Source organism: Bradyrhizobium sp. CCBAU 51765 (genome assembly GCF_015291725.1).
In the GTDB taxonomy this organism is placed as follows: Bacteria; Pseudomonadota; Alphaproteobacteria; order Rhizobiales; family Xanthobacteraceae; genus Bradyrhizobium; species Bradyrhizobium liaoningense.
The window spans coordinates 6,089,949-6,203,570 of record NZ_CP030038.1; the positions used below are offsets into that span (position 1 = coordinate 6,089,949).

At 64.4% G+C, this 113,622-nt stretch carries 101 protein-coding genes and 2 pseudogenes (2 of these 103 running past the window's edge); 47 read left to right on the plus strand and 56 right to left on the minus strand.

Going from position 1 to position 113,622, the window contains the following annotated elements:
- The 5 genes and pseudogenes from XH96_RS28775 to XH96_RS28790 form a co-directional block, all read right to left on the minus strand.
- On the minus strand, window positions 1-759 hold the 5' portion of the coding sequence (locus XH96_RS28775; protein WP_194388927.1) for a GGDEF domain-containing protein. It extends 399 nt beyond the left edge of the window; 759 of the gene's 1,158 nt are visible here — the first part of the coding sequence; it begins with the start codon at window positions 757-759; its stop codon lies off the left edge, out of view.
- Between the two features lie 163 nt (window positions 760-922).
- The gene (locus XH96_RS39885) at window positions 923-2,164 is read right to left on the minus strand and encodes a TRAP transporter large permease subunit (RefSeq protein WP_246790196.1); all 1,242 of its coding nucleotides are present in this window, start codon (window positions 2,162-2,164) and stop codon (window positions 923-925) included.
- 306 nt (window positions 2,165-2,470) lie between these two features.
- A pseudogene (locus tag XH96_RS39890) lies at window positions 2,471-2,980 on the minus strand (TRAP transporter small permease); the annotation flags it as partial.
- 68 nt (window positions 2,981-3,048) lie between these two features.
- Complete coding sequence (locus XH96_RS28785) at window positions 3,049-4,050, minus strand: DctP family TRAP transporter solute-binding subunit (RefSeq protein ID WP_194388931.1); 1,002 nt, start codon at window positions 4,048-4,050, stop codon at window positions 3,049-3,051.
- A 198-nt stretch (window positions 4,051-4,248) separates the two neighbouring features.
- The gene (locus XH96_RS28790) at window positions 4,249-5,019 is read right to left on the minus strand and encodes a methyltransferase domain-containing protein (protein ID WP_194394296.1); all 771 of its coding nucleotides are present in this window, start codon (window positions 5,017-5,019) and stop codon (window positions 4,249-4,251) included.
- Window positions 5,020-5,160: 141 nt separating this feature from the next.
- On the opposite strand from XH96_RS28790, the gene XH96_RS28795 reads away from it, so the two are divergent.
- The 3 genes from XH96_RS28795 to XH96_RS28805 all read left to right on the plus strand — a co-directional run bounded on the left by XH96_RS28795 (window position 5,161) and on the right by XH96_RS28805 (window position 8,058).
- Entirely contained in the window at window positions 5,161-5,904 is a 744-nt protein-coding gene (locus XH96_RS28795; protein WP_194388932.1) for an SDR family NAD(P)-dependent oxidoreductase, read from the plus strand.
- A 185-nt stretch (window positions 5,905-6,089) separates the two neighbouring features.
- Window positions 6,090-7,130, plus strand: a complete 1,041-nt coding sequence (locus XH96_RS28800) for a metallophosphoesterase family protein (protein WP_246789772.1) — start codon at window positions 6,090-6,092, stop codon at window positions 7,128-7,130.
- 277 nt (window positions 7,131-7,407) lie between these two features.
- Window positions 7,408-8,058: an SDR family NAD(P)-dependent oxidoreductase gene (locus tag XH96_RS28805; protein WP_246789773.1), complete on the plus strand. Its 651-nt coding sequence runs from the start codon at window positions 7,408-7,410 to the stop codon at window positions 8,056-8,058.
- A 64-nt stretch (window positions 8,059-8,122) separates the two neighbouring features.
- On the opposite strand, the gene XH96_RS28810 is transcribed toward XH96_RS28805, so the two are convergent.
- The 6 genes from XH96_RS28810 to XH96_RS28835 all read right to left on the minus strand — a co-directional run bounded on the left by XH96_RS28810 (window position 8,123) and on the right by XH96_RS28835 (window position 14,960).
- Window positions 8,123-8,740 (minus strand): hypothetical protein, encoded by a 618-nt coding sequence (locus XH96_RS28810; RefSeq protein WP_246789774.1) that lies wholly within the window; start codon window positions 8,738-8,740, stop codon window positions 8,123-8,125.
- Window positions 8,741-8,763: 23 nt separating this feature from the next.
- Window positions 8,764-9,312, minus strand: coding sequence for a hypothetical protein (locus XH96_RS28815; RefSeq protein WP_246789775.1), 549 nt, complete (start codon window positions 9,310-9,312; stop codon window positions 8,764-8,766).
- 77 nt (window positions 9,313-9,389) lie between these two features.
- Window positions 9,390-10,433: a TAXI family TRAP transporter solute-binding subunit gene (locus XH96_RS28820; RefSeq protein WP_194394298.1), complete on the minus strand. Its 1,044-nt coding sequence runs from the start codon at window positions 10,431-10,433 to the stop codon at window positions 9,390-9,392.
- A 64-nt stretch (window positions 10,434-10,497) separates the two neighbouring features.
- Window positions 10,498-12,132, minus strand: a complete 1,635-nt coding sequence (locus tag XH96_RS28825) for a hypothetical protein (RefSeq protein ID WP_194388936.1) — start codon at window positions 12,130-12,132, stop codon at window positions 10,498-10,500.
- 342 nt (window positions 12,133-12,474) lie between these two features.
- Window positions 12,475-13,575: a calcium/proton exchanger gene (gene cax, locus XH96_RS28830; protein WP_194388938.1), complete on the minus strand. Its 1,101-nt coding sequence runs from the start codon at window positions 13,573-13,575 to the stop codon at window positions 12,475-12,477.
- A gap of 323 nt (window positions 13,576-13,898) precedes the next feature.
- The gene (locus XH96_RS28835; RefSeq protein ID WP_194388945.1) at window positions 13,899-14,960 is read right to left on the minus strand and encodes an isocitrate/isopropylmalate dehydrogenase family protein; all 1,062 of its coding nucleotides are present in this window, start codon (window positions 14,958-14,960) and stop codon (window positions 13,899-13,901) included.
- A 183-nt stretch (window positions 14,961-15,143) separates the two neighbouring features.
- Here XH96_RS28835 and XH96_RS28840 point away from each other — a divergent pair, with 183 nt between their 5' ends.
- On the plus strand, window positions 15,144-16,532 hold the full coding sequence (locus tag XH96_RS28840; protein ID WP_194388947.1) for an MFS transporter: 1,389 nt from the start codon (window positions 15,144-15,146) through the stop codon (window positions 16,530-16,532).
- Between the two features lie 32 nt (window positions 16,533-16,564).
- Here XH96_RS28840 and XH96_RS28845 read toward each other — a convergent pair whose 3' ends face one another.
- Both XH96_RS28845 and XH96_RS28850 read right to left on the minus strand, forming a co-directional pair.
- Window positions 16,565-18,760: a hypothetical protein gene (locus XH96_RS28845; RefSeq protein WP_194388949.1), complete on the minus strand. Its 2,196-nt coding sequence runs from the start codon at window positions 18,758-18,760 to the stop codon at window positions 16,565-16,567.
- Between the two features lie 204 nt (window positions 18,761-18,964).
- Window positions 18,965-20,584 (minus strand): B12-binding domain-containing radical SAM protein, encoded by a 1,620-nt coding sequence (locus XH96_RS28850; protein ID WP_246789776.1) that lies wholly within the window; start codon window positions 20,582-20,584, stop codon window positions 18,965-18,967.
- Between the two features lie 340 nt (window positions 20,585-20,924).
- On the opposite strand from XH96_RS28850, the gene XH96_RS28855 reads away from it, so the two are divergent.
- The 7 genes from XH96_RS28855 to soxA all read left to right on the plus strand — a co-directional run bounded on the left by XH96_RS28855 (window position 20,925) and on the right by soxA (window position 27,150).
- Window positions 20,925-21,374 carry a (2Fe-2S)-binding protein gene (locus XH96_RS28855; RefSeq protein ID WP_194388951.1) on the plus strand — a complete coding sequence of 150 codons (450 nt, stop codon included), beginning with the start codon at window positions 20,925-20,927 and terminating at the stop codon, window positions 21,372-21,374.
- Window positions 21,375-21,385: 11 nt separating this feature from the next.
- Entirely contained in the window at window positions 21,386-23,572 is a 2,187-nt protein-coding gene (locus XH96_RS28860; protein ID WP_194388953.1) for a xanthine dehydrogenase family protein molybdopterin-binding subunit, read from the plus strand.
- A gap of 105 nt (window positions 23,573-23,677) precedes the next feature.
- The gene (locus tag XH96_RS28865) at window positions 23,678-24,949 is read left to right on the plus strand and encodes an NAD(P)/FAD-dependent oxidoreductase (RefSeq protein ID WP_194388955.1); all 1,272 of its coding nucleotides are present in this window, start codon (window positions 23,678-23,680) and stop codon (window positions 24,947-24,949) included.
- A 213-nt stretch (window positions 24,950-25,162) separates the two neighbouring features.
- Window positions 25,163-25,585, plus strand: a complete 423-nt coding sequence (gene soxX / locus XH96_RS28870) for a sulfur oxidation c-type cytochrome SoxX (RefSeq protein WP_246789777.1) — start codon at window positions 25,163-25,165, stop codon at window positions 25,583-25,585.
- Window positions 25,586-25,589: 4 nt separating this feature from the next.
- A complete protein-coding gene (locus XH96_RS28875) occupies window positions 25,590-26,057 on the plus strand; it encodes a SoxY-related AACIE arm protein (RefSeq protein WP_194388957.1) in 468 nt (155 codons plus the stop codon).
- Window positions 26,057-26,374, plus strand: a complete 318-nt coding sequence (gene soxZ, locus XH96_RS28880; protein ID WP_194388958.1) for a thiosulfate oxidation carrier complex protein SoxZ — start codon at window positions 26,057-26,059, stop codon at window positions 26,372-26,374. Before XH96_RS28875 ends, soxZ begins: the two co-directional genes overlap by 1 nt.
- On the plus strand, window positions 26,371-27,150 hold the full coding sequence (gene soxA / locus XH96_RS28885) for a sulfur oxidation c-type cytochrome SoxA (RefSeq protein WP_194394302.1): 780 nt from the start codon (window positions 26,371-26,373) through the stop codon (window positions 27,148-27,150). The genes soxZ and soxA overlap by 4 nt, the downstream gene beginning before the upstream one ends.
- A gap of 53 nt (window positions 27,151-27,203) precedes the next feature.
- On the opposite strand, the gene XH96_RS28890 is transcribed toward soxA, so the two are convergent.
- The 3 genes from XH96_RS28890 to XH96_RS28900 all read right to left on the minus strand — a co-directional run bounded on the left by XH96_RS28890 (window position 27,204) and on the right by XH96_RS28900 (window position 30,897).
- Entirely contained in the window at window positions 27,204-28,871 is a 1,668-nt protein-coding gene (locus XH96_RS28890; protein WP_194388960.1) for a regulator, read from the minus strand.
- Window positions 28,872-28,881: 10 nt separating this feature from the next.
- Window positions 28,882-29,580 carry a cysteine hydrolase family protein gene (locus tag XH96_RS28895; protein WP_194388962.1) on the minus strand — a complete coding sequence of 233 codons (699 nt, stop codon included), beginning with the start codon at window positions 29,578-29,580 and terminating at the stop codon, window positions 28,882-28,884.
- A 363-nt stretch (window positions 29,581-29,943) separates the two neighbouring features.
- Window positions 29,944-30,897, minus strand: a complete 954-nt coding sequence (locus tag XH96_RS28900; protein WP_194388964.1) for a hypothetical protein — start codon at window positions 30,895-30,897, stop codon at window positions 29,944-29,946.
- A gap of 165 nt (window positions 30,898-31,062) precedes the next feature.
- On the opposite strand from XH96_RS28900, the gene XH96_RS28905 reads away from it, so the two are divergent.
- Complete coding sequence (locus tag XH96_RS28905; RefSeq protein WP_194388966.1) at window positions 31,063-34,539, plus strand: indolepyruvate ferredoxin oxidoreductase family protein; 3,477 nt, start codon at window positions 31,063-31,065, stop codon at window positions 34,537-34,539.
- A 141-nt stretch (window positions 34,540-34,680) separates the two neighbouring features.
- Here XH96_RS28905 and XH96_RS28910 read toward each other — a convergent pair whose 3' ends face one another.
- The 4 genes from XH96_RS28910 to XH96_RS28925 form a co-directional block, all read right to left on the minus strand.
- Window positions 34,681-36,405, minus strand: coding sequence for an FAD-dependent oxidoreductase (locus XH96_RS28910; protein ID WP_194388968.1), 1,725 nt, complete (start codon window positions 36,403-36,405; stop codon window positions 34,681-34,683).
- A 59-nt stretch (window positions 36,406-36,464) separates the two neighbouring features.
- The gene (locus XH96_RS28915) at window positions 36,465-37,484 is read right to left on the minus strand and encodes a S1C family serine protease (RefSeq protein WP_194388970.1); all 1,020 of its coding nucleotides are present in this window, start codon (window positions 37,482-37,484) and stop codon (window positions 36,465-36,467) included.
- A gap of 91 nt (window positions 37,485-37,575) precedes the next feature.
- The gene (locus tag XH96_RS28920; protein WP_194388972.1) at window positions 37,576-38,025 is read right to left on the minus strand and encodes a hypothetical protein; all 450 of its coding nucleotides are present in this window, start codon (window positions 38,023-38,025) and stop codon (window positions 37,576-37,578) included.
- 210 nt (window positions 38,026-38,235) lie between these two features.
- Window positions 38,236-39,834 (minus strand): GMC family oxidoreductase, encoded by a 1,599-nt coding sequence (locus XH96_RS28925; protein WP_194388974.1) that lies wholly within the window; start codon window positions 39,832-39,834, stop codon window positions 38,236-38,238.
- Between the two features lie 201 nt (window positions 39,835-40,035).
- Here XH96_RS28925 and XH96_RS28930 point away from each other — a divergent pair, with 201 nt between their 5' ends.
- A complete protein-coding gene (locus tag XH96_RS28930) occupies window positions 40,036-40,824 on the plus strand; it encodes a thermonuclease family protein (RefSeq protein ID WP_194388975.1) in 789 nt (262 codons plus the stop codon).
- Window positions 40,825-41,045: 221 nt separating this feature from the next.
- Here the strand turns inward: XH96_RS28930 and cyoD are convergent, their stop codons facing one another.
- The 4 genes from cyoD to XH96_RS28950 are packed head-to-tail and all read right to left on the minus strand — an operon-like array spanning window position 41,046 to window position 44,893.
- Window positions 41,046-41,432, minus strand: a complete 387-nt coding sequence (gene cyoD, locus XH96_RS28935) for a cytochrome o ubiquinol oxidase subunit IV (protein WP_194388977.1) — start codon at window positions 41,430-41,432, stop codon at window positions 41,046-41,048.
- Entirely contained in the window at window positions 41,429-42,070 is a 642-nt protein-coding gene (locus XH96_RS28940; protein ID WP_194388979.1) for a cytochrome (ubi)quinol oxidase subunit III, read from the minus strand. The genes cyoD and XH96_RS28940 overlap by 4 nt, the downstream gene beginning before the upstream one ends.
- Window positions 42,070-44,070, minus strand: a complete 2,001-nt coding sequence (cyoB, locus tag XH96_RS28945; protein ID WP_194394303.1) for a cytochrome o ubiquinol oxidase subunit I — start codon at window positions 44,068-44,070, stop codon at window positions 42,070-42,072. The genes XH96_RS28940 and cyoB overlap by 1 nt, the downstream gene beginning before the upstream one ends.
- Window positions 44,060-44,893, minus strand: coding sequence for a cytochrome ubiquinol oxidase subunit II (locus tag XH96_RS28950; RefSeq protein WP_194388981.1), 834 nt, complete (start codon window positions 44,891-44,893; stop codon window positions 44,060-44,062). The genes cyoB and XH96_RS28950 overlap by 11 nt, the downstream gene beginning before the upstream one ends.
- 257 nt (window positions 44,894-45,150) lie before the next feature.
- Between XH96_RS28950 and XH96_RS28955 the strand changes: the two genes are divergently transcribed.
- Complete coding sequence (locus XH96_RS28955) at window positions 45,151-45,951, plus strand: SDR family NAD(P)-dependent oxidoreductase (RefSeq protein ID WP_194388983.1); 801 nt, start codon at window positions 45,151-45,153, stop codon at window positions 45,949-45,951.
- Window positions 45,952-45,996: 45 nt separating this feature from the next.
- Here the strand turns inward: XH96_RS28955 and XH96_RS28960 are convergent, their stop codons facing one another.
- Window positions 45,997-47,334: a sorbosone dehydrogenase family protein gene (locus tag XH96_RS28960; protein WP_194388985.1), complete on the minus strand. Its 1,338-nt coding sequence runs from the start codon at window positions 47,332-47,334 to the stop codon at window positions 45,997-45,999.
- A 227-nt stretch (window positions 47,335-47,561) separates the two neighbouring features.
- Between XH96_RS28960 and XH96_RS28965 the strand changes: the two genes are divergently transcribed.
- From XH96_RS28965 to XH96_RS28975, 3 genes are all read left to right on the plus strand, one after another.
- Window positions 47,562-48,752 carry a urate hydroxylase PuuD gene (locus XH96_RS28965; protein ID WP_194394304.1) on the plus strand — a complete coding sequence of 397 codons (1,191 nt, stop codon included), beginning with the start codon at window positions 47,562-47,564 and terminating at the stop codon, window positions 48,750-48,752.
- Between the two features lie 149 nt (window positions 48,753-48,901).
- Entirely contained in the window at window positions 48,902-49,759 is an 858-nt protein-coding gene (locus XH96_RS28970; RefSeq protein WP_194388986.1) for a VOC family protein, read from the plus strand.
- A 78-nt stretch (window positions 49,760-49,837) separates the two neighbouring features.
- A complete protein-coding gene (locus XH96_RS28975) occupies window positions 49,838-50,113 on the plus strand; it encodes a hypothetical protein (RefSeq protein WP_194388988.1) in 276 nt (91 codons plus the stop codon).
- Here XH96_RS28975 and XH96_RS28980 read toward each other — a convergent pair.
- A complete protein-coding gene (locus tag XH96_RS28980; protein ID WP_194394305.1) occupies window positions 50,110-51,141 on the minus strand; it encodes a L,D-transpeptidase family protein in 1,032 nt (343 codons plus the stop codon). The two genes, XH96_RS28975 and XH96_RS28980, sit on opposite strands and share 4 nt — an antisense overlap.
- Window positions 51,142-51,324: 183 nt before the next feature.
- Here XH96_RS28980 and XH96_RS28985 point away from each other — a divergent pair, with 183 nt between their 5' ends.
- Together XH96_RS28985 and XH96_RS28990 are read left to right on the plus strand one after the other, a co-directional pair.
- On the plus strand, window positions 51,325-52,287 hold the full coding sequence (locus tag XH96_RS28985; protein WP_194388990.1) for a lytic transglycosylase domain-containing protein: 963 nt from the start codon (window positions 51,325-51,327) through the stop codon (window positions 52,285-52,287).
- Between the two features lie 67 nt (window positions 52,288-52,354).
- Window positions 52,355-52,816 carry an NUDIX domain-containing protein gene (locus XH96_RS28990; protein WP_194388992.1) on the plus strand — a complete coding sequence of 154 codons (462 nt, stop codon included), beginning with the start codon at window positions 52,355-52,357 and terminating at the stop codon, window positions 52,814-52,816.
- 33 nt (window positions 52,817-52,849) lie between these two features.
- Here XH96_RS28990 and XH96_RS28995 read toward each other — a convergent pair whose 3' ends face one another.
- A complete protein-coding gene (locus tag XH96_RS28995) occupies window positions 52,850-53,833 on the minus strand; it encodes a tripartite tricarboxylate transporter substrate binding protein (protein ID WP_194388994.1) in 984 nt (327 codons plus the stop codon).
- Window positions 53,834-54,262: 429 nt separating this feature from the next.
- Between XH96_RS28995 and XH96_RS29000 the strand changes: the two genes are divergently transcribed.
- The 5 genes from XH96_RS29000 to XH96_RS29020 all read left to right on the plus strand — a co-directional run bounded on the left by XH96_RS29000 (window position 54,263) and on the right by XH96_RS29020 (window position 59,297).
- Window positions 54,263-54,898, plus strand: coding sequence for a hypothetical protein (locus tag XH96_RS29000; RefSeq protein ID WP_194388995.1), 636 nt, complete (start codon window positions 54,263-54,265; stop codon window positions 54,896-54,898).
- Complete coding sequence (locus XH96_RS29005; RefSeq protein ID WP_194388997.1) at window positions 54,895-55,170, plus strand: HGGxSTG domain-containing protein; 276 nt, start codon at window positions 54,895-54,897, stop codon at window positions 55,168-55,170. Before XH96_RS29000 ends, XH96_RS29005 begins: the two co-directional genes overlap by 4 nt.
- Before the next feature lie 384 nt (window positions 55,171-55,554).
- Window positions 55,555-56,799, plus strand: coding sequence for an MFS transporter (locus XH96_RS29010; protein WP_194388998.1), 1,245 nt, complete (start codon window positions 55,555-55,557; stop codon window positions 56,797-56,799).
- 101 nt (window positions 56,800-56,900) lie between these two features.
- Window positions 56,901-58,094 carry a M20/M25/M40 family metallo-hydrolase gene (locus XH96_RS29015; protein ID WP_194389000.1) on the plus strand — a complete coding sequence of 398 codons (1,194 nt, stop codon included), beginning with the start codon at window positions 56,901-56,903 and terminating at the stop codon, window positions 58,092-58,094.
- 114 nt (window positions 58,095-58,208) lie between these two features.
- Window positions 58,209-59,297 (plus strand): mandelate racemase/muconate lactonizing enzyme family protein, encoded by a 1,089-nt coding sequence (locus tag XH96_RS29020; RefSeq protein ID WP_194389002.1) that lies wholly within the window; start codon window positions 58,209-58,211, stop codon window positions 59,295-59,297.
- A gap of 165 nt (window positions 59,298-59,462) precedes the next feature.
- Here XH96_RS29020 and XH96_RS29025 read toward each other — a convergent pair whose 3' ends face one another.
- Window positions 59,463-60,476 (minus strand): IS5 family transposase, encoded by a 1,014-nt coding sequence (locus tag XH96_RS29025; protein WP_194389004.1) that lies wholly within the window; start codon window positions 60,474-60,476, stop codon window positions 59,463-59,465.
- A 293-nt stretch (window positions 60,477-60,769) separates the two neighbouring features.
- Here XH96_RS29025 and XH96_RS29030 point away from each other — a divergent pair, with 293 nt between their 5' ends.
- Window positions 60,770-61,933, plus strand: coding sequence for an amidohydrolase (locus XH96_RS29030; protein WP_194389006.1), 1,164 nt, complete (start codon window positions 60,770-60,772; stop codon window positions 61,931-61,933).
- Between the two features lie 68 nt (window positions 61,934-62,001).
- On the opposite strand, the gene XH96_RS29035 is transcribed toward XH96_RS29030, so the two are convergent.
- Window positions 62,002-62,217 carry a hypothetical protein gene (locus tag XH96_RS29035; protein ID WP_194389007.1) on the minus strand — a complete coding sequence of 72 codons (216 nt, stop codon included), beginning with the start codon at window positions 62,215-62,217 and terminating at the stop codon, window positions 62,002-62,004.
- Between the two features lie 92 nt (window positions 62,218-62,309).
- Between XH96_RS29035 and XH96_RS29040 the strand changes: the two genes are divergently transcribed.
- Window positions 62,310-63,032 (plus strand): DUF72 domain-containing protein, encoded by a 723-nt coding sequence (locus tag XH96_RS29040; protein WP_194389008.1) that lies wholly within the window; start codon window positions 62,310-62,312, stop codon window positions 63,030-63,032.
- Window positions 63,033-63,034: 2 nt separating this feature from the next.
- On the opposite strand, the gene XH96_RS29045 is transcribed toward XH96_RS29040, so the two are convergent.
- The 3 genes from XH96_RS29045 to XH96_RS29055 form a co-directional block, all read right to left on the minus strand.
- Entirely contained in the window at window positions 63,035-64,222 is a 1,188-nt protein-coding gene (locus XH96_RS29045) for a CaiB/BaiF CoA-transferase family protein (RefSeq protein WP_194389009.1), read from the minus strand.
- Window positions 64,223-64,289: 67 nt separating this feature from the next.
- The gene (locus XH96_RS29050; protein ID WP_194389010.1) at window positions 64,290-65,945 is read right to left on the minus strand and encodes a copper resistance D family protein; all 1,656 of its coding nucleotides are present in this window, start codon (window positions 65,943-65,945) and stop codon (window positions 64,290-64,292) included.
- 7 nt (window positions 65,946-65,952) lie between these two features.
- Window positions 65,953-66,315, minus strand: a complete 363-nt coding sequence (locus XH96_RS29055) for a copper resistance CopC family protein (RefSeq protein ID WP_061878327.1) — start codon at window positions 66,313-66,315, stop codon at window positions 65,953-65,955.
- A gap of 612 nt (window positions 66,316-66,927) precedes the next feature.
- Here XH96_RS29055 and fixK point away from each other — a divergent pair.
- The 5 genes and pseudogenes from fixK to mgtA form a co-directional block, all read left to right on the plus strand.
- Window positions 66,928-67,026: pseudogene (gene fixK / locus XH96_RS39280) on the plus strand (nitrogen fixation protein FixK); the annotation flags it as partial.
- Window positions 67,027-67,389: 363 nt separating this feature from the next.
- Entirely contained in the window at window positions 67,390-67,668 is a 279-nt protein-coding gene (locus XH96_RS29060) for a hypothetical protein (RefSeq protein ID WP_194389011.1), read from the plus strand.
- 582 nt (window positions 67,669-68,250) lie between these two features.
- Entirely contained in the window at window positions 68,251-68,604 is a 354-nt protein-coding gene (locus XH96_RS29065) for a hypothetical protein (RefSeq protein ID WP_246789779.1), read from the plus strand.
- A 47-nt stretch (window positions 68,605-68,651) separates the two neighbouring features.
- A complete protein-coding gene (locus XH96_RS29070; RefSeq protein ID WP_194389013.1) occupies window positions 68,652-68,858 on the plus strand; it encodes a hypothetical protein in 207 nt (68 codons plus the stop codon).
- A 110-nt stretch (window positions 68,859-68,968) separates the two neighbouring features.
- Window positions 68,969-71,509, plus strand: a complete 2,541-nt coding sequence (gene mgtA / locus XH96_RS29075) for a magnesium-translocating P-type ATPase (protein WP_194389014.1) — start codon at window positions 68,969-68,971, stop codon at window positions 71,507-71,509.
- Window positions 71,510-71,995: 486 nt separating this feature from the next.
- Here mgtA and XH96_RS29080 read toward each other — a convergent pair whose 3' ends face one another.
- Complete coding sequence (locus XH96_RS29080; protein WP_194389015.1) at window positions 71,996-72,214, minus strand: hypothetical protein; 219 nt, start codon at window positions 72,212-72,214, stop codon at window positions 71,996-71,998.
- A 258-nt stretch (window positions 72,215-72,472) separates the two neighbouring features.
- Between XH96_RS29080 and XH96_RS29085 the strand changes: the two genes are divergently transcribed.
- On the plus strand, window positions 72,473-72,931 hold the full coding sequence (locus XH96_RS29085) for a hypothetical protein (RefSeq protein ID WP_246789781.1): 459 nt from the start codon (window positions 72,473-72,475) through the stop codon (window positions 72,929-72,931).
- A 61-nt stretch (window positions 72,932-72,992) separates the two neighbouring features.
- Here the strand turns inward: XH96_RS29085 and ftsH are convergent, their stop codons facing one another.
- From ftsH to XH96_RS29105, 4 genes are all read right to left on the minus strand, one after another.
- Window positions 72,993-74,837, minus strand: a complete 1,845-nt coding sequence (gene ftsH / locus XH96_RS29090) for an ATP-dependent zinc metalloprotease FtsH (protein ID WP_194389016.1) — start codon at window positions 74,835-74,837, stop codon at window positions 72,993-72,995.
- Between the two features lie 153 nt (window positions 74,838-74,990).
- Window positions 74,991-75,674: an ABC transporter ATP-binding protein gene (locus tag XH96_RS29095; RefSeq protein WP_194389017.1), complete on the minus strand. Its 684-nt coding sequence runs from the start codon at window positions 75,672-75,674 to the stop codon at window positions 74,991-74,993.
- The gene (locus XH96_RS29100) at window positions 75,667-76,893 is read right to left on the minus strand and encodes an ABC transporter permease (RefSeq protein ID WP_194389018.1); all 1,227 of its coding nucleotides are present in this window, start codon (window positions 76,891-76,893) and stop codon (window positions 75,667-75,669) included. The genes XH96_RS29095 and XH96_RS29100 overlap by 8 nt, the downstream gene beginning before the upstream one ends.
- Complete coding sequence (locus XH96_RS29105) at window positions 76,890-78,125, minus strand: efflux RND transporter periplasmic adaptor subunit (RefSeq protein WP_246789782.1); 1,236 nt, start codon at window positions 78,123-78,125, stop codon at window positions 76,890-76,892. Before XH96_RS29105 ends, XH96_RS29100 begins: the two co-directional genes overlap by 4 nt.
- 302 nt (window positions 78,126-78,427) lie before the next feature.
- Between XH96_RS29105 and groL the strand changes: the two genes are divergently transcribed.
- The 7 genes from groL (at window position 78,428) to XH96_RS29140 (ending at window position 82,711) form a co-directional block, all read left to right on the plus strand.
- Window positions 78,428-80,050 carry a chaperonin GroEL gene (gene groL / locus XH96_RS29110; protein WP_194389020.1) on the plus strand — a complete coding sequence of 541 codons (1,623 nt, stop codon included), beginning with the start codon at window positions 78,428-78,430 and terminating at the stop codon, window positions 80,048-80,050.
- Window positions 80,051-80,070: 20 nt separating this feature from the next.
- Window positions 80,071-80,289 (plus strand): ChaB family protein, encoded by a 219-nt coding sequence (locus XH96_RS29115; protein WP_194389022.1) that lies wholly within the window; start codon window positions 80,071-80,073, stop codon window positions 80,287-80,289.
- Between the two features lie 243 nt (window positions 80,290-80,532).
- Window positions 80,533-81,054 (plus strand): Hsp20/alpha crystallin family protein, encoded by a 522-nt coding sequence (locus XH96_RS29120; protein WP_131866658.1) that lies wholly within the window; start codon window positions 80,533-80,535, stop codon window positions 81,052-81,054.
- A 76-nt stretch (window positions 81,055-81,130) separates the two neighbouring features.
- Window positions 81,131-81,853 carry a CBS domain-containing protein gene (locus tag XH96_RS29125; protein WP_194389024.1) on the plus strand — a complete coding sequence of 241 codons (723 nt, stop codon included), beginning with the start codon at window positions 81,131-81,133 and terminating at the stop codon, window positions 81,851-81,853.
- Between the two features lie 23 nt (window positions 81,854-81,876).
- Window positions 81,877-82,056 (plus strand): hypothetical protein, encoded by a 180-nt coding sequence (locus tag XH96_RS29130; protein ID WP_061878337.1) that lies wholly within the window; start codon window positions 81,877-81,879, stop codon window positions 82,054-82,056.
- A 261-nt stretch (window positions 82,057-82,317) separates the two neighbouring features.
- Window positions 82,318-82,518 carry a hypothetical protein gene (locus XH96_RS29135; protein WP_194394418.1) on the plus strand — a complete coding sequence of 67 codons (201 nt, stop codon included), beginning with the start codon at window positions 82,318-82,320 and terminating at the stop codon, window positions 82,516-82,518.
- Window positions 82,519-82,546: 28 nt separating this feature from the next.
- A complete protein-coding gene (locus XH96_RS29140; RefSeq protein ID WP_194389025.1) occupies window positions 82,547-82,711 on the plus strand; it encodes a hypothetical protein in 165 nt (54 codons plus the stop codon).
- A 48-nt stretch (window positions 82,712-82,759) separates the two neighbouring features.
- Here the strand turns inward: XH96_RS29140 and XH96_RS29145 are convergent, their stop codons facing one another.
- A complete protein-coding gene (locus tag XH96_RS29145; RefSeq protein WP_194389027.1) occupies window positions 82,760-83,518 on the minus strand; it encodes a CBS domain-containing protein in 759 nt (252 codons plus the stop codon).
- Window positions 83,519-83,634: 116 nt separating this feature from the next.
- Between XH96_RS29145 and XH96_RS29150 the strand changes: the two genes are divergently transcribed.
- The 3 genes from XH96_RS29150 (at window position 83,635) to XH96_RS29160 (ending at window position 86,862) form a co-directional block, all read left to right on the plus strand.
- Complete coding sequence (locus XH96_RS29150) at window positions 83,635-84,357, plus strand: c-type cytochrome (RefSeq protein WP_194389029.1); 723 nt, start codon at window positions 83,635-83,637, stop codon at window positions 84,355-84,357.
- A gap of 122 nt (window positions 84,358-84,479) precedes the next feature.
- Window positions 84,480-85,916, plus strand: coding sequence for a GH1 family beta-glucosidase (locus XH96_RS29155; protein ID WP_194389030.1), 1,437 nt, complete (start codon window positions 84,480-84,482; stop codon window positions 85,914-85,916).
- 4 nt (window positions 85,917-85,920) lie between these two features.
- Complete coding sequence (locus tag XH96_RS29160; RefSeq protein ID WP_194389032.1) at window positions 85,921-86,862, plus strand: 1-phosphofructokinase family hexose kinase; 942 nt, start codon at window positions 85,921-85,923, stop codon at window positions 86,860-86,862.
- Here the strand turns inward: XH96_RS29160 and XH96_RS29165 are convergent.
- Window positions 86,849-87,982: an SbmA/BacA-like family transporter gene (locus XH96_RS29165; RefSeq protein ID WP_246789783.1), complete on the minus strand. Its 1,134-nt coding sequence runs from the start codon at window positions 87,980-87,982 to the stop codon at window positions 86,849-86,851. The genes XH96_RS29160 and XH96_RS29165 overlap by 14 nt on opposite strands.
- Window positions 87,983-88,101: 119 nt before the next feature.
- On the opposite strand from XH96_RS29165, the gene ppsA reads away from it, so the two are divergent.
- The gene (gene ppsA / locus XH96_RS29170; protein WP_194389034.1) at window positions 88,102-90,522 is read left to right on the plus strand and encodes a phosphoenolpyruvate synthase; all 2,421 of its coding nucleotides are present in this window, start codon (window positions 88,102-88,104) and stop codon (window positions 90,520-90,522) included.
- Between the two features lie 117 nt (window positions 90,523-90,639).
- On the opposite strand, the gene XH96_RS29175 is transcribed toward ppsA, so the two are convergent.
- The gene (locus tag XH96_RS29175) at window positions 90,640-90,840 is read right to left on the minus strand and encodes a hypothetical protein (RefSeq protein ID WP_194389035.1); all 201 of its coding nucleotides are present in this window, start codon (window positions 90,838-90,840) and stop codon (window positions 90,640-90,642) included.
- Between the two features lie 25 nt (window positions 90,841-90,865).
- A complete protein-coding gene (locus tag XH96_RS29180; RefSeq protein WP_194389036.1) occupies window positions 90,866-91,687 on the minus strand; it encodes a universal stress protein in 822 nt (273 codons plus the stop codon).
- Between the two features lie 153 nt (window positions 91,688-91,840).
- Between XH96_RS29180 and XH96_RS29185 the strand changes: the two genes are divergently transcribed.
- A complete protein-coding gene (locus tag XH96_RS29185) occupies window positions 91,841-92,527 on the plus strand; it encodes a CBS domain-containing protein (RefSeq protein WP_194389037.1) in 687 nt (228 codons plus the stop codon).
- Between the two features lie 47 nt (window positions 92,528-92,574).
- Here XH96_RS29185 and XH96_RS29190 read toward each other — a convergent pair whose 3' ends face one another.
- The 10 genes from XH96_RS29190 to XH96_RS29235 all read right to left on the minus strand — a co-directional run bounded on the left by XH96_RS29190 (window position 92,575) and on the right by XH96_RS29235 (window position 102,939).
- Window positions 92,575-94,140, minus strand: a complete 1,566-nt coding sequence (locus tag XH96_RS29190) for a beta-(1-6) glucans synthase (RefSeq protein WP_194394308.1) — start codon at window positions 94,138-94,140, stop codon at window positions 92,575-92,577.
- A 450-nt stretch (window positions 94,141-94,590) separates the two neighbouring features.
- Window positions 94,591-95,058 carry a hypothetical protein gene (locus XH96_RS29195; protein WP_246789784.1) on the minus strand — a complete coding sequence of 156 codons (468 nt, stop codon included), beginning with the start codon at window positions 95,056-95,058 and terminating at the stop codon, window positions 94,591-94,593.
- Window positions 95,042-95,956 (minus strand): DUF2950 domain-containing protein, encoded by a 915-nt coding sequence (locus tag XH96_RS29200; protein WP_194389038.1) that lies wholly within the window; start codon window positions 95,954-95,956, stop codon window positions 95,042-95,044. Before XH96_RS29200 ends, XH96_RS29195 begins: the two co-directional genes overlap by 17 nt.
- Window positions 95,953-97,599 (minus strand): DUF3300 domain-containing protein, encoded by a 1,647-nt coding sequence (locus XH96_RS29205; RefSeq protein ID WP_194394310.1) that lies wholly within the window; start codon window positions 97,597-97,599, stop codon window positions 95,953-95,955. Before XH96_RS29205 ends, XH96_RS29200 begins: the two co-directional genes overlap by 4 nt.
- 128 nt (window positions 97,600-97,727) lie before the next feature.
- The gene (locus XH96_RS29210) at window positions 97,728-99,611 is read right to left on the minus strand and encodes a HAMP domain-containing sensor histidine kinase (protein ID WP_194389039.1); all 1,884 of its coding nucleotides are present in this window, start codon (window positions 99,609-99,611) and stop codon (window positions 97,728-97,730) included.
- A 96-nt stretch (window positions 99,612-99,707) separates the two neighbouring features.
- Complete coding sequence (locus tag XH96_RS29215) at window positions 99,708-99,989, minus strand: hypothetical protein (protein ID WP_194389040.1); 282 nt, start codon at window positions 99,987-99,989, stop codon at window positions 99,708-99,710.
- Window positions 99,986-100,768, minus strand: coding sequence for a DUF2092 domain-containing protein (locus tag XH96_RS29220; RefSeq protein ID WP_194389041.1), 783 nt, complete (start codon window positions 100,766-100,768; stop codon window positions 99,986-99,988). Before XH96_RS29220 ends, XH96_RS29215 begins: the two co-directional genes overlap by 4 nt.
- Window positions 100,769-100,852: 84 nt before the next feature.
- Window positions 100,853-101,263: a hypothetical protein gene (locus XH96_RS29225; RefSeq protein WP_194389042.1), complete on the minus strand. Its 411-nt coding sequence runs from the start codon at window positions 101,261-101,263 to the stop codon at window positions 100,853-100,855.
- A 22-nt stretch (window positions 101,264-101,285) separates the two neighbouring features.
- Complete coding sequence (locus XH96_RS29230; RefSeq protein ID WP_194389043.1) at window positions 101,286-102,521, minus strand: HlyD family secretion protein; 1,236 nt, start codon at window positions 102,519-102,521, stop codon at window positions 101,286-101,288.
- Window positions 102,514-102,939, minus strand: coding sequence for a hypothetical protein (locus XH96_RS29235; RefSeq protein WP_194394311.1), 426 nt, complete (start codon window positions 102,937-102,939; stop codon window positions 102,514-102,516). The genes XH96_RS29230 and XH96_RS29235 overlap by 8 nt, the downstream gene beginning before the upstream one ends.
- Window positions 102,940-103,103: 164 nt before the next feature.
- Between XH96_RS29235 and XH96_RS29240 the strand changes: the two genes are divergently transcribed.
- Together XH96_RS29240 and ppk2 are read left to right on the plus strand one after the other, a co-directional pair.
- On the plus strand, window positions 103,104-103,556 hold the full coding sequence (locus tag XH96_RS29240) for a hypothetical protein (RefSeq protein WP_061878349.1): 453 nt from the start codon (window positions 103,104-103,106) through the stop codon (window positions 103,554-103,556).
- A gap of 17 nt (window positions 103,557-103,573) precedes the next feature.
- Complete coding sequence (gene ppk2 / locus XH96_RS29245; RefSeq protein ID WP_194389044.1) at window positions 103,574-104,374, plus strand: polyphosphate kinase 2; 801 nt, start codon at window positions 103,574-103,576, stop codon at window positions 104,372-104,374.
- Between the two features lie 42 nt (window positions 104,375-104,416).
- Here ppk2 and XH96_RS29250 read toward each other — a convergent pair whose 3' ends face one another.
- The 5 genes from XH96_RS29250 to XH96_RS29270 all read right to left on the minus strand — a co-directional run bounded on the left by XH96_RS29250 (window position 104,417) and on the right by XH96_RS29270 (window position 111,859).
- Entirely contained in the window at window positions 104,417-104,851 is a 435-nt protein-coding gene (locus XH96_RS29250; protein ID WP_194389045.1) for a hypothetical protein, read from the minus strand.
- Between the two features lie 14 nt (window positions 104,852-104,865).
- On the minus strand, window positions 104,866-106,566 hold the full coding sequence (locus XH96_RS29255) for an aspartate:alanine exchanger family transporter (RefSeq protein WP_194389046.1): 1,701 nt from the start codon (window positions 106,564-106,566) through the stop codon (window positions 104,866-104,868).
- A 19-nt stretch (window positions 106,567-106,585) separates the two neighbouring features.
- Window positions 106,586-109,339, minus strand: a complete 2,754-nt coding sequence (locus tag XH96_RS29260; RefSeq protein ID WP_194389047.1) for a decarboxylase — start codon at window positions 109,337-109,339, stop codon at window positions 106,586-106,588.
- Between the two features lie 151 nt (window positions 109,340-109,490).
- Window positions 109,491-111,182: a SulP family inorganic anion transporter gene (locus XH96_RS29265; RefSeq protein WP_194389048.1), complete on the minus strand. Its 1,692-nt coding sequence runs from the start codon at window positions 111,180-111,182 to the stop codon at window positions 109,491-109,493.
- Complete coding sequence (locus XH96_RS29270) at window positions 111,179-111,859, minus strand: YoaK family protein (RefSeq protein ID WP_194389049.1); 681 nt, start codon at window positions 111,857-111,859, stop codon at window positions 111,179-111,181. The genes XH96_RS29265 and XH96_RS29270 overlap by 4 nt, the downstream gene beginning before the upstream one ends.
- Before the next feature lie 136 nt (window positions 111,860-111,995).
- On the opposite strand from XH96_RS29270, the gene XH96_RS29275 reads away from it, so the two are divergent.
- Window positions 111,996-113,622, plus strand: partial view of a TrkA C-terminal domain-containing protein gene (locus XH96_RS29275; RefSeq protein WP_194389050.1) — the 5' portion only. It continues 62 nt past the right edge of the window; only the first 1,627 of its 1,689 coding nucleotides appear in the window; its start codon is at window positions 111,996-111,998; its stop codon lies off the right edge, out of view.

Sequence of the window (113,622 nt, forward strand, 5' to 3'; positions counted from 1 at the left end):
GTTCGCTTCCTTGAAGCGGTCGAGATCCAGCGTATGGACGGCAATCATCCCGGCCGACAGCATCACCGGCAGATCCCTTGCCAGCACCGAACGATTTGACACGCCGGTTATCGGGTCGGAGCGCGCAAGCTGCTCGAACTGGCGCTTGAGCGTGATCTGGCTGATCGAGGCGTTGAAGTTGAGCCGAACCATCTCGAAGCTCGCGACCACATACATCAGAATGAGGAGACCGAGCCCGACATGGCGGAGATCGGGCTGCATGAAGCTCACGATCGCGGCAGGCGCGGCGATCGCGGCGAGATCGAGCAGCGCCGCAGCGGGACGCAGCGCCAGCCGCGCCACCACGCCGGCGCCGAAGCCGAAACCGATGCCGACCGCCATCACGCAGCAGAGCGCATCGCCCAGCACGATGCTGCGCGCGGCGAACACGCCGAGCACGAGGGCCGTTACAACGGTGCCGGCAATGTAACGCCGTTCCCAGCGCACGGCCTCGGCCCGGCCGAGCCGTGGCGGAGCCGCGAGGCGGCGGCGGAATGCAAATATCTCGACGAGACGGACAATCGCCACCACCACCCCGGCGACCGTCAGGCCGGCCGTCATCATGTCACCGGTCTCGTAGGTGGTGATGGCGCCGACCATCGCCTGGCCGGCGGCCGCGAGAATGGTTGGCATCATCGTGCCGTGAAGGCCCGTGATGACCTCCAAATGGACGGCGTCCGAAATCGACGCCGGTCCGGATTCCATTCTGTTGAAGTACATGCCAGCTCCCATCCGCTGGCATTTATCTACCGAAGACCCGTAAAGATGCGTTCGCTACTCAAGGATCGCATTTGAGCGTGCGGATTTACCGCGCATTAGCCATATCTCGCCCCAGGACGGACGGAGACGCATACTCATCGTCTCCGTCCCCGCCACGCGGCGGCTACATGCCCAGCAAGCGAGGCAGCCAGAGCGACAGGCCGGGCCAATACGTCACCACCACGAGGAATCCCAGCATGGTCAGGAGCCAGGGCCACACCGCGACCGTCAGTTCGGTGATCCCCATCTTGGCGATGCCGGAGGCGACGTAGAGGTTGAGGCCGACGGGCGGATGGCACAGCCCGACCTCCATGTTGACCGTCATCAGGATGCCGAAATGGATGGGGTCGATGCCGAGCTTGACGGCGACCGGAAACAGGATCGGCGCCATGATCAGGATGATGGAGGACGGCTCCATCACGTTGCCCGCTACCAGCAGCAGCAGGTTGACGAGCAGGAGGAAGCCGATCCATCCCAGGCCCTGGTCGATCATCCATTGCGCCAGCGCCTGCGGCACGTTCTCGTAAGTCATCAGGAACGAGAACAGCACGGCGTTGGTGATGATGTAGAGCAGCATCGCGGAGAGATTCGCCGACGACAGCAGCACGCGCGGAACGTCGCGCAGCCTGAGGTCCTTGTAGATGAACACGGCCACGATGAAGGCGTAGACCGCGCTGACGGCGGCAGCCTCGGTCGGCGTGAACAGGCCGCTATAGATGCCGCCGATGACGATCACGATCAGCAGGATGCCCCAGATCGACTTGCGGAATGCATCGAGACGCTCGCGGAAGGTGGCTTTCGGCATCCGCGGATAGTCGTTGCGCCAGGCCCGATAGAACGTGGTGGCGCCGAGCAGCGAGGCGAGCGCCAGCCCCGGCACGATGCCGGCGATGAACAGCTTGCCGACCGAGGTGTTTGTGGACACGGCGTAGAGCACCATCGGGATCGACGGCGGGATGAGAATGCCGAGCGAGCCCGACGTCGTGATCACGCCCGCGCCGAACCGCTTCGGAAAGCCTTGCGCGACCATGGCGGGAAGGATCACCGAGCCGATCGCCACGACCGTTGCCGGCGAGGAGCCGGAGATGGCGGCAAACAGCGCGCAGGCGACCACGCCCGACAGAGCCAGACCGCCGTACCAATGACCGACCAGCGAGGTTGCGAAGGTGATCATCCGCCGCGCCACGCCGCCATGGGTCAGGAAATTGCCGGCGAGGATGAAGAACGGGATCGCCATGATCTCGAAATTCTCGATGCCGGTGAACAGCTTCAGCGCCACCGATTCCGTTCGCACGTCGGTCAGCGTGAACATGAAGCTGAGCACGGTCAGACCCAGCGCGATCGAGATCGGCATGCCCGTCAGCATCAGCGAGAGCAGCAGCGCGAACACGATGGCGACGCGCGCGCCCTGCGGCAGCGTGATGAGATGGCCTGCATGGGCAAAGCAGATCGCGACGATCAGGACCGGCAGCAGCATCAGGATCCAGCCGAGCGGGCTGCGCTCGTCGCGGACGACCTGGCTCGGCGTGACCGGCGCCGGATGCACCGGATCCGCTTCGACACCCTCGACGCCCGCCATGTCGTGATGCGGCAGCTCGCCGGTGCGGTAGAACGACCAGGCGACCTGCAGGAAGCGGAAGCACATCAGGCCGGAGCCGAGCGGGATCGTGAGATACACCATCCACATCGGCGCTTCGAGATCGTTGGATTGCTGGCCGCTCTGCCACATGTGGCCAACGAAGGCGGCCCCGAAATAGCCGACGATGGCGGTGAAGAGGGCGCCGCACAGGAGACCGAAGGTGATGACGCGCCGGCGCGATCCGCCGGGAAGCAGGTTGACGAGCACGTCGACGCCGACATGGATGCCCGTGCGCACGCCGTAGGCGGCGCCGAACTTCGCCATCCAGATGAACATGTAGATGCAGAGTTCCTGTGCCCAGGACAGGTCGAGCGCGGCGAGCCACACGAACACCGCTCGCGCCGGCACGGCGAGGAAGGCGAGATTTCGCGCTTCCGCCCATTTGGCGATGTCGATCGACAGCCCGGCACCGTAGCGATGCAGCACGGCGACGAAGATGAGCGATGTCGCAGCCGCGATCATCGTCGCGATCAGCCACTCCTCGAGATGATCGAGAAAACGATTCAGCGCGCGCAGCAACTTGGTCCCCCCGGATTGGATCATTCAAGCGCAACGGCCGGGAGTGCGATCACCCCCGACCGTTGGTATTGTTCTTATTAGGGCGCAGCCCGTCAGTTCATCTTGACGTCGAGTTCCTTGGCGAGGAGATCGAGCACCTCCTGCCCGACCCGCCCCTTTGCCCATTTATACGTCGGCTGCATCGCCTCCTGCCAGGCCTTGCGATCGGCGTCGGTGAGATAATGCAGATTGGTCTTCCCCATCTTCTTGATCTCGGCCAGCGCGTCCTCGTTCTCCTGCCGCGCGATCGAGTTGGTGTAGTCGGTCGCCTCCGCCATCGCCTTGTCCAGCTTTGCGCGGATATCGGGCGGAAGACCTGACCAGAACTTCGAATTGACGATGACAGCATATTGCAGATGCGCGTGATAGGATACGGTGATGTCCTTCTGCACCTCGTAGAACTTCTGCGTGAGGTAGTTTGACGCCGTGTTCTCGCAGCCGTCAACCACGCCGGTCTGCAAGGCCTGATAAACTTCCGAGAACGCCATGATCTGCGGGATCGAGCCCATGATGCGGAGATACTGGTCGGCGACCTTCGATCCGGAGATGCGGAATTTCAGCCCCTGGAAATCGGTCGGCTTCAGCAAGGGACGGTTGGCGGACAGCATGTGGAAGCCGTTGTCCCAATAGGCGAGCCCGGTGATGCCCTTGGCCTCGAGTTTCTGGAACAGCCACTTGCCGATCGTGCCCTTCATCGCGCTGGCGTAGGTCTGGTCGTCCCTGAACAGCCAGGGCAGGTCGAGCGCCTCGAACTCCTTGATGCCGAGCGGCGCGAATTTCGCCGTCGAGGGCGCAAGCATCTGCACCGAGCCGAGCTGCAGCGCCTCGATCTCCTCCTTGTCCTTGTAGAGCGTGGAGTTCGGGTAGACTTCGACCTTGACCTTGCCGTCGGTGTATTTCTCGGCGAGCTCCTTGAATTTCAGCGCGCCCTTGCCCTTCGGGGTGTCGTTGGCGACCACGTGGCTGAACTTGATGACGATGGGACTCTGGGCTTGGGCGATGGCGGGAGCCAAGAAAACAGCCGCGGCGGCGACCGCGGCAAGCAGCTTGCGCATGAACGTACCTCCCAACAACTCGGAAACCGGGTTCTTCTTGTTCTTCAGGTCAGTCCTGGCAGCAATCCGCTGCTCGAACAACTGGACCCAAGCCCTGTTTGCCGCAGCCAAGCTAACTTGAGGACCGCTGCATGCGCAACCCGGTGTCCGTGCGCGTCCAGAGGGAACGAGCGCTTATGCCGCAATGCGGCACTGCAATCAGCCTTTGCGCTGGGCGACCATGAAGAGGCGCCGGAACGGGAACAGCGTCTGCCCCGCAGCATTCTTCGGATAGGCCTTTGCGACGCGCATCCCATAGGCGGCTTCGAACGCGATCTTCTCCTCGCCTTGCAAGACGTCGAGGTAGCGCGTCAGCCAGGTCCCCTTGGTCCATTCCTTCACGGGGTTCTCACCCTCGAGCACCTGGAGATACTCGGTCTCCCAGATGTCGATGTTGGCCGACATCGGCGCAAGCAGATCGTGATAGAAGGCCGGTCCCTCGACCGGCGGCGGGGTGACGAGATGCTCCACCTTGGACCGCCACGGACCATCCAGCGCGGTCTCGCCGATCAGCACATGCGAAGGCGCGGTGAAGTTGCGCGGCATCTGCACCGCTAAGATGCCCCCACGCGCCACCTTCTCCATCAGCGACGGAAACAGTGCCGCATGATCGGGCATCCAGTGCAGTGCGGCATTGGAATAGATCAGGTCGTATTGCCCGGCGGGACTCCAATGGCCGAGATCCTCGTGCGACCATTGCACGTCCGGCGCCGCCTTCCGTCCCGCGGCGACCATCTCGGCCGATCCCTCGACACCGGTCACGCGCGCATCCGGCCAGCGCTCCCTGATCAGCTTCGTCACGTTGCCGGCGCCGGCGCCGAGATCGGCGATCGCGCGCGGGGCAAAATCCGGAATCCGCATCAGGAGGTCGACGGCGGGCCGGAGCCGATGGCCGGAGAACTTCAGATATTGCTGCGGATCCCAGACCATCATCAGAGCCTTTTCTTTTTCGTGTTTCCTTCGCCGAGGCTCTTGGTTACCACTGCTCGTCTCGGTTCGGCAAATCGCCGCACGCGGGACGGGGCAGGAAACGAACAGCAAAACGCAAAGCAACCAAGAGAGCGTGCGACCATGGACCTCGGGCTCAAATCGAAAACCGCTGTCGTCACCGGCGCGAGCATCGGCATCGGCCGCGCCATTGCCAAGGGCCTCGCAGCCGAAGGCGTGCGCGTCATCGGCGTGGCGCGCCGTATCGACCTGCTGGCCGACCTGGCGAAAGAAGTCGGCGGCGGGTTGATCACGCCGTTCGAGCAGGACGTGATGGCCAAGGACGCCGCCGAGAACATTGCGGCCTTCGCGCTGAAGGAGCTCGGCCATGTCGACATCCTCGTCAACAATGCCGGCGGCAGCCGTCCCCTCCCCGTCGATGCGCCCGACAGCAAATGGGACGAGGCGATCGCGCTGAACTTCACCAGCTATCGCCGCATCGCGCACGCGCTGCTGCCGCAGATGATCGAACGCAAATGGGGCCGCATCGTCAACATTACCGGCAAGTCCGAACCGGAAGGCCTCAATGCCGCCTTCGCCGCCAAGGCCGCGGTGCACGCCTGGGCCAAGGGCCTGTCGCGCGAGATCGGCGCGCACGGCATCACCATCAACTGCATCCCGCCCGGCCGCATCATGAGCGAACAGATCCGCCGCAACTACGCGCCGGATTATCGCGAGCGTTTTGCCGAGGAAGAAATCCCGGTGGGCTATTGGGGCGAACCGGAAGATCTCGCGGCACTCGCGGTGTTTCTGGCCTCACCGGTGGCGCGCTACATCACGGGCACGGTGATCCCGGTGGATGGGGGATTACGGAGATACCAGTTCTAATCCGCTATCGTCTGCCCAAAAGCAGGGACGAACCAGCTGAGCGGCCGCGGCTCAATACGCTGGGTATAAACTCCCATCGAGTGCGGCCGCCTATTTGGCCACAGTAAGTTGCTGAAATTCCTATTGATCGCTTGACCATCTTTCAGACAGGCGAGTAGCTTATTGAAACAACCCATAGTAGACATATGCCCCTTAGCAAAATTACATTGCTCCAAATCGGAGATATTCATCTTCCTGACTGGCAAAGCCAGACAACAGAGGTAGACGTTAAGCTATCAACGTTCTCCCCGACGATCATTTCAAGCCTGGCAACTAAGCCACTCACATCTGTACTGGGAGCCCTTCGGTCGATTTGTCGGGACGAGCCCATCGATGCAGTGTTCACGATGGGCGACTTCACTAGCAAGGGGGTCACCGGATTAATCGCAGATGCGGTACTGATCCTTGATGGCATCATCAACGAAACGTTGGCTGACCGTCGCATTCCAATCTATGGAGTTCCCGGCAATCACGACGTCAGCCGCGAAGACGCAATCCGGTTAGGCGACACGGGGAAATTTGACGCCCTGCAAGACGCCTTCAAAGAGCACAACTGGCGAGACCCTCCAGTCCGGAATTTTGTCAGCTACGAGGTTGTTGGTGCCAGCAAAGCGAAACTACCAGTCATCATGATGAATTCGAGCATCGGATCCTGGTCCAAGGCCCTGTATCCAAGAGGGCTCCAAGATTCTTTGCTAAGTCCCAGTGGCATGCCGCTCGAACTTTCCGACGATGAACCGTTTGGCGACAAAGGTCTCCAAACTGAGCAGCCGCCAGATCTTGCCACACAGGTCTACGAACAAATTGACACTCCCTATTTCCGAGCAGTCGATTTGGAGGAGATCGCGGCGCGCATCAGCCGCGATAGAAAGACCACACTTGTAGTCTCCCACCATAACCTGCTTCCACAATATACCCCGCGCATCAGCTATTTTGGCGAAGTTCTAAACGCGGGATATGCCCCTGTTCCGCTCGACGAGACTCGACTTGCTATTTTGCTGTTAGATACAAACATCGACACTGAAGTTTGGGCACGCAGGGCCTTAACAACAGCGGAAGGAACCGAGGTTCCCAGCGACCTCCGTGCTGGACTGCCTTGCCGCAATGGAACGCTTTCTAAGGTCTTCGAGCAACTGCGACTCATGGGAAGTTTTCTGCACTGGCCCCAAGCTTCACGTAGTAGCTAGCTGCTTCTTGTCACTTAAGCGCCGGAATGTCAGGCTTGTTGGGCGCATCCCTCAAGAATACCGTCGGCGGAACGTAGCACCAAGCGACACGATCTGCTTATTCCGAAGCGTTGACCTAACAAACCCTCGTGTAGTTTTCCTAAAATCTCTTCGACGACCGTTCGGATCGCCAAACTACAAGCTGCTTCCTGCATCCTAAGATTTGACCGATGGAATATTTGCTGTCTCGAATGTTTCTGCGTCACTCTTGCCCAATCGACTTAGAATCGTTGAAGACATGAGCGTCATCGGCGTGGCGCGCCGTATCGACCTGCTGGCCGACCTGGCGAAAGAAGTCGGCGGCGGGTTGATCACGCCGTTCGAGCAGGACGTGATGGCCAAGGACGCCGCCGAGAACATTGCGGCCTTCGCGCTGAAGGAGCTCGGCCATGTCGACATCCTCGTCAACAATGCCGGCGGCAGCCGTCCCCTCCCCGTCGATGCGCCCGACAGCAAATGGGACGAGGCGATCGCGCTGAACTTCACCAGCTATCGCCGCATCGCGCACGCGCTGCTGCCGCAGATGATCGAACGCAAATGGGGCCGCATCGTCAACATTACCGGCAAGTCCGAGCCGGAAGGCCTCAATGCCGCCTTCGCCGCCAAGGCCGCGGTGCACGCCTGGGCCAAGGGCCTGTCGCGCGAGATCGGCGCGCACGGCATCACCATCAACTGCATCCCGCCCGGCCGCATCATGAGCGAACAGATCCGCCGCAACTACGCGCCGGATTATCGCGAGCGTTTTGCCGAGGAAGAAATCCCGGTGGGCTATTGGGGCGAACCGGAAGATCTCGCGGCCCTCGCGGTGTTTCTGGCCTCACCGGTGGCGCGCTACATCACGGGCACGGTGATCCCGGTGGATGGGGGATTGCGGAGGTATCAGTTCTAGTTAGGAGTGACCTCATGAATCCGCTCGGCCCGCGAAACGCGGCGTCCGGTTTTGCCGCAGGATCTCACGGTTTGACGTAGCTCCAGCCCTGTTCCTGCAGCTCCATGACGCGGACGACACCGGATTTGACGACCGTGGCCTGCGGAATCAGGCTTATGTCCTTGTTCTCCGCCTTACGCATGTTTTCCTGTGTGTTGCCGCAAGCCTTGAAGGAGATTTCGGGATGGCTCATCGCGAGGACCTCGATGCGCGGCTTTACCGGTGAGGTGTCGTCACGCAGCATGTGAAGCCCAGGACCGAAGGTGACGACCTCGATCGACACAGGCTCACCGAGATCGCGGTAGTATTGCGCGACGTTGGTCGCATTGTTGAGTGTGAGGTTCATCATCGCAGGTTCGTTGGAATTGACCTGCAATATCAGCCGATGCGGCTTCCTGGCGATCTCGGATGTGGTCATCTGAGCCAGCGCTCTCGCGCTCGCAGGGTTCTGCTTGCTCGTGTGATTCTGCCCCGGTTTGCCCGCCTGCTTATGTCTACCTGGATGCTTCTGGTTGCTCGCTTGGCTCTTCGCACTCGCCTGCGGGATCAACTGGCTGTCCTGCTGCGCCTGCGCGTTTGGTCCGGCCAGAAGCAACATCGCCAAGCCGCTGATGACTGCCATCGCCAATTTTGAATTGATCATCTCGCTTCTCCGTTCCCTAATCGTCACCGTCCTGGTCTGGCGACGGCATGTGGCCATTTGCACGCAGCCCCCACTTTGTCGCGCACGTTCTTGAATCCGCTGAGCAGGAATTGTCCCTCTTGCACCGCGCCGGTGCGGATGGAGAGACGCACAATGGCGTGACCGTCATCGGGTAGCGACCTCAGCAACTGCAAGACGTCGCCGCCGACAGCAACGCCGGAGCCGAATGACGGCGAGGCCGCCGCGAGTTGCATTGGCGGCTCCGCATTGAGCTGAAAGGAGACGGCATACTCATTGGCACTGCGTGACACCGTCGGTCCTGCGACTACGACCTCCGTGCGGCCTTTGCGGCAGTGGATCGCGAGTTGCATTGCGGCACCATCCGAGCCGCCAACGGAAGAGGTAGTGGCGGTGACGATCGGTGAATAGTCGACAGGCGAAGTGGTCTCGCTGATCAGCCAGCCATCGTCTGACGCCCGACGCCCGGGCGGCGGAATCTTGCGTGACAGATCTTGCAGACATTCCAGCCGGGCTTGCCCCTCCATCGCCGAACAAGCCCGAAGTGTTTCCATGGGACCGCTCGTGTTTTGCGCGGAAGCGATTCCGCAGGCCACATTGAAAGCGACGGCGAGTGGAGGAGCGGCACTCTTCATGGCCGTGCCTGTGCACTGCGCGCCTTGCGATCCAGCCAGTCCTGCGCGGCCTGGAAGCGGGTGAGCCCCGGCACGGTCGCCGCGAGATTGATCGACTGCCATTTCGGATCGAAGCCCGGCGCCTGCAGCCGGTCGATCCGCGAGAACAGGTACTCGACCAGGCGCGCCACGCGTTGGTAACGATTCGAATGTTGCGGCCAGTTGAACGCAACGAGCGCTGTCGGCACCGCGATGGTCGAGATCCGCTCGTCCTGCCTGATCAGACTGGGATACTCTTTGGCATCCAGGGTCGCGGGCAGATAATAGTCCTCGAACTTCCTGTCGTAGTTGACTGGGAGGAACTTGAATCCAGCCTCCCAGCGGCCCTTTACGAAGGCGTCGACGGGTTTCGATGTAATGAACACGACGGCCGACATCTCGCCCTTGCGCATCTGTTCCAGGGCCACCTGATGCGGAATGAATGTCTTGTCGACATCGATGCCGAGACGGCTGAAGATCAGTGGCCCTGAATAGGCGGCTGCGGTGCCCAATGTGTTGAAGTTCACCTTCTTGCCGGCAAGGTCCTGCAGGCTTGTGATTTCAGGCCGCACAAAAATGTGCAGCTCGGATGGGAAGAGATTGAGCAGATACGTGATGCGGCTTCGGATCTGCGGTGCCTGAACCTTGTACTCTTCGAGCGCGTCGGAATTGATGATGGCGGTATCGACGCCACGCAAATACAGCAGCGCATTCAGATTGTCGGTGGCCCCCCGCGTGACGATCGGCAGGAGATGCAGGTCCGCTCCGTCGTCGACGACGCGAGCCATTTCTGCGGCGAGGCGGATCGGTGCGCCCTCGAGCAGACCGCCGGCGAGCCCGACCGTCCAGGCGTTCATCCGGTCCTTTTCATTCTCTTGCGGGAGCGGCCTTCGGACGAGTTGAGCATCGGCCCTGGTCTTTCTCGCCGTTTGCGCTTCCAAGCAGGCCGTCTGAAGCATCGTCGCGACCGGCACCAACCAGGCGAGCAGGAGCAATGAGAGTGACCTTGGCGCTCTGTTCATGTCGTTTCCCTTCCGAATCAGCCATCGCAACCTTTCGTCCCGAGGGACTGCAACAAGTCCACTCTCAGCGCCGCAACGCATCCAACCGTTCCTTCGCTTGGCGAATACCGCCCCGGTGTGCCTTCGCGTAGAGCTCTCGCGCCTTGGCCGCTTCGCCGCGCGTTCCATAGGTCCCCCAGGCGGACAGAACCGCCGGATCGTATGTCTCCGCGAGCATGAAACTTGCCTGGGCGATGTCCTTCTCGGCCGCGAGCTCGAGTACGATCCGCGCTGCACCGATATTTCCCTGATCGAGCAACGCCTTGGCGCGCGGGATCAATCGGGCCTCCGCCTCGTTTTGGTTTGCGGCAGTCAGCGGCTCCGCGACAGTCGCTTCCACGCTCCGCGTCGCCGGCAAGATCGGGCCTTCATTTGTTTGCTGCACCTGGAGGCGCGCATCGGCCGGGCCCGATGCCGATGCACGGTCTTTCTGCTTGGCTTCGATCCCGCTCCGCTCCTGTTGCAGCGACTGCCGCAGTTCGGCAATCTCTCGGTTCGCAGCCTGTCTCTGCTGCGAGGCCTCATCGTTCGCCTCGCGCAATTGCACGTTCCGGGTTTCGATCTCACGGCGCGTTTCGGCAAGTTCCCTCGCCAGCGCGGCTGCATGCGCCTGGGCCTCTTCGAGAGCGCGGCGTTGTTGTTCGGCATTGGCCGTTACCGCTTGCGCTGCTTTGGCCTGGGCAGCGAGGTCGGCGTTCTTCTGCCGCTCGTCTTGCAAAGACTGCCGCAGCTCGGCAACCTCCCGCCCCACTGCCTCCCTTTGTTCAGCGGCCGCAGCATCCGCTATGAGCGATCCGCGAGGTATTCCGGCGAGTTCGCTCGCGAGCGCGGCGGCGCGTGACTGCGCCTCGTGGCGTTCCTGTTCGGCGCTCGCCGCTGCCGCCTGCGCGGCGTTCGCCTGCTTCACGAGGAGGCCACTTCTTTGCCGCTCCTGCTGCAGGGACTGCTGCAGTTCCGCGATCTCCCGCGCCGCCGCATCTCTACGCTGCGCGGCCACCTCGTCCGCGTTCCGGGATTGCGCGTTACCTGCGTCGATCTCGCGGCGGGCTCCGGCAAGTTCGTTCGCGAGCTCGGCGCTGTGAGCTTGCTCCTGTTGAAGTGATTTCCGCAGCTCCTCCGCGGCGATTTCCGCCGTGTGCGTGCGCTGGACTGCCTCGTCGAGCTCCCTGTGCGCCTCGGCCAGCTCGTTGGCGCGCGCTTCAATGCGCGGCGCGTCTTCGTCCAGCCGCTGGCTTGGCCGTACCACGCTTGCCGGATCCGCCTGCATCAGCGCTCCGGTCGCTTCGCGTTGAAAGAGCCCTAGCGAACCGGTCGTGATTTCCGGCCGCTGATCGAGGCTGAGCGCGCTCTCGCTACCGATGCGCGTCATGTCCGGTTGCGCCGTGAATGGTGTGAACACGCCGAGCAGGGAAGCTCCGACGAAGATGACGGGGATCAAAATTGCAGCCGTCACGAGCGAGCCGCCCGATCGTTCGTCGTCCGGATCGACATCCTCCGTCACGGGATACCAATGGGTCGGCGCAGGATCGATTGGCGAGCCGTCCCGCCAGACCCATTTATCCGCCTCGGGTGACCAGTGGCCGACCTCAACAGCCCCGGTCGCGTCCTCTACCCAGAGGTCCTCTCCGCTCCTCGGTGCTGTATCAATTGGTCGGCGCATGTATCACGCCTCTCTCGACGCCAACTCCAATGGATCGGATGGCTCGGCCTGGTCGCATGGTTCAGTGCTCGATCAGAACACGCGTAGATCGAAATGAGGTCAGGGCGGTGCTCCGCCGCGATTTAATTTGTTAAATATATAAAAAGCTATATAATATTAACTAGATGATAAGTCAAATTAAATAATTCGTCTCGAGATTTGCCGCTGCCGACGTCAGGTTCGACGACCGGTCATCGAGCAATGTCGTTATCCCGCCCACGGCTCCCCCGCCCGCGGCTTGCCGCGGGCCGCCATCCTCCGCGGAGTGAAATTGGAAGCCTCGTGCCGTCGGGCGACCGCCCCTCACCCCTTGCCCGCCGGCGGGACGACATACAGCGTCAGCGCAAACACCGCATAGATGAACAGCATCAGGGCGCCGACGAACCAGGCCGAGCGCCCGCTGGCGGTGATGAAGGCCGACGTGACGGTTGCAATCATCACCATGGTGACGGCGCCCGGCCAGAACTGCAGGTTCATCGGCGTGGGTCCCACGACATAGCTGAGCAGCACCAGCGCGGGTGCAACGAACAGCGCGATCTGGGAGGCGCTGCCGAGCGCGATGCTGACGGCCATGTCGAGCCGGTCCTTGCGCGCCGCGGCAAAGGCCACCGCGAATTCGGCGGCGGCGCCGACCAGCGAGACGACGATGAAGCCGACAAAGGCCGCGCTCATCCCGAAGGTTTCCGCCGCCTTCTGCACCGATTCCACGAAGATTTCGCTGACCAGCGCGACCAGCACCGTGACGATGAGCAGCGTGCCGGCGGCTATTCCGATCGGCCAGTGCGCCTCCTTGTCGTCGCCATGATCGGAGCTTGCGAACAGCTCCTTGTGCGTAACAAGCGAGAACAACAGGCCGAGCGCATAAGCGATGATGAGCAGGATCGAAATTCCGACGCTGAGCTTGTTCAGGATGCCCCCACCTTGGGGCAGGTACTGGAGATCGGCGACGGCCGAAGGCGCAAGCAGGGCGACGGTTGCCATCAACAGCAGGCCGGACGAGAGCCGCGCGCCAGCGCGGTTATACTCCTGCACATGGTAGCGCATGCCGCCGATCAGCAGGCAGGCGCCGAGCATGAATATCGCGTTGGTCACGATCGCGCCCGCAATCGAGGCCTTCACCAGCATGTACTGGCCCGCCCGCAGCGCGGTGATGGCGATGATCAACTCCGTCAGATTGCCGAGTGTTGCATTGAGCAGTCCGCCCACGGCATCGCCGGTCTTGGCAGCGACCGCTTCTGTGGCGTGGCTGAGCAGCGCCGCCAGCGGCACGATCGCAAGCACGGCCAGCACGAAGAGCAGCGTGTGGGAGTGCGGCGCAGCCGCATCGGCCACCAGCACGATGGGTACAAAGACCAGCATCCAGAGCAAAGGGGTGTCCCGGATTTCCCTGAGCAAAGCTCCCATATCGACGCCGCCTTCCATCGATGCGTTGATGGATGGTGTGGCGGCCCTGCGGGGTGAGTATTGATCTGCCTCAAGGCGAGACGGCGCGCCGCCAAATGGCGTGAGGCCGGACATCACGCATCGCGAGAATGCGCCCTCGTTCACGACCGCCGGCACGATAGCATCATGCCAGTGTTTTGCCCGACGGGTCAACGTGATCGAGGTCACGGATGTCGTCGCGAGGCTCCTCGAAGAATCCCTTGTCGATCAAGGGGCCTTCTACTGTGCATGGGGTTGTTTCGCGATTTTGTCTTGAGCCCACCGAAAAAATTCGCGAGACCTCCTCACCCTCCCTGCAGGATCTCCGCAATCGCGGCCCCCGCCGCGATGGTGCCGAGCCTGCCGCCGACGTCGCGCGTGGCCCTGCCCTCGCCGATCGCCTTTGCCACCGCTGCCTCGATCGCGCGCGCAGCCTCCTCATAGCGCACGGCGCCGCTGTTCTGGCCGTGCCAGGCCAGCAGCAAGGCCGACGACAGGACCAACGAGACCGGATTGGCGACGTCCTGCCCCGCAATGTCGGGCGCCGAGCCGTGCGCGGCCTGCGCCATGGCATAGCGGTCGCCGACATTGAGCGAGCCGCCGAGGCCCAGGCTACCGGAGAGTTCCGCCGTGAGATCGGACAGGATGTCGCCGAACATGTTGGTCGCGACGATGACGTCGAAGCGGTCGGGATTGCGCACCACATGCGCCATCATGGCATCGACCAGGATGTCGTCGACCACGAGACCGGGATACGTCCTTGCCGCCGCGCGGCAGATGTCCAGGAACATGCCATCCCCGATCTTGAGCACATTGGCCTTGTGCACGATGGTCAGATGCTTGCGCCGCTTCATCGCGAGCCGGCAGGCGGCGTGCGCGATGCGCTCGCAGCACGCCCGCGTGATCCTTCGCAGCGAGATCACGAGGTCAGGCGTGACCAGCATCTCGCCATTGCCCTGCTCCATGTTGCGGTCGGCGTAGAATCCTTCGGTGTTCTCGCGCACCACGACGAGGTCGAACTCGCCGAGGCGGCCGGGCCGCCCGGCATAGGTGCGCGCGGGCCTGACATTGGCATAGAGATCGAGGCTCTTGCGGAAGTGCCGCGACGGATTGATCTCGCCATGCGCCTCGTCCTTGAAGTCGAAGGTCGCGGTCGGCCCCAGGATCAGGCCATCGGCCGTGCGGACGATGTCGAGCAGCTCTGGGCGCACGGTGGTGCCTGATAGCCTCAAGCTCGCATGCCCGACCGCGTGCTCCTCCAGGCGCAGATTGAGCTGGAAGCGCTCGGAGGCTGCCCGCAGCACGCCCGTTGTCGCGGTCGTGATCTCCGGTCCGATGCCGTCACCGGGCAACACGACGATATGCATGGCGCTCTCCTGAGATTGCAACAGCCGCCGCGATCATACGCCGATGGATGGCATCAGCGCCCAACCTTCGCGCATACACAGCATGCGCGCTTGTGCCTGTGGCAGGCAGCCCGGCCGTAGTACATGCCGAGAGCCCCCAGCCCCGCCGCCGGAGCAACGCGCGAACGCAATGACAACCAGGCAATGACAATCACGTTACCGGCCGCCACGCGCGAGCCCGATCACACCATGTCCGATGGCCTGCCGGCCGGCCAGCGGCGCTGGGCTATCGCCGCGATCTTCACCGCGCTGGCGATGGCCTCGCTCGACACCGCGATCGCCAACATCGCCCTGCCCGCCATCGCAGCCGATCTGCACGTCACGCCGGAGCAGTCGGTCTGGGTCGTCAACGTCTACCAGATCGCGCTGGTCGCAACCCTGCTGCCGCTCGGAGCGCTCGGCGAGATCGTCGGGCACCAGCGCATCTATCTCGGCGGCCTGATCCTGTTCACCATCGCCTCGCTGCTCTGCGCGGTGGCGTGGTCGCTGGACAGCCTGCTCGTCGCGCGCACCCTGCAGGGCCTGGGCGCGAGCGGCATCATGAGCGTCAACACGGCGCTGGTGCGCTTCGTCTATCCCGGGCGGATGCAGGGCCGCGGTTTCGGCCACAACGCGCTGGTGGTCGCGACCGCCTTCACCTTCGGTCCCTCGATCGCCTCCGCCATCCTGGCGATCGGCCCGTGGCCCTGGCTGTTCGCCGTCAACATCCCGTTCGGCCTCGTCGCCATCGGCATCGGCTTTGCGATGCTGCCGAAGACCCCGCGCGCCGATCACGGCTTCGACTTTCTCGGCGCGATCCTCGCCACCGCCTGCCTCGGCCTGTTCATCACCGGCATCGGCAGCGCCGCGCACAATTTGTCGCCGGTGGTCGTGGGCATCGAGCTGGCCACCGCCCTCGCGCTCGGCTTCATCCTGACCCGCCGCCATGCCGACCATCCCGCGCCGATGCTGCCGATCGACCTGTTCAGCCGGCCGATGTTCGCGCTGTCGGCGGCGACCGCGGTGTGCTCCTTCGCGGTGCAGGGCCTCGCCTTCGTCTCGCTGCCGTTCTACTTCGAGGACGTGCTCGGCCGCTCTCAGGTCGAGACCGGCTTCTTCATGACGCCCTGGCCGCTGGTGGTCGGCATCATGGCGCCGATCGCGGGACGCCTCTCCGACCGCTATGCCGTCGGCCTGCTCGGCGGCATCGGCCTCGTGCTGCTCGGCCTCGGCATGGCGCTGCTCGCCATGCTGCCGGCCAACCCTGCGATCGCCGACATCATCTGGCGCATGGTGATCTGCGGCATGGGGTTCGGCTTCTTCCAGGCGCCGAACATGAAGGCGGTGATGTCGAGCGCGCCGCCGCACCGCAGCGGCAGCGCCTCGGGCATCGTCGCCACTGCGCGCCTGACCGGGCAGACGACCGGCGCCGCGCTCGCCGCCGCCTGCTTCGCGCTCGCAGGTCACGACGGCGCGACACTGGCGCTGGCGCTTGGCGCAGGCTTTGCCGCACTCGGCAGCGTGATGAGCTTCCTGCGGCTCGCCGTGAAGTAGACCGGACGCGTTGGCACGCTTTTCAGCGGGCCTCACGGCGCCTTCTGCGCGATCGGACGGCTCACGACTGCCGCCGCATCGAGCGGCTCGCACTTGACCGTCCGTGTCAGCCTTGGCGGCCCTGTCCAACCCGCGGTCTCGCTCACGGGCACAAACGTGCTCCCTTGCGGCGCCAGGATGATCGGCTCCGACTTCAGGCAGAGATCAGGAAATGCGATGCCATGGCCGCCGGCTCGGGTGAACCGCCCGACCAGCATCTGGGAGGCCTGCATCCGCGTCGCCGGCGACGCCCGCATCGTACGCTCGGGATCGAACGCGCGGTAGCACGGCCAGTCGGTGTGGTTCGGTGCGAACTCGTACACGACCCGGCACGCCGCTCCGGCCGATTTCACGAAGGGCATATTCGAAGGCGCCGCGGCATCGCGTTCGAAAACCAATGTCTGCAGCGTCAACGCTTCCGTCGTCGCGTCGGACGTGACGGGCTTGCCCGATTGGACCGCAACTTCTCCGCGCGAGAACACCAGCTTGGTTCTGGGTCGCGCGTCCCTGGTCTCCAGCACCAGCATGGGCCTCTCCGCCCAGGAGCGATCCAGTTCCACCTCGCCGTTGCCCATCATCAGTTGCACATTGCCGACGGAGGGCTTGTCCTTGGCGAAATCGATCATGCGAAGGTGCACGCTCGACTTCGCCGCCTCGAGGCTCAGGAAACGCAGGTCGTCCACCTTGCGCGTGATCGGCATCATCGGATCGAAGCGATCGTCGATGTCGAACCGCACGATCTTCTTCAGCCTGGCCGGGAGAGGCCCTCTTGCGGCGAGCGGCGGCGCAACGTCGATCACGAGCAGAGCGCCTTCGGGCGAAAAAGTATTGCCAAAGGCGCGCTGCCAGACGGCGGTCAGCAGCGAGTCCGCCTGCTGCGCGATGTCCCTCGCGAAATAGATCTGCTGCCCGGGACGAACCAGCGGAAAGTTCTGAAACGCGCCGAGCGCCGCGCCCTTGCGGACCTCCGTTTCGGGGAAGGTGACGCATTTGGACCGGTCGTCATGGTCGGTCTCCTCGACCTTCCGGGACGCCGAGCGCGAACAGAAGCTCAGATGGTGCTCTGCCGTCTTCTGTGGGCTGGCCGAGATCGCATAGATGAGATCCGAACTTCCGGGTACCTCCATCGGAAGCGGAGAGGTCGCGAACATGTCGACTTCCACGCGGGTCAGCGATGGGCCCGCATCGACCGAGCAGAGATCCCGGGTCGGCAAGGTATTGGTGAGGAGACGCGCCGCATCGGCGCTGACGACACAGGATATGCTGTTCTCCGAGTTATTCCGGCTCATCCAGATCAGATGGTTCTTGCCCGCTCCATCGACCAGGAGATGCGGCGCCGCGTGCCGCCGGCGTGGCGGCAACCAGACCGGCATGGTTTCGGTCAGCATGGGCACGCGCTTGAGCAGCACGTCCGGCAACCGCGTCACCCCGACCGAGCGCAGTTCGGCGCTGACGGCGTTGGGATCGGTGGTCCACTCGAGAACGGGAACCGCCGCGCAGGTGATGCAGGTCACGGCCAGATTGGAGCGAAGGTTCTCGAACATGAGAATGACCTCATCGGGGTCGTCCGCGTATTTGGCAGGTAGCGTCGCCTTGAATGGATGATCGACCACGCGACTGACCTGAAACCCGTTCGATCGTGACGGATCCGAGTCGAATTCGAAGTAGGTCGATCGGTCCCAGCCGCGATAGGCGTTGTACCCTCCGAGACTCACGCCGGCCAGAACCATCTTGGAATCGGTCTGACAGCGCGCCGCGCTGCTTTCCTGACTGCTGTTTCGTATGTAGACGCACAGCCGAAAAGCCGCGTTCTGCAGAATGCGGTCGCAATCGTTCTGGTTATAGCCGTAGGTCGCAAGGCCGTGGCGATAGCACAGGTCGTGAAAGACGCAGGCCTGCCTGAAGCGCTGCAGGACGAGATGGCGCTTCTGGTTGGAATCCGTCCCGCTGTCGAACAATATGTTGGCCCAGGGCGGCAGGCTGCAGTTCAAGCCCTCGCCGCTGCCGCCGATGGTGCTGACGACGTCCGGCCCCGATTGAAAGGCCGTGACCGTGGCGGGCATCTCGCCGTCGGTGATGTCGTCGACGTTCTTGTAGATGGAATCGGCGATGAAGGAAGGCAGATACGCGAAAGCCAGAACCGCCACGACAATCAATGCAATCGACCAGCGGATCACCTTCCTGAACATGGCTCACCCCCGTTAAAGCCAATCTGGCAATGACGCAGCGGCGCACCGAAATCATGGCAGGCCCGGTGCCGTCCTGATGACGATCAGCTTGAGGTTGTTCGGCTGTCAAGCCGGGATCTCATACATGACAGCCGCTTTGATTGCCGGAAGGCCCGCCCGGCGGTGCATCGAAGCGCCCCGCGGTCCCCATCGGCTCTGCGGATGTCAGGCCAGATGTCGAATTTCGGGCGCGTCCGCAGCCACGACGGGATTGGGCATGTGCTCGCCTAGCGCGGCCAGGCGCTCATCGATGGCCGCGATCACCTTGCGCGAGAACGGTCCGAGATGCGCATAGGCCGCGATCATCTGCACGGCGATGCGTGCGGACGAGGTGTCACGCTTGGCGCAATTCATGAAGGTCTGCCACAGCGGCCCCCGTGCCTCGGGTAGGGCGGTGACCACCTTGTGCACCGTCTCCATCGCCCCGAGCCTGGCGCGGATATCTCCTTCGGCCAGCTCGGGACGCTGCCTGGATCGGTCGAGCAGCGTCATCAGGCGGTCGACGCGTCCTGCATAGGCCGCCGGGCTGTAGGTGTGCTCCAGCACCCGCCTGTAGTCCAGCAGGATGTCGCGCAACGGGCGGACCGGATCGAAATTGATGCCGGCGGTGCACTGATCGGCGCCGATGGTCGGCGCCACATCATGGCCCGGATGCAGCCTGCCTTCGCGCTCGAGGCGGCGCGTGAGCTGCGTGTTCGGCAAGGCATAGAGCAGGCCGACCATGGCGACGGGAATCGCCGCCTCCTCGATGAAATCGATCATGGCCTCCGCCATCGAGACCTTCTCGTTGTCGAAGCCGACGATGAAGCCCGCGGTGACCAGCATGCCGGCGGCGTAGATCTTGTGGATGCTCTCGGCGATGTTGCGCCGTGTGTTCTGTTTCTTCCGCATCGCGACCAGCGTCGCTGGATCCGGACTTTCGATGCCGACGAAGATGCCGAAGAAATTGGCCGCGCCCATCAGCTCCAGCAGCTCCGGATCGTCGGCGAGGTTGACCGAGGCTTCCGTGGAGAATTCGAAGGGATAGCCATGCGTGCGCTGCCATTCGGCGAGCTTCGGCAGGAATTGCCGCAGCGACTTCTTGTTGCCGATGAAATTGTCGTCGACGAAGTCGAGATGGCCGCGATAGCCCATCTGGTAAAGCGTCTCGAGCTCGACGAACATCTGCTCGATCGTCTTGGTCCGCGGCACGCGCCCGTAGAGCTCGATGATGTCGCAGAATTCGCAGGTGAACGGACAGCCGCGCGAATACTGTACACCGAGATAGAGATAGTCCTCGAACTTGAGCAGGTCGAAGCGCGGCACCGGCGTCTTGGTGACATCGGCCTGGAACTTCGGCGCGGTGAAGGTGCCGGAACGCGCGCCGCTCTCCCAGGCCGCGATGAATTCGTCGATGACGCTCTCGGCCTCGCCGAGCACCCGGAAGTCGGCCCGCTCATAGAGGTGGGGGCTCGAGGTGGGATCCGGACCGCCGACCACCACCGGCTTGCCGACGGCGCGACACAGCTCGATCAGGCGCAGCGTATCGGCCTGCTGCGGCATCATTCCGCCGGTGAACACGACGTCGGCCCAGGCGAGATCATCGTCGCCGAGCGGCGCAGTGTTGCAATCGATCAGCCGGACCGTCCAGCTCTCGGGCAACATCGCGGCAACGGTGATCAGGCCCAAGGGGGCGGCAGGGCGCTTGACGCCCATCACTTTGCAGGATTCGCCAAAGCTCCAGAAGGACTCTGCCGAGAACAGCGGGTAGAGCATCAGCACGTTGCAGGGACTCGGCACGTTCATGGAACTCCTTTTGCTTCGGCCCAGTGTACCAGAGCGCAGGCGTCTTGCATCCCGGCAAAAGGGACAAACTGTCGCCGCTGCGGGGGCGCGACCCGGGCCTGGAACCGGCCTTGACGGCCGGTCGTCGCCTGAAGCCACGGATTGGCGCCCATGGAGCAGACGTCAACCCGAATCGATGGACGAAGGGATGAGGCAAAACAGCGCCGCGGTCCATACTCTCGCGCAGCCGGGCAATGCCTCCCGGCTCGCCCGCGGAGTGTTGATTTGAACAGTTCCAGTTTGCCGGACAGATTGCGCGCCTGAGTTCAATCGGTGGATTGGGCCAATCAGGGGACTTGCGATGGCAAACCTAACAATCAACGGAAAAACCTTCACTCTTGACGTCGAACCGGATACGCCACTGCTTTGGGCGATCCGCGAGAACGCCGGCCTGACCGGGACCAAATATGGTTGCGGCATTGCACAATGCGGCGCCTGCACGGTCCACATGGATGGCGTGGCGATGCGCTCCTGCGGCGTTACGGTCAGCGAGGCCGAGGGCAAGAAGATCACCACGATCGAGGGTCTCGCATCCGGGGATTCGCTGCACAAGGTGCAGGAGGCCTGGATCGCCCAGGACGTGCCGCAATGCGGCTATTGCCAGAGCGGCATGATCATGGCGGTGGCGGCGCTGCTGAACGAGAAGCCGAAGCCGACCGACGCCGACATCGACGAAGCCATCACCAACATCTGCCGCTGCGGCACCTTCGCGCAGGTGCGCGAGGCGATCCACACGATCGCAAGCGCGTAAGGAGCCGCCCCATGAACAAGCACGTCTCTCCCAGGATGAACCGTCGTGCCTTCGTCATCGGCAGCGCTGCTGTCGGCGCGGGTCTTGCAATCGGCCTCGACATTCCCTTCGGGGGCCCCGCCGTGGTGCGCGCCGCCGATGGCTCGCCCGAGATCGGCGCCTGGGTCGTGGTCAGGCCCGACGACACCGTGGTGATCCGCATCGCCCGCTCCGAGATGGGCCAGGGCTCGCTCACCGGTCTCGCCCAGCTCGTCGCCGAGGAACTCGAATGCGACTGGACCAAGGTCACGACCGAATATCCGACCCCGGGCCAGAGCGTCGCGCGCAAGCGCGTCTGGGGCGATTTCTCGACCGGCGGCAGCCGCGGCATCCGTTCTTCGCAGGACTATGTCCGCAAGGGTGGCGCCACCGCGCGCGTGATGCTGATCCAGGCCGCCGCCGATGCGTGGAAAGTGCCGGCCTCCGAATGCACGGCCGCAAACAGCGTCATCACCCATACACGCTCGGGCCGGACCACGACCTACGGCAAGGTCGCCGAGGCTGCGGCGAAGCTGACGCCGCCAGCGGACGTCAAGCTGAAGGATCCGAAGGACTGGAAGCTGATCGGCAAGGGCGTGAAGCGGCTCGACACCGTCGACAAGACCACCGGCGCCATGATCTATGGCGTCGACGTCAAGCTGCCGGGCATGCTGAACGCCGCGATCAAGGACTGCCCCGTGTTCGGCGGCAAGCTGAAGAGCTTCGACGAAGCCAAGATCGCCGGCATGAAGGGCGTCAAGAAGGTGGTCAAGGTCGGCGATACCGCGGTCGCCGTCGTCGCCGACACCTGGTGGCACGCCAAGACCGCCCTGGACGCGTTGCCGATCGTCTGGGACGAGGGCGACAACGCCAAGGTCTCCAGTGCGTCGATTGCGAAGTGGCTGGCCGAGGGACTCGACGACGCGCAGCCGGCCTATGTCGGCAACAAGAACGGTGATGCGAAGGCGGCGATTGCCAGCGCCGCCAAGAAGGTCGAGGCCGTCTACAGCTATCCCTACCAGAACCACGCCACCATGGAGCCGATGAACGCCACCGCGATCTATACGGCGGACAAATGCGAGGTCTGGTGCGGCACGCAGAATGGCGAGGCGGCCTTCGCGGCCGTGCTGGAGGCTTCCGGCCTGCCGGCCGAGAAGTGCGACGTGCACAAGGTGATGCCAGGCGGCGGCTTCGGCCGGCGCGGTCAGACCGACTATGTGCGCCAGGCTGTCATGATCGCCAGGCAGATGCCGGGCACGCCGATCAAGCTGTTGTGGTCGCGCGAAGAGGACATGGCGCAGGGCAGGTATCACCCGATCACCCAGTGCAAGATGACCGGCGCGTTCGACGCCAACAACAATCTGATCGCGCTGCACTACCGCCTGTCCGGCCAGTCGATCCTGTTCTCGCTTCGCCCCGAAGCGCTGCAGAACGGCATGGATCCCGTCGCGTTCCAGGGCGTCGCCCAGTCCGGAGACGCCGCGTTCGGCTATTCGGTGCCGAACCTGCTGATCGAGCATGCGATGCGCAACCCGCACGTTCCGCCGGGCTTCTGGCGCGGCGTCAACGTCAATCACAATGCGATCTACATGGAATGCTTCATGGACGAGCTGGCTCAGGCCGCAGGCCAGGACCCGCTCGAATTCCGTCGCAAGCTGATGGGCAATCACCCCAAGCACCTCGCGGTGCTCAATGCCGTGGCCGAGAAGATCGGCTGGGACACGCCGGCGCCGCAGGGCGTCTATCGCGGCATCGCGCAGGTCATGGGCTACGGCAGCTATGTCGCCGGCGCCGCCGAGATTTCGGTGACCGACGGCAGCAAGATCAAGGTGCATCGCATCGTCGCCTCCACCGATCCCGGCTACATCGTCAATCCGGCGCAGGTGGAGCGGCAGATCGCGGGCTCTTTCGTCTATGGTCTCTCGGCGCTGTTCTATGGCGGCTGCACCGTCAAGGACGGCAAGATCGAGCAGACCAACTTCGACACCTACAACTCGATGCGCATCAACGAGATGCCGAAGGTGGAATCGGTGATGGTGCCGAGCGGCGGGTTCTGGGGCGGCGTCGGCGAGCCGACCATCGGCGTCGCGGCGCCGGCCGTGCTGAATGCGTACTTCGCCGCGACCGGCAAGCGCATTCGCCATGTGCCGCTGCGCGACCAGAACATCACCTTCGCGTAAAGCATGATCCGGAAAAGTGCGAAGCGGTTTTCCGAAAAAGATCATGCTCGAACAACGACTCGCGGCGGCCGTATCGGCCGCCGCAACATTTTCCGGACAAGCCTCATGAATGCGCCGGTGACACGGCGGAATGCCGTCCTCGGCGTCGCCGTCGCGGCCACATCGCTCGCCGCACCTTCGATCCTGCGCGCGCAATCGGCGGGCCGCGTCGTCGTGGTCGGCGGCGGCTTTGGCGGCGCGGCTTGCGCCCGCGCCCTCAAGCGCGCCGACGCGAGAGTGCAGGTCACCCTGATCGAGCCGAACAAGACCTACATCTCCTGCCCCTTCAGCAACGAGGTGATCGCGGGCCTGCGCGAGATCGAGGTGCAGCAGTTCGGCTATGACAGGCTCGGCGCCGCCGGCATCACCGTCGTCGCCCAGGCTGCAACGGCCATCGACGCGCAAAAGCGTCGTGTGACCACGGGCGATGGCACCGCGTTTGGCTATGACCGGCTCGTGCTCTCGCCCGGCATCGACTTCCATCTCGAAGCCCTGCCCGGCTACGACGAGGCCGCATCGGAGACGATGCCGCACGCCTGGAAGGCCGGCGCGCAAACGCTTTTGCTGCGCAGGCAACTCGAAGCGATGCCGGACGGCGGCACCGTCGCCATTGCCATCCCGGCCAATCCCTCTCGTTGTCCGCCCGCGCCTTACGAGCGTGCAGGCCTGATCGCGCATTACCTGAAGACGAAGAAGCCGCGCTCGAAAGTTCTGATCCTCGATGCCAAGGATACTTTCTCCCTGCAGCGGCTGTTCGAACAGGCATGGAAGGAGCTCTACGGCGACATGATCGAACGCGTTGCCCTCTCGCAAGGCGGCCGCGTCACCGCAATCGATGCCGCGGCCAGGACCATCGTCACCGAATTCGGCAACTACACCCCTGATGTCGCCAACGTCATCCCACCGCAGCGCGCAGGCCGCATTGCCGGGGTCGCGGGCGTTGCGGATGCGACCGGCTGGTGCCCGATTGATCCTGTCACGTTCGAGTCGAAACTTGTCCCGAACGTCCACGTCATCGGCGACGCCTGCCTCGGCGGCGGCATCCCAAAATCAGCCTCCGCTGCAATCACGCAGGGCAAGGCTGGCGCCGCCGCGATCGTCAGCCTGCTCGCGGGTCGCACACCGGAGGCGCCACGACTCACAGGGGTTTGCTACAGCACCGTCGCGCCCGGCTACAGCTTCTCGCTCGCCGGCAACTACCAGCCGAGGGGCGACATCTTTGCCGAGGTCGAGGGCAGCGCCACCAGCCCGGTCGATGCGCCACGCGAATTGCGCGCCCGCGAGGCAGACGAGGCCGAGCGCTGGTTTCAGGCCATCACGGCGGATTGTTTTGGCTAGGATATGACGAGACGAAGCAATCGCCACGAACAAGGTGCGCCCCCTCCCCCGCCCGCGGGGGAGGGTTGGGGAGAGGGTGTCTCAACAGCGAAGACTCCCCCAGAGGAAAGAACCCTCACCCGGCGCTGCGCGCCGACCTCTCCCGCAAGCGGGAGAGGCAAGAGGAGGCCGCGGCTCGATCTCTCGTCTCACATTCCTTCGATTGTCGCTGCGGTGATCGCGCTAAGCCTTGCACTTGCCGCCAGCGCGAGAGCCGAAGAGCTCCTGCCCTACACAATCGTCAACGACGGCATTCCCGCCTCGCTCACAGGCGCGCCCGGCGATGTCGCCCGCGGGCGCGCGCTGGTGCTGGCGCGCACCACGACCTGCATTCTCTGCCATTCCGGCCCATTTCCGGAAACGCGGTTCCAGGGTGATCTCGCGCCTGATCTCACCGGCGCCGGGAACCGGTGGTCGGCGAGCCAGTTGCGGCTTCGACTGGTCGATGCCTCGCGCTTCAATCCGGACACCATCATGCCGTCCTACTATCGCGCCGACGGCCTCGTCCGCGTCGGACGCAACTTCGCCGGCAAGCCGATCTTGTCGGCTGCGGAGATCGAGGACATCGTGGCTTTTCTTGCAACGCTTCGGGACTAGGTTCATGCCAACCACACGACGACAATTCCTGAGCCTCGCCAGCGGCGTGACGGTCGCCGGCACGATCCCGATCGTCACGCTGCGGCCCATCGAAGCAACGCCGGCAATGCTCAACACCGCGATCCGCAACGTCGTCGGCGAAGCCCAGATTCGCAGCGGCAAGGTGAAGCTCGACATTCCGCCGCTGGTCGAGAACGGCAACACGGTGCCGATGACGGTGAGCGTTGCAAGCCCGATGACGGCCGATGACCACGTCAAGAGCATCCACGTCTTCAACGAAAAGAACCCGCAGCCGAACATCGGCAATTTCTATCTCGGCCCCTCCTCCGGCCGAGCCCAGGTCTCGACCCGGATCCGGCTCGCCGATACCCAGAAGGTGGTCGCGATCGCGCATCTCTCCGACGACACGTTCTGGCAGGTTGCCGCCGACGTGGTCGTGACGTTGGCCGCCTGCACCGAGGAGACGAACTGATGGCCGCCCTCATCAACGTTCCCTCGAAGGCCAGACGCGGCGACATCATCGAGATCCGCACGCTGACCTCGCACATCATGGAGACCGGCTTCCGCCACACCGCCGACGGCAAGCTGGTGCCGCGCGACATCATCACGAGCTTTGCATGTCGCTACAACGGCACGGAGATTTTTCGCGCCGATCTGTTTCCGGCGATCGCGGCGAACCCGTATTTGTCGTTCTTCACGGTCGCGAAGGACAGCGGCAAATTCGAGTTCGAATGGATCGGCGACAACGGCTATTCGACAACCGCGTCGGCATCGATCACGGTCGAATGATCTCCTGGCGCGCGATAGCGGTGGCAACCCTGTTCGCAGTAGCCCCAGCCCTGCTCGCCGGTGAAATCCCGCCCGATGCACGCCGCTCCGGCTACACCTTCATGGGCCCCGACACGCGCGCCATGCAGGACGACGACACCTCCAATCCCGGCATGCTGTTCGTGCTCGACGGCGAAGCGCTCTGGGCGAAGAAGACCGGCAGCGCCAACAGGGCCTGCGCGGATTGTCATGGCGATGCGCGCAGCAGCATGAAGGGCGTCGCGGCGCGCTACCCCGCTTTCGACAAGGCAATCGGCCGTCCCGTCACGCTCGATCAGCGAATCAATCTCTGCCGCGCCGATCATCAGCAGGCGGCGCCGCTGCCCTACGAGGATCGCGAGCTGCTCGCATTGTCCGCTTTCGTCGCCCACCAGTCGCGCGGCATCCCGATCACGGCCGGTGACGATCCGCAAGCCAAGCCCTTTGTCGCGCAGGGCCGCGCGCTCTTCATGCAGCGCGAGGGCCAGCTCAACCTCGCTTGCACCAACTGCCATGACGACAATTTCGACAAGCGCCTTGCGGGCGCACCAATCACGCAGGGACAGCCGACCGGCTATCCGCTCTACCGCCTGGAATGGCAGACGCTGGGATCGCTCGAGCGGCGGCTGCGCAGCTGCATGACCGGCGTCCGCGCCCAGGCTTATGACTACGGCTCGCCCGAGCTGGTCGCGCTCGAGCTCTATCTGATGTCGCGGGCGCGTGGCCTGCCGATGGAGACGCCGGCGGTGCGTCCCTGAAACGGGAGCGGCCGGGCCATTGCCCGGCCGGTCCGCCGAATTGAAAGCCGCGCCTACTCCGCCGGCGCGGCCGACATCTCCGGATGCGCGGCGTAGGGCTCGCTGGCGCCGAGCTTGGCGGCGGCGAACAGGCCGGCGGCCATCACGGCGTAGGCCAGCGCGACCGCAGGCGTCACGCCAAAGCCGCCGCCGATGCCGACGGCCTCGCCGTGCATGAAGCCGAAATAAGTCAGCACCGCCCCGACCAGCGCAAAGGCGGACGCCTTCTCGAAATCCCGCTCGATGATGAAGACGCCGATCGCGCCGAGGATGAGGCCGCCAAGGATGGAGCCGCCACCCATCACCTCCAGGCCGTGATAGAACACGCCCTGCTGAGGCAGCGCGGCAATCGCGGCGGCCTTGACCGCATCGGCCTTGTCGGCCGCCAGGCCGCCGACGGTTGCCGCCGCGTTCATGGTGGAGCCGAGCATGGTGTCGATCTGGAGCTTGGCCCAGGCGGCCAGATGCGGCGTCAGCGCCAGCACGATCGCGGGCGCGTGCTTGACCGGCGTGGTCTGGAACGCCTGCGCGCCGATCAGCATGCCGATATAGAGCAGGATCGGCGAGATCGCGACGACAGGCACCAGCGCCAGCAGCACCGAGATGATGCCGAACCAGGCCAGCACCACGACCATGATGCCGGTCGCCGCGGAGTAGCCGATCCGGCCGCCCATCGCCTTCCAGCCGGGGTGGCCGATATAGACGGCGTTGATGAAGGGATTGCCCATCAGGCAGCCGATCAGGCTGACGACGCCGTCAGCGGTCAGCACGCGCGTGGTCGGATAGTCGTCGCCGGCCGCTTCCGCGCTCTCGACATTGTCCATGGCCTCGACGAGGTCGTAGATGCCGAACGGAATGGCGGTGACCAGGATGATGCCGAGGAATTCGAAGCCGGAGAAGACATAGCCTATTGCCGGGATCGGCACCGAGAAGCCGAAATTGGCGAAGGCAGCACCAACGCCTTTGAGGCTCAAGCCGCCAAGGCCGAGCCCGAACAGGTTCGAGCCCCAGGCGATGACCATGCCGACGGCAATGGCGACGAGACCGGCTGGAATGCCGCGCCAATACTTCACACCGCCGAACCAGCTCACCAGGATGATGGCGAAGCAGACCAGACCAATCTGCGGCGTCATGTACATTTCGAGCGCCGGCCGCATCGAGATGAAGGTGACGGAGACGCCCGCGAGCGTGCCGAGCAGCGCTGCGCGCGGCGTGATCCTGCGGATGAACGGCGCGATGAAGCCGCCGATCATGAGAATGAAGCTCTGGAAGAACACCCAGACGAGACCCGCCGACCAGCCCTTGAGCGGGTCGCCGGTCTTGAGCGTGATCGGCAGCATGATCACGAAGGTGACGATGAACATGTGCGGCACGCTGACGCCTGAGGGCAGCGCGCAGACGTCGCTGCGGCCGGTCTTCTGAGCGAGGCGATAAGCAAGGTAGGCGTAATAGAAGGTGGACAGGCACATCATCAGCCCGAGCGCGGGCAGGATGCGGCCGAACACGAGGCTGTCGGGCATCTTCAGCACGAAGCGCAACAGGCCCGTAAGCACCAGCATGTTGACGAGGATGTTGGTGCCGAAGCCGAAAAACGCGTTCCAGTCGCCCGATGTCCATAGCGCCGGCTTGAACTCGGACTTGTTCAGATCAGAACTGCCGGCCGCCCCCGTCAATGTGCTCATGATAGTACCCCTATGTGGTCGAAACCTTCATTGCCTCCAGAACTGCGGCTGAATCCGCGACCCAGCCGAAGATGCCGCCCTGGGCCTTGATCATCTTCAGGCCCATCTCGTGAAACTCGGGGAAGTAGGATGCGCAGCCGTCGGAGATCACGACGCAGCGATAGCCGCGATCATTGGCCTCGCGCACGGTGGTGTTGACGCACACTTCGGTGGTGACGCCGCACACGAGCAAATTTTCGATGCCGTATTTCTCCAGGACATCGCCGAGCTCGGTGGCGTAGAAAGCGCCCTTGCCCGGCTTGTCGATCACGATTTCGCTGTCGAGCGGATAGAGCTCGGGAATGATGTCGTGGCCGGCCTCACCGCGAATGAGGATGCGTCCCATCGGACCGGGATCGCCGATGCGAAGGCTCGGCGCGCCGCGCTCGAGCTTCGCCGGCGGTGCGTCGGAGAGATCAGGCAGATGCCCCTCGCGGGTGTGGATGACCAGCATGCCGGTGTCACGCGCCGCCGCCAGCACCGCGCCGATCGGCTTCACCGCGCGTGCAAGCTGGCTGACGTCGTTGCCGAGCGTTTCACCGAAGCCACCGGGCTCCATGAAGTCGCGCTGCATGTCGATGATGAGAAGCGCGGTGGCGGGCCAGTCGAGCGTGATCGGCTCGGGCTCGGCGCTGATGGCGCCCTTTGCCGGCTCGACTGAGTTCAACATGACGCAGACCCCCGCGAGAACTCTCTCGGCCGGGAGTTCTGCAAGCGCCGTGCCATTGTGTACAATAGCGATTGGAAGGAGAGCTTCGAGAATTTCGCTGTTCTGTCAAAATGTTACGAGATGAGTGCGCGTGTGCTCATTCGCTGTGCGGCGGTTTTGCGGCGTGCATTTGCTCAATGCTTAAGCGGTGGCGAGACTTTCACCAGCCGTCATTCCGGGGCGCGAGGCAGTCGCGAGCCCGGAAATCCATCGGGCCGCAGTACCCGAGGTGAAATGGATTCTCTGATGCGCAATCGCGCATCATGGCTCGACGCTACGCGTCGCCCCGGGATGACGACGCGCGTGTGTGGCGACGCCTTGCCCTTACCGCCCAGCCCCATACAGCTGCCGATACTCGTCCTCATACGGCGCATAGGAATCCTTCAGCGTCGCCATGTTCAGCAACATGGTCGCCACCATCGCGCCCGCACTGTCGAACACGCGCGTCTTCACCCAGGCGCTTTCGGTGCGGCGGCTACCGGAGAGCGCGACCACCTCGCGCTCGACTTCGTACTCTTCGTCGACGAAGAGCGGCCCCTTCACGAGGCGGATCTCCTGGTCGGCGAACAAGCCGACAGCGGGGCCCTTGGCCGGCAGCGGATCGTCCTTGGAGCGGTACTGGAACAGCACGCTCAGCATCTCCATCGGGATGATGGGCTTGCCCCAGGGATTATCCGCACCCGAGTAGTAGGGCGAGCTCTCGGTGATGACGGCGAGCTTCTGCCGGAGTGAGAACGGATAGAGGTCGCCCATGCTCTGATCGAGGGCCATGCGCACCGGTTGCCGCTTGCCGGTCTGCGCCACCTTCACATCGCGCAGGATCACGGGATCGGTGAGCGGCTTGAGCTCGCCGAGGCGGGTCTCGAGCGCGGTCGCAACCGGCGCATCGCCGGCCGAGGCCGTACCGCGCAGCACCTCGGTGCCGTCGCGCTTGACCATCTGAATCTGGCACTGGCTCGTGCCGGGCAATGGCTTCGACAGGATCGCCTGCACCTCCTCACCTTCGTAGCAGACGCTGCGATAATGCGCGGACAGGGAGCCTGTCTCGAACCAGGCACGACCCCAGAGCCGTTCGCCCAGCGGCGCGAACTGGCTGAAATGGGTCGGCCCTTCGATGGTGCCGCCCTTGAAGCCGAGCTTCTGGGCGGTTGCGTCGTCGTGGATCGAGGCGTGCGCGTCGTAGGTTTGCGCTTGCAGCATCTGGCGCGGCTGGCGCCACGGCCCCATCAGCGTCTCGGCGGTCTCGGCGATCTCAGTGTCGAATGCTTTTGCAGCCATGATGTTCTCCGCAGGCAGCCATGACTAGCAGGAGCGCCACGGATGCTGCCAGCGATATTGACTTCGCCCACGCATACTCTTGACTGTCACAATTCGCGTCGCGCCGCCGCACTCCCCTCCCGCAGCGCAAAACTCCACGCCGGACGAAAGACAAGGACTCCCGAAATGACGCTGATGCAGGTCGAGCTGGACGATAAATACCGGCTCGAATCGAAGCGGATCTTTCTGTCCGGCACCCAGGCTCTGGTTCGACTGCCGATGTTGCAGCGCGAACGCGACCGGCTCCAGGGGCTCAACACCGGCGGCTTCATCTCGGGCTATCGCGGTTCCCCGCTCGGCATGTACGACCACGCGTTGTGGCGGGCGAAGTCGCACCTCCAGCAGCACGACATCGCCTTCGTGCCCGGCCTGAACGAGGACCTAGCTGCAACCGCCGTGTGGGGCAGCCAGCAAGTCGGCCTGTTTCCCGGCGCCAAGGTCGATGGCGTGTTCGGCATCTGGTACGGCAAGGGCCCCGGCGTCGACCGCTCGGTGGATGCGCTCAAGCATGCCAATGCAGCCGGCACCTCGCTGAACGGCGGCGTGCTCGCGCTTGCCGGCGACGACCACGGCTGCCAGTCCTCGACGCTGGCGCATCAGAGCGAGCAGGTGTTCGCGGCGGCGCTGATCCCCGTGATCAATCCCGCGACGCTGCAGGACTATCTCGATCTCGGCCTCTACGGCTTCGCGCTGTCGCGCTTCTCCGGCTGCTGGGTCGGCTTCAAGGCGATCAGCGAGACCGTGGAGAGCTCGGCGTCGATCTACAGCGATCCCGAACGCATCCAGATCAAGCTGCCCGACGATTTCGAGATGCCGCCCGGCGGCCTCAACATCCGTTGGCCCGATCCGCCGCTCGAAGCCGAGAAGCGCCTGTTTGGCGCGAAGATGGCCGCCGTGCAGGCCTTCGCCCGCGCCAACCAGCTCGACCGCATCGTGCTCGATTCCAAGCCGGCGCGGCTCGGCATCGTCGCGACCGGCAAGGCCTATCTCGACCTGCGCCAGGCGCTCGCCGACCTTGGCATCACCGACAAGGACGCGCAGGACCTCGGCTTGCGCATCTACAAGGTCGCGCTGACCTGGCCGCTGGAGGAAAGCGGCGCCAGGCGTTTCGCTGAAGGCCTTCAGGACGTCCTGGTGGTCGAGGAGAAGCGCGGCTTCATCGAAGACCAGCTGATGCGCATCCTCTACAATATCGATGCGTCCAGGCGCCCGACCGTCACGGGCAAGCGCGACGAGCGCGGCGCGCCGCTGCTGCCGAGCGAGGGCGAACTGACACCGACCATCGTCGCGGCCGCACTGGTGGCGCGTTTGCGCAAGCTTGGCCATCACAGCCCGGTGCTGGAGCAGCGCCTCGCCCGGCTCGAGGCGTTCGACAATCCCGTCACCACCGGCACGCAGATCAAGCTCGCGCGCACGCCGTTCTTCTGCTCGGGCTGCCCGCACAACACCTCGACGCGCGTGCCGGAGGGCAGCCGTGCCATGGCCGGCATCGGCTGCCACGGCATGGCCCTGAGCATGCCGACCCGCCGGACAGACCTGATCTCGCATATGGGCGCCGAGGGCGTGAACTGGATCGGCCAGTCGCCCTTCACCACCGAGCAGCACATCTTCCAGAATCTCGGCGACGGAACCTATACCCATTCCGGTCTTCTGGCGCTCCGCGCCGCGTCCGCCGCCGGCATCAACATCACCTACAAGATCCTCTACAACGACGCCGTCGCGATGACCGGCGGCCAGCCGGCCGAAGGCGCCTTCAACGTCGCGCAGATCGCGCATCAGGTCTGGGCCGAAGGCGTCAAGCGGCTCGCGATCGTCTCGGACGATCCAGGAAAATACCCGCAAGGCAACTATTTCCCGCAGGGCGCGACCATCCATCACCGCCGCGAGCTCGACGCCGTGCAGCGCGAGCTGCGCGACATCAAGGGCCTCACCGTCATCGTCTACGACCAGACCTGCGCCGCCGAAAAGCGACGCCGCCGCAAGCGCGGGCTCTATCCCGATCCCGCCAAGCGCGCCTTCATCAACGAGCTCGTCTGTGAAGGCTGCGGCGACTGCTCGCAGGCTTCCAATTGCGTCTCGGTGCAGCCGCTGGAGACCGAGTTCGGCCGCAAGCGCCAGATCGACCAGTCGAACTGCAACAAGGACTTTTCCTGCGTCGAGGGTTTCTGCCCGAGCTTTGTCACGGTGCACGGTGGCACGCTCAAGCGGATGAAGACCTCGGCGGTCGATTCCGGGCAGTTGTTCGCCGATCTGCCGCTGCCGCCGGCGCGTGAACTCGACGGTCCCTACAACATCCTCGTGACCGGCATCGGCGGCACGGGCGTCATCACCATCGGCGCCCTGCTCGGCATGGCCGCCCATGTCGACGGCCGCGGCTGCTCGGCGCTGGATTTCACCGGCCTGTCGCAGAAGAACGGCGCGGTGATGAGCCATGTGCGCATCGCGCCGAAGCCGGAGGACATCTCCGCGGTCCGCATCACCACCGGCGGTGCCGACGTCATCCTCGGCTGCGACATGATCGTCTCGGCCGGCCCGACCGCGCTCAGCCGCGCCGAGCGCGGCGTGACGAAGGCCTACATCAACGCCGATTTGCAGCCGACTGCCAGCTTCGTGCAGAACCCCGATCTCGATTTCGAGATGGGCACGATGCAGACCGTGCTGCGCGACGCGATCGGCGACAAGAACCTCGACATCATCGACGCCACGGGCATGGCCGCCGCGCTGATGGGCGACAGCATCGCCACCAACCCCTTCATGCTCGGCTTCGCGTTCCAGAAGGGCGCGATCCCGCTGTCGCTGGAGGCCCTGCTGCGCGCCATCGAGATCAACGGCGCCGCGATCGAGATGAACAAGCTCGCCTTCACCTGGGGCCGCCTCGCCGCGCAAGACATGTCGCGGGTGCGCAGCGTGCTCCAGTTCAAGAGCCGCGCATCCGCGCCGGCGAAATCGCTCGACGATATCATCGCGACCCGCGCCGAATTCCTGACCCGCTATCAGGACAAGGCCTACGCCGACCGCTATCTCGCGGCGGTCGCCAAGGTGCGCAAGGCGGAGAGCACCGTTTCGCCCGCATCGACGGAGCTGACCGAGGCCGTCGCGAAGAGCCTGTTCAAGCTGATGTCCTACAAGGACGAGTACGAGGTTGCCCGGCTCTATACCGACGGCAGCTTTGCCCGGAAGGTCTCGGAGAAGTTCGACGGGGACTTCACGCTGAAGTACCACCTGGCACCGCCGATCTTCGCAAAGCGCGACAAGGTGACCGGACATCTGCAGAAGCAGGAGTTCGGCGGCTGGATGATCCAAGCCTTCCGCATTCTCGCCAAGCTCAAGTTCCTGCGCGGCGGCCTGCTCGATCCGTTCGGCCGCACCGAGGAGCGCCGGATCGAGCGGAAGCTGATCGCGGATTATCTGGCGATGATCGATCAGCGGATCGTCGGGCTGCAGGCGGCACAGATCCCGCTGCTGGCGCGGCTTGCACGCGTGCCCGAGACGGTCCGCGGCTTCGGCCATGTCAAGGAAGCCAATATCAGGCTGGCGGCGGCGGAGAAGGCCCGGCTGGAAGCGGAGATCGAGAACAGCCGCTTTGCGGCCGCTGCGGAGTAACCGTTAGGAGAGCGAAGGCCTCTCGTCGTCATTGCGAGGAGCCCTTGCGACCAAGCAATCCAGAATCCCGCCAAAGAAACAGCCTGGATTGCTTCGCTTCGCTCGCAATGACGGAAATTGCGGAGACGGAGGAGACCACAGTCAGACAGTCGCCTTCGCTGCACTCGACGCCGCCGCGCTGCCCTCAGCCAGATGCCGCCCCGCGATGTACCCGAACGTCAGCGCCGGCCCGAGCGTGATGCCCGGAGCCGGATCGTTGCCGTTCATGATCGAAGCCATGTCATTGCCGCAGGCGTAGAGGCCGGCGATCGGGGTGCCGTCCTTGCGCAGCACACGCGCTTGCGCATCCACCGTCATGCCGATGGCCGTGCCAAGATCCGCCGGATGGACGCGCAGCGCGAAGAACGGCGCGCGGACGATCGGCGCGACGCAAGGGTTGGGCCTGTGCGCGGCATCGCCGAGATGGCGCTGATAGATGGTGCTGCCACGACCGAACCCGGGATCGCGCCCCTCCTTCGCATCGGCATTGTAATTCGCGACCGTCGCTGCAAGGACGGACGGCTTGATGCCGATCTCGGCTGCGAGCTGCGCGACGTCCGCCGCCTCGATCAACTCACCGCTCGCTACATAGCGCCGGTAATTGCGCGTGAATGGCTTGATGCGGCCGAGGCCGTAGGCCCACAGGAACCGGCTGTCGCAGATCAGGTGGAACGGCCGGTCGGGCTCACCATTGGCCTCGCGCAACATGGCCAGCACGAACTCGTGGTGAGACAGCGCCTCGTTGACGAAGCGCCGGCCGGCCGCATTGACGGCGATCACGCCGGGCTTGGCGCGGTCAGTCACCAAGTGCGGGAACACGCCGCGACTGCCATCAGTGCGGCGGAAGAGCGAGGCCGGGACCCAATAGGCCGCGCTCGTCGCGTCCGTGTTGAGCGCTGCACCGGCCGTAGTCCCAAGCCGAAGCCCGTCGCCCGCAGCCGACGGAGTGGCCGCCGAGATGAAACCTGCAGCGGCCGGGAAGAAGCGTTTGCGCAAACTCGCATCGTGCGAGAAGCCGCCGGTCGCGAGCACCACGCCGCGGCGCGCCGCGATCAGGCGGTCGCGGGCGCCGTGGCGGATCACCACGCCGGCGACGTGCCCGTCCCGCATCGACAAGCCCTCGACATCGGCGCTGAAGAGGATCTCAACCCGCCGCGCCAGCAGCGTGGCATACAGCTGCGCGGCGAGCGCATTGCCGAGATGCAATGTCGTGCCGCGCGGCCACCGCAGGCGCTGCCACGCATATGCGGAAACCAACTGCGCCGCGCGCAAGGTCGAGTGCAGCGACGTTCCGATCCGGCCTAGATGCGGAATGTCGAGGCGGCCGACCATCATCCCGCCGAACCGCGTGCACTCCGGCAGCGGTGGCGGCAATCGCGCGAAACCTTTTCCCAGCCGGGCGCCGTTGAAAACAACCGGCTCCAGCACGCGGCCGCCGGCCGTCGCCCCCAGCCGTTCCGGATAATGGTCCGGACAGGCCATCACCGGCTGGAGGCGCACCTCGGTGTTTGCTTCGAGATAGGCGATCGCCTCGGGTCCCCGCGCGAGGAAGGCGGCGCGCAGGCCGGCATTGGCGGGCTCGGGGACCGTGCTCGACAGATACCGGACTGCATCGGTGACGCTGTCGGAAAGTCCCGCCTCCTTCATCTTGGGGTTGGCGGGGATCCAGACCATGCCGCCGGACCAGGCGGTGGTGCCGCCGACGAAGGCGGTCTTCTCGATCACCAGCACGCGCAGGCCTTCGGCGGCAGCGACGGCCGCGGCCGTCATGCCACCGGCACCGGCGCCGATGACGACGACGTCGTAGGTCTCATGCGCCGGCATCATGCGGCAAGCTTCCGTGAGCGAGGCATGACAGCGTCATACCCCGCCTAGGCGCCCGGGCGCTAGCGCGCCGGCCTGCGCTCGATCGGATCGATGTCGATCGCCCGCAGGCGGCCGAGCCGCAGCACGTCCATGGCGAGCCGCCGGCCGATCCGGTCGCGGTCGAGCACGCGGATCAGATCATCGACGCCGTTGATCTCGACACCGTCGAGCCTGATCACGACGTCGCCGGGGAGCAGGCCCGCCTTGGCCGCGGGTCCATCCGGCTCGATCTGCATCAAGAGCGCGCCCATCTTGTTCTCGACGCCGGCCAGCACCGCGTGCCGCCGCGGGACCGGCGCGGTCTGGCCGGCAACGCCGATATAGGCGCGGCGGACATAGCCGTGGCGGATGATCTCCGACAGCACGAATTGCGCGGTGTTGCTGGCGACCGCAAAGCAGATGCCTTGCGCGCCGTTGATGATGGCGGTGTTGATGCCGATCACCTCGGCATTCGACGACACCAGCGGGCCACCCGAATTGCCGGGATTGAGCGCGGCATCGGTCTGGATCACGTCCTCGATGGTGCGCCCACTCACCGAACGGATCGAGCGCCCGAGTGCCGAAACGACGCCGGCCGTCACGGTCGATTCGAAGCCGAGCGGATTGCCGATCGCGATCACCAGCTGGCCGCGCCGCAGGCTCTTGGAGTTGCCGAGCGCGGCATAGGGCAAGTGGCGCGCGCCGTTGGCGCGCAGCAGCGCAAGATCGGTGTCGGGGTCGACGCCGAGCACCTGCGCGTCACCGACATGGCCCTCAACATCGCGCAGCCGAATTTCCTTCGAACTGCCGACCACATGGCTGTTGGTGAGGACGAGTCCATCCGGCGAGATCACGATGCCCGAGCCGAGCCCGCCGCGCTCGCGGCCATTCGGCACCTTCGGCCCGGTCTCGACGCGCACGACCGCGGGACCGACACGGTCGGTCACGTCGATCACGGCATTGGAATAGGCGTCCAGCAAGGCCCCGTCGTCGAGAGGGGCAGATGTCGTCGTTCGCGATGACGGCGCGTCATCGACGATGTCTGAGGTGAAGTCCAACATGGCAAGAGTCCTTGAGGCTTACACAGATGGTGGCCTGTTTCCTGCCGCGCAAGGTGCCCGCCTGGAGCGCAGGGCTGGACTGCCCGGATGGCTAGGACGTCCGCCTCAGCGAGCCGCCTCTGGCCTTGACCGGGTCGAGCAGCGACCAGTCGCCATCGGGAAGCACATGGCCCTTGGGGAATGGCGCGCGGAGCTCGAGCCCCAGCGAACCGAGCACGCGGTCGTCGCGGTAGTAGCATTGCAGGACCACGCGGACGAGCGTTGCGGCGGCGACGCCGCCGGAGATGCGGAACTGCTGGGCAACGCCGTCGCGCGCGGCGGGCTCGAGATCGGCCAGCGGCATGCCGGCGAGCCGCGACAGGTGATCCAGCGCCGTCACGACCTGTTTGGTGTCGCGGCCGAGCGTTGCGAGAATGTCGGCCTGGATGATGTCGTCATCGGCGCCTGGAACGCGATATTCCTCGCTCGGAGGAATGATCATCGCGGCGATGGTGCGGAGGTCCTGGCGCTGCCGCGGCGTGAGGGTGAGTTGATCAAACATGGCGTCCTCGCATCGAAACGTTGCGGCCAAGTTGCCGGTGCGTTCCCTCCCCCGCTTGCGGGGGAGGGTTGGGGAGAGGGTGTCTCCGCGGAGGGACTCCCCCAGAGGAGGGAGCCCTCACCCGGCGCGCTCTCAGAGCGCGTCGACCTCTCCCGCAAGCGGGAGAGGTGCAGCGAGTTCGTAGCGGGTTCGGCGCATCCATCACGTGCCTCAATCGAACAAATTGGCAAGGCGCTGCTTCATCTGGTCGGCGATGTAGAGCGCGAGGGCCTGGATGGTCGACGTCGGGTTCACGCCGCCCGAAGTGACGAAGATGCTGCCGTCGACGATGAAGAGGTTCTTCACGTCGTGCGCGCGGCCCCATTCGTTGACCACGGAACGCTCGGGGTCGGTGCCCATCCGCGCGGTGCCGAGCAGATGCCAGCCGCCCCAGGGGATCGGATTGTTGATGCAGATGTCGGTCGCGCCGGCGGTCTCGAGAATCTCGCGGCCGCGTGCCAGCCCGTGCTCCATCATTTTCCGGCTGTTCTCACTGATCGTATAGTCGATCTTCGGCGCGGGGATGCCGTGACTGTCCTTCAGCACGGGATCGAGCGTGACGCGGTTGTGCTCCTCGGGTAGATCCTCGCAGATTGCCGACACCGCGAGCCGATGACCGTTGAGCTTGCGGAATACGCGATGATGGTCGGCGCCCCATGGCAGAATGCCCTTTTGCTCGCTCGCGACCGCCTCGAACACCGGCCCCGCGCCGCGGCCGAACTGGATGCCGTAGCCGCGCACGAAGCCGCGCGACAGGTCAGTGTCGTAAAACTCCTTGCTCCACAGGCAGGTCGGCGGCGCGCGATTGCTATCGGTCGGCTCCTTCACAAATCCGTAGATTTGAGCATAGGGATGGAACATCAGGTTCTTGCCGACGAGGCCGGACGAATTGGCAAGCCCGTTGGGGAAGCGCCCCGAGGCCGAGTTCAAAAGCAGGCGCGGCGTGCCAACGCCGTTGCAGGCGATGATGACGACATGTGCGGGCTGAAACTGCTCGACGCCGTCCTTGTCGTAATAGACCACCCCCGAAGCCATGCCGTTCTCGTCGGTGGTGATCTCGCGCACCCGGCAATGGGTGCGCAGCTCGACGCCGGCACGGATGGCGTGGGGCCAATAGGTAATGTCGGTGGACGACTTTGCGCCCTGCGCGCAGGCCGGGGTGCAATGGCCGAGATTGATGCAGCGCGCCCGTCCCTCATAGTCCATGGTCGCGACCGTCGTGTCGGACGGCCACCAGTGCCAGCCGAGCTTGTTCATGGCCTTGCCGATGATGGCGCCGGACAATCCGAGCGGCTGCTGCGGCATCGGCGGATGCGTCAGCGGCGAGAGCGGATCGCCTGACAGGCCGGATGTCCCCATCATGCGGTCGTTCTCTTCGAAGAACCGGGTCAGCGCGTCGTAATCGATCGGCCAGTCGTCGGCCACGCCGTCCAGCGTCTTCACCTTGAAATCGGAGGGATGCAGCCGAGGCCAATGGGCGGTGTACATCACCGTCGAGCCGCCGACCGCATTGTAGTTGACGACCTTGATCGGGGAGTTGTCGTCGTTGATCGGGTAGTCCTCGGGCCGGCCGCGGACGTTGGGGCTCGACGACCATTCGCCGTAGAATTTGGCCTCCCAATCCCGGCCGGTGCTGGGATATTCCGCCGGGTTCATCCAGCCGCCCTGCTCCAGGCAGAGGATGTGCATCTTGGTCTCGGCTAGCGACCACGCCACCGCCGCGCCTGAAGCGCCGGCGCCGATGATCAGGACGTCCACGGGGTCTTTCATCGCAAGCTTTTCCTCCCCCTCGCCGCTTCCCGGGCGATTCGGCCTTTCGCGCTCGGCGAGGCCGGCGAACGATAGGGTCAGAGCGACGGCCTAGTAAAGCCGCGAGGCCGGAATGTCGCGCTTCGCGGGGTGCAGACCATTGGTATCGCCACATCCCGATGCTAGGAACGGGACGCACGAGCCCATCGACAGCGAGACCGTATGTCCTTCCGAAATTACTTTGCCAGCGCCCGCGCTTTTGCGCTCATTTCGTTCTTCGCCTTGTCCGGATTTCTGGGCGCCTCCTCCCCTGCCTCGGCGCTGACCGGCGCCGCGACGGCCCGCGACGGCAACTCCATCCAGCTTGGCGACGTGACGTATCGGCTGGACGGCGTCGATGCGCCCGAGCTGGACCAGGTCTGCATCGACGATCACGCCGATGCCTGGACCTGCGGCATCGAGGCCCGGGATCAGCTCACGAAGCTGATCAAGGGACGCGTGGTGCGCTGCGACGATGTCGGGCCGGAAAAGAGCTTCGGCAAGCGACACCGGGCGATCTGCACGGCCGAGGGCGACAAGTCGACCTTGAATGAACAGCTGGTCAGGCTCGGCTTTGCCGTCGCCCGGGAGCCGATCAAGGCCAACGTCAAGCCCGCTGCGGCCGAAGCCAAGACAGCCGACGCCGGGATCTGGAAGGGCTGCTTTGTTGCACCGCAAGATTTTCGCGCCGGCAAGAAGGACGGCACACTCCTGGGCGCCGCCTGCCGGCCCGACCGCGACAAGGAGATTCGCGCCGTGCTGTTCCCGGAGGAACTGACGATGCCACCCAGCTGCAGCATCAAGGGCAAGCTTGCGGTCCGCGCCCGCGTCACCGGCAATATCGGCATCTATCATTTGCGCGGCTGCCCGAGCTATCCCGCGACCACCAGACCCGACCGCTGGTTCTGCTCGGAGGACGACGCCCAGGCCGCCGGCTTCCGCAAGGCCTATAATTGCCGCCGGCCAAAGTGAACGGGCGGGTTCCGCACCTGTGAGTAGTATTCCGGCTACGTATTGATCCGGGATTGAAATTCGTCGGCAGTTGCTGCATTTCTATGCGTACGCGAGCGCCTTGCGCGAGCGTTTCCTTGGCAACAATCCGGCTCCGGCCCGATTGTCCTTGCTCGGGCGTTTCCTCCCTAGACTTGGCCGCTTGTCACGAGCAAGCGGCCGTTCTTTTCTGTGCGGGTCTATCACTGCATCCGCATGATCTGGTCCATCGGCGGCATGTTCGCGTTGAGATGCGCCATGATCCAGACCGTCCCGCCCACCACCAGGAAGACGACCAGCAGCCCGAAGGCGAGCGCCAGCACGTTGTTGGTGTTGTCGGGCCCCGTGGTGATGTGCAGGAAAAACACGAGATGCACACCCATCTGTGCGATCGCAAGCACGATCAGCGCGACCGGAATCGAGGGCTGCCAGACCAGATCGGTGCCGGCGATGAAGAACGAGGTCGCCGTAAGCAACAGCGCGAGCACGAGGCCGACCACGTAGCCGACGACCCTCGCGCCGACACTATGCTGCTCTTCCTCACCCGGTGCGAGGTCGTGCTTGACCATCCCATGCGTCTGCTCACTCATGGCGCACCTCCGAGCAGGTAGACGACCGAGAACACCCCGACCCAGATGATGTCGAGTGCGTGCCAGAACAGCGCAAAGCACATCATTCGCCGCAGCACGTCGGCGCGAAAGCCTTTCGCAAAGACCTGGGCCATCATGGTGAGCAGCCAGAGCACGCCGGCGGAGACGTGCAGGCCGTGGCAGCCGACCAGGGAGAAGAACGCGGTCAGGAACGCACTGCGCGACGGACCGTACCCGCGCGCAATGAGATCGGCAAATTCGCGGAATTCGAGCACGAGGAATATGAGCCCCAGCACGCAGGTGACGGTCATGCCGAGATAAAACCAGAACCGGTTGCGCACATCGGCGGCGATGCTGGCCATGCCGCAGGTGAAGCTCGAGAGCAGCAGGCAGACCGTCTCGATCGCGACACTCCTCTGATCGAAGATCTCCGCACCCTTCGGGCCGCCGGCGGTTTGGCCGACCAGCACCGCATAGGCCGCGAAGAAGCAGGAGAACATCACGATATCGGAGAGCAGGAAGACCCAGAAGCCGTAGGCGGTCACGATCCGCTTCGGCGCAGGCCCGGGATGCTCGATGACGACGCCGATGTGATGGGGATCGGCCCGGGCGTGGTCGGCAGTCGTGGTCATTGCCATCAGACCGCTCCCGCCATGCTGACGAGGTTGCGCCGTTCCTCGATGTTGCTGCGGTCGATGCGGGCGACCTCCTCGGCAGGAATGACGTATTCGTCATGGTCGCGCCAGGCGAACACGACGAAGGTGGCGAAGGCGCCGAGGCCGCCCAGGATCACCATCCACCAGATGTGCCAGATCAGCGCGAAGCCCATGATGGTGGCGAAGAACGCGCAGACGAAGCCGGTCGGCGAATTGCGGGGCATCTCGATGTCCTGGTATTCCGGCTGTTCGTGCGCGAGCGACTGCTGCCGGGCGTGGACCTTCATCTCCCAATAGGCGTCCTCGCCGCGCACATCGGGATTGAAGGCGAAGTTGAATACCGGCGGCGGCGACGAGGTCGCCCATTCCAGCGAGCGCCCGTCCCAGGGATCGCCGGTGCGATCGCGCAACGCCTCGCGATTGCGGATGCTGACCACGAGCTGCACGATCTGGCAGATCACGCCGATCGTCAGCACGGCCACGCCGACTGCCGCGACGATCATCCAGGGCCGCCAGGCCGCGACATCGTAATGCTGCAAGCGACGGGTCATGCCGAGCATGCCGGCGATGTAGAGCGGCATGAAGGTGACGTAGAAGCCGATGAAGGTGAACCAGAATGCGGCCTTGCCCCAGCGCTCGTCGAGGCGGAAACCGAATGCCTTCGGAAACCAGTATTCCAGGCCGGCGAAGGCACCGAACAGCACGCCACCGATGATGACGTTGTGGAAGTGCGCGACCAGGAACATGCTGTTGTGGAGCATGAAGTCGGCCGGCGGCACCGCGACGAGGACGCCCGTCAATCCGCCGATGATGAAGGTGACCATGAAGCCGACCGACCACAACATCGGCGTCGCAAAACGGATGCGGCCGCCATACATCGTGAACAGCCAGTTGTAGATCTTCACGCCGGTCGGTATCGCAATGATCATGCTGGCGATGCCGAAGATGGCATTGACGTCGGGCCCCGCCCCCATCGTGAAGAAGTGGTGCAGCCAGACCATGAACGAGACGACGCAGATTGCCATGGTCGCGAGCACCATGGAGCGATAGCCGAACAGCGCCTTGCCGGAGAAGGTCGACACCACCTCCGAGAAGATGCCGAAGGCTGGCAGCACCAGGATGTAGACCTCGGGATGGCCCCAGGCCCAGATCAGGTTCATGAACATCATGACGTTGCCGCCGGCCTCGTTGGTGAAGAAGTGGAAGCCGAGATAGCGGTCGAGCAGCAGCATCGCGAGCGTGGCGGTGAGGATCGGGAAGGCCGCAACGATGAGGAGGTTCGAGGCAAGCGTGGTCCAGCAGAACATCGGCATGCGCAGGTAGTTCATGCCCTTCGTGCGCAGCTTCAGCACGGTCGTGACGAGATTGATGCCGGCGACCAGCGTCCCGACGCCGGAGATCTGCAACGACCAGGCGTAATAGTCGACGCCGACACCGGGCGAGTAGACCAGCCCCGACAGCGGCGGAAAGGCGAGCCAGCCGGTGCGCGCGAACTCCCCGACCACGAGCGAGACGTTGACCAGCAGCGCGCCGGTCGCGGTCAGCCAGAAGCCGACCGAATTGAGCGTCGGAAATGCGACGTCGCGCACGCCAAGCTGGAGCGGCACGACGAGGTTCATCAGCCCGATCACGAATGGCATCGCCACGAAGAAGATCATGATGGTGCCGTGCGCGGAGAAGATCTGGTTGTAGTGCTCCGGCGGCAGATAGCCCTGCGACTGATAGGCCACGGCCTGCTGGATCCGCATCATGATGGCGTCGCTGCCGCCGCGCAGCAGCATCACCGAGGCGAGCAGGATGTACATCACGCCGATGCGCTTGTGATCGACGCTGGTGATCCATTCGCTCCAGAGATAGGGCAGATGTCCCTTCACCACGACCCATGTCAGGACGCCGAGGATTGCAACCAGCACCACCGCGCCGGCGACGAGCGGAATCGGTTGATCAAGCGGAATGGCCGACCAATCGAGCTTACCGAGCATCATGCCCTCCACTGTGCGACCGGCCTGCTTCGGATGCGAGCTCCGGCCCCGGCCCCGGCGGAATGTGCTGGCTCGCGATCAGGTCGAACAGCCGCGGATCGTCCAGGCGGTAGACAGGTCGGCCCTTCTCGACACCCTGCTGCATCAGCTTCTTGTAGCTGTCCGCATTCAACACCGCGTCCGTCTTCGCGGTATTCGCCACCCATTCCGGAAAGGCGAGCGGCGAGACCACGTTGACGTCGAACATCATGTCGGGGAATCCATCGCCGGAAAAATGCGCGGACATGCCCTGGAGCTTGCCTTCATTGTCGGCGCGCAGGTTGAGCTTCGTCACCATGCCGTTCATGGTGTAGATCATGCTGCCGAGCTGCGGGATGAAGAACGTGTTCATCACGCTCGACGATGTCAGCTGGAAATTCAGCTCGGCGCCCGCGGGCACCGTCAACGTGTTGACGGTGGCGATGCGCTGGTCCGGATAGATGAACAGCCATTTCCAGTCGAGCGACACGGCCTGGATCCGCACCGGGCTTCCGGTGCCCGGCACGGGCGCGGCCGGATCGAGCTGGTGCGAACCGATCCAGGCGACACCGCCGAGCAGGATGACCGTGAGTGCAGGGATCGACCACACCACCATTTCCACGCGGCCGGAATAGACGAAGCCAGGCTGGTAGCGCGCTCTCGGATTCGAGGCGCGAAACCAGAAAGCGAAGCCGAGGATCGCGATGATGGTGGGCACCACGATCACGAGCATGATGAAGACGGAATCGACCAGGATGGTGCTGTTGCCCGCGGCCACGGGCCCTTGCGGATCGAGCAGATTCATCGGCAAGCCACTGGCGGTTGAGAGCCCCCGGGACCGAGCCTAGCGCGGGAAAGGCTCCGGCAGCAAACGCTGCGACCTCAGAACGGTTCCTGCTCCGCACGGCTCAGTCATGCGCGACAGGCCGGCCGCAACATGCAATTCCATGTGATGTCAATGACATGCACGCAGGGGCCACGCCCTTCTCTCCGGTCGGGGCGATTGCTAATCTGCACGAAAATAATGGGGCGAATGGTGCCCGTGCCGGGGAGTGAACCGAGATGCGCTTGAAGGACAAGGTCGCGATCGTCGTCGGGGCCGGGCAAAGTCCCGGCGAAGGCATGGGCAACGGCCGCGCCACCGCGCTCACCTTCGCGCGCGAAGGCGCGAAGGTCTTGTGCGTCGACCATCATCTTGAGTCGGCGCAGGAAACGGCGGCGATGATCGCCGCGAAACTTGGCACCGCCGCGGCCTTCAAGGCCGACGTGACCAAGGCTGCCGACATCAAGGCGATGGTGGCCGACGCGCAATCGCGCTGGGGCCGGATCGACGTGCTGCACAACAATGTCGGCGTCAGCCTCGCCGGCGGCGACGCCGAGCTGCTGCAACTGACCGAGGAGGCGTTCGACCGCGTCGTCGCCATCAATCTGAAGAGCTGCATACTCGCCGCGAAGGAAGTGATCCCGATCATGCGCGCGCAGAGAGGCGGCGCGATCATCAACATCTCCTCGATGGCCGCGATCACAACGTATCCTTATGTCGCCTACAAGGCGACGAAATCGGCGATGATCGCCTTCACCGAGCAGCTGGCGTATCAGAATGCCGAGTACGGCATCCGCGCCAACGTCATCCTGCCCGGCCTGATGAACACGCCGATGGCCGTCGACACCCGCGCCCGCGAATGGCACAAGACCCGCGCCGAGGTCGAAGCCGAACGCGACAGCAAGGTGCCGCTGCGCAGGAAGATGGGCACCGGCTGGGACGTCGCCAACGCCGCGCTGTTCTTGGCGAGCGAGGAGGCGAATTTCATTACGGGTGTGACACTGCCGGTGGATGGTGGCTCGAGCGTGCGACGGGGGTAAAGCGAGCGCGGTGCTCTTACCCTCCCCTGGAGGGGGAGGGTGAAGTCAGCGCATGCTCGTCACCCGCCAGATCGTGCCGTTGCCATCCTCTGAGATCAGCAGCGACCCGTCCTTCGCCACCGCCACTCCCACTGGCCTTCCCCACACCTCCGAGTCGCTCACCACGAACCCCGTGACGAAATCCTCGTACTCCCCGGTCGGCTTGCCGTCCTTCATCTTGATGCGGATCACCTTGTAGCCGGTGCGCTGGGAGCGGTTCCAGGAGCCATGCTGAGCGGCGAAGGCGTCGCCCTGGTATTCGGACGGAAACTGCGTGCCCTGATAGAAGGTCATGCCGAGCGAGGCCGAGTGCGGCTGGATCAGCACGTCGGGCACCGTTACCTTGTCCTTCAGATCCGGCCGCGCGCCGGCATGGCGCGGGTCTTCATTGCCGCCGATGTAGAACCAGGGCCAGCCGTAGAACGCGCCTTCCTTCACGCTGGTGGCGTAATCGGGGACGAGATCGTCGCCGAGGCCGTCGCGCTCGTTGGTCGAGCACCAGGGCAGACCGGTCTGCGGCTGGATTGCGAGGCCGACGCAGTTGCGGAGGCCGGTGGCGTAGATCTTCCGCTCCTTGCCGTCAGGATTGAAGGCCAGCACGGTGGCGCGCTCGGTCTCGCTCGCCCAGGCCGCGCCGAGCGGCTGCGCCTTCGACCACGCCTCCAATCCGCCCGGCGGCGTGCCCATGCCTTCGGCGACGTTGCTGAGCGAACCGACCGAGACCAGCATGCGCTTGTTGTCGAGCGTGAAGGCGATGTCACGCGTGGAATGGCCGCCGTCATGCGGCAGGCTTGCCACGATCGTCTCCGCCTTGCCGCGCGCCTTGAGATCGCCGGCCTGATAGGGAAAGCGGACGACACCGTCGGTGTTGGCGATATAGACCCATTGCGGATTGTCGCCGTTCGGAAAGAAGGCGATGCCGAACGGCTGCCGCAGTCCGCTGGCGAACACCTCGTTGGTCGCGACCTTGCCGCCCTCCCCGGCGCGCAACACGCGGATGTTACCGGCCCGTGTCTCCGCGACGAAGACGTCGCCATTCGGCGCCACGCGTAAGATGCGCGGCGCGCGCAGGCCTTCGGCGAACAGCTCGATCTTGAAGCCGGCCGGCACCTGGAGCGCAGCCTCCGGCGGACGCGGCACCACGCGCGACGAGCTCGCAACCGACCGCGTGGCGCCGGGCCTGACCAGATCCTGGGGCCGGATCAGCCTGACCGTGCCGGGCTTGTCGGCCCGCCAGTCGCCATAGGCGTCATTGCCCTGCAACACCGGCTCGGCCTGCGCGCCGGCCGCAACCGCGACCAGCAGCCCCGCGGATATTGCCGCAAGCGAAATCCTGTTCTTCACGTCGCCTTCCTCTCCACCTGTACGTACCGGGCGTCAACGCCGTTCATTCGCAAACGTTCTGCGGCAGGCCAAACACCCACCGCATTCGACGCCGGCTCATGCCCGCAGGGTATGCATCCGGTGCACCCACCGTACTGGAAAACACCGCAGATAGATGCGACACATTGTAAGGGTGCGGTTGCGGTCATGAAAGCTGCGACATCGCCGTCGTGACTGATGGGAAGATCATGTGGGGATCCGTCATATCGGAATGGGCGAGCCTGCTGCTGCGCTGGCTGCACGTCGTGGCGGCGATCGCCTGGATCGGAAGTTCCTTCTATTTCATCGCCCTCGACCTCAGCCTCAGGCCTAGAAGCGACCTACCTGATGGCGTGCAGGGCGAGGCCTGGCAGGTCCATGGCGGCGGCTTCTACCGGATCATGAAGTATCTGGTGGCCCCAAGCCGGATGCCGGACGAGCTGACCTGGTTCAAATGGGAGGCCTACACCACCTGGCTGTCCGGCTTCGCGCTGATGGTGGTGGTGTACTATCTCGAGGCCGACCTGTTCCTGGTCGACAAGGCGATTCTCGACATCACGCCATTCCAGGCCGGGCTGTTCAGCTTCTGCAGCCTCGCGCTGGCGTGGCTGCTTTATGAAGCCGCCTGTCGCACCGGACTTGCGCAGCACGAATTACCCTTCGCCATCGGCGGCTATCTGTTCCTGGTCGCGCTGACTTACGCCTTCACCCACGTGCTGAGCGGCCGCGGCGCCTTCAACCAGATCGGTGCGATCATCGGCACCATCATGGTCGCCAACGTCTTCGCGCTGATCATCCCGAACCAGAAGAAGATCGTGGCCAGCCTGATCGCGGGCGAGGCGCCCGATCCGAAGCTCGGCAAGGCCAGCAAGGAGCGTTCGGTCCACAACAATTATCTGACGCTTCCCGTCGTCGTGCTGATGATCAGCAACCACTATCCCCTGCTCTACGCCACGCGCTTCAACTGGATCATCGTCGCCATCATCCTGGCGCTCGGCCCGGTGATCCGCCACTTCTTCAACGAGCGACACGCGGGGCGCAGATCGCCGTGGTGGGCGTGGGGCGTGGCGGCAGTCGGCGTGGTCGCGATCTTGTTCCTCTCCGCGGCCGGTCCGCGCGAGGTCAAGACCGGCGCGCTGCCGGCGCAGCCGACGCTCGCCAATGTCGAGGAGATCGTGATGACCCGCTGCAGCATGTGCCACGCAGTCGAGCCGGTCTGGGCCGGCATCGTGACCGCCCCGAAAGGCATCCTGCTCGACGCGCCCGAGCACATCCATCGCAACATCCGCCTGATCGGCCGTGTCGCGGCCTGGTCGAACGCGATGCCGCCGGGCAACATCACCGAGATGACCAGGGAGGAGCGCGCCGTTCTCGCGGCCTATATCGCGCAGGCGCGCTGACGCGCCGTCTTGCGCAGCCAGACCATTCGGCGGAATGAATTTCCGCTTGCCCTGCTGAAATGAAAATGACTTGACCGCCTAACCGGCGTAGACAGGACCATGGCCGCCGGCGCGCGGCGCAAGATCAGTTCGCAATCGGGGAAAGAACAGTGGCCCTCAAGAACGTCATCGGTATCGACCACGCCGTGGTCATGGTGAAGGACCTCGACAAGGCCGCCGAGAACTATCGGCAGCTCGGCTTCACGGTGTCGCCGCGCGGCACCCACAGCGCGCATATGGGCACCGGCAACTACACCATCATGTTCGATCCCGACTACATGGAGCTGCTGGGCGTGCTCGCCGCGACCGAGCAGAACGCGCCGGCGCGCGCGTTCCTCGACAAGCAGGGAGAGGGCATCGAGCGCATCGCGTTCACTGCGGTCGATTCCGCCGCCGGCGCCGAGGAGATCCGCGCACGGGGGCTGGCGCCGATCGGCCCGACCGATTTCGAGCGGCCGGTGACGCTGCCTGGCGGCACGGTCTCGGCGGCGAAATTCCGCACCTTCATGTGGCCGACCGCGGAAGCGCCCGGCGGCGTGCGCATCTTCGCGTGCCAGCACAAGACGCGCGAGACCGTGTGGATTCCCGAACTGATGCAGCACGCCAATGCGGCGAGGCGGATCAAGCAGGCGCTGATCGCAACACCCGAGCCGGCGCAGGAGGCGGCGCATCTCGGGCGGCTCATCGACCGCGCGCCGAAAACTGAGGCGGACGGCGCGGTCACCGTACCTTCCGGCGGCGATCGCGCCGACTTCGTCTATCTGACGCTGGACCAGCTCGGCAAGCGCTATCCCGGCGTGCCGCTGACCGGCCTCTCCGAGCGCGGCGGCGCGGCGCTGGTGCTCGTCAGCGGCGATCTGACGGCGACGGAGAAGGCGCTGGGTTCAGCCGCCGTCCGCAGCGGCGATGCGATCTGCGTGCCGCCGGCCGAGGCCAACGGCACCCTGCTCGCCTTCGTTGCCGGCTGATTTGAACTAATTCTTTAACGGGTGTTTACCCCGGCGGCTCTAGGACTCCCGGCAATCCAAGTCGCCGGGACCATACGCATGTTCAAAGAGGAATCGCCGATCGCCTATGACGCACCGGCCGAATTGAAGAAGTGGCCGTCGCTGAAGGGCGAGAGGCTGAAGGATCGGGGCCCGCCCTATCTCGTCTACGACGGCACGCTCGCCGAATGCGTCCGCGAACTCATGGGCAAGCCGATCAAGGGCATCTCGCTCTACGACATCATGACGACGCCGCAACCGGCCTTCGACCAGACCGTGCTGTCGCCCGGCGATGCCGCCGAGATCGCGATGCGCAAGGATTTCCCCAAGGACTAGTTCGCGGCGCGTTTCGCCGCGGGCCTGTCCTGCTGCTTCGAAGAGGATTCCGTCGGCGCATCCAGGAAGACGACGGGCGTGCCGCGCCTGACGTTTTCGCCGAGCGCACGAGCGTCCCAATTGGTCAGCCTGACGCAGCCGTGAGACGCCGACTTGCTGACCTTGTCGGGCTCTGCCGTTCCGTGGATGCCATAGCCCTGCGCGGACAGGCCGATCCAGTACGCCCCCACGGGATTGTTCGGACCCGGCCTGATGTCGAACGGTCGTTTGGATCTGACGCTCTTGAACTTGTAGTCGGGATTGTAGCGATAGGTCGGATTCTCTTGTGTGCCGGTGACCTTCAGCGTCCCCGTCGGCGTCGGGCGATCCGGACTGCCAACTGACGCCGGATAGAACGCCAGCAGAGCGCCGCTTGCGTCGAACGCCTTCATCGTTCCGCTCTTCTTGTCGACCTCGAGCCGGGCCATGCGCGGCAGCTCTCGGCGTGCCGGAATGTTCGCAACAACGATCGTCTCTCCCACCCTGTCGAAGGCCTTGCCCGGGTTGAGCGCCCTGAGCAGTTCCGCGCTCATGTGGAATTTCTCGGCAAGTCCTTCGAGAGGGCTGGTGTAGCTCAGCGCCTTCAGCGACTTCATATCGTCGAGCTTGCTCGGCAACTCCTTCAGGAACGGCCCTCTGACATCAGCGTCGGCGATCTCGTAGTCGGCGACGATCGGGCCCTCGCTCGCCGCCGTCAGCTTGTCCCAGAGCTCCGGCGCAATTGCCTTGTCGGATGCGATACCGTTCTGCGCCGCGAATGTCTTCAGTGCCTTCTGCGCGTTCTCGCCGAACTTGCCGTCAATCTCGCCGGGCGAGAACTGCGCACGATCGAGCAGGACCTGGAGCTTCACCACCGCCGGATTGAGCTTGTCGGTGGCCGGCGGCTTCGCGGGACGCGCAGCTTCATTCACCGCAGCCGGATCGAGATTGCCTGCGAGCGCCGGGCCGATGAGCCACAGCAACATCACCACGCCAAGCATCGATCGCATCGTCATCGCGCATCCTACTCACAAGCGGCCCAGCAGGTCGCGGAGAGTTTCTCTTCGGGAACACCGTAGTAACACCGAAGGAACCGGCGAGACCGCAGCTTTGCCGCAATCGGACGGTTAAGAACTCCTTGTCGCCGGCGCATCGCCAACCGTTCATCCCACAGTTCGAGGTTGTCTCCGCAAATGCGATCTGTCGTCGCGGCTTGCGCCGCATTTCTGACTCTGATGTGCGACCTCGATCTGCCGGCATCCCGGCAAGCGCCACCGTTCCACACCACCTTTCTTCAGAACAATCATGCCTCGCCACTTGTTCCGATGGTCGACCTCTTCGTCGCCAGCGTGCAGGCCATCGAGCTCGCGAACGCGCGCGCGGCCTATGAGGACGTGATCGAGCCAACGCGCGCGGTCGAGCCGGCGGTGCAGGCGCCGGCCTCACCAACTGAACAATTCTGCCACGCGCTTCGTGAAGCCGCCGAGTCCAGTGGCATTCCGGTGCCCTTCTTCGCGCGCCTGATCTGGCAGGAGAGTCGCTTCAAGTCCGACGAGGTCAGCCATGCCGGCGCGCAGGGCGTCGCGCAGTTCATGCCGGAGACGGCCGCCGAGGTCGGGCTCGACGATCCCTTCGATCCGATGAAGGCCCTGCCTGCGTCGGCGAAGTTCCTGCGCAAGCTTCGTGACGTTTTCGGCAATCTCGGCCTTGCGGCGGCGGCGTACAATGCTGGTCCCGGCCGCATCCAGAAATGGCTTGCCAGAGAGAGCGAGCTACCGCGCGAGACGCGCGACTATGTCCGGATCATCACCGGCACCAAAGCCGAAGACTGGATCGAACGGTCGGAGGCGCTGGCGATCCGCATCGACCTGCCGCACGAAGCACCGTGCGAAGGCATCGGCAGCCTCTCCAAGGCCAAGGACGTCGCCTGGGTTGCGGTCAACCTGACTCCTTCGGTCGCGAGCATCATTCTCAAGGCCGAGCAGGTCGCCACCCGCTTGGCGACGAGCCGCTCGCGCGAGCGGCTCGCGACCCTGCAGCGGAAGAATGCCACGGCCCACGGCAAGGCACGCAGCCGGATCGCGGCACGCGCTGCCGGAAAGAGCGCAAAGGCGCGCGCCGTTCGCGTCGCATCGCGCGAACGTCCGTCTGGCTAGTGTTCGCTGCTGGAATATGCGACTCCCCTTTTCCGGAGAGCCGGACCGCTGCTGCACGGAACCTGAGATGCCAACAAAGAGTGCCGGGATCATCGCCTATCGGAAGCGCGAAGAGATCGAAGTTCTCCTCGTTCATCCCGGGGGCCCGTTCTGGCGCAACAAGGATCTCGGTGCGTGGTCGATTCCGAAGGGCGAGTACGCGGATGGAGAAGACGCGGAAGCCGCCGCGCGACGGGAGTTTGCCGAGGAGCTTGGCCTCGAGGTGACGGTGCCGCTGATCGCGCTGGGTCAGGTCAAGCAACGCGGCGGAAAGGCTGTGACCGCGTTCGCGGCCGAGCTCGACATCGACACGGCCAGCATTCGCAGCAACACGTTCGAGATGGAATGGCCGCCGCACAGCGGCAAACGGCAGACGTTCCCGGAGGTCGACCGCGCCGCATGGTTCACGCTCGAAGCGGCGCAGGAGAGGATCAACGCAGGACAACGTCCGCTGCTTGACCGGCTGGCGCAGTTGGCGAGTGAGGAATAGCCGCGCCGTTCTTGCTGCGCTCGCCGGCCGTGCCTACTCCGCCTTGATGTTCGCGGCCACGACGACCTCGGCGAGCTCCTTCGTCTCCTTTGCGATCTTCGCGGCGTAGTCGGCGGGGCTGAGCACGCTGACGACGCCCTGCGAGCCGAGCTTCTCCGCAACCGCGGGATCCTTGGCGGCAGTGACGATTTCCCGGTGCAGCGTCTCCAGGATCGGCGCCGGCGTCGCCTTCGGCATGAAGAAGCCGACCCAGAACGAGATGTCGAAGCCGGGATAGCCGGCTTCCGCGACGGTGGGAACATCGGGCAGCGCTGGCAAGCGCTCGGCCGACGACACCGCCAGCGCGCGCAGCTTGCCGGCCTTCACCAGCGGCACCGCGGAGAGCGGATCGAACACCGCCAGCACCTCCTGCGCGAGGATGCCGACCTCGGCGGCCGAACCGCCGCGATAGGGCACGTGGATCATCTTGATGCCGGCCTTCTGGCCGAGCAGCTCCATGGCGAGATGGGCTAGATTGCCGTTGCCGCCCGAGCCGTAGGCAAGCGCCCCGGGCGCAGCCTTTGCCGCGGCGACGAGATCGGCGACGGTTTTGATGTTGGCCGTCTTGGGATTCTCGGGATTGACGACGAGCACGAGCGGCGCCGAGACGACGGTCGTCAGCGGCGCGAAGTCTCCTTGCGGGTCATAGCGGACGTCCTTGAACAGCGTCTTGTTCAGCGTGATCGTGGACGAGTTGCAGGCCAGCATCGTGTAGCCGTCCGCGTCCGCACGCGCGACGCCTTCGGCGGCGATCATGCCGTTGGCGCCGGCGCGGTTCTCGACCACGAAGGGCTGCCCGAGCTTGTTGCCGAGGCGATCGCCGATGATGCGCGCGACCACATCGACCGGGCCGCCCGCGCTGAAGCCGACCATGACCTTGACCGGCCGCACCGGGTACTTCTGAGCCAGGGCCTGCGTCGACAGCGCAGAAGCGCACAATCCGGCGATGACTGCCAGCAGGCGGACCGTTCGTTGCATTCGTTCTCTCCCAGGCCTCACAGCGCCGCTTGTGCATGTTTGTTCGTGCGACGCATTCGAGGATCATGAATAGCGGCCGCGCCGGATTCCGCAATCGCGTTCGGGCGTTGGCATTCCGCCGCACGGCACGTACGACCCCTTCCAAACAAAAAATGCGAAAACAACCCCATGCACAGTAGGCGGCCCCTGTCAGAACGAAGGCTTGCACAGGGCCGTGGAAATTTTTCGGATTTACAAAATAAATCCTGTCGCGTCGGGCAAAACAGTGGCATAATGGCATCATCGCAACACGCGTGAGCATCACGGCCTGCCCGTCGCAGCCGGCCCGACGCGGTTGCGCCCAAACCCTTCATCGACATCCCGAAATCCGCATTCGCGAGCAGCAGCGAACGGCCGTTCGCGCTTGCGCCGCCAGGAGGACCACAGCACATGACGATAGCTCTCTCGCGTCCCATCACTTCGCCGCTCGCGGCAAACGATCGCAGCGCCCCCGCCGTGCCCCCGCGCGTAAAACTCTACAAGCGGCGTATCGCGATCAGCCATCCCGACTCGCAGGCCGGCGAGCGGCTGCTGGCCGAGGCGCTCGGCGCCGCCGACCGCGATGCGATGCACGGCATCTTGAGGCAGTTGGTCAAGGCCAGCGTGGTCGGGCAGAAGCCGGATGAGGCCAATCTCGCCTTCATGATCTCGACGATCAGAAGCATCGCGCCGAAGGATTCCATCGAGGCCCTGCTGGTGGCACAGATGGTGTCGGTGCACATGGCCGCGATGCGCTGCGCCTGCCGGCTCGCCTGCACCGACGATCTCGCGCAGCAGGAGGGCATCGCCCGCGCCTTGACCCGGCTGTCCCGCACCTTCGCCGCCCAGGTCGAGGCGCTCAATCGCCACCGCAACAGCGACGAGCGCGCGATCACGGTGCAGAATTTGTCGGTGCAGGACGGCGGACGGGCGATCGTGGGCAATCTCACGCAGCATGCGCATCTGATCGGCGCCGATCCGGACGCCGCGTCCCGCGCAGCCGGCGAACCCGAATGGGCCGGCGCAAGGCAGGACGCCAGCGCATGAGCGCTAATCACATCCGCAACACCGCTGCAATGTTGATGAGCCCGCGCTGCAGTGCCGGCACACGCGGCGGCTTTGCCTGCCGCGCGCCCGCGCTACGCGGCAAGCTCCGCTGCCGCATGCACGGCGGCGCCCGGGGATCGGGTGCGCCACGGGGGAACCAGAACGCTCTGAAGCACGGCGCCTTCACGCAAGAGGGTATCGCAGAGCGGCGGGCGATCGGGACGCTGCTGGAAGAAGCGGAGGAACTGCTGGCGACGATCGCGTCAGACTGACCAAGACGGACCCGTCGATGAGCCGCCACCCAGCCCTCCCCCCCCCCCCCGCAAGCGCAGGGAAATCGCAGATGGCCTTCTTGAAAGACCCGAGCGAGCGCCTCGTCCTTCGAGACGACCGCTTCGCGGTCCCTCAGGATGAGGCTAAGCGACAACGGTGTCCGTTGAAACTAGCGCAACACACTCGTTCCTCATCCTGAGGGCCCGCCAACGGCGGGCGTCTCGAAGGATGTGCCACCAGGGAGATCATTCCATATGCGATTGCCCTGCATCTGAAGGGGCTGCCATATCAGGCCGGCTCTGTATCGGGCAACAACTCTTGAGGTTGGCACGTCGTCCTCAATCCTGTAACCCCACCCGAAACCTTCTCGGGACGGGACGCTCATGACCACAGCCGCCAACGACGCGGGCACCGCCACCCGCGCGCTGATCTTCGCGCTCGTCGCGCTGGCCTGCGGGCACATGCTCTCCACATTGCTGCGCACAATTCCGGCCGTCAGCCTCGACCTGATGGCTGCGGATTTCCATATCGAGCCGCAGGCGCTCGCCAGCCTCACGTCGATCTATCCCTTCGCCTTTGCGGCGGCGCAGATCCCCGTCGGGGCGGCGATGGACCGCTTCGGCGTGCGGCCGGTGTCCTTGAGCCTGCTTGCGGGAACCGTGTTCGGCGCGATGGCGTCCGGCTTTGCGACGGGGCCCGAGAGCTTCGCCGTCGGGCAGCTGCTGCTCGGCGTTGCCACCTCGGGCATGCTGATGTGCCCGATGACTCTCGCCGCCAAGCAATTGTCGCCAGCCCGCTTCGGCCTCTGGTCGGGCGCGATCCTCTCGATCGGCAATATCGGCATGCTGCTGTCGGCGAGCCCGCTCGCCTTCGTGGTCGACGCCTATGGCTGGCGCGCGGGGTTCTGGCTCTCCGCGATCGGCGGCGTCGCGGTCGCGCTCGCGGTGTTCGCGCTGGTGCCGAACCAGCCGGCCGAGCACAAGGACGAGTCCTCGCCGCTGGCGCAGATGATCGAGGTGCTCAGGCTCGGCCTCTCCCGCCCGTTGCGCGGCCTGATCGCGCTGGCGCTGGTGTCGCTGGCGACCTCGCTGGTGCTGCGCGGCCTGTGGGGCGGGCCGTGGCTGATGGACGTCAAGGGATTGTCGCGGGTCGAGGCCGGCAACCAGCTCGGCGCGTTCACGCTGGCGATGATTGTCGGTCCCCTCTGCATCGGGGTAATCGACCGCAGGCTCGGGCGCCGGCGCGGCCTGGTGGCGGGCTCGCATCTGGCTGGCGCCCTGCTGCTGGCGCTGATGGCTCTGGGCGCTCCGCATTACGCGGTCTCAGTGGTGTTCGGCCTGGCCGTGATGCCGCCGCAATACGACCTCGTGCTGTTCGTGCTGATCGGGCTTGCGACCTCCGCCCAACCGCTGCTGTTCGGCATGTCCAGGCAGCTGGTGGACGCGCAGGTCGCGGGCAAGGCGCTCGCGGCCGTCAACCTCGCCTTCTTCCTCGGCGCGGCGCTGATGCAGTCGGTCACGGGCGCGGTGGCGGCGCTCGCGGGCCTGCCGGCGGTGCTGCTGTTCATGGCTGCCATGCTGGCGCTCGGCGTCGTGATGTTTTTGACTTACACGACTGCGAATCCGTAGGATGGGTAGAGCGAAGCGAAACCCATCGTTCTTGCGGAGAGGTGATGGGTTTCGCTTCGCTCTACCCATCCTACGAATCTGCAACAGGGGAATTCGAGTCCATGCCCGTCGACACCAAAGCCGCCACCGACCGTCTCATGCGCTTTCTCTCGGTCGAAGGCGTCACCGGACAGGAGGCGGCGATCGGGCGTGAGCTGACGGCCGCGCTAAAGGAGGCCGGCGTGCCGACGAAGGCGATCCGGCTCGACGATGCCAACACCCGCATTCCCGTGCCGACCGAGACCGGCAACCTCATCGTCGACCTGCCCGGCCGCGGCGCGCTGCACAACCAGCCGCGGATCATGTTCATGACCCACATGGACACCGTGCCGCTCTGCGCCGGCGCCAAGCCGAAGAAGTCCGGGCGCAAGATCGTCAACGAGGCCAGGACCGCGCTCGGCGGCGACAACCGCTGCGGCTGCGGCGTGCTGGTGACGCTGGCGGCCGAACTCGCCAAGCAGAAGCTCGACCATCCCCCGATCACGCTGCTGTTCTGCGTGCGCGAGGAAAGCGGGCTCTACGGCGCGCGCCACGTCAAGCTCGACGAACTCGGCGCGCCCGTGATGGCGTTCAACTATGACGGCGGCGCGGCGTCCAACGTCGTCATCGGCGCGGTCGGCGCCGACCGCTGGAGCGTCGAGATCTTCGGCCGCGCTTCGCATGCCGGTGTCGCGCCGGAGCGCGGCATCTCCTCGACCATGATCATGGCGCTCGCGCTTGCGGACGTGAAGGCCGGCGGCTGGTTCGGCAAGGTGGTGAAAGGCAAGAAGCAAGGCACCAGCAATGTCGGCCCGGTCACCGGCGGCGAGGGCCGCCCGGCGGGCGATGCCACCAATGTCGTCACCGACTACGTGCATGTGCGCGGCGAAAGCCGCAGCCATGACGGCAAATTCTTCAAGGAGATCACCAAGGCCTACAAGGCCGCGTTCGAGAAGGCGGCCAAGAAGGTCACGAATGCGCAAGGCAAGTCCGGCAAGGTCAAGTTCAAGGCGGAGACCGACTATTATCCGTTCCGCATGAAGGACAGCCAGCCCGTGATCAAGCGCGCGGTCGAGGCCGTGTCCGCGGTCGGCGGCACGCCGAACGTCCGCACGGCCAATGGCGGCCTGGATGCCAACTGGATGGTCCGCCACGGCATTCCGACCGTGACCTTCGGCGCCGGCCAGAACGAGGCGCATACGGTCGACGAATGGATCAATCTCGACGAATACGAGCGCGCCTGCGCGCTGGCGGTGCAACTCGCGACGATGCGGTGAGTTGGGTTGTAGGGTGTAGGATGGGTAGAGCGTAGCGAAACCCATCGCCCAACGTTGATGATGATGGGTTTCGCTGCGCTCTACCCATCCTACAATAGGAAGAAGGGAGGCCACATGCCGCGCATCGCGAATATCGAATCCGCCCTCTACCGGATCCCCCTTCCCGTCACGTTGTCCGACTCCACCCATGGCGAGATCGCCGCGTTCGAGCTGATCACCTGCCGCATTCGCGATGCCGACGGTGCCGAGGGCGTCGGCTACACCTACACGGTCGGGCGCAATGGCGGGGCTGTGGCCGACATTCTCAAGCGCGAGATCCCGCCGCTGGTCGAAGGGCGCGAGGCCGACGACACCGAAGCGATCTGGCATCATGTCTGGTGGGCGCTGCATTATGGCGGGCGCGGCGGACCGACCGTGCTGGCGCTCTCCGCGCTCGACATCGCGCTGTGGGATCTGAAGGCGCGGCGCGCCAGGCTGCCGCTGTTCCGCCTGCTCGGCGGCTTCGATGCGGGCGTGCCGTGCTATGCCGGCGGCATCGACCTTGACCTCTCCGTCGATGCGCTGCTCAAACAGACCGACGGCAATCTCGCCAAGGGCTTTCGCGCCATCAAGATGAAGGTCGGCCGGCCCGACCTTAAAACAGACGTCGCGAAGGTCTCCGCGATGCGAGAGCATCTCGGCGACGGTTTTCCGCTGATGGTGGACGCCAACATGAAATGGACGGTCGAGGAAGCGATCCGGGCCGCCCGCGCCTTCGTTCCCTATGACCTCACCTGGCTCGAGGAGCCGATCATTCCCGACGACGTCGCGGGCCATGTGCGCATCATGCAGGCCGGCGGCGTGCCGATCGCGGCGGGCGAGAATCTGCGCTCGCTGTGGGAGTTCAAGAACTACATCGCCTCGGGCGCGGTGTCCTACCCCGAGCCGGACGTGACCAATTGCGGCGGCGTCAGCGCGTTCATGAAGATCGCGCGGCTGGCGGAAGCGTTCAACCTGCCCGTCACCAGCCACGGCGCGCACGACATCACCGTGCATCTGCTCGCGGCCTGCCCGAACAGGTCGTATCTGGAAGCGCATGGTTTCGGGCTCGACAAATATATCGAGCATCCGCTGGTGCTGAAGGACGGACTTGCGCTCGCGCCGGACCGACCCGGGCATGGCATCAGCTTCGACTGGCCGGGGCTGGCGAAGCTGGCGGCTTAGAGAGATGCGACAACAAGCGAGGTGCGCCCCCTCTCCCGCTTGCGAGAGCTTTGCTTAATTGGACGCGGGGGAGTGATTGCCGCTGTTGGGCGTTTTTTGCGTAGCGTTGGACGTCGGCGGCATCGAAGGTTTGCGCTTTCGTGGTCGACTGATTGGGTTGGGCGGTCATGCGGCAACTCCCGCAGGAGACAACGCCACCCATCGTTTGAGATTCATTGCCAGGCAGATCAGGCGCAGATGCGTCTGGTTGCGCGCCCAGCCCAGATAGCGGGCGCGCGCCCAGCGGTAGCTGCCCTTGAGGCGCGCGAAGACCTGCTCGACCGGTGCGCGGCGCTTTCCCACGGCACCGTTGAAGCGCTTCTGCCGCGCGGTCAGCGGATGATGCTTGTTGGGCCGGAACATCAGCCGCGGCTTGATGCCTCGCGCGCGCAGGCCGCTACGGCGCTCGTGCTTGTCATAGGCCTGGTCGGCATAGACCGCCTTCTCATCACCACAGACCAACTCGTCGGCGGGCACCGTATCGTTGACCGCAGCATCGGTCAGCTTGCTGCGGCGGATGATTGCCGAGCCCTGGTCGATGCCAACATGGGCCTTGTAGCCGAAGTATCGTTTGCCGCCCTTCTTGGTCCATCGCGCATCCGGATCGCGCTTGCTGTTGACCAGTTTGCTCGGCGCCCGACCGTCCGGGCCGGGGGGCTGCGGCTCCTCTGGTGGCTTCGGCGGCTTCACCGCCGCCGGGATCAGGCTCGCGTCGATTAGTGTACCCCGCCGCACCACCAGCCCATGCGCATCGATCTGGCGCAGGATCTCACCGAACAGCCTCTCGTCCAGGCCGGCCCGCTGCAAACTGTCGCGGAAGCGCCAGATCGTGGCGTGATCGGGTGTCTCATCGCCGAGCACAAAGCCGCAGAAATCGCGGAATGAGGCGCGGTCATCAAGCGCCTCTTCAAGCTCCGGATCGGACAGCCCGTACCATTGCTGCAGCAACAGCGCCTTGAACATCACCAGCCGCGGATAGGCCGGCGCCCCACGCTCCGGTTCCGGCAGACCGCCTAGCACGCCCCCTACCGCTGCCCAATCGACCAAGTCCCCAATCCGTCTCAGCACCGGATTGCCTTTTCCCCGTCGCGACACCAGCGCGTCCGCAAAGCTCGGTTGTCCAACCTGTCGATAGGCCATTCCCGTCCTCCCTCAGCGGTCTAGGGAATCGCAGATTCGCGAATATGCAAAGCTCTCGCTTGCGGGAGAGGGTTGGGGAGAGGGTGTCTCCGCAGTGAGACTCCCAATGACGATCCAGCCCTCTCCCGGCCTCTCCCGCAAGCGGGAGAGGTGAAGTGGAGCACGCGGCACGGTTGGTGCCCCGGCGATCGCCGATCTCATTGCTGCACGCGAGGCATTCCAAGGCGCTTGATGCATGGCGCGGACAATCCGCTATTGTGCCGGCAACCTGCATTTTGCGAAAGACCCCAGCCTTGATCCCCGAACTGCACCAGAAACTGACCGCGTGGCGCCGGCATCTTCACGCCCACCCGGAGCTGTCGCTCCAGGAGAAGGAGACCTCGGCCTTCGTGCGGGACAAGCTCAGCGAGCTCGGCATTCCGTTCGAGGCAGGGATCGGCGGGCACGGCGTCGTCGCGACGTTGACGCGTGGCCACGCACGAAGCCGGGTCGGGCTGCGCGCCGACATGGATGCGCTGCCGATCACCGAGGACACCGGCCTGCCCTATGCTTCAAAGACTTCCGGCGTGATGCATGCCTGCGGCCATGACGGGCACACCGCCGCGCTGCTCGGCGCCGCGGCGCTGCTCGCCGCCGACAGCAGCTGGAGCGGCACGGTCGATTTCATCTTCCAGCCGGCCGAGGAAGGCTTTGGCGGCTCGCGCGCGATGGTCGCGGCCGGGCTGTTCGACCGCTTTCCGATGGAGCGGGTGTTCGGCTTCCACAACTGGCCGGGCCTTGCCGCCGGCACCATCGCCGTGCACGACGGCGTCGTCATGGCCTCCGGCGGGCGCATCACCATCACCATCGAAGGCCATGCCGGGCATGCCGGCATGCCGCATCTGACGCGCGACCCGGTCGTGGCGGCCGGCCATCTGATCGTGGCGCTGCAATCCATCGCATCGCGCAGCGTCGATCCGCTCGACACCGCCGTGCTGTCGCTGTGCACGATCGAAGGCGGTACCGCGCCGAACCAGATCGCCGGGCGCGTCACCATCCGCGGCACGCTGCGCTACCATCGCGAGGCGGTCAAGGACACCATCCTCGACGGCATCGAGCGCAGCTGCGCCGGCATTGCGACCAGCTTCGGCGTCAAGGTTACGCCCGAGATCGTCTGGGGCGTGGGCGTCGTGATCAATACGCCTGATGAGGCCGACCTCGCGCGCATCGCCGCGGAGAAGGTGCAGGCGCCGGTGCGGCGCGACCTCGCGCCGAGCATGGCCGGCGAGGATTTTGCCCATTACTTGCAGCAACGGCCGGGCGCCTTCGTCTGGATCGGCAATGGCGAGCTGCGCGAGGGCGCGGAGCTGCACGGACCGCGCTACGATTTCAACGATGAGATCCTGCCGGTGGCCTCCGGTTGGATGGCCGAGGTCGCCAAGGCGGCGCTGGCGTCGAATGAAAGCACCATGACATGAGGCTTAATCGCCGCAAGCGGGAGAGGTGAACGAACCGCGACAGCCGACTCAACCACGAGACATCAGTATCACGAGATCTCGCGCGGCAGCTTCCAATCCGGCCGCGGTGCGAACGTCTCCTCGACGCGCGCGACGTGGTAGCCGGCGGGCAAGAGATTGCCGCCCTCCTCGTCCGCGACCGGAACGTCGGTGACAAGGCCCTCGATCAGGGCGGCTTCCCACACCTCCTTCTCGGTTGGAAAGGGATTGCCGATCTGCTTGTTGCCTTGGAACAGCGCGTACATCGGTTCCGGTCCTGCGTTGATCAAGCTCACGAGCAACGTATCGGCCGCACGGACGTTCCCTCCGGCAAATGGCAATGGATGGCACGTGACACATGGCGCGCGTTCTGATCGGAACTTCGGGCTGGCACTACGCCTCCTGGCGCGGCCCGTTCTTCCCCGAGGGCGTGACGCTGAAGGAGCAGCTTCGCTATTATGCGGGGCAATTCGACACCACGGAGCTGAACGGGGTGTTCTACCGCACGCCGACGCCTGAGGCGGTGAAGGGATGGCGGGAGCAGACCGGACGAGATTTCGTGTTCGCGTGGAAGGCGTCCAAGTTCATCACGCACTGGAAGCGGCTGTCGGACCGCTCCGTCAACAGCCTCGAGCTGCTGGAGGACCGCATTTCGCGGCTCGGCGGCAAGGCCGGCCCGATCCTGTTCCAGCTGCCGCCGCAGTTCGAGGCGAACGCGGACCGGCTCGCCTCCTTCTTCAAGCTGCTGTCGCGAAAGCGGCGCTACAGTTTCGAGTTTCGTCATCCGAGCTGGTATCAACCGCGCATCCTGCGGATGCTGGCCGACGAGAACATCTCGCTGTGCCTGTCCGACCATCACGATGCGCCGGCGCCGTGGAAGCGCACGGCGGATTTCGTCTATGTGCGCGGACACGGGCCCGGCGGGCGCTATCACGGCCACTACACCAAGGCGACGCTGGGGCAATGGGCGAAGCGCATCAAGTCGTGGAAGCGGCAGGGCTGCGACGTCTACGTCTATTTCGACAACGACCAGAAGAGCGCGGCGCCAGCCGATGCCAAGGCATTGAAGCAGCTGCTGTGACGCTAGATGACGCCGCCTTGTCGGAGCGCTGCGATCGCCGCGGCATCATAGCCGAGTTCGGCGAGAACGAGATCGGTGTGCTCGCCGAGTGTCGGCGGGCGGCTCACGATTTCGCCCGGCGTTTCCGACAGCCGCACCGCGGCGCGGGCGACCGGCGCCTGTTTCGGCAGGCCGGGATAATCGACGTCCTGCATGAAGCCGGCGGCGCGGATGTGCGGATGGTCCAGCGCCTGTTGCGGTGAGAGCACGGGGCCGGTCGGAATCATCGCCTGGCCCAGCGCATCGACCGCCTCCTGCGTGGTGCGCTCGGCGCACCAGCGCGCCATCCGCTCGCTGATGATGCGGCCGTTGTTGCCGCGGCTGATGTCGTCGGCAAAGCGCGGATCGTTCAGCCAAAGCTCCTCCTCGTCCATCAACCTCGCCCAGCGCTTGAACAGCGGATGACCCGTCACCTGGCACAGCACCCAGCCGTCCCTGGTGCAGTAGATGTCGGCGGGCGCCGCGGTCTGGCCGAGATTGCCCGTCGGCACGCGATTGACGTTGATGACGGCCTGCTCGATCAGCGTCGCATTTGTGAAGGACAACGCGGTTGCGAGCAGCGCGCCCTCGACGATCTGCCCGCGCCCGGATTTGCCGCGCTCGATCAGGGCGGCGAGCGTGCCGAACGCGCAGTGCAGCGCGGTGCCGAAATCGACCCAGTTCACCGCGGCCCGGTACGGCGGATCGCCAGCGCCCGTCATGTACACCGAGCCCGACATCACCTGCCCGACGCCGTCGAAACCGACGCGGTCGGACCACGGGCCCGGCCCGCCGAACGCGGTCGCCGTGGTCAGGATGATGTCCGGCTTGATCGCCTTCAGCGACTCGTAATCGAGCTTCATCGCGCGCAGGGTTTGCGGCGGCAGGTTGGCGACCACGACGTCCGCGGTCGCGACCAGGCGGCGCATCACCTCCTGGCCTTCCGTCTTCATCGGATCGAGGGTGATGCACTTCTTGTTGCGATTGACCTGGAGAAACAGCGCGCCCTCGCCGCCTTCACCCACCGGCGCCACGAACCGGTCCTCGCTGCCGTCGCGCTTCTCGACCCGGATGACCTCGGCCCCGAACTCGGCCAGCAGGGTGGCGCAATAGGGCCCGGCGATATAGCGCCCGAAATCGAGCACGCGCACGCCCTCCAAGACTCCTCCCATCGGCTTCTTCTCCAGTGTTTTGCTCAGATTACAGGGAATGATTGCCGCGGCAAGATGGCGCCGGCGCTCAGGCCTCGCGGTAGTCCAGCAGGACAAGCCCGACCAGGATGAAGGCGACCGGCCAGATCCATGCCGCGACGCCGCGGACGCGGCCGTCGAGCCGCAATTCGAGCCAGCGCGCCCAGCCCGCGGCGATCCCGCACAGCGCAAGCGGCGTGTGGCTCATCTCGATCAGGAGCTGGTCCTTGATGTTGGCGATGGCATGGGAATGCGTGAGCAGGAGCGCGCCGCCGAGCGCGGTCGTCAGGGGAAACACCAAGGCCGCGCGTCCGGCCTTGTCGCCGCGCAGCCGCACGCGCCATTCGAACAGTCCGAATACCGCGATCAGCAACACGAAGATGCGGTGCTGCGCCACCTCGGGATCGCGCAGCGATTCGAAGAATCCGGCCGGCCCGAGCGGCCAGGCCTGCTCGTCGGCGCGGAGAAGCAGGAAGGCCGCCATGCCGAGAAACAGCAGCGGCCAATGCCTCGCCCAGCGGCCCCAGCGAAACCGCTCGATCAAAGCGAGCAGGCCGATCAGCACCACGAAGACGCCGGCCCAGTGATGATTGTACTCGGACCAGGCGATGTCCTCGGCGTTGCGCGGCAGGATCGTGCCTTCGCCGGGAACGTAGGCGGCCGGTGCGCTGCTGCGCCCGGCATCGGCCAGGGTGATCCTGGCCTGGAGCTGCGCGATGGTCAGCTTGTCGTAGTCCGGGCTGGTCAGGCGCGGCGGCCATTGCGGCGTGGCGCGCTCGACGATCTCCTGCCAGCTCAGCCGGTCGCGCGACAGATCGACGCCGGGCGGCAGCGACGTCAGCGACGCAGCCGCGAGCAGAACGGTGAGACCGATGCCGACTTCGACCTCGGCAAAGCGCTTGAGGCGGAGGATCGGCGTTGCGGGATCGCGCCGCAGCCGCTCGACCAAGAGATAATTGCCCGCGCCAAGCGCGAGCAGCATCAGCAGCAACCCGATCTTGGCGAGGATCATGACGCCATAGGCGGTGCCGTAGATCGCCTCGATCGAGCCGATGTAATCGAAAGCCATGACGAGGCCGCCGCCGACGATGGCCGCGACTGCGGCCATGGACATCAGCGAGTACCGCCGTGCGATGAGGCGCCAGTCGGAGGGCACCTTGCAGCCGTTCAGCGCGATCAGGAAATAGGGAAGCCCGCCGATCCAGACCGCGGCGCCCAGCATGTGGCCGGCATCGGACAGGAGCAGCGGCCAGCTGAGCACCGGCCGGCTCGCCGCGTGGGTCAGCCGGGTCTGCATCGCGAGCGCGAGCAGCGCAAGCGCGAGGAGTGCCAGGGATCGCAGGCCCTGCGCGCGTCCATTTGCCAGCACGGCGAGGCCGAATGCGCTCGCCGCAATGATGAGGCCGGCCCGGGCGAAGTCGGCACTGATCGCCTCGCGCCACGACACCTGAAGCGTCCCGACCAGCGCGGCGGCATTGAGCCCCAGCGAAGCGATGGTGAGGAGCGCCCAGGCGAAGGCGCTGACCTTCAGCACCGTCAGGCATTTCTCCTCGATCGTGAGACCGAACACCGACAGCTGCGGCTGCAACGGCCACCACAACAGCATCTGAAAGGCAAGGCCGCCGAGCGTGAAGGCTTGGGCGATCAGGATCAGGCCGCGCAGAACGACCGACAGATAGCCGAAGATGTCGAGAAACAGGTACAAGGCGAGGTCAATGAACGATGAACGGAATGTCGCCGCGCGTGATGTGTCCGTCGACGCTCAGCACCTGCCAGCGCAGGCGCCATGCGCCGCCGGAAAGCCGCGTCGCCTCGGCCTTGAGCTCGTCGGCCGGCGCATTGGCCGCGGGCGTCAGCGCCTGCGTGGCGCCGTTCGGCGCCAGCAGCGTCAGCTTGGAACGGGCGCGATCGATCCGGCTGTTGAAATGCAGGCTGATCGCGACGGCGTCCCCCGAGACGGTCGCACCGGCCGCCGGCGAGGACGACACGATGATGGCGTGCGCCGAGGCTGCATTCGGGTCGGCAAGACACCAGATGGCGGATAGAAGGATCGCGATTCGAACGAATACGCGCATGGTTGGTCACTCGCTGTCGGCAGCCGTCCCACCACCGCACCGCCCCCGGCGCGTGGTTCGTGCCTATGTTGGAACCGCGGCGCACTTCGCCAAGGGCGCGCGAGTGCCAGGCCGGTTACAATCGGCTGAAAATGATCGGCTGTTGCCGCTGCGACACACTAGCCGCCGCAAACGATGCGGGAGGCACGCCTCGAGCCAAGCACGGAGGCTTGAAGTCGACGCGACCTTCTGCATGGCGTCCGCTGCTCCGGCGGGTGGAGTGATGCCGTTATCGCGGGCGCGACTCTCGCCGCGTCAAGCATGGGGGGATCAGGCTGGGCGCCAAGACCGGCTGGAGCCGTAGTCGTTCGACGCCGGACGATGCCCTTCGCTCAACATCTTGCCAGTGGCGATGTTGACGAAGTGCAGCGAGCCGCAAGCGGGACATCGGACGGAGACGTGCGTATCCGCGGCTCCCGACATTGCGCCGGGAAGCCAGTGCTGCACGTTCATGCCAGTGCGCGGGCACTTGAAGATGATGTTGCGCTCCATGTTGACGATATGCGCCCGCCGATCCGGCATTGAAATTGCGGACCAATACTTAGGCAACTGTCCTGAACGGATCCACACGGGGCACTATCCCAGCTCCACAGCGGAGGCATTCTCGGCTTTTCCTGTGCCTGGCAGATCGTGCTGCGCAATCGTCAGCACCTCGGGGACATGAACGCCTGATCGCGCCTTTGAGCTGGATCAAGACACGTTGGCGACCCCGATTGTAGCGTTGTATTGGCATCGGGAACGCTTGCTGAGGTACCGTTGCCGGAGGAAGCGAAGTTCGGATTCCCAGGCATTCCGGGCGGCGCCTTCATAGACAGGTGCAGAAAACCGCGAGCATGGAGCAGGCCGGAGCGCGGCTCCGCCGGAGAGTTCGATGGAACGAAAGTCGGCAACGCGGGTTTGTTGGATGAGCTCGGACCCTGAATGGAAGAGCCAAGCGAACAATCGGCCTCGGCGCTCCCATGGAGCCCGGGGCCGATTTTCGTCGAACCCTTGGGATCGTCCGGGCAAAGGAGTACGCTGATCAGGAGAGCCGACATGCTTACCGACACTCACACCGACGATCTCGCCGCGGTCGTGCGCTACGCACTGGAGACGACCCGCGCGACGACTGTTTGTCCCTTCCACCGCGACGTGATCGTCCGCATCGGAGATGACGCTGCCGAGAGCCACGCTTTCGAACGCGTGAAGCGAATGGCCAGAAGTGACGGCACGAAATGGGAGAAAGAATCTCTCAGGATGGAGATTGGCCGTCAGCTCGGAGCAGCCGCCGACGGCCGCTGCCCCAAATGCGATCGGACGGCCCCGGGGCGTTGAGTCCGGCGCGCGCGACAGGATCAGGCGGATGGAACTGGTTCCTATCCTGAACAATGCGCGCAGCTCTATCCAGAGGCCAGAATTCCCGTGAAACCGACAAAGCCCGCCGCCTCCATCGTCCGCGGGGAATCCCGGACGGATACGCCGTCAGCGGACGAAGGGGATGATCGTCGGCTTTCGCCGTCAGCCGAGAGGCGTCAGGTCATCGACGAGTACGCCGACAATCTGAGGAAGATCATCCGAAGACTCCTTGGAAGGCTGAATTGATCCCGGTCAGGCGCTTCGCGCCGAAGCGCCAAATTCGAATTCACCGTCGGCTGCTTCTCTCGCCCTGTTCGCTGCGCCTCTTCCTGACGAGATCCGGCGGCGGGAACGCAAAAGCTTGATTCAGCGCAAAGGCCTGGAACGGGAGCCTGATAGTAAAGGGCGAAACTGACAGGGAATGCTCGGATGACGCTAAGACATTGGTGCGTGGTTCTCGCGATTTCGGCGGGTGCGGTCACATCCGCGATTGCTCAGTCCGACTTTCCGCCGTCCGCGAGCGCGAAACAAGAGGTGCCTCGTCTCGTCGAGGTCATGGGCATGGCGCAGCTCGAGCATCTCAAGCTGTGGTATGCAGGCAAGGCGAAGAACTGGGACCTGGCCGCGTATGAGCTCAGGCAGCTGACGAATAGCCTAGCCGAAGCAGCCGTCTTCTATCCGGCGGTGCCCATCAGCAACGTGACCACGATGAGGGAGCCGCTGGTCTCGGTCGCCGACGCGATCACGGCGGGAGATGATCGCAAGTTCACCGCTTCCATGCGCGCGCTGACCGACGGCTGCAATGCCTGCCACACCGCGATGGGCCGCGGCTTCGTGACCATCGCCGTTCCGACCGGCGGGCAGCCACCTGCCAACCAGATATTTTCGCCATCGGCGAACAGCCGGAAGAAATGATGCGCCGAAGCGGCGCGCAGCTCTGAACGTCAGCACGAGGAGGTGATATGCCGGCCGTCAGCTTTGCGCTCAGTCGCGCTCACAGCATGAATATCGAGCGCTATCACCGGCTGCTGAAGACGCATCTCACCGATGTCGAGCGTGACTACATCGAGTGGCGGCTGTCGCAGGAACAGGCCGCCCTCGCCGCTATCGATCGGCCGCATCAGAACGGTGCTCACGCAGACGCAGGTCGTGCTGCATCCGTCTATTAGCAATGCACAGGCTGTGTCATCCGAAACCGGGTTGAGCTGCATCAACCCGGGAATCGAGCAGCCTCTTACCCTCGCCTGGCCCAGATGTCAGTGACCGGCGAGCCCTTCCAATGATCGCGCAATCCATTCCGGCGGAGGCTTTGGCTGCCGAGTTCTGGCAAACGCCAAAGGACGAGCTCTTCCGCGCGCTCGGCTCAGGTCCGCAAGGCCTGACACAAACCGAAGCGAAACAAAGGCTGGCAATCTTCGGAGCAAACCGCGCCGACGCCTCGCAAGGCCGGTCAGCCCTGCGCAAGCTCGGCCAACGCCTCTGGAATCCCTTGATTGCGATGCTGCTGGCGGCTGCGCTCGTATCCGGGCTGAGCGGCGACTTCGGCAGTTTTGCCATCATCGCGACCGTGCTGTCCCTGTCCATCACGCTCGATATCGTTCAGGAGCATCGCGCCGAGCGAACGGCCGAAGCGTTGCGGGAATCCGTCGCCATTCAGGCCGACGTCATCAGGGACGGCAGCGACGCGACCGTTTCGGTGACGGCTCTCGTCCCGGGGGACGTCGTGAAGCTCCGCATCGGCGATCTGATACCGGCCGATGGCATCGTCCTCGATGCCCAGGAATTGCATGTCAATGAAGCCCTGATGACGGGCGAGCCGTTTCCGGCCTTCAAGACGGACGCTCCTTGCGCGGCGGCATTGCCGGCGGACGCCACGAACGCCCTGTTTGCGGGAACCAGCACCGTGGGCGGAAGCGGCAGGATGCTGGTCGTGAGGACCGGAGGCCGGACGCGCTTCGGCGCGATCGCCGCCGCAATGGCCGCCGACGCACCGCCGACGGCTCTCGAGGAGGGCGTCCGAAGGCTCGGCGTGCTGATCCTTCGCCTGACGCTCTTTCTCACCCTCTTTGTGCTGATGACTCATCTCGTCGCGCATCGTCCCGCAATGGAGTCCTTCCTCTTCGCGGTCGCACTCGCCGTCGGCCTGACGCCCGAACTGCTGCCCATGGTGATGACGGTCACCCTCGCCCGCGGCGCGCTGCGCATGGCGAAGCGAAAGGTCATCGTCAAGCGACTGTCCGCCATTCACGACCTGGGCGCGATGGACACGCTTTGCGTCGACAAGACCGGCACGTTGACGGAGGCCAGGATCACGCTGGAGGCGCATATCGATGCGCAGGATCGGCCCAGCGACCGCGTGCTGAGCTTTGCGCACCTGAACAGCACGTTCCAGGCTGGTGTCCGAAGCCCTCTCGACGACGCGATCCTGTCAGCGAGCCGCGATGGCGCGGACGGCTGGGTCCGGCTTTCGGAAGTCCCGTTCGACTTCGAGCGGAGGTGCTTGTCCGTCCTCGCCGCTCGGCACGACGAGCACATGCTGATCGCAAAGGGGGCTCCGGAATCCATCCTGGCCCGCTGCGCTGCCGTGGAGATCGATGGCCTGGCGCATCCGCTCGACGCCGCATGGCAACAGAAAATGGCAGACATCCAGGCTCGATATGCGCGCGACGGCTTCCGGCTTCTTGCCGTCGCCATCAGGTCCATTCCGGTCGGGCAACGGACGATTGCCGTCGGGGACGAGACCAATCTGACCATGCTCGGCTTCTGTGTCTTCGCCGATCCGCCGAAGCGGGATGCGGCCTCGGCGATCGAAGCGCTCACCTCGCTCGGCGTGACGATCAAGATCCTCTCGGGTGACCATGACGCCGTGGTCTCCCATGTCGCGCGAGCGGTCGGTCTCCCGTCGGAACGAGTCATGACCGGAGCCGAGATCTCAGAGCTCACCGATGCCGCGCTCGTCGCCCGGGTCGATGACGTCGATCTATTTGCCCGGATCGACCCCGACCAGAAGCGGCGGATCATTGCCGCACTCCGGCGCCGCAAACACGTCGTCGGTTTCATGGGAGACGGCGTCAATGATGCGCCGGCGATCCACGCAGCCCATGTCGGCATATCCGTCACGGGCGCAACCGAGGTCGCCCGCGCCGCCGCCGACATGATCCTGGTGACTCCCGACCTCTCAGTGCTTGCGGCCGGCGTGCGCGAGGGCCGCAGAACCTTTGCCAACATCCTGAAATATGTCCGAATGGGAACGAGCTCGAATTTCGGCAACATGCTTTCGATGGCCCTGGCGTCGATCGTTCTTCCATTCCTGCCGTTGCTGCCGCTGCAGATCCTGCTGAACAATCTGATCTACGATCTCTCCGAAATCGGAATCCCGTTCGACGAGGTCGACCGCGAAGACGTGGCCCAGCCCGAAACGTGGAACATGGCCGGCATCCTGCGCTTCTCCATCATCATGGGAATGGCGTCCTCCCTGTTCGATGCGATCACCTTCGTCGTTCTCCTCGAGGTGTTCGAGGCGGATGCAGCATTGTTTCGAACCGGATGGTTCGTGGAATCGATCTTCACCCAGATCCTGGTCATCTTCGTCATCCGGTCGCGCCGCATGCCATGGCGCGCGAACCGCCCCCACAACATCCTGATCGCCACGTCTGTCGGCGCCCTTCTCGCCGGGCTGGCGCTTGCGCTTGGTCCGTGGCGCGGGCTGTTCGGCTTTACCGCGCTGTCCGGAGGATTACTTGCGGCGATCATTGCCATCGCGGCGGCCTATCTGGTCTCGGCGAACGCCGCCAAGCGCCTCGCAATCCCAGAGGCTTGACACTCGAGACGATCGACCTGGTTCGATGCCGTACATGAAGGCGACAGCGCGCCGACCGGCGCCGCATTCAGCTGGAGGCAAAGCAACCCTACTTCGGTGGCTGAAGACCCCGAGAGTTGACCCATTTGTCGAGGTGAGCTGCGACATCAGCCTGGCGAACCTTAGCAAGCAGGTCGTCCCGCTCGCGGCCAGGCTTCAGTTTGGCGGCCTGCTCACGGAGCTGTTCGGCCCACGCTGAAAGGCGGTCCTGAAATGATACGGTCTGCTTGACGTGGTGCCGCTTCACAGAGATCACCCCTCCCAGGCATCTTCCGTTCAGCACCTGTTGGGCGAGGGAGCACGAGCGCTCCGACCCGGCGCTTTAGCTCAAATTAAAAGTCGATCGGCCTGCGGCTTTGCGCCAAATCAATGAAGGCGCCCGAATTCCGCGATGCGAGGCCATCGAGCTGTGGCAGAGAGAGACGCACTACATCCCTTTACCGGTGCTCAGGTCGCGCTTGAATAAATCTGTTCGCGGTGAACCTCCCGGCCGCTCTCGTCGATGACGACGATCTTGAGCGCGGGATGGCCCTTCGGTTTCTCTCTGCGCACCTTGTCGGCGAGTTTCTTGCTGTGGGCGATGGCAGCACCATCACTCACAAGCTCCAGTCCGGACCTGTCCCGGACGGGCACGCCGTCCTTGATATCGAAATAATAGGTGGGCATCGGCTGATTCCCGCGCCCCCACACAGCTTGATTGAAAGTCTTTCATCCAAAAAAGGAGCCGCCGAGATGCAGTGGGATGACCTCGGCGGCGACTTGGGGACGTAACCGTGGGGTCGGGTTACGCAGCTTAAAGACTAATGAGCCTGCGAATTCCCGACTTGATCCCCATCAAGCCAGATCGGCTGCGACATCTGTTTCGCAACTGGGACCGCCACTCAGAACTGGGACCGCCACTCAGCAAGATCACGCACATTTTGAATGACCTGCCCTGCATTTTCACTACTATATTACCTCTATGATCTACTTGCCCCAACGCAGTCATCTTCGCCGCCTGCCCTTGCGGTGGTAATATTGGATATCTTTGCGGGGGAATGCGCCATGCATCGCTACATCGCTCAGGCGAATGTCGACCATTACATCGCACTGCTGAACGGCGCCGACCTCATGCCTGACCGCCGGAGCGCGATCACCAAGATGCTGATCTCCGAAGAGGACGGGCTCGGGCATGACCTGGAGCAACTCGAGTTCTTCGAACATCGAGCCGCAGCCGGACGCAAGCGCGTGGAGCACGTCTCGAGCTTGCGAGACGGTTTTGCGTTCGGAACGCAGGAACGGCGACAGGCAGAGGAGCTGCTGGTGAACATCGAGAATCTTCAAACGCTCCTGGAAGATTCGTGTCACCGCCTGCGCAGGAAGATCCACTCGCGCGGCCTTTGAAGACCTCGGCAGGCCTGCGCGAGCATTTGCAGAGCGAGCCGTGGCCGCTCATGCGTCCCAATCACGCGGCGACCGGCTTGCTCTCCTCGCTGCGCTTGCCGAGCAGCGGCGCAAATTGCTCGGACGTCACCGTTTCGTTGGCGATCAACAGTTCGACACCGGCATCGAGGTCGCCACGCCGCCGCTGGAGGATGTCCCGAGCCCGGCGGTCCCCCTCCTCGATCAGGTTGCGGACGGCGAGATCGATCTCGCGGCCGGTTGCCTCGGCAGCTCCGACGATCTTGTCCTGGGCCGCGCCGAGAAAGGCTTGCGGCTTCGGTGCATAGGTGCGTTGCCCCACCGTCTCGTCCATGCCGTACTTGGTCACCATTTCAATCGCGACTTCGGTCGCACGCTGAAGATCGTCGGCGGCGCCGGTGGAGATCGCACCGTCGAAGATCAGACGCTCCGATGCGCGTCCCCCCATCAGCACCGCGATGCGGTTCTTGAGCTCCTCGATGGTCAGCAGGAACCTGTCCTCGGTCGGACGCTGGATGGTGTATCCCAATGCGCCGATCCCGCGCGGAATGATCGAGACCTTCTGTACCGGGTCGACGCCGGGCAGGCTGGCCGCAACGAGGGCATGGCCCATCTCATGATAGGCGACCCTGCGCCGTTCCGCCTTGCTGAGCACCCTGCTCTTCTTCTCGATTCCGGCCACGATCCGCTCGATCGCCGTGACGAAATCGTCGAACGTGACCTCCTCTCCGCTCCGTCTGGTCGCGGCGATCGCAGCTTCGTTGATGAGGTTTGCAAGGTCGGCGCCGGTGAAGCCGGTCGTGAGTCCCGCCACCTTGTCGAGGTCGACGTCTTTGCCCATACGGATCTTGCGGACGTGGACCTTGAGAATGGCGACGCGCCCGTTCTTGTCCGGCCGGTCAACCAGAACCTGACGGTCGAACCGGCCCGCGCGCAGCAGTGCGGGATCCAGGATCTCGGGGCGATTGGTCGCCGCCAGCAGGATGACACCGGCGCTCGGGTCGAAGCCGTCAAGCTCGGACAACAGCTGGTTGAGGGTCTGCTCCTTCTCGTCGTAACCTCCGAACGACAGCGGCCCGCGGCTGCGTCCCAGCGCGTCGAGCTCGTCGACGAAGATGATGCACGGTGCCGCCTTTCGGGCCTGCTCGAACAGATCCCGGACGCGCGCTGCGCCGACACCGACGAACATCTCAACGAACTCCGAGCCCGAGATCGAGAAGAACGGAACGCCGGCCTCTCCCGCCACGGCGCGGGCCAGCAGCGTCTTTCCCGTCCCCGGCGGTCCGACCAGCAATATTCCCTTGGGTACATGCGCCCCCAATCGGCCATAGCTCTTGGGGTCCTTGAGGAATGAAACGACTTCCTGAAGCTCGAACTTCGCCTCGTCCACTCCGGCGACATCCGCGAAGGTGACCTTGATGTCCTTTTCGACATAGACCTTCGCGCGGGACTTTCCGATCGCCATCAACCCGCCCAGGCCCTGGCCGCCCCCCATGCGGCGGCCGATCCAGAACCAGATCACGAAGAAGGCGATGACCGGAAAGATCCAGGACAGCAAGCTCTGCAGCAGACCGCCACTGGGAACGCCGGTCACACTCGCGCCTTTTGCCGCGAGCTTCTCGGCCAAAGCCATATCGACCCGCGCCGTGATGAATGCGGTCTTTCCACTCGGAAGCGGCTCTTTCAATTTCCCCTGAATCATGTCCGAGCCGACGGACACCTCGGCAATCTTGTCCTGTGCCAGCAGCTGCTCGAATTGGCTGTAGGGAATGGTTTCGATTGAACTGTACGTCGCGAGCCCGAACTGCAGCATGACGAGCAGCAGGCCGCCTGCCAAGACAGCGGCCATGACCATGGTCTGCTTCCGTGAACCTTGATCGGACTCCACTCTGCTTCTCCCATCACCGTCGGCTGCGCCGTGAATGGTAATGGAGAACGGCGACCTCAGCTTGATTCAGGTCAACACCGTGGTCCCATACCTCCGAGCCGATGAGCTCGACATGACTGACAGCACATGACGCTTGCGCTGGATTCCCAGCGTTCAATGCGCAATCCGGCCGTCGACCACCTCGATGATGCGGTCGCAGCGGCGCGCGAGGTCCAGATTATGTGTGACGAGCAGGAAGCTCGTGCCGCTCTCCCGATTGACCCGTCGCATCAGTTCGAAGACGGCATCGGCCGACTTCGAATCCAGATTTCCGGTCGGCTCGTCCGCCAGCACGAGATCCGGATTCATCGCGAGCGCCCTGGCCACCGCCACCCGCTGCTGCTGGCCGCCCGACATGTTGTTGGCGAGATTGTTTCCGAATCTCTCGAGACCGACCTCGGCAAGGAGATGATCGGCCCGGGCCGCGATCTCCGCGCTCGGAAATCCGCGATCCGCGAGCATCGGCATCATGATGTTTTCGCGCGCGGTGAAGGCAGAGATCAGCAAATGATGCTGAAACACGAAGCCGATGGTGTGACCTCTGAGATGCGTGAGTTCGTTGTCGTCCAGCAGCCCGGTGTCGCGCCCCTTGATGAGGAGCCGGCCGGACGTCGGCCGATCGAGCAGACCGACGATATTGAGCAGCGTGCTCTTGCCGGAGCCCGACGGACCCATCAAAGCCAGAAACTCGCCATGGCCGAGTTCGAGATCGATGTCGTGCAATACCTCGACCTCCGATGGCAGGCCCACATTGTAGGTCTTGCAGACGCGCTCGAGCCTCAGGATCTCCTCAGCCACGGATCGCTACCACCGGATCGAGTTTCGCGGCGCGCACCGCCGGCGCTGTCGCAGCCAACAGGCCGGTGACCGTGGCGAGCACCGCCGTATAGATGAAGAGGTTTCGCTCCAGGATCAACGGAAAGAACTCGCTTCCATCCGCCTGACGGGCGACAGCGTGCCAATAGATCAACGCTAGGGCGCCCATCGTCGCGCCGAACAGCGAGCCGACAAAGCCGAGCAGACCACCCTGGAGCAGGAACACCCGCAGGATCTGGCCGCGCGAGGTGCCCATTGCCCTGAGGATACCGATCTCCTTGGAGCGCTGGATCACCGACACGATGAGCACCGCGGCAATGCCAAAGGCCACCGACAGGCCCACGAACACACGGATCAAGGTGTTCGTGTAGATCTGCGCCTGGACAGCGGTGTAGAACTGCGCGTTGGTTGCGATCCAGCTATCGGCCTCGACGGCCGTCGCGGCCTGGATCCGCCTGGCGATGGTTTCGGCCGCGTAGATGTCCTTGATCGTCATGTCAATGGTGGTGACGCCGCCGATCATGCCGAGCAGAGACTGTCCCGTCCGCAGTGCGATGAAGGCCACCCGCTGATTGGCGCCCTTATTGCCGAAATCGACCAGGCCGGAGATCGTCAGCACGCGGTTGGCGGAGCTTGCCGCCTGGAGGTTCAGCTTGTCGCCCACGGTGGCGCCGAGATTCTTGGCGAGCTCGGTGCCGATGATGATGTCCTCGCTGGTCAGCCGCGCGCTGCCGGCGACGATGTAGTCCGGCACCTTGACGATGTTGAAATAGGTGTCCGGCTCGATTCCGGTCAGCGTCACCGCGCGGCTGGCGTCGCCGCGGATGGCCAGCGCGGATCCGGTGATGGTGGGCGAGACCGCGGTGACTTCGGGCATCGCCAGCATCTGGGCCCTGATCTTCGGCCACTGGTCGATCGAGATCACCCGCTGGCTCGGCCGCTGGACCACTGCGTCCTCGATCTCGCCGGCGGCGTTGCGCAAGGGGCGCGCGACCTGATCCGGCGTGAGGAGCTGGATCTGCGGTTGCGACGTCAGCACGCGCTTGATGAAATTCGCCTCCATGCCCGCGAGCATCGCCGACATGAAGACAATGACGCCAACGCCGATCGAAATGCCGCCGATGATGAAGGCGGTCTGCAACCTCCCCTCACGCAGGAAGCGCACGGCAGCGATCCACTCGAATGGAAGCCAGCGATTCATGGCCGGACGGGCCGCACGCGCTGCCCGGTCACCACGCCCGAGCTTTGCGGAATCGCGACATCACCGGCTTCGAGCCCCTCGACGATCTCGATGTTGCTGTTGCCGCGCAGGCCGAGCTTCACCGGGCGCTTGACCGCACGACCGCCCTCCACGGTCAGGACCCAGGGCTGTCCGGAGAGGATGTCATGGACCGAGCGGACGGGAAGCACCTTCGCATTGTCTTTCGCGGCAACCTCGATGTCGACCGAAACGGTCATGTCCTGGCGCAGGTCGTCGGATGGCTCCACCACCGTCAGCTTCACCTGGACGGTCGCGCGGGAAATGTCGATGCCCGGATTGATGTAGGAGACCTTGGCTGCGAAGCGCCGGTCCGGGTAGGCATCCGCGGAGGCCAGCGCGCTCTGTCCGAGCGCGAGCTTGCCGAGATTGCGTTCGTCGATCTGCAAGACCAGCTGCAGGTCACCTGACGGCGCCAGCACCAGGAGCGCTTTCCCCGCCTGCACCACGGTGCCTCGCTCGACGTTCCGGGTGATGAGAACGCCGTCGCGAGGGGCCACGATCGTCGCATAGCCCAGGCGGGAATCCGCCGTGTCCAGATTGGCGCGTGCCTGGTTGAGCTGCGTTTGCGCCATGACATAGTCGCTGCCGCCCGGGCTTGCGGTATAGACCTGGAACTCCGCCGCGCGCTTCACGGCGCGCGCGACGTCGAGCGTCTTCTGCGCGTCATCCAAGGCTGCCTTGGTCGCGTAGCCATTGTGTTCGAGCTGCGCCGTGCGGTTATAGGTCTGCTGGGCGTTCAGAAGCGTTGCTTGCGCTTGTGTCAGGGCCTCCTTCGCGGAAGGCAGCGTCAGCTCTTCGAGCTGCCTGATCCGGGCTTCGGCCTGGGCTACCGCCCCCTGCGCCTGGATCACGCTCGCTTTGAGTTCCCGTGCCTCCAGCGAGATCAGCGGCTGCCCCTTGCTGACCTTCTCGCCTTCCTGCACCAGCACATCCGCAACCGTGCCGGTGATCTGGCTGCCGATCTCGACGCGGTACGGTGTCTCGACATGCCCGCTCGCCACCACGGTCTCGATCAATCGCCCGCGCGCGACCTGGTCGACCACGACGGCTGGTCCGAACAGGATGCGGACGCTTTGCCAGGCACCAAGGGCGAGCAGAACGAGGATCGCGAGCACGAACCATTTGTGGGCGAGAACTCCCGACCACGCCGACGCGGCAGAGAACCGGGTCATGTGCTCCTGCTTCTGAAGAGATAGTGCTTGCTCGACCATGGCTCTGCGCTGCTGCGAATTCCGCCGAACTGAATACCGCACCGCCCCGGTTTCAGATTGCGCCAAGTCAACGCCCTGCCGGCAAAATGGGCGCGGTCTCAAAACATTGTCGTGTTTGCATCGATCGACGGCCTGTCGAGAACTCCTGGGGCTTCGACGCCGGCATGCGCACGTTGACGAAGATCAATCCGGTCGCAGCTCACTCGTCCAAACTGGTCCGCAAAATCGCACCGGCAGCGGCAGCAAAGCAGAGGACATGAAAAATGGCGCACAAGCAGGTCCTGTTTCACTCGGCGGCTCGTGAGAAAGTCTTGCGCGGCGCGTCCCTTCTCGCCGATGCCGTGCGCGTCACGCTCGGGCCGAAGTCGAAATCCGTCCTGATCCAGAAGTCGTGGGGCGCGCCCATCGTGTGCAACGATGGCGTCACCATTGCCAAGGAATTTGATCTCAAGGACGCGGAAGAGAACCTGGGCGCCCAGGTGCTGCGGCAGGCCGCCGAGAAGACCGGCGATGTCGTCGGCGACGGCACCAGCACGTCGACCATCCTGGCCCATGCCATCCTTGCGGACGGCGTCCGGAACGTCGTCGCCGGCGCGAGCGCGATCGACCTCAAACGCGGCCTCGATCGCGGGACACAGGCTGCCATCGCCGCCCTGCATGCCATGGCGAAACCGGTGAAGACCAGGGCGGAAAAGGTCCAGGTCGCCACGATCTCGGCGCACAATGACATCTCCATCGGCGAACTGGTGGCGGATGCGATCGAGAAAGTCGGCGGTGACGGCGTGATCTCGGTGGAGGAGTCCAAGACCACCGAGACGCTGCTGGAGGTCGTGGAAGGCATGAAGTTCGACCGCGGCTTCCTGTCGCCCTACTTCGTCACGGATGCCGACCGCATGGAAGCCGTGCTGCAGGACCCCTACGTGCTGCTCTGTGACCACAAGATCGGCGCCCTGCGCGATCTGGTTCCCCTGCTCGAGCAGGTCGCCAAGAGCGGCCGTCCGCTTCTGATCGTCGCCGAGGACATCGAGGGCGAAGCGCTGGCGACGCTCATCGTCAATCAGCTTCGAGGCGTGCTCAAGGCTTGCGCGGTCAAGGCACCCGGCTTCGGCGACCGGCGCAAGGCCATGCTGGAAGATATTGCCATCCTCACCGGCGCGCAGGTGATCTCGGAGGAGATCGGGCTCAAACTCGAAAGTGCCACCCTCCAGCAGCTCGGTCGCGCCGCACGGGTGGTCGCCGACAAGGAGAATACCACCCTGATCGGGAGTGGCGGCGATCGCGCCCGTATCGACGCGCGGCTCGCGCAAATCCGCGTCGAGATCGAGAGGACGACCAGCGACTACGACCGCGAGAAGCTCGAAGAGCGCCTCGCCAAGCTGTCGGGTGGCGTCGCCGTCATCCGGGTGGGAGCACCGACCGAAGCCGAGATGAAGGCGAAGAAGGAGGCGCTCGACGATGCGATCAGCTCGACCAAGGCTGCGGTGGCCGAGGGCATCGTGCCGGGCGGCGGGCTTGCCCTGCTCCGCACGATCGCGGCGGTGGCCAAGGAAGAAGCCACCTGCGAGGGCGACGAACGAACGGGCTTGCAGATCCTGAAGCGCGCGCTCGAAGCTCCCGCGCGCCAGATCGCCGAAAATTCCGCAACCGATGGCGGCGTCGTCGTCGCCCGGATGCTGGCGAGCGAAGGCAATTCCGGCTTCGATGCCGCCCGGAAGATCTATGTCGACCTCGTGGAAGCCGGCATCGTCGATCCCGTAAAGGTCGTACGGACCGCGCTCGAAAATGCGGTGTCCGTCGCAAGCGTGCTTCTTCTGACCGAGGCGACGATGACGGAGATTCCGGAGCCGAAGCGCGAGCGGCTGCCCGAGCCGGACATGGCGATGTAGCAGCGGTACGCCCTGTAACGATGCCCTATCGCTCGAACAAGGACCTTCCCCCTGGCGTGCGTCACCATTTGCCGCCTCATGCCCTGGACATCTACCGGGAGGCGTTCAACCATTCCTTTGCCTCGCATGCCGGGGATCTCCGGCAGGAAGAGATCGCTCACCGCACGGCTTGGGCTGCGGTGAAGCGCTCCTACGTGAAACTTGGCGACCAATGGTTGCCAAAGCGACCGGATTCATAAGGGCCTATCGCTCTCGACTGCCCCGGCCATCGAGAAACGTCCATGCATCTGCCCGTATTGCGGGACGTCGGATGCGGAACGACGAGTTCCACACCCGCATTGGGCATGATCATCCCATGACCTGCCGACGCGCCTGATCGCGCACGCGAGGCTCTCGAGTTTGAGCGAAATCAACCAGCGCTCGACGCGCCATGGCTATTCTTTCCGGTGACCGGAATGGTCAAACTCGATGGAGAAATGATCATGGCGACCGAAACCAAACTTCCTGTCACCAAGACGTCCACCGCCCCGGCAGCCGCCGGCGAGGCATGGCAGCCGTTCCAGGCGCTGAGAAACGAAATCGACCAGATCTTCGACGATTTCGGCAACGGCTTCTGGAAACGGCCGTTCCGCTCGCTTGCCCGGCTGGAGCGCGACCTGTCCAAGAACTTCAATGCGCCGGCCGTCGACGTCGCCGAAAGCGACAAGGCCTACGAGATCACGGCTGAGCTTCCCGGCCTCGACGAGAAGAACATCGACGTCAAGCTCGTCAACGGAGGTCTCACCATCAGAGGCGAGAAGAAGGAAGAGACCGAAGAGAAGAAGAAGGACTACTACGTCTCCGAGCGCCGCTACGGCTCGTTCGAGCGCTACTTCGCGCTCCCGGACGGCGTCAACGCCGACAAGATCGAGGCGACGTTCAAGAACGGCGTGCTCAAGGTCGTCCTTCCCAAGACCGAAGAAGCCCAGAAGCCGGCCAAGACCATCAGCGTGAAGGCCGCCTGACGGCCGCCGACGCGAGGCTGCGACAGCGCAGCCTCGCGTCACCCAGGACATTCGCCAGCGAACTCGAGGACACACCATGCGCGCGCATCATATCATGACGAAGGACCTCGTTGCCGTAACGCCGCACACGACGATCGAGGAGGCGGCAAAGATCATGCTCCGAATGCACATCAGCGGCCTGCCCGTCATCGACGATGCCGGCAATCTCGTCGGCGTGGTCTCGGAAAGCGACTTCCTCCGCCGTAGCGAGATCGGCACCGGCCGCAGGCACGCCGCCTGGCTGAAGTTCTTCATGGGACCAGGACGCGCGGCGGCCGAGTTCGTTCACGAGCGCGGTCGCAAGGTGGAGGACGTCATGACGAAGCAGGTCGTCTCGGTGCAGGAGGACACAGATCTGGCCGAACTGGTCGACCTGATGGAGAAGAACGACATCAAGCGCGTCCCCGTGATGCGGGGCAAGACGCCCGTCGGGATCGTCACGAGGACGAACCTGCTGCAGGCCGTGGCGAGCCTCCTGCACGAAATTCCGGATCCCACCGCCGATGACGAGCACATTCGCGAGCGCATCACGCGCGCGGTCAACGGCACGGACTGGCGTCCGATCGGCTTCGAGGTGAATGTCCGCAATGGCGTCGTGCATCTGCACGGCCTCGTCACCACCGACGAGGCGCGTCGGGCCGCAATCGTCGCTGCCGAAAGCACCGCCGGGGTCAAGGAAGTTCACGACCATCTCTGCTTCGTCGATACCTACACCGGCTTCTACGTGGAATCGCCCGAAGACATGAAGGCCGCCGGCTGAACTCCCCGCGGATCGAGGTCACCATGCTCGGATGGTTCGTTCGGATTCTCTTCGCCATAGCAGCGCCGATCACGGCGCTGTTCGTGGCACGTGACGCGCTGAACTTCGGCTTGATCCAGACTATCGTGACCATGTTGCTCGTGACTGTCCTGGTCGGGCTGATTGCCGCCTATACCGGGCGGGACCGACAGGCACCGCGCTAGCTGCCGACGCGACACGGTGGCCGGCCCCTGCCGTCGACCGGCTCGCCCGCTCCTGGCCGAACCGATGTGCGAAGCCGCCCGATGGCGTCGGCCGGCACACAGCAGAGGGTATAGCGGTGAGCCGGTACTCCAGGAGTGCAGACGTTGCGCGCTTTTCCCGTGCGGCTACGGGCTTCACCTTAGGTGAAGCTCCCAAATTTCGGCCGGACCATTTATCCGCTAGTAAGGGTTTGTCAGCACGCACCGGCAAGGCGCCTGCAAATGAACCACTCGATTTACACTGCGGACAAGGCAACGCATCTGAAAGTGGTCGTCGTCGGATTGTTGGCCGGCATCGCCATCGCAGCGACCACGCTGATCGTGCACCTGGCCCAGCCTGAATTAGGCTTGCAGAAGGCGAAGACTCTGGCCGTCCACCAGGCACGTCCAATGCACGCACTGACCGAAATGGCCCAACGCTAGTCGAGATCGGCTGTTGGAGGATACTCAGATGACCAACGAGGCAATCAAGGCGCTGATGCTACTCGCGATGTATGGCATCCTCGAGCTCGCGCTCTATTTTTCGTCGACCGCCAGAGCTGCCAAGCAGCCGGTGCGTTCGACACCCGGTCGGACCGCGAATCCCGATCTCACCCGTCCGAGGACGGAAAACTAGGTCGATCCGCACGGTCTCCCGTCGCGAGACGGGCGTCGGTAACGATCGTTACAACGGTTCGTCATCGAGCGTGGATGGTTCTGCCTGCAGCGAGACGAAGTCACCGCCGCCGTAATCGTCCTCCGGATCGGCACTGGTCGATTGAAGACACAGCCGGTCATCGACGCCGCGAACGCCTGAAGCGTTCTCGCAAGCCACGACAGCCGCCCGGCGGGCGTTGTCACCGTTGACGACACCGCGCAGCGTCACGAAGCCGTCCCTGACGCTCACGTTCAAGCCGACGGGCTGCCAGGGCATCCCGACCATCGCCGCAAGGACCGTACGGCGGATCTGATTGTCGTCTTCCGAATAGCCGGGTGCGCCGGTCAATGGGCCGGCCACTGCGGACAAGAAGTCGGACCGGGTAATGATGCCGACAACGCGATCATTGCGCATGACCGGAACGTGATTCAGGTTTCGGCGCTCCATCAGATCGGCAATCTCCTCGAGGGGAGCATCCTCCCTGGTCGTCGCCGGATCACGCGTCATCACCTGCTCGACCTTGCGCCCGTGCTCCTTGACGAATTCGCGCGCGATTCGGTCCGTTCCGAGCAGGACGGTCAGCAGCCGGTTGCGCGTGTGCTCCGTTTCGAGCTCCGCCCGCCTGAGGAAGTCGCTTTCACAAATGATGCCAACGAGCTTTCCCGCAGCATCCGTAACCGGCAATCCACTGATGTGGTGATCGAGCATGACCCTGATGGCATCGGCGATCGAAGCCTCGGGCCGAATAGTCATCACCCGCCGGGACATGATCTGGTGCGCGCGCATGTCTTCAACTCCAGAGAGAACTCACAGGTAGTCGCCGCCCCCGACAGGGTCTTGATCGAGATCAACCGCCCGGCCGCGATCGAGGGCCATGCTGCCGTCGAATCTGGACATTGGGCATGCGCCTGCAAGCATTGTTCATGGCCGCGATCCTTGCGGCAGTCGCGGCGCCGGGCGCCGGAGCGCCGGCCGCGACGACGTCGGTCGACGTCTCTGCCGCACTCTCCGATCTCATGACCCGGCTTCAGCTCCAGCATGCCAAGCTCTGGTTTGCGGGGAAGCTCAGCAACTGGGGTCTGGCGAGCTACGAGATCCAACGGATCGATGCCAGTCTCGAAGCGGCGGGCAAGCTCCTGCCAGACCCATCGCGGATCGCTCCTGCAAAGGATCAGCTGCAAGCCGTACGCGAAGCGATCCAACAGAAAAACGTGCCTGCCTTCACCAAGACTTATTGGGCCCTCACGAACGAATGCAACAGCTGCCATCGGGCCAGCGGCTACGCCTCGATCACAATCCAAATACCGGTTCGCCCGCCTGTCACCAACCAATTGTTCGTCGATCAGGTCGCCGAAGGCCGGGCACTGGCCCACGCCTCCTGCGGAACCTGCCATATCGTCGAGGATGCCGCCAGGGAATCGCCGGCGTCCCGGCCCCCGGCGCCGAGCCTCGTGGAGATCATCAATCGTCCCTCGTTCTCCACCGATGACATCAGGCAGCTCCTGGCATCGGGCCACCGCAGGCTCGGACCCGACCAGGCCATGCCGAACCCGCGGCTCGCGGAGTATCAGATCGACGAGATCGTAGCGTACCTCGAAACGTTGAGAGCCGGCCCGCTGCGCTAAACCCGGCCAGCTCCACTCGCCCGTTGCAAGCCCGGCGGTTGATCTCGGTCAAACGGTGATCGACAAAGAGCAGCATTGTGGACCCAACGCAATCTGAACTGCGCCCATCGCAAGGCAGGCACATGACAACGACAGACGGAGCCGCTCCCTCGCCCCAGACGCGCGTGCCGGCAGCGAATTCATTTCTTTGGGGCGTCTCGACCTCGAGCTTCCAGATCGAGGGCGCCTCCCATGTAGATGGGCGCGGCGACAGCATATGGGACAGCTATTGCCGACAGAAGGGCCGCATCAAGAACGGCGATACCGGCGATGTCGCCTGCGATCACTATCACCGCTACCGTGAAGACATCGCGATGATGCGCGATATCGGCGTCGGCGCCTACCGCTTCTCGATCTCGTGGCCGCGCATCCTGCCTCGCGGTCGCGGGGCTGCGAACGAGGCGGGCCTCGATTTCTACGACAGGCTCGTCGACGCACTTCTGGCTGCCGGCATAGAACCCTGGATCTGTCTCTATCACTGGGATCTGCCGCAGGCGCTGCAGGACCTTGGCGGCTGGCAGAACCGGGACATCGCGGGATGGTTCGCCGATTATGCCGCACTGGCGGCCCACCGCTTCGGCGACCGCGTCAAGCGGTTCGCCACCTTCAACGAGCCATGCGTATTCACGCTATTCGGATACGGTCTCGGCTGGAACGCGCCCGGCATCGCCGACAGGGGCGCTTTGCACCGGGCCATTCACCACGTGAACCTCAGTCATGGCCGCGCCATCGACGTCCTCCGGCAATCGGTGACGGATGCATCGCTTGGTGCCATTCACAACCGCCAACCCTGTTATCCCGTCACCACGCGGGAGGAGGACGTTGCGGCGACGCGGCGCCTGGCGCCGTACTGGAATGACGCATTCCCGTATCCGCAACACTTTGCCCACTATCCCCTCGAGCTTGCCGAGGCCATCGAGCCTTACGTCAAGCCCGGCGACATGGCGCAGATCGCGCGGCCGGTCGACTGGTTCGGGCTCAACCACTATTCGCCGCACTACGTCAAGGCCGACAGCAATCCGATCGGCGCCGGCTTCGGTGCACCGCCGGATGGCGTGCACCGGACTGTTATCGGCTGGCCCATCATTCCCGACGCGTTCCGCGATACGCTGCTGGACATCCACCGGCGCTTCCGGTTGCCGATCTACGTGCTGGAGAACGGAACCGCCGCGGACGACAAGCCGGACGATAGCGGCCGCGTTCAGGACACCGCACGAATTGCCTATCTCGACGCCTACACAAGGGCAATGCAGGAAGCGATGCGGGCCGGAGCCGACGTCAAGGGCTATTTCGTGTGGTCGCTGCTCGACAATTTCGAGTGGGCATCGGGCTACTCGCAACGCTTCGGTCTCGTTCATGTCGATTTTGCCACGCAGAAGCGAACCCCGAAAGCGTCGGCGAACTGGTATTCCGATCTCATCCGGTCGGCACGACGGTCGCAGATTGCCGCAGACCGTGCGAGGCTCGACAACGTGACGGCAACGCCCGGCGCGATGGCCGCCTCCACGGTCTCCAGCTAGGCCGATGAGCGCGATCCTCACGATCACGCCCAATCCGGCGGTCGACGTGTCGACGGCGGTGGACAGGATCATTCCTGTCGCCAAGCTGCGCGGCATCGGGCAGCGCCGCGATCCCGGCGGCGGCGGCATCAACGTTGCGCGGGTGGTCAAGCGCCTCGGCGGGGATGCCACCGCGCTCTATCCAGTGGGCGGCCTCACGGGAGACCTGCTGCGTCAATTGTTGGACAAGGAGGGCGTCGAAAGCCTGACCTTTCCGATCGCGGGCGAAACCCGGCAAGACTTCTTCGTCCGCGAGATCGGCACGGGCCAGCCCTATCGCTTCATCCTGCCAGGGCCGCCTCTTGCCGAGGACGAATGGCAGAGATGCCTTGCCCTGCTGTCGGCGCTGCAGCCGTTTCCCAGCTTCGTGGTTGCCAGCGGAAGCCTGCCGGCAGGCGTGCCCGACGATTTTTATGCAAGGGTCGCAAGGATCGTCAAACAGCGCGGCGCCAAGATGATCCTTGATACCTCGGGTCAGGCCCTTGTTGCTGCGGTGGCGGAAGGGGTCGAACTGGTCAAGCCGAACCTGCGGGAGATGCGCGAGCTGGTCGGCCATGAGCCGTCTGATCCCGCCGAATGGGAAGCCGCCGCCGGAACTCTGGTGCGCAGCCGCAGAGCCGCGATGGTCGCGCTCACGATGGGACATCTTGGCGCCGCGCTGGTGACGAGCGACCGCGTCTGGCGCGCCAAGCCTCTGGCGATCGTGCCCGTCGGCGCCGTCGGCGCAGGTGACAGTTTTCTCGGCGCGCTGGTTTACGGGCTGGCATCCGGAGCCAGCCTCGAACACTGCTTTCGACAGGCGGTCGCCGCCGGCGCCGCCGCCCTGCTCAATCCCGGCACAGAACTTTGCCGCCCCGACGACATCAAACGTCTCGCCGAGCAGGTCATTCTCTCTACGGCAACTTGACCGAGTCGGTCGGAGGCGTCGGGGGCTCTGCCTGCCGCGGCAGCGTGTCCCGGTTGAGGCGGTCGAGCGACAGCAGGAGACCGCCGACCCGTTCCAGCGACGACATCCAATCGGCAATGCGCCCATAATTGTCGACAACCCAATTGAACGAGGCCTGCACCAGCGTGAAAGCCGCAGCAGCCTGTGTGAGCTCGCCCAGAGTCATGGCCCCGGAGAGAAACTTCGGCGCGCAGAGCACCAGCCCGATGATCGGCGCCAGAAGCGAATTGCCGTGCGACACGATCGTCGTCCGCATCAATTGCCAGCACAGGCGGCGCCACTGGTCTATGGTGGTCTTGAGGGTGCTGCGAAGGTCACGGCAGACCTCCGGCCGTTGTCCTTCCGGCGCGATGCCCTCCCCGATATCGCGGAGCTGGTGTGCCGCCGTGATCAACTCCGCCTCCGCCTGGTTCTTGATCTGAACCAGCCGGGTCAGCGGCGCCCCGACCGTCGTCATCGCCGTGGTCACGATGCCGGAATAGAGCGCCACGCCGACGACAAGGTAGCCCGGAATCCGGACGGAATGACTTCCCACCGGCAGCGCGATGTCGCCACCGACCGTCCAGAGGACCTGGATGAAAATGACCGCGCTGAGCAACGCGGAAACCAGTCCGAGCGCCAAATCGATCGGAGCATCCGTCGCAATCCTGACGTCCTCGGCGATCCGGTATTCGGGGATCTGCTGCTCGCTCTGCACAGCGGCGAGGCGGGCGTAACGGTCATCCTCGACCCAATAGTCGATCACCTTGCCGGTCAGCCATTCCCGCCATTGTCTCTGCACAGTCATGCGGCCCCAGACCGACGTGACGGCGAGCGTGATGCTCCCGATGCACAATGGGACGAGCAGGAACGCCTGCCCTCTCAGCCGCGCAGGATCGCGGCTCTCGAGCGCATCGAAGAAGTCGCGGTTCCAGTAGTTGAAGCGAAACTGCACGTAGAGCTGGAGGACGACGACGATCACCAACAGCACACATAGCACCCATACGCGCCAGGCCGATGCTCCCTGCCAGAAGCCGCGGGCGCTCTGCCAAAATCGCCACCTCGCCCGTGAAGAGCCGTTCTGGTCTGGTTCGATCATCATCGACGTTCACAGCTAAGGCGGGCAAGAGCTGCGCACTTGATCTTTCGCAAACCGACGGCGCGGAGATGCGCGAAAGTTGTCGCCATTCAGACCCATTTTGCAGCGCGGGAGAATGCGCGATGGACGCATCGGGCTACATTCGCTGGTTCAGGGACATACGTCTCGCCGACGTGCCGCTGGTCGGAGGCAAGACCGCATCCCTGGGCGAATTGTATTCGGCGCTGACGCCGGAAGGCGTCAAGGTCCCGAACGGCTTTGCGCTGACCGCGGCCGCATATCGGGACGCCCTGACCGAGGCGGGCGCATGGGACAAGCTCGGCCGGCTCCTCGCCGGGCTGGACAAGCGGCGGATCGCCGATCTTGCCCGCCGCGCCGCCGCCGCGCGCGCGATCGTCTACGCGGCGACCGACCGGGAGGATCTGCGCGATCAGGTCAGGCAGGCGTATCGGCAGCTGGAGCAGGAATACGGCCGCAACGTCGCGGTCGCGGTCCGCAGCTCGGCCACGGCCGAGGACCTTCCGACCGCAAGCTTTGCCGGTCAGCACGACAGCTTTCTCAACATCCGGGGTGCAGACGGACTGATGGAGGCCTGCCGCCGCTGCTTTGCTTCACTGTTCACGGATCGTGCGATCTCCTATCGGATCGACAATGGCTTCGATCACTTCAAGGTCGCGCTGTCGGTTGCCGTGATGAAGATGGTCCGCTCGGATCTCGCGGCAAGCGGCGTCACCTTCACGCTCGATACCGAGACCGGCTTTCGCGACGTCGTATTCGTGACCGGAGTCTACGGACTCGGCGAGAATATCGTGCAGGGTGTCGTCGACCCCGATGAATTCTACGTTCACAAGCCGACGTTCAACGCCGGTTTTCGCGCGGTTCTGTCGCGCCGCCTGGGATCCAAGGCAAAGCGGATGGTCTACGGCCGCGGGCACAACACGACCCGGAACGTGGCAACGCCGGCGAATGCGCGCCGGCAATTCTGCATCAATGACGACGAAGTCCTGACGCTGGCCGAATGCGCGATGCTCGTCGAGAAGCATTACTCGCAAAAGTCAGGCAAGCCGACCCCGATGGACGTGGAATGGGCCAAGGACGGCAAGGACGGCTCGCTCTACATCATCCAGGCCCGGCCCGAGACGGTCGCCTCGCGGCGGAAGCCGGAGGCACTCGAGAGCTATTTCCTGAAATCGTCCGGGACGGCGCTGGCCGAAGGCCGCGCCGTCGGGGAAAAGATCGCCGCAGGGCGCATCCGGCTGATCAGGAGCGACCGGGATCTCCAGAAATTCCGTCCGGGCGAGGTGCTTGTCGCGACGGCGACGCGCCCGGACTGGGAGCCCGTCATGAAGCTCGCCGCCGCGATCGTGACCGATCATGGCGGCCGGACCTGCCATGCCGCCATCGTCGCACGCGAGCTCGGAGTGCCCGCTGTGGTCGGAACGGGCGGTTTCAGCAAGAGGGCGAAGACCGGCACGGCTGTGACGGTGTCCTGCGCGGAAGGTGACATCGGTCACGTCTTCGAGGGCACCCTGCCTTACGACGTCGAACGGACCGCGACCGAAAGCGTGCAGAAGCCGCGTACCGAAATCATGGTGAACCTCGGCAATCCCGAGGTCGCGTTCAAGACCGCATCCCTGCCGAGCGATGGCGTCGGCCTCGCCCGTATGGAATTCATCATCAACCAGCATATCGGAATCCATCCGATGGCGCTGGCCTGCCCCGACAAGGTGACTTCAGTGCGGGACCGGCGGAAGATCGAGCTGCTGACCGCACGCCACAAGCAGCCGTCCGAATTCTTCGTCGAGCGGCTTTCGGAGGGCGTCGGCACCATCGCCGCCGCGTTCTATCCCCGGCCGGTGATCGTGCGCCTGTCCGATTTCAAGACCAATGAATATGCGAACCTTCTCGGCGGCGCCGATTTCGAGCCTCGCGAGGAGAACCCGATGCTCGGCTTTCGGGGCGCAGCGCGCTACGCGCACCCCGCTTATGCGCAGGGGTTTGAGCTCGAATGCGCTGCATTGAAGCGGGTGCGCGAGGCGATGGGCCTCACCAATCTCAAGATCATGATTCCGTTCTGCCGGCGTGTCGAGGAGGCGCGCAAGGTCATTGCAGCCATGGCAAGTCATGGCCTCAAGCGGGGCGAGAGCGGCCTGGAGATATTCATGATGTGCGAGATCCCGAACAACGTCATCCTGATCGACCAGTTCGCGCAATTGTTCGACGGCTTCTCCATCGGCTCCAATGATCTCACCCAGCTGACGCTCGGCGTCGACCGGGACTCCGAGATCGTCGCCTTCGACTTCGACGAACGCGATCCCGGCATGCTGCAAATGCTGTCGATGGCCGTGCTCGGCGCCAGGCGCAACCGGCGCCACGTCGGCATCTGTGGCGAGGCTCCCGCCAACTATCCGGAGATCGCGAAGTATCTGGCTGAGCTCGGGATCGACTCGATCAGCGTGAATCCGTCGAGCGTGTTGCGGACCATCGAGATCGTCCGCACCGCGGAGCGCGACAGTGGGGAAGGCCGGCGGGCTGCGGGCTAAAGCGCGATGAGTTTAGGACGAGCCGTCACTGCGCCTTGGGTTACTGTTTGCGCATGATCTCCGCGCAAACGCGTTCCGCGCTTGTCGCGCAGGAAAACCGCTGCGCGCTTCTCCGGGTCATGGTTCAGGGCGTTTGTTCCTGCGATGTACGCCAAGCGCCTGGCGCACCTCGTCGTCCTCGAGGGCATCCCTGATCGCGCGGTCGGCCGGCCTGGTCTCCAGGACCGGTGCGTCGACCGGCGCGTCCCGATCAAGTGCGGGCACCTCCGCCTTTCGCTCGGCTACGCTCTTCTTCGCCGCCTGGCCATCCTTGTCCATTGCACACTCTCCCGGGACGTGGACGTCAGTGCGACATCAGCAGGCAGACCGGAGCGTGCCGCAGAAGGCTCTGCGTCATGCCGCCGAAGACCCACTCGCCCAACCGGCTGTGCCCGTAGCCTCCGGTCACGATGAGGTCGGCGCCGACATCGGCGGCCAGCCGAACGAGGTAGCCCGCGTCAGGCTCCGCCGTATGCACGCGCACCTCGTGCTGGCAGCTCACGCCGTGACGCTGAAGATATCTGGTCACGTCCCGCACCCGGTCTCGCGCCGCATCCTGTTCGCTCGACGTGCAGATTTCGGCGACCGTGACCTGCGAAGCGCGGGTCAGGAACGGCAGCGCGTCCCGAACGGCCAGGCGCGACTCCCGGGCATCCTTCCAGCCGACCACGATCCGATCGCCCGAAAATCGGGTGACGCCGTCCGGCACCGAGAGGATCGGACGGCCCAGCCGCAACATCGCTCCCGCCGCATCGAGGTGACGGGAGTAATTCGGCTTCAGCTGGCTGCGCCGCACCACGACGAGGTCCGCCGCCCTGGACTGCTCGACCAGGAACTCGGTCGGAAAGCCGATCGTCCAGCGCCATTCCACCTTTTCACTCGGCAGGCGAACGATGCGCCTGAACCACGCCTCCTTGTCCGACAGCGTTGCGCGAATGCGCTTGAGATCCTCCTCAGTCGTCTGTTCGATGATCACGCCTTCGGCGACGAACGGTGGATCCATTGCGACGGCCGAGACGCCGAGCAAGGCGGCCTCAAAGCCGCTCGCGACCGCCTCGGCCACGGCAATCTGCCCTTCGTCCTGCTGCTCGGAATCGACGTAGACCATGACGCTGGCAAGAGACATGTCGTTGCTCCATTACCTGAATGGGACCCTTATCTCGCGTTTCCCGATGGTCCCGTTGACGCAAATCAAGCGGTCCGGCCGCGCTCCTTGATCCGGATCAATCCGGCTGGCCCAAGAGGCGGCAAGATGCGGAAATCAACACGGAGGCCAGCCATGCAAGCACAGGACGTGATGATCGCCCCGGTGGTGACCGTCGGCGGAAATGCAACCGTTCGCGACGTCGCCAAGATCCTGCTCGAGCGCCGCATCAGCGCAGTGCCGGTCGTCGATGCCGACAACAAGATCCTCGGGATCGTGACCGAAGGCGACCTGATGCATCGAGCCGAATCCGGCACCGAGCGCCACTATGCCTGGTGGCTTCGCCTCCTGACCGGCGACGCGCAAATGGCGACTGACTACGTCAAGTCGCATGCGGTCAAGGTCGGAGATATCATGACCCGCGAGGTCGTGACTGCCAGCCCTGAAACGCCGCTGAGCGACATCGCCATGCTGCTCGAGGAGCGCCAGATCAAGCGTGTGCCGATCGTCAACAAGCAGGGCCAGCTCGTCGGGATCGTCAGCCGGGCCAATCTGCTGCAGGCTATCGCGAGCGCGCGGCCGAAGCTGGAGATTTCACTTTCCGATGCGACCATCAGAAGGAAGTTCCTTGAAGAGCTCAAGAAGCAGCCTTGGGCGCATACGTTCAACCTGAACGCAACCGTCCAGAACGGCATCATCGACATCTGGGGCTTCGCGCCATCTGCGGCCGAACGCACAGCCATCCGCGTAGCGGCCGAGGCGATCCCGGGCGTCGTGCTGGTGAATGACCACCTGCTCGAAACTCCGGTCTTCGTTTACTGACGCAGGCCGGATCGCGTGCTCCGGCTCCGAGGCGACCTTGATGGCGATCAAGAGGCCCGCACCCGCCACAGCGTCGCGGCAAGCAGGAGATAGGCGGCGCAAGTCCATATCGCCTGCCAGTTCGCCGGCCCCTCGTTGAACCCTACGTAGACCGCCGCTCCGACAAACACGCCCGCAAACAACGTCTCCGCCACAGGACGGCTTCCCTTCCCGGGCGGATTGAGCAGCGTCACGGCCGCGAGCGGTAACGCCGCCATGGTGAGAGCCGCAAAAGGAAAGTCGATAAAGCGCGGGTCGAACACAAGCCCGAGCGCGGTGGCCGTACCGATCACGGCCGTTCCGATCAGGGCCAACCCGTGCATGGTCACGAGCATCGACTCCGTCCGATAGCCTTTGGGGCCGAGCAATTCCTGACAACTGGGCAGTGGGCGCCCCCATATCAGGGCGTTGGCGCCGAGCACCGGCGAAACCGTGGCGGCCACCAGCAGAGAGCTCCACAAGAGCCAGCCACCCATTCCGATACTTTCAAAGAACACCTTCTGGGCGGCCACGCCAAACAGGATTCCGGCTGTGGTCGCCGATATTGCGACCCCAAACCATGAAGCCAGGCCAGCGCGCCCGGGCTTACGACGCGAGGTCAACCACGCCGCGCCGAAGACCAGCGTCGCCAGCGCAATTCCACTGCACATTTGCAGCTTCCAGAGCGGAAAGTTGCTGACGGGGATGCCGGCAGGATATTTGAGCACGCGCTCCTCGCCTCCGAACAGGCCCCATGATCCGCCGACCGTGCCCTCGATCTCCCGCTTCCAGGATTCGTCATAGGCCTCGAACAGGTTGACGCGGAAATGCTCGCGTCGGGCAAGGTCGAGGACCTCCGAGACCACCCGAGCCTGATTGACAGGGGACGGCAACGCCGATTCCCGCATCCGTCCCTGGCTCGGCCAACCTATTTCTCCGATCAGGATTTCCTTACCCGGAAAAGCCGCCGCGACCTGTCGGCGTATTGCGTCAGCGTGCGCAACAGCGGATTCCGCCGGGATCGGCACGTTCTCCCAATAGGGCAGGATATGAATCGTGACGAAATCGACGACATCATAGAGCTCACGATTGCTCAGCCAGAATTCCCAGACGTCGGCATAGGTCACGGGGACACTGACCTGCGCCTTCACCGAGCGGATCGTGTCGGCGAGATCGGATACAGTTATGTCCTTGCGCAGCAGCGTCTCGTTTCCGACCACGAGCGCGATCACGGTCTCGGGATATTCCCTGGCGAGGCGTACCGCCGTCGAAATCTGCGTTCGGTTCTTCTGCTGGTCCTTGTCGAGGAAAATGCCCTGGATGACCTTCAGGCCCGCTTTGGCCGCAAGTTCGGGGATCTGGTCGAGACCAAGATCGTTCGCATAGGTACGGATGCAGTCGGTTATCTCCGCCAGCTGGGCAAGATCCTCCGCGATCTGCTCACGCGATACCTGCGTCGCAGGCGAAAGCGACGTCTGATGGTTGCGGAATGGAGCGTATGAGATGCACTGGACCTTGTCGTTCGGATCGATGGGTGCGCGCACCAGATGGACTGGAGTCCCCAACCACCACCACACGCCGGCGATGGCGCCCAGCGATATCAGGAAGAGCGCGAGCGAAACGCGGACAGCGTCCCGCGGTCTTCCGGCAGGCGCGACGTGACTGGCTTCCTCGCTTGGCGAGAACAACAGCCTGGAGAACCAGCTTGCTTTCCGAGGATAGACCAACTGATCACACGTGAGGTGCCGCTTTTCACCTGCCGCGATGTCGCGGACGCGCCACATTGCTTCAAGTGCGCGCCTGCGATCGCGACTGCATGAGAAGCAAGGGGATCATGCAATTGAACTTGTTCGACGGTCGCTCCCGAAGGAATTATAGGATCGCTCACGTTTCCACAAGCCGGTTCGTTCATGCCAATTCCGGTGCGGCGACGCGCGGCCCGTCATGGATGGGCCCATACGGTGCATAGTAAGGTCCCAAGGATAGTAGACCGGGGCCGGATCGTATGGATATGGGCCCCCATAAGGCCCTCGCACGGCGGCTCCTCATCTCAGCGAGATCGTGATGCGGCTGAGATTGGCGGCGAATTCCACCCCAGCCTTGGGTCCCTGCAGCACCATCGTGACGCCCTTGTCGTTCCGGAGATGGACGCCATTGACGCCGCCGACCAGAGCGGCGCCGCCACCGACAGAACTGTAAGTGCCGGCGAAGTCGCCGATGTGGCGAATTCCTGACGCCCAGCCATCGAGCCGACCGACCGTCGCGCCGGCGGTGATGCCCAGGCTGACGCCAGTCATGCGGAACGGATAGTTGCGGCCCCGATAGGTCAGAACGCCGCTGCCGGCACCACCACCGACCAGCAGGCCCGCCTTCACGATCTTGACCCGCACCTGGCCGGATGCCTGGGCAAGCGAAGGCGTCACCGGCACTGAAACTGCCAGCAGCGCCAGCGCCGCCAGGCGAATGACGAACGCCCGCCGTGCAGGGCGCATATCGTCAAGGCCTCGCAGCATCGACTTTCTTCCAGGTCTGGTCGGGATCGAACAGCGTGGTGCGCTGCGCGACGAACTCCGTCCGCCTGCCGAGGTCCTTCTGGTAGACGGTGCCGGCGTGATTGACCAGGAAGGTCATGACGCCGGAATTTCCGTACTCCGCGGGCCAGGCGATCAACGCGAAGCCACCGATCATCTTGCCCTTGACCACGTAGTTGAGCGCGCCGCCCGGTGCATCAGACCCCTGCCCTCTGAGGATACGGAAGTAATAGCCGTGATACGGAGCCGGCCTGTCACCAGCCTTGTAGCCTTCGGCCGAGGCCTGTGCCGCCAGCGCGCCGAGCGGGCTCGGGTCGCTGTCGTCCCACCAGAACAACCCATCCTTCTTGCCGGCCGTGGAGACAATGCGTTGCGCGTAGACGCCTGCGCCCTCGCCGCGATCCTTGTCGGCATATTCGTTCTGGGCATCGACATAGGCGAGACAAGTCTGGATCGCATCGAGCTCGTTGCGGCCGATACGGCGACGAAGCACCTCAATGCGCCCCTCGTCGGTGTCGAACTCCCAGCCCGTTCTGGTGTTGACGAGCGGAATCGGGAACGGGAAGTCCTCGGGTCCGAGCATCAGCGTGGCCTTCTTGTTGCCCTCCGCCTTGATCGCATGCCTGGCATCATACATGGAGACGAAGCGTGCACGGATATCGGCATCGGCGACCTCGTCTCCGGACGAGACGATGTCGGCCGCCGATCTGCCGAGGACCTTCAGGATCTCACGCGGACCGCTCTTGACCGCGGCGGCGAGCGCGGACCCCGCCTCCTCGGGCGTCCGGTAGGATTGCTGTGCCAGGCTCGCGGTGCACATCAGCGCGAGCGCCATGACGCCCGGCAAAACAGCGCGACGACAAGATTTCAGACCGATCATGGCGTCACCTCCGCCGGGATCGTCGCGCCGGCGGCGAGCCAGTCGCGGTAGGTGCGGAATTTCAGGCCGAGCTTCTCGTAATGGACCCGCAGATACCCGTCGCTGCCGCGCATGACGGCGTTCGGCATGATTTGCTCGACCTCCTGCGCCATGACGCCGACATAGGCCTTGTCGCTGCCGATATAGCTGAAGCGATAGTAGCCGAGCCCATTGCCGAGATGGCCGAGCAGGACGACATCATGCTTCAGCGCGACATCGGAGCGCCGGCCGCCGCCACCACCGCGGCCGCCTCCTCCGCCTCCGCCGCGGAAGCCGCCGCCGCCCCCCATCGACATTCCGCCGCCACCACGGCCGGCCATGCTCGGTCCGCCTCCGCCGCGCGGCATGCTCGCCATGCTGGATCGACCGCGCGCGGACGCCGCGGCCGCCGATCGCCCAGACGAGACGTTCATCGCGCCGCCACGATTGCCACCACCGCCGCGGCTTGCCGCACCGCCACCGGCGCGGCTCGCCGCCTTTGCGCGATCGCCGCCACCCTTGACACGATCGCCGGCACCTTTGGCACGATCGCTTGCGCCCGCGCGATCGCCGCCGCCCGGACGATCTCGCGTACCGGCTCCGGCGCGATCCCCTGCTCCCTGACGATCGCCGCGATCGCCCGCACGGTCACCCGCGCGATCTCCAGCACCCTGACTGGGACGCAGCACCTGATTGCCATCGCGGCCGCGGAAATCCATCCGGTCCGACGCGCCGGCCTTGATATTGTTGTTGCCGAAACGCTGCGACACGTTGGCATTGTTGTAGCGCACGCCCTGGCGATGTGTCGGATTGTGCTGCCAGCCGGCGTTGATGTTGGTGGCCCGGTGATTGACGTAGACGTTGCGGTTGCCCCAATTGCAGCCGCCTCCCCAATAATTGCCCCAGCGTCCGATCGCCCAGGCCGTACCGAACGCGAGACCCGCGGCGATTACGCCGGCGCCGATATACGACGGATATCCGAAGTAGTAGGGAGGATATTCTGCGTAAGGCCACGTTCCGTAGACCGTTGCCGGGTCATAATACGGCACGTAGATCGCTTCGGGATCCGCCGACTGAATCACGACGACCTGCTTGTTCTCCTGGGTTTGAACGCTGACCTTCTGCTGCTTCGTCGTAACAAGCTTCTTGTTGTCATACGCCTTGGTGCGCAGGCGCTGGATCGCGTCCATCACGTCCGGCTGCTGGGCAAGGAACGCATCGCCCAGATTCTTGGTCCAATCGATCTTGTCGCTCATCATGGCGAGAACGTCCGCCGTGCTCGCGAGCGCCTTGACACTGTCGTCCCAGGACTGCTTGTCGACCTCGGTCCTCAATGCATCGCCCTTCAGTGACTTGCGCTCCTTGAGCCATCGGTCTGCCTGCACCACCTCCAGTGGGTAGGTGGAGGCGGCCAGCACGTTTGCGAGCAGATCGTCCGGGTAAAGCGCGATCGGTGCCACGAGCGCCTCGATCTGCTCGGGCTTCAGCAGTTCCGCGGACGGCGCGGCCGGGCTCGCCGGCTGCATCGCCGGGGCCGCTGGCTTGTCGGACGTCTGCGCGAACGTTGCGAGGGGTGTCGCCATAAACAGCATGAGCGCAATCAGGGTCTTGCCGCTACGAAACATCGCATCCTCCATCGTCGAGGCAAGTGTCAGCATCGGTGCACCAAGCCGGCCTTCGTTGACAAAGATCAAGGAAACCACGCGCATGCGATGTGCTGCGATGCGCCCGTTGACGGTTCGGCGACCGACGGTCAATGCACGATGGGCAGCCGGATCGTGAACAGCGCACCGCGCGATGGCTGGTTCTCGGCAGCGATCTTGCCGCCGTGGGCTTCGACGATGGTCCTGACGATGGCAAGGCCCATGCCGAGGCCTTGCGGCTTGGTGCTGAAGAACGGGTTGAAGATATTCTTCACGTCTGCGGGAGCAATTCCCGGCCCGCTGTCGCCGATCCGGATCTCCGCAAACGCATCGGACTGGGCCGTTGCCACATTGATCTCCCGCTCAGTCGCATCGGCCTGCGAGATCGCGTCGATCGCGTTGATGATCAGGTTGAGAATGACCTGCTGAAGCTGAATGGGATCGCCCTTGACCCGCAGCACGCTGACGGATGGCGCAAATTTCAGGGCAATTCGGCGCCCATCGCTGACGGCGGACATCAGCCTGATCGCCTCGCCCACCGTGTCGTTGAGGTCGATATTGGCGATCTCGAACGGCGTCTTCTTCAGGATGCTGCGCAGTCTGCGGATCACCTCGCTGGCCCGCTGGTCGTCGCGCCGGATATCGGCGAGAATTTCTCCGATTTCCACCAGATTGGGCGACTCGCTCTTCAACATCAGCTCCGCCGTCTCGGCGTTCGTCAGGATCGATCCCAACGGCTGATTCAGCTCGTGGGCAATCGACGTGGTCAGCTCGCCCGCCGCCGCGTACCGGTTGACGTGGGCCAGCTCCGCAAGACGCTGCCGGGACTCGACCTCGGCCACGAGCCGCCGGCGTCGCTCGTAAAGCAGGCCGCCGATCAGTCCCGCCTGGATCAGGATGACGGTGGCGAGCATTGCGATCTGCCAGCGGTACGTCTCCCAAAGGCCCGCCTGCCGAAACAGAACTTCGCTTCCCGCGGGCAGGTCGCTCTCGCTGATGCCCCAGCGCTGCATTTCACGCCAATCGTATTTCGGAGGTCCCAACTGGAGGGGCTCGAACTTCATCGTGCCTGGTCTCTCGCCGGCCAGGATGCGGATCACGGCATCGACCGTCTTCGTGGTGGTCGCACCGATCGAATGCATCGGGCCGCCGACCGTATAGCCGTTGAAAAACGGCTCCTGGTAGGAAAATATCGGAGCATTGGCGACGGCGCGAAGACTGCGTAGCGCAAGATCGCTTTCATGGACAATGCCGGCCCCGTCGACCGACATCAAGCCCCAGAACAGAACCGTGTGCGGCGGAAGCACCGATGCTCTCTTCAGAATCTCGTCGAACGACAGTTCATTGTACCAGACGAAGGCCAGGCGCCCTTCGAAAGGTGCCGTCTCGCGCTTGATCTCGTCGAGCCAGAACTTTTCCAGGCGAGAGGCGCCGATCACGACAGCGATCGTCTTCGTCTCCGGCAGGACCTTGAGGACACCGTTGAAGGTAGCCGTGAAGTCGTTCCGGACGGAGATCACAGTGTCGTTGTCGGTCAGGTCCGAGCGGTTCACCAGCCGGTCTTCGACCACGGTCAGAACCATCGGCGTATCGGGAAAAAGCTGATCGCGATATTTCTGGGCAAATCGTGCAGCCGGCGCCCCGATGCTAACAACAACATCTGGGGGGACGCCCGCGTAAAGTGAGCGGAGATAGTTGACGAACGGCTCCTCGGGCCCGGGATTGTTGAACCGTGCCGTCAGCAGGGTGTGCTCCTGGACATCGAGCGGCCACTGCGCCTGCTGCTCCAGCGCGGCCTTGATACTCAGCGCATATTCGCTCCATGGGCGAAAGTCTCGCCCGAAGGAATGCAGCAACAGGATCCGTTTGGGCGCGCTGCGCTCGGCACCCATCGCCGGCGCGGAGACGACGACCAGAAAGGCGAGCAGGCAAGCGGCAAGACACGCGGCCCGGCCGGACGAGGCGCCTGCAGCATTGGGGACACGTCCGCTCATGCTCTCTTTCGGCGGCCACAATGATCGAACGGCTCTCATCAAAGCACAATCCGAGCACGGCCGCACGAAGGAAGCGTCTCGCCCTGGCGGGTCTTGTCAGCAGCGCGTCACGACCCGGCCATAGGCATCGACGACCTGCACGCAGGACGAGCCGTAGTAGGCACCGGCAGCTCCCGCCGCTCCTACGGCGACCGCGCGGCGTGTGGTTCTCCGGGCAACACCGGCGTAGCTCATGGGAGTCAAGGGGCGCCCGACCCTCGCCTGGGCCTCGGCAAAGAACTTTCCTTCGATGAGGCCATTTGTTTCACTCGAGGACAATCCGATGCTGAAGGCGGTTACCCCTGCGGCAAACAGGATGACTTTTCGAAACGCGATCATTTCTTTGCTCCTGTCGGCGTACCAGGGGGAAGCTCGTCGAACTCTGCGATTGCGGCACCCTCCAGATCGACCTTGGTGGCGCCCGCCGGCGCAACGAATGCGAAGACATCGGCGTTCAGAGCGTCAGTCTTCCAATCCTTGATCCTGAGCGTGTATTGCGGCGCACCGGCAAGTGTTTTGCTGGTGATGACGTATTTGTGCGGCACGGGCTTGGCCCCGGCCTCGATCCAGATCTGCCAGTCCGTGTCCGGCGTGCGGAACGCAAGATGCTCGCACTCGACGCCATCGACGACACCCTGCCCGATATGCTTGCCCTCGATGACGGTGGCCATCAGTTCGTCGAACGCGTTGGAGAGCAGCAGGTCGGCACCCGGCATCCCGGTGCCGGAACGCGCCTGAAGCGCGTCGATCATCTTGTCGATGGTCCCGGGCGCGTCTGCCTGAACATAGCTCTTGGCATTGTTGCCATAGATCGAAATCAGCTTGCCGTCATAGACCAGCTCGACATCGGCATAACCGCCGGTGCGCCTGACCCGGAGCTTGTCCGGGCGGCTCATCTTGATTTCGCCGGAGCTCGCGAACTGGATCTTCTGCAGTTCAGGCGTGATGATCTCGATGTCGCTGTCGAACGTAGCGGACATCGTCTTCTGGCTGGTCAGATAGTCCGTCATCGATTTCAGGATCTTGGCTGGATCATCGGCATGCGCGGGCGAGGTCGCCGCCAGCAGCAGAGCCGTACCGATGCCAGGCAATATCTTACGAAGGGTTGTTGATCTCATCGCGTATCCTCCTCGGATGAAGGCCATTGAGATGCGCCGCGCGCTTACTTGCTTGACATGAGTCAATGCTCCCGAACCTTGTCGTCAGGGCATTGGGCACCTGTGATAGCGGATCTCCATGTCCTCAATGCCCGGGAACTGCCGGATGAGGCTGTTTGCATCCAGCTCCTTCAGGCTGAACTGGACGCTGGAGAGCATCATGTCGGTCGCGCAGGCCGCAACCAGATTGACGCTGGGACCTGCGTCTTTCCTCGCCCTGATCCGGCAGCGCGCGAATTTTCCGATGATCTGATCTCCGTCGACGATGAAGCCGCCGCCATAGACGTCAGACATGTCGGTGAAACCGAGCTGAGCCCCCTTGCGCACGAACACCTTGTTGCAATTGTCGGCATCGCTGACCCAGGCGCCGTCGAGATCGAGCGCGTTGGCGCCGACGGCCGTAACGACAAGCGAAACCAGTGCCGCACCTGGCCCGACCATCCTCCGCAAACCCATCTGCTCCCTCCTCCTCTGTCGCTCAATGCCCGCCGCTCAGCACGAGCGTCTGGATCGGCAGCAACAGCGCCTGGATCCGCAGCAGCAGTGCATGCACGAGGCCGACGCCATCCACGACGTGCAGCGCGATCTTCCGGCTGGTCGGGGTGTCCTTGGCCGAGATCTCCTCGTGGTTGCTGGTGTAGGCATTGACGACGCAGCTCGAGCCTGGTGTGACGCCGTCGAGACCGCCCTTGTAGAGCGGCTCCAGGAACACCAGGATCGTGCCGGGACGGACCACATTCTGCGCTTCGAGCAATTGCTCGCCGGACCGGAATTGTCCGGCTGCGATGTAGTCCTGCACGGTCGTGATCACCATGGGGATGATGACCCAGGGCTTCGATATGCAAGTCGCTTCCGCGACCATGCCGGTCTTCATCACCTGCGCCTCGATCTGACCGAAGCCGGCCTGAAGAACCTTTCGGCCGGCCTCTTCCGGAATGAGGATGCCGGCCGGACGCATCAGCTGGTTGACGACGTCGCCGGGGCGAACCAGAAACTGCTCGACCCGCCCGTCGACGCCGGCACGGACGAAGGTCTTGTCGAGATCGACCCGGGCCTGGTCGAGGGCGGCCTCGGCGCTGGCCTTTTGAGCCGGCAGCAGGACGGAGACCTGCAGAGATGCGGATTGTTTCGCGGCCGTTGCGGCATCGACGCCCGCCTGACGCTGGTCGACCAGGACCTGGAGCTTTTCGATATCCCGCTGCGGAACGATGCCGGGATTGCGGCGCTGGAGCTCGATCTTGACTTCGAGCTCGTCCCTGGCCTGCTGGTAGTTGGCTTTCGCCTCCGCGATCTGCGCCTCGGCCTTGATTACATCAACCTGCGCCGTCTGCATGGTGGCGTCGACCTCCGCCACCTTCCGCCTGGCGGTCTCGAACGCAGCCTGCTGCTTCGAGCTGTCGAGCGTGAACAGAACATCTCCCTTCTTCACGGGCGCGCTGAACCCGAACTTGACCTCGGCGACACGGCCCGAGCCCTCGGGAAGGATCGGGACGGTGCGGAAGTACAGCGTCGCGGACGGCGTTGCCGGATGGAAATAGAAGATCATCGTGATCAACGAGATCGTCAGCATCAGGCAGGCCGTGATACCCCAACGCAGCTCGTGCCAGACCGAGAAGAGGGTGATCTCCTTGCCGAGGCGCTTGCCCTGGGCGTAGCGCCGGTAGAGATAGTCCGGCAGGATCGTCACGAGCGAGCAGATCAGCAGCTCAAGCATGGCTGTGCTCCTTCTCCTTGGCGGGTCCCTGCCTGTCCGCGGGAGGCGGCGCGACGGCCGCCTCGGCCTGGACTTCCCCCGCATCAGAGGCCGGCGTCGCGTCGGCGATCTTCTCGACGGATCCTGCAATGCTGCGCAGCGGCGTGCCGAAATCCGGAAGATCGATCATCGCGAGGAGCAGGCCGGCGATCCAGAAGATGTGCATGTGCGTGAACAGGGAGATCAGGCCGAGCACTGCAACGAACTCGAACTGCAATTTTTGCGATTTGTGCGCCATCCGCTCGGGCAGGCTGTGCAGCTTCCAATAGAGCGTACCGACCCAGAGCACGACCCCGATCAGGAACACGCCCATCACCACCATCAGCGTGTCGGTCCCGCTGCCCGGCGCCAGGTAGAACGGCAGATGATGCGGTGCCATCGGATGAAGCTGATCGCTCAAACGTCTCTCCCGGTCAAAAACCTGCAGGTGCGGTACTGTGTTCGGGTACGCCCTCGTTTGCTTGATTTGAATCAAGGGAACGCTTTCCGTCCGCCCTAGCGTTTCCGGCATGCTGATTGGACAACCATCAGGAGCCGCCAGCCATGCCCGGTCTAGACGACCTCATCCCCAACGCCGCCCAAATTCGAAAGGAAGCCGCCCTCAAGGAGGCTGAAAAGGCGGAGGAATATGTCCGCCTCGCCGCAGCCGCCGAGGCCGAGAAGCGCGCGCTGATCGAGCGCTTGAGCAAACCCTCCGGCAAGAGCGAGGAGGAGAAGATCAAGCTCGCCTCGACCGTCATCCAGCGTGCGGTGCGGAACGGCCTCACCGAAGTGCAGGTCTACCGCTTTCCCAACACGCTGTGCACGGACAAGGGACGCGCCATCAACCAGATGGAAAAAGGGTGGGAGAACACCCTGACCGGAATCCCCAAGGAGATCTTCCAGCTCTGGACCGATTATCTGAAGCCGCGCGGCTACCGCATCTCCTATCAGATCATCGATTTTCCCGGCGGCATGCCCGGCGACATCGGCGTGACCATTTCCTGGGACGATTAGCAACGGGAAGGATGGGCATGGCCAAGGACGCAGCTGCGGAGCGGATGAAGCGGAAGGATTACGAGAAGGAGCTCGAAAAGCTCCAGGTCGAGCTGTGCCACCTCCAGGACTATGTGCGGGAAAACAGGCTCCGCGTCATCGTCCTGTTCGAGGGCCGGGACGCCGCCGGCAAGGGCGGCACGATCAAGGCCATGACCGAGAAGGTCAGCCCGCGCGTGTTCCGGGTCGTCGCCCTGCCCGCGCCATCCGACCGCGAGAAGACGCAGCTGTTCTTCCAGCGCTACATGGAGCGGTTTCCGGCCGGCGGCGAGATCGTGATCTTCGACCGGAGCTGGTACAACCGCGCCGGCGTCGAATACGTCATGGGCTTCTGCACTGCCGCGGATCACCAGCGCTTCCTCACGCTATGCCCGCAGATGGAGAAGTACGTCATCGACGGCGGCATCATCCTGATCAAGATCTGGCTCGAGGTCGGCATGGACGAGCAGGAGCGGCGCTTCAAGGCCCGCATCGACGACCCGGTCCGGCAATGGAAGCTCAGTCCGATGGATCTGGAATCCTTTCGGCGGTGGTACGACTATTCGCGGGCGCGGGACCTGATGCTGGACAAGACCAGCACGAAGGAGGCGCCCTGGTACATCGTCCGCTCCGACGACAAACGTAGGGCGCGGTTGAACTGCATCGCCCACATTCTTGGCGCCATCCCCTACAAGCGCATCAAGAAGGACAAGATCAAGCTGCCGAAGCGCGCCGACAAGGGACGCTACAACGACCAGGCCAGCCTGAAGGGAATGAATTTCGTCGCCGAACGATATTGAAGGCGAGCGGGCTGCGGTGACGCAGCCCGTCGCCTGTTCCGATCACTTCAGACGGATCGTGACCCCGCCAACGGCAGCCGACACTTCCGCGCCGACCTTGGGACCGCTGAGCTGAAGGATCACGCCATTGGCGTTCTGCAACTGCACGGCGCCGGCTCCTGCAGCAATGGCGCCGCCCGCTCCGCCCACCGCGTAGGAGCCTTCGATGGACGCCGGCCCCTTCAGATTGAGCGCCCTACCGACGAACTTCGTGGTCGACGCCCCGATGGTGAGGCCCACGCTCATGCCCGACACCGTGAATGGATATTTCTTGCCCCGATAGAGCAGAACGCCCTCGCCGCCACCGGCGCCGACGATGAAGCCACCCTTGGTGAAGACGACCGCAACCTGGCCGGTATCGGCACGCGCCGACGTGCTGAAGTTGGCAATGGTTGCGAGCGAGGCGACCAGGACGGCGGCGAAGGTCAGTTTTCTCATGACGTGTCTTCTCCCTATTGAGCCAGGATCATCGCGAAGTAGCCGAAGATGGTGAGCAGGATGCCCGAGACGGCATAGCCGACCGGGAATCCGATCCAGGGCACGGAGCTCTGGATCTCGACCGCGGCCTCGCGGCACGGGCCGGAATGCGAGCGCGCGCCGGCAACGCCGCCCATCAGCACCGCCGGATTGATCTTGAACACGTGGAATCCGATCGCCCAGACGATGAATGGCGGGATCGTGCACGCGATGAAGCCGACGATGAAGATCTTCAGCGCGAGCGCGCCGGTGAGCTGGGCCAACAGGCCTGCGCCGGCGTTGACGCCGACGATCGCGACGAACACGACGAGGCCGAGATCCTCGAGCACGTTCCGCGCCGCGTTCGGCGTATTGCCGAAGAAGCGCAGACGCGACACGATCGAGGAGACGATCACGCCGGACAGCAACAGGCCGCCGGCGTTGCCGAGGCCGACCTTGGCACCGAAGGCGGGGAATTCGACCATGCCGATGAGGAAGCCGATGATCATGCCGATCGACAGGGTCAGCAGGTCGGTCGAGGTGTTGGCGCGGGCGATGCGCCCCCACATCTCGCCGAGCTCGTTGACCGCTGATTTCAGGCCGACCACCGAGACGATGTCCATGCGTTCCAGCTTGGTCTTGAGACCGGCCGGGATCTGCACGCCGCCACGCTCGACCTTGGTCACCTGCAACTGACCGGCGATCGCCGTCTCGCGGAAGGATTCGAAGGTACGGCCGACGACGTCCTTGTTGAAGACGACGATCTCGGCCTGGTCCATAGGTATGCCGAGCGTCTTGGCATCGGCGACCTCCGGACCGATCAGGCCCATCTTCTCGGTCAGATGCTCGGTCGCGCCGCCCAGCGCGACGATATCGCCCTTCTGCAGCACGAGATCGGGATCAGCGCCCTGCGGCTCGCCATTGCGCCCGACATTGACGATCCGGTATTCCGGATTGATCGCGCGGAACTTGGCGATGCTCATCCCGACGGTTGCGGGATTTTCCAGGCGGTAGGCTCGCAGACCGAACTGGCGATAGCCGGTCAGGCCGCCGCCTTCGAGGTCCTTGACGCCGAATTCCAGCTCATACTGCTTCGCGGCGGCCTTGGCATCGACGCCCCACCAGCGCGGCAGATATTTGCAGATCAGGATGATGCCGATGGTGCCCCAGATATAGGTGATCCCGTAGGACAGCGCGATCATGCCGGAGGCCTCCTCGGGCTTCATGCCCGGAGGCAGTTTCACGACCCCCGACGTGACGGCCTGCTCGGCCGAACCGATCGCCGCAGACATCGTCTGCGATCCCGCCAGCATGCCGCCGGCCGCACCCGGCGGAAGCGCGAACAGCTTTGCGCCGATCACCACCAGCGCCAAGCCGATCACGCTCGACACCACCGCGAGGAACAGGAACTTGATGCCGTCGCCTCTCAGGCTGTTGACGAAGGACGGGCCTACGCGCAGGCCGACGCCGTACATGAACAGATAGTAGAACAGGCTCTTGGCGAAGTTGTTCAGCTCCAGCTTCACGCCGTAACTGGACGCCCAGACCGAGAGGCCCGCACCGACCACGATGGCACCGGCGACCATGCCGAGGCCATACCCCTTGATGCTGACGCGGCCGATATAGACGGCGAGACCGACCACGAAGAACAGCAGCAGATATGGGTACTGCTGCAGGAACTGGAAAAATGCCTGCATGTTGGTCCCCTTCCAGAACTTATGACGCGGCCTTGAGCTTCGGCGTCGCGGCGGGCCTGGGCCGGCCGATCTTCGCCAGAGCTTCGGTGCGTACGAGCTTCAAGCCCTCCTTGGCGTCGTAGCCATGGATCTCCTTCACATCGAGCTTGCGCATGAAGTCGATGGTTTCCTGCGTGATGACCTGGCCCGGCACCATGATCGGGAAGCCCGGCGGATACGGGATCACGAAATTGGCGGAGACGAGCTCTGGCCCGGCCTTCAGCCGCCGGTCGATCTCGGGATCGTCGAGGCGGATATGCTCGCACCCCGCCACGTCATAGGCGGCATAGAAGCCGGTGCGGATGTCGCCCTCGTTCGTCCTGGTGCCGGCATCGCCGCGGAAGCTCGGGTGGAAATGCGAGAAGTTCGGCAAGTCAGGCACGTCGGTCATCAAGCTCTTGACCCGCGCTTCGAAAGCCTTCTTCGCGTTGGCACCGCCTTGCGCGAGCCCGCGATCGACCTCGCCCGCGATCTCGGCGAGGACGCGGATCAGATGCGCGACGTCGCTGCGGGTGTTGTTGATGTTGGACTGGACCAGCACCGAGTTGCGTGAGGTCTTGTTGACCTGGATGTTGTACTCGCTGGCGAGGATGCCCTTGAACTGGGTGCCGTCGTAGCCGGCCGTGCCGCACACCAGCGTCATCCGGGTCGGATCGAGGCAGAACTCGTCCTCGTCCAGGCTCTTCAGCGTATTTACCCAGTTGACGCCCGCTGCGAGATAATCGGTGAAGCCGCTCTGGCGGTATTGCGCCGGCACCATGGCGTCGGCGCCGAGAATGCGGAAATACTTCGAGAGCAGCGGGTTGTTGTTGACGGCATGGCGGATGGCGAGCGCGATTTCCATCGCGTTTGCGACGAGGCCGTAGCCCTCCAGCTCCATCTGCCGCCGCGAGATGTCGAGGCTGGCGATGAGCTGCTGGTTCGGACTGGTGGAGGCATGGGTAAAGACGGCCTCCTTGAACTGCTGCTCGACCGTGTGGAATTCGACGTCCTTGACCGAGAGCATGGAGCCCTGCCGGATCGCCGACATCGATTTATGGGTCGAGTTGGTCTGATAGACGCGCAACCGGATCTGGCGCGGATCGGGGATCAGCCGCGTCTTGAGCAGCACCTCGTCGGACGGGCTCTTGCCGAGCTCGGCCTGTTGTTTCTCATAGGCCGCGACCGACTTCGGATCATGCATCCAGGCCTCGATCCCGTTGGCAGCCCCCATCGCGGTGCGCCGGCGCAGGAACGGCGAGAACCGCGCGAAGCCGAACCAGGCTTCGTCCCACAGGAAGATCAGGTCGGGCTTGATGGCGAGGCATTCCTCCATGACCCGCCGGGTGTTGTAGATGTGGCCGTCGAAGGTGCAGTTCGTGAGGTCCAGCATCTTGACCCGATCGAGCCGGCCGTCGGCCCTGGCGCTGAGCAGCGCCTGCTTGATCGTCTTCAACGGCACGGCGCCGTACATCGAATATTCCGTCATCGGGAAGGCTTCGACATAGAGCGGCTGCGCGCCCGCGAGCACCATTCCGTAGTGGTGCGATTTGTGGCAGTTGCGGTCGACGATCGCGATGTCGCCCGGCGCGAGCAACGCCTGCACCGCCATCTTGTTCGAGGTCGAGGTCCCGTTGGTCACGAAGAAGACGCGGTCGGCGCCGAGCGCGCGGGCGGCCTTCTCCTGCGCCTTCTTGATGTTGCCGGTCGGCTCCAGCATGCTGTCGAGGCCGCCGGTGGTGGCGCTGCTCTCGGCCAGGAACAGGTTGGGGCCGTAGAACTCGCCCATGTCGCGGATCCAGTCCGACTTGAAGATGGATTTGCCGCGGGCAATCGGCAGCGCATGGAACGTCCCGATCGGGCGTTGTGCGTATTTCTTGAGGTTGTCGAAGAACGGAGTGTCGTAGCGATCCTGGATGCCCTCGAGGATCGACAGATGCAGCTCAAGCAGTTCCTCGACCGAATAGAAGATGCGGCGGATGACGCTGGCTTCGGGGTTGCCGGCGAGCTCCTCGACATCGCGATTCGAGATCATGTACAGATCGAGCTCGGGCCTGACACGCTTGATGATCTGTGCAAGCCGCAGCGCGGAGGCATCGGACTCGTCGTTGAGGCCAGCCGACGCCGTGATCGAGCGGAGCACCGGCGCATTGTGCCGCGAGCGCAGGCCAAACCCCTCGTTGATGATGACGGCGCCGATGTTGGGGTTGAGCGTCGTCGCGCAGAAGGCGTCTTCGAGGCTGCCGACGATGACCGGCTCATAGACGAAGGCGTCGACCGGGCGCCGCAGCTTGCGCCATTCGGCAGCGAGCGCCGGCCAGTGGCCGGGAGACAGCCCGGTGACGATCAGCGTCTCAAAATAGGGCCTGCGCGTCGTATGCGCACCGAAGGTCGGTGGGACCAGCTCGGGCACATCGCCGTCGCCCTCGTCCTTCGCGTTCCAGTCGCCGGAATGCTGGCGGAAGGATCGCGTCGCCAACGCCTGGGTGATCCGTGTCGCAAGGGCAAGCGATGTTGCCCCGTCGCCGGCCGCCGCTGCTTCGCGTAGCGCCCCCATCAATTGCAGGCCGGGATAGCCGTGAAACTCCTCCGTCACCGAGAGATCGGCCAGCGCCGCATCGTATCTCGCGCGGTCGCCGCCGCGGGCCCACGCTTTTGCAGCATCCACCAGATCACGCCAATCGTCAGCCCGTGCACCGGGCCCCGAAAAGAACTGATCAATGCGCTTCTGCGTGGGCTTGGCGTCCTTCGACATATGTATCTCCCGATTCTTATCGGTTCGCATGGAAGGTGATGATGGACCGTGGACGGCGGGAGGCCCGCTCCTTTGATCCAAGTCAACGGTCGCGAGATATCGGAGACGCGCTGGTGACTTCTCGCTCCGACGCTTCGCGCTGCAGCAGAGGCTATTTGACTTGAGAGTCGCCGAGGACGCTGTCGAGCGATCGCAGCCACTGCGAGCTGTCGGTCTTCTCCGCAAGCCCCTCCGCCTGCAGCAGGTCGCGCAATTGCGCGTGAGCGCCAACAATGCAGAAGGCGATGCGACGAGAGGCGAGCTCGTCATGGAGATCTCGCAGCATATGCGCGCCAGCCAGATCGATGTAGGGCGATGCGGAGAGGTCGCAGACCACCAGCCTGACGTCGGACGACTTCCGCAGCGCTTCGAGGACCACCGCCAGGATGGTTTCGGCGTTGATGTAGAGGAGCGAGGCCTCAGGACGGAACGCAATGACGCCAACGAGCGGCTCGACGCCATCGTGCCTGGCGTTGTCGGAATAGCGGCCGGTTCCCGGAAGCCGGCCAAGAAATGCAATGTTCGGCCGCGATGCGCGGGCCAGCAGGAGGAAGATCGATGCAATCGACGCAAGCAGGACACCCTGCAGGATGCCGAGCAGCAGCACGGCCACGAGCGCAATCGCCGCAGCATAGAAGTCAAGCCTGCTGACCTTCCACATCCGCGGCAGGGCCTGGACGTCCACCAGCCGATACACTGCGGCAAAGACGATGGCGGCCAGGACGGCCTTCGGCAGATTCGTCAGAAGTCCGGTGAAGAACAGCAGGCACAGCGCCAGCGCGATCGAGCAGATCAGCAGCGCCAGTGGCGTGCGCGCGCCCGCGCTGTCGTTCACAGCGGATTGCGACAGCCCGCCGGCAACGGGATAGCCGTGACCGCAAGCCGCAGCGAGATTCGCGGCCCCTAACCCCAGGAATTCCTGGCGCACGTCCAGTGTGTAGCCATGTTTGGCCGCGAAGCTGCGCGCAGCGGAGACGCCCTCAATGTAGGCCAGCAGCACGCAGCCTGCGGCGAGCGGAAAGAGATCGTCAAACTGCAGGAGACCAAACGTCGGCAGAGCCAGTGTCGGCAATCCCTCGGGGATCTTTCCGGTGACCGGTACGCCGGCGGCCGGAAGAGAGAGCAGCGTGGCAACGAGGATCGACAGCGCGACGATCGTGATGCCGACCGGCTTTCCCGGCAAGAGCCGTTCGCCGAGCAGCAAAAGCGCGAGCGCCACCGCGCCGATCGTCACGATGAGAAGGTTGGTGTCGCCGATCTGCGCTACGAGTCGCAACGCGCGATCGAAGAAATTATGCCCACCGCCCGCGACGCCCAAAAGGCTCGGCAATTGGCTCATGATGATGGTGAGCCCGGCGCCGGCCTTGAAGCCAACCAGTATGCTGTCGCTGACCAGGCGGACGAGGACGCTGAGCTTGAACAGCCAGCAGACGAAGCACAGGACCGCGACCGCAAAAGCCGCTAGGCTGGCGATCTGCGCGTATCGCACCGCGTCCCCGCCGGCGAGCACCCCGACCGTGGAGGCAATCATCAGGGAAATCGCCGAAGTCGGACCGATTGCGAGCTGCCGCGACGACCCGAGCAGCGCATAGCCGATACCGCCGAGCATGTAGCCATAGATGCCGACCTGCGGCGCGAGGCCGGCGAGCGTCGCATAGGCCAGCGATACGGGTATCGCGTAGGCGGCCAGCGTTATTCCGGCCACTGCGTCCGATGCCAGCCATTCGCCACGATAGGCAACAAGCCAGCCGGAGACTGGGAAGAATCGCGACCATCCCAGGGGTCGGTCGGACGGCGAGTTCATGCGTGCACCTCGCTCCGTTCGATTTCGCAGCGCAACAGGATGATCAGCAGAGCGGTCACGGGAATGCCAAGCGTGAGATCGGGAATGCCTTTGGTCGCAAAGGCCCCGACGGCCGCGCCCACGCCGAACGCGACGCAGAGCCCGGCAAATATGCCGGAGCGGCGCAGCGGCCCGGGCGGACCGCCACCTGACAGGGCCATGAGAACGCCTTCAATGGCCTGGCGCATGTTGCCGGTGATCATCACCGAGCTGTAGGCCACGCCCTCGACCTTGGTAAAAGCGGCCGTCTGCATCGCCGCAACGAACGAGATTCCGAGCGTGCCGGCGAGATCCGGCAGGCGGTTGTGCAGGACGCCGATCGTCACCAGGAGCAGGATCTCGAGGAGTGAGCTGATGGCGCCGATGCGCTGTCCGATGATCCCGCGAAGCCAGGACACCAGGAGAATGCCGACTGCAAATGCGAGAATTGGCGGCACGAAATGAAGCGCATCGTCCCAATTCCCGGCCGAGCCATGGACCCATAGCAGAACGAGGTTTGCCGTTTGGGCATTCGCCATCACGCCATGGATGATCCAGGTGTAGGCGTCGAGATAGCCGCCAACGAAAGCCAGCAGCAGCGCGATCGACACCGTCTCGTCGCGGCGCAGCGAAGGACTGACGGTGTTCATCAGGCTCATGTTCGTGACGTGGTTCGTCGCGGGTGCATTGGACCATCAAGAGTGGTCCCGCCCGCGAAAGGGTTGACTTGGATCAACCATCCCGGCCGCTTGCAAGCCCAGCTTGGCCTGCCACGAGGCGCCGGGATCCACGACGATGAACGCAGTCAGAGGAATCATTTCAACTGCGCCGGAGATCTTTCTGCTGCTATCGATGGCGCTCGGGACCGTTCTCGGCCGGATCAAGATCCATGGATTCTCCCTCGGCACGACGGCGTGCACGCTGATCGTGGCGGTGCTGATCGGTCAGCTCGGCACCTTCACGTTCCCCTCCGTGCTCAGGATCGTGCTGTTCAGCCTGTTCGTGTTCACCATCGGCTATCGGTCCGGGCCCGAGTTCTTCGCTTCCCTGAGCGTCCGAACGCTGGCGCAAGTCGCACTCGCGCTGGTGCTCGGGGGCACCGGCCTCATCGCCGTGCTCATCTTCGCCTTCAGCTTCGGCCTCGATCCCGGCACGGCGTCGGGACTTGCCGCCGGCGCATTGACGCAATCCTCGGTGATCGGCACGGCCTCGGGTGCGCTGGCCCAGCTCGGACTTTCCAAGGACGTGCTGGAGCATCAGGAGGCGAACATCGCTGCCGGCTATGCCGTCACCTATGTGCTGGGCTATATTCTCACGCTGATATACGTCCCGCTGCTCGCACCGAAGGTGATGCGGATCGACCTGAAGGTCGAGGCGAAGAAGCTCGAGGCTGAACTCTCGGGCGGCGAGCCGCCCAAGACAGAGAACCTGCACTATCGCAAATTCCAGGCCCGCGCCTATCGCGTCGCCGCGGCCGCAGGCCGCACCGTCAAGGCGATCGAGGAGGAGATCGGCAGCCGCACCGTCATCGAACGCATCGTACGCCAGGGCGCCGATATCGAGCCGCAGCTGGATACTGTGCTCGAAGCCGGTGACGACATCGTCATTGCCGGGCGAACGGCCGCCATCGTCGCCGCTCGACCAATCATTGGGACCGAGATCGATGCCGATGAGATTCTCAAGGCGATACCAGGCAACGTGGTCGACGTCCTGGTCGATAATCGCAAGCTCCACGGCCGTTCCCTCCAGGAGGTCGCCGATCGCCTTGGCAACGACGCGCGCGGTGTCTTTCTGCGCGCGCTGACCCGGATGGGCCGCGAGGTGCCCTTGAGCCCCGAGACGCGGCTCTATGTCGGCGACGTCATGACGATGGTCGGCACCACCCGCAACATCGAACGCGCCGCCGCCCAGGTCGGACAGATCGTGCGCTCCGGCGACCGCACCGATATCGCATTCCTTGCGGCCGGGATCGCCGCAGGCCTGCTCGCGGGGCTGATCAGCTTCAAGGTCGGCGGCATCGCGCTGACGCTCGGCGGCGGCGGCGGCGCGCTGATCGCGGGCCTCGTCTGCGGCTGGCTCCGCTCGCGCCGGCCGACCATCGGCGCCATGCCGCCGGCCGCGCAACAGACCCTGAGCGACTTCGGCCTCGGCGGGTTCATCGCGGCAATCGGCCTTGCGAACGGCCATGCTGCCTGGCTCGCGATCCAGGAGCACGGCGTGATGCTGGTCGGCATGGGCCTCGTCGTCACACTGGCTCCGCTGTTCGTCGCGACCCTGTTTGCCTATCACGTGCTTCGCATGAACCCGGTCATCACCTGCGGAGCGCTCGCCGGCGCCATGACGGTCGATGCAGCCGTGACGGGATGCTGCGAGGTTGCCGAAAGTCAGACGCCGGTGCTCGGCGTGGCCGTCCCCTATGCGG

What these genes read in the sequence shown, in the direction of transcription:
- XH96_RS39885 (WP_246790196.1), bottom strand. Translation starts at nt 2,164, where the DNA reads ATGCTGACGGGCATGCCGATCTCGATCGCGCTGGGTCTGACCGTGCTC.
- XH96_RS28785 (WP_194388931.1), bottom strand. Translation starts at nt 4,050, where the DNA reads ATGCGCAAGCTGCTTGCCGCGGTCGCCGCCGCGGCTGTTTTCTTGGCT.
- XH96_RS28790 (WP_194394296.1), bottom strand. Translation starts at nt 5,019, where the DNA reads ATGGTCTGGGATCCGCAGCAATATCTGAAGTTCTCCGGCCATCGGCTC.
- XH96_RS28795 (WP_194388932.1), top strand. Translation starts at nt 5,161, where the DNA reads ATGGACCTCGGGCTCAAATCGAAAACCGCTGTCGTCACCGGCGCGAGC.
- XH96_RS28800 (WP_246789772.1), top strand. Translation starts at nt 6,090, where the DNA reads ATGCCCCTTAGCAAAATTACATTGCTCCAAATCGGAGATATTCATCTT.
- XH96_RS28805 (WP_246789773.1), top strand. Translation starts at nt 7,408, where the DNA reads ATGAGCGTCATCGGCGTGGCGCGCCGTATCGACCTGCTGGCCGACCTG.
- XH96_RS28810 (WP_246789774.1), bottom strand. Translation starts at nt 8,740, where the DNA reads ATGATCAATTCAAAATTGGCGATGGCAGTCATCAGCGGCTTGGCGATG.
- XH96_RS28815 (WP_246789775.1), bottom strand. Translation starts at nt 9,312, where the DNA reads ATGGAAACACTTCGGGCTTGTTCGGCGATGGAGGGGCAAGCCCGGCTG.
- XH96_RS28820 (WP_194394298.1), bottom strand. Translation starts at nt 10,433, where the DNA reads ATGAACAGAGCGCCAAGGTCACTCTCATTGCTCCTGCTCGCCTGGTTG.
- XH96_RS28825 (WP_194388936.1), bottom strand. Translation starts at nt 12,132, where the DNA reads ATGCGCCGACCAATTGATACAGCACCGAGGAGCGGAGAGGACCTCTGG.
- cax (WP_194388938.1), bottom strand. Translation starts at nt 13,575, where the DNA reads ATGGGAGCTTTGCTCAGGGAAATCCGGGACACCCCTTTGCTCTGGATG.
- XH96_RS28835 (WP_194388945.1), bottom strand. Translation starts at nt 14,960, where the DNA reads ATGCATATCGTCGTGTTGCCCGGTGACGGCATCGGACCGGAGATCACG.
- XH96_RS28840 (WP_194388947.1), top strand. Translation starts at nt 15,144, where the DNA reads ATGACAATCACGTTACCGGCCGCCACGCGCGAGCCCGATCACACCATG.
- XH96_RS28845 (WP_194388949.1), bottom strand. Translation starts at nt 18,760, where the DNA reads ATGTTCAGGAAGGTGATCCGCTGGTCGATTGCATTGATTGTCGTGGCG.
- XH96_RS28850 (WP_246789776.1), bottom strand. Translation starts at nt 20,584, where the DNA reads ATGAACGTGCCGAGTCCCTGCAACGTGCTGATGCTCTACCCGCTGTTC.
- XH96_RS28855 (WP_194388951.1), top strand. Translation starts at nt 20,925, where the DNA reads ATGGCAAACCTAACAATCAACGGAAAAACCTTCACTCTTGACGTCGAA.
- XH96_RS28860 (WP_194388953.1), top strand. Translation starts at nt 21,386, where the DNA reads ATGAACAAGCACGTCTCTCCCAGGATGAACCGTCGTGCCTTCGTCATC.
- XH96_RS28865 (WP_194388955.1), top strand. Translation starts at nt 23,678, where the DNA reads ATGAATGCGCCGGTGACACGGCGGAATGCCGTCCTCGGCGTCGCCGTC.
- XH96_RS28875 (WP_194388957.1), top strand. Translation starts at nt 25,590, where the DNA reads ATGCCAACCACACGACGACAATTCCTGAGCCTCGCCAGCGGCGTGACG.
- soxZ (WP_194388958.1), top strand. Translation starts at nt 26,057, where the DNA reads ATGGCCGCCCTCATCAACGTTCCCTCGAAGGCCAGACGCGGCGACATC.
- soxA (WP_194394302.1), top strand. Translation starts at nt 26,371, where the DNA reads ATGATCTCCTGGCGCGCGATAGCGGTGGCAACCCTGTTCGCAGTAGCC.
- XH96_RS28890 (WP_194388960.1), bottom strand. Translation starts at nt 28,871, where the DNA reads ATGAGCACATTGACGGGGGCGGCCGGCAGTTCTGATCTGAACAAGTCC.
- XH96_RS28895 (WP_194388962.1), bottom strand. Translation starts at nt 29,580, where the DNA reads ATGTTGAACTCAGTCGAGCCGGCAAAGGGCGCCATCAGCGCCGAGCCC.
- XH96_RS28900 (WP_194388964.1), bottom strand. Translation starts at nt 30,897, where the DNA reads ATGGCTGCAAAAGCATTCGACACTGAGATCGCCGAGACCGCCGAGACG.
- XH96_RS28905 (WP_194388966.1), top strand. Translation starts at nt 31,063, where the DNA reads ATGACGCTGATGCAGGTCGAGCTGGACGATAAATACCGGCTCGAATCG.
- XH96_RS28910 (WP_194388968.1), bottom strand. Translation starts at nt 36,405, where the DNA reads ATGATGCCGGCGCATGAGACCTACGACGTCGTCGTCATCGGCGCCGGT.
- XH96_RS28915 (WP_194388970.1), bottom strand. Translation starts at nt 37,484, where the DNA reads ATGTTGGACTTCACCTCAGACATCGTCGATGACGCGCCGTCATCGCGA.
- XH96_RS28920 (WP_194388972.1), bottom strand. Translation starts at nt 38,025, where the DNA reads ATGTTTGATCAACTCACCCTCACGCCGCGGCAGCGCCAGGACCTCCGC.
- XH96_RS28925 (WP_194388974.1), bottom strand. Translation starts at nt 39,834, where the DNA reads ATGAAAGACCCCGTGGACGTCCTGATCATCGGCGCCGGCGCTTCAGGC.
- XH96_RS28930 (WP_194388975.1), top strand. Translation starts at nt 40,036, where the DNA reads ATGTCCTTCCGAAATTACTTTGCCAGCGCCCGCGCTTTTGCGCTCATT.
- cyoD (WP_194388977.1), bottom strand. Translation starts at nt 41,432, where the DNA reads ATGAGTGAGCAGACGCATGGGATGGTCAAGCACGACCTCGCACCGGGT.
- XH96_RS28940 (WP_194388979.1), bottom strand. Translation starts at nt 42,070, where the DNA reads ATGGCAATGACCACGACTGCCGACCACGCCCGGGCCGATCCCCATCAC.
- cyoB (WP_194394303.1), bottom strand. Translation starts at nt 44,070, where the DNA reads ATGCTCGGTAAGCTCGATTGGTCGGCCATTCCGCTTGATCAACCGATT.
- XH96_RS28950 (WP_194388981.1), bottom strand. Translation starts at nt 44,893, where the DNA reads ATGAATCTGCTCGATCCGCAAGGGCCCGTGGCCGCGGGCAACAGCACC.
- XH96_RS28955 (WP_194388983.1), top strand. Translation starts at nt 45,151, where the DNA reads ATGCGCTTGAAGGACAAGGTCGCGATCGTCGTCGGGGCCGGGCAAAGT.
- XH96_RS28965 (WP_194394304.1), top strand. Translation starts at nt 47,562, where the DNA reads ATGTGGGGATCCGTCATATCGGAATGGGCGAGCCTGCTGCTGCGCTGG.
- XH96_RS28975 (WP_194388988.1), top strand. Translation starts at nt 49,838, where the DNA reads ATGTTCAAAGAGGAATCGCCGATCGCCTATGACGCACCGGCCGAATTG.
- XH96_RS28980 (WP_194394305.1), bottom strand. Translation starts at nt 51,141, where the DNA reads ATGCGATCGATGCTTGGCGTGGTGATGTTGCTGTGGCTCATCGGCCCG.
- XH96_RS28985 (WP_194388990.1), top strand. Translation starts at nt 51,325, where the DNA reads ATGCGATCTGTCGTCGCGGCTTGCGCCGCATTTCTGACTCTGATGTGC.
- XH96_RS28990 (WP_194388992.1), top strand. Translation starts at nt 52,355, where the DNA reads ATGCCAACAAAGAGTGCCGGGATCATCGCCTATCGGAAGCGCGAAGAG.
- XH96_RS28995 (WP_194388994.1), bottom strand. Translation starts at nt 53,833, where the DNA reads ATGCAACGAACGGTCCGCCTGCTGGCAGTCATCGCCGGATTGTGCGCT.
- XH96_RS29000 (WP_194388995.1), top strand. Translation starts at nt 54,263, where the DNA reads ATGACGATAGCTCTCTCGCGTCCCATCACTTCGCCGCTCGCGGCAAAC.
- XH96_RS29005 (WP_194388997.1), top strand. Translation starts at nt 54,895, where the DNA reads ATGAGCGCTAATCACATCCGCAACACCGCTGCAATGTTGATGAGCCCG.
- XH96_RS29010 (WP_194388998.1), top strand. Translation starts at nt 55,555, where the DNA reads ATGACCACAGCCGCCAACGACGCGGGCACCGCCACCCGCGCGCTGATC.
- XH96_RS29015 (WP_194389000.1), top strand. Translation starts at nt 56,901, where the DNA reads ATGCCCGTCGACACCAAAGCCGCCACCGACCGTCTCATGCGCTTTCTC.
- XH96_RS29020 (WP_194389002.1), top strand. Translation starts at nt 58,209, where the DNA reads ATGCCGCGCATCGCGAATATCGAATCCGCCCTCTACCGGATCCCCCTT.
- XH96_RS29025 (WP_194389004.1), bottom strand. Translation starts at nt 60,476, where the DNA reads ATGGCCTATCGACAGGTTGGACAACCGAGCTTTGCGGACGCGCTGGTG.
- XH96_RS29035 (WP_194389007.1), bottom strand. Translation starts at nt 62,217, where the DNA reads ATGTACGCGCTGTTCCAAGGCAACAAGCAGATCGGCAATCCCTTTCCA.
- XH96_RS29040 (WP_194389008.1), top strand. Translation starts at nt 62,310, where the DNA reads ATGGCGCGCGTTCTGATCGGAACTTCGGGCTGGCACTACGCCTCCTGG.
- XH96_RS29045 (WP_194389009.1), bottom strand. Translation starts at nt 64,222, where the DNA reads ATGGGAGGAGTCTTGGAGGGCGTGCGCGTGCTCGATTTCGGGCGCTAT.
- XH96_RS29055 (WP_061878327.1), bottom strand. Translation starts at nt 66,315, where the DNA reads ATGCGCGTATTCGTTCGAATCGCGATCCTTCTATCCGCCATCTGGTGT.
- XH96_RS29060 (WP_194389011.1), top strand. Translation starts at nt 67,390, where the DNA reads ATGCTTACCGACACTCACACCGACGATCTCGCCGCGGTCGTGCGCTAC.
- XH96_RS29065 (WP_246789779.1), top strand. Translation starts at nt 68,251, where the DNA reads ATGGCGCAGCTCGAGCATCTCAAGCTGTGGTATGCAGGCAAGGCGAAG.
- XH96_RS29070 (WP_194389013.1), top strand. Translation starts at nt 68,652, where the DNA reads ATGCCGGCCGTCAGCTTTGCGCTCAGTCGCGCTCACAGCATGAATATC.
- mgtA (WP_194389014.1), top strand. Translation starts at nt 68,969, where the DNA reads ATGATCGCGCAATCCATTCCGGCGGAGGCTTTGGCTGCCGAGTTCTGG.
- XH96_RS29080 (WP_194389015.1), bottom strand. Translation starts at nt 72,214, where the DNA reads ATGCCCACCTATTATTTCGATATCAAGGACGGCGTGCCCGTCCGGGAC.
- XH96_RS29085 (WP_246789781.1), top strand. Translation starts at nt 72,473, where the DNA reads ATGACCTGCCCTGCATTTTCACTACTATATTACCTCTATGATCTACTT.
- XH96_RS29100 (WP_194389018.1), bottom strand. Translation starts at nt 76,893, where the DNA reads ATGAATCGCTGGCTTCCATTCGAGTGGATCGCTGCCGTGCGCTTCCTG.
- XH96_RS29105 (WP_246789782.1), bottom strand. Translation starts at nt 78,125, where the DNA reads ATGACCCGGTTCTCTGCCGCGTCGGCGTGGTCGGGAGTTCTCGCCCAC.
- groL (WP_194389020.1), top strand. Translation starts at nt 78,428, where the DNA reads ATGGCGCACAAGCAGGTCCTGTTTCACTCGGCGGCTCGTGAGAAAGTC.
- XH96_RS29115 (WP_194389022.1), top strand. Translation starts at nt 80,071, where the DNA reads ATGCCCTATCGCTCGAACAAGGACCTTCCCCCTGGCGTGCGTCACCAT.
- XH96_RS29120 (WP_131866658.1), top strand. Translation starts at nt 80,533, where the DNA reads ATGGCGACCGAAACCAAACTTCCTGTCACCAAGACGTCCACCGCCCCG.
- XH96_RS29125 (WP_194389024.1), top strand. Translation starts at nt 81,131, where the DNA reads ATGCGCGCGCATCATATCATGACGAAGGACCTCGTTGCCGTAACGCCG.
- XH96_RS29130 (WP_061878337.1), top strand. Translation starts at nt 81,877, where the DNA reads ATGCTCGGATGGTTCGTTCGGATTCTCTTCGCCATAGCAGCGCCGATC.
- XH96_RS29135 (WP_194394418.1), top strand. Translation starts at nt 82,318, where the DNA reads ATGAACCACTCGATTTACACTGCGGACAAGGCAACGCATCTGAAAGTG.
- XH96_RS29140 (WP_194389025.1), top strand. Translation starts at nt 82,547, where the DNA reads ATGACCAACGAGGCAATCAAGGCGCTGATGCTACTCGCGATGTATGGC.
- XH96_RS29145 (WP_194389027.1), bottom strand. Translation starts at nt 83,518, where the DNA reads ATGCGCGCGCACCAGATCATGTCCCGGCGGGTGATGACTATTCGGCCC.
- XH96_RS29150 (WP_194389029.1), top strand. Translation starts at nt 83,635, where the DNA reads ATGCGCCTGCAAGCATTGTTCATGGCCGCGATCCTTGCGGCAGTCGCG.
- XH96_RS29155 (WP_194389030.1), top strand. Translation starts at nt 84,480, where the DNA reads ATGACAACGACAGACGGAGCCGCTCCCTCGCCCCAGACGCGCGTGCCG.
- XH96_RS29160 (WP_194389032.1), top strand. Translation starts at nt 85,921, where the DNA reads ATGAGCGCGATCCTCACGATCACGCCCAATCCGGCGGTCGACGTGTCG.
- XH96_RS29165 (WP_246789783.1), bottom strand. Translation starts at nt 87,982, where the DNA reads ATGATGATCGAACCAGACCAGAACGGCTCTTCACGGGCGAGGTGGCGA.
- ppsA (WP_194389034.1), top strand. Translation starts at nt 88,102, where the DNA reads ATGGACGCATCGGGCTACATTCGCTGGTTCAGGGACATACGTCTCGCC.
- XH96_RS29175 (WP_194389035.1), bottom strand. Translation starts at nt 90,840, where the DNA reads ATGGACAAGGATGGCCAGGCGGCGAAGAAGAGCGTAGCCGAGCGAAAG.
- XH96_RS29180 (WP_194389036.1), bottom strand. Translation starts at nt 91,687, where the DNA reads ATGTCTCTTGCCAGCGTCATGGTCTACGTCGATTCCGAGCAGCAGGAC.
- XH96_RS29185 (WP_194389037.1), top strand. Translation starts at nt 91,841, where the DNA reads ATGCAAGCACAGGACGTGATGATCGCCCCGGTGGTGACCGTCGGCGGA.
- XH96_RS29195 (WP_246789784.1), bottom strand. Translation starts at nt 95,058, where the DNA reads ATGCTGCGAGGCCTTGACGATATGCGCCCTGCACGGCGGGCGTTCGTC.
- XH96_RS29200 (WP_194389038.1), bottom strand. Translation starts at nt 95,956, where the DNA reads ATGATCGGTCTGAAATCTTGTCGTCGCGCTGTTTTGCCGGGCGTCATG.
- XH96_RS29205 (WP_194394310.1), bottom strand. Translation starts at nt 97,599, where the DNA reads ATGTTTCGTAGCGGCAAGACCCTGATTGCGCTCATGCTGTTTATGGCG.
- XH96_RS29210 (WP_194389039.1), bottom strand. Translation starts at nt 99,611, where the DNA reads ATGAGCGGACGTGTCCCCAATGCTGCAGGCGCCTCGTCCGGCCGGGCC.
- XH96_RS29215 (WP_194389040.1), bottom strand. Translation starts at nt 99,989, where the DNA reads ATGATCGCGTTTCGAAAAGTCATCCTGTTTGCCGCAGGGGTAACCGCC.
- XH96_RS29220 (WP_194389041.1), bottom strand. Translation starts at nt 100,768, where the DNA reads ATGAGATCAACAACCCTTCGTAAGATATTGCCTGGCATCGGTACGGCT.
- XH96_RS29225 (WP_194389042.1), bottom strand. Translation starts at nt 101,263, where the DNA reads ATGGGTTTGCGGAGGATGGTCGGGCCAGGTGCGGCACTGGTTTCGCTT.
- XH96_RS29230 (WP_194389043.1), bottom strand. Translation starts at nt 102,521, where the DNA reads ATGCTTGAGCTGCTGATCTGCTCGCTCGTGACGATCCTGCCGGACTAT.
- XH96_RS29235 (WP_194394311.1), bottom strand. Translation starts at nt 102,939, where the DNA reads ATGGCACCGCATCATCTGCCGTTCTACCTGGCGCCGGGCAGCGGGACC.
- XH96_RS29240 (WP_061878349.1), top strand. Translation starts at nt 103,104, where the DNA reads ATGCCCGGTCTAGACGACCTCATCCCCAACGCCGCCCAAATTCGAAAG.
- ppk2 (WP_194389044.1), top strand. Translation starts at nt 103,574, where the DNA reads ATGGCCAAGGACGCAGCTGCGGAGCGGATGAAGCGGAAGGATTACGAG.
- XH96_RS29250 (WP_194389045.1), bottom strand. Translation starts at nt 104,851, where the DNA reads ATGAGAAAACTGACCTTCGCCGCCGTCCTGGTCGCCTCGCTCGCAACC.
- XH96_RS29255 (WP_194389046.1), bottom strand. Translation starts at nt 106,566, where the DNA reads ATGCAGGCATTTTTCCAGTTCCTGCAGCAGTACCCATATCTGCTGCTG.
- XH96_RS29260 (WP_194389047.1), bottom strand. Translation starts at nt 109,339, where the DNA reads ATGTCGAAGGACGCCAAGCCCACGCAGAAGCGCATTGATCAGTTCTTT.
- XH96_RS29265 (WP_194389048.1), bottom strand. Translation starts at nt 111,182, where the DNA reads ATGAACTCGCCGTCCGACCGACCCCTGGGATGGTCGCGATTCTTCCCA.
- XH96_RS29270 (WP_194389049.1), bottom strand. Translation starts at nt 111,859, where the DNA reads ATGAGCCTGATGAACACCGTCAGTCCTTCGCTGCGCCGCGACGAGACG.